Source organism: Vibrio sp. D420a, from assembly GCF_030248625.1.
GTDB lineage: Bacteria > Pseudomonadota > Gammaproteobacteria > Enterobacterales > Vibrionaceae > Vibrio > Vibrio fortis_A.
This window is the reverse complement of the sequence record NZ_JAHGAN010000022.1, coordinates 1-94,027: the sequence shown is the minus strand read 5'-3', so window position 1 is coordinate 94,027 and position 94,027 is coordinate 1. Positions and strand designations below refer to the sequence as shown.

Sequence of the window (94,027 nt, the reverse complement as noted above, 5' to 3'; positions counted from 1 at the left end):
TCTCGCATCTCGCATCTCGCTAGTAAACAAGAGGAAGCTTATCGCTTGAATGGAATTGCTGCGTCCAGGTAATAATGCTTGGTAACGGTTTTGGTGCGCTATAGAGGTAGCCTTGAATCAGGTCACATTTCATTGCCATCAATGCTTCAAGCGTCTCTCTGTTTTCTACTCCTTCGACAACGACATCAAATTTTAATCCATGCGCTAAATCAATCGAGGTTTCGACGATGGTTCTGTTCTTGGTGTTATCGATAATATCTTGAATAAAACTACGGTCGATCTTGATCTGATCAATAGGCAGTTCACTTAATCGAGCCAGTGAAGAGTAGCCTGTTCCGAAATCATCCAAACTAATACGATAACCGAGCTGTTTGATGCGCTCTAAACGCGATTGGCTGTTTGGGATATCTCGAATGGCCGCGGTTTCTGTAATCTCTATCACGATGCTTCTTGTGATATTTGGGTTGGCGGCGGATGCCTGAGCAAGCAATTTAAATACTTTACCGCCAATAATGTCTTTTGCGGACAAGTTTACGTGTATAGGCGCTGCTATGTTCTGAGCATGAAAGCGTTCGAGATCCTCAAATACTTGTTTGATGACCCAAAGCGTAATGTCAGTGATCTTGTTACTTTGCTCGGCAATAGGAATAAATTGAGCAGGGGAGATAAACTCACCGGTTTCGGTCTGCCATCGAATCAGCGCTTCAAACTCGACAACGCGTTCTGAGTGCGGACATACAATCGGTTGGTAGTAGAGCTTGAACTGACCGTCGTCTAACGCGTGCTGTATCTGGCTTGCGATAGAGAGGTTGTGTTTCGCGCCTTCTATCATTGCAGGTTGATAAGAGACTAGGCTTAAACCTTGGCTCTTTGCTTGATACATACTGATGTCAGCAAAGTTCAGCAGCTGGGTCGTATCTTTCGCATCGCTCGGGTAACGGCTAGATCCAAACACTACGCTGGTTGATACCTCAAACTGCTCGACGATAAATAGCTCTTTTAAAGCAAGTTCAATGTAGCTGACAAGCTGGTTAAGTTCGAATTGAGAGTTACGATTAGTAATGACAACAAACTCATCGCCTCCCAAGCGGGTGAGCAGTTCATCAGATTTAGTCAGCTTACATATTCGTTGCCCCAGTTGGAAAAGAAGCTGATCGCCACAGTGGTGGCCAAGTGCATCATTGACCTGTTTGAAGTTTACGACATCAAACATTAAAACAGTAAAAGGCTTGCCTTGCTCAATGCGACTAGACATTTCTTGTAGGCAGTAGCTTCTATTTGGTAAACCAGTAAGAAGGTCATGACGAGCGTTGTAGTGCTCCTCAATAGCCTTTTGATTAAGCTCAGTAATCGAAGCTAGGCCAAATCGTAAGACCGTAACTACAAAGATACTGCCGAAAAACAGGATAAGAGAAACGCCAACGACCAGCGAATCAATATCATCGAGTACCAAAAGAGCGTCTAGAAATAGGCTGTAGCCGATAACAAAACCGACAATCAGGCCAGACAACAGTTTCCAGCCTCTTTTTTCGGTGATCTGACAGATCTTATGCGCAAAGACTAATCCGACACCTAGAATTATGATGCCTAGGGAGACCAATGCAGCAGCAAAAATAGACAAGAGTAACGTTCCTTGTAGCGTTATTTTATTTATACGGTTTTTTGTTCTGTAATTTAATTGTAGACCATGTGTTACATCGAGTACATATATTGTACATCCATCTGGTGGATTAATGGTCGATTTAGATTGAAAATATCAATAAGAGACAAAAATTTTTTGAGCGCAAAGTCTATAATTTATAGATATATACATCTGGTTGAATTCAACTATTTTTTAATTTTCAGGCGTAAAAGAAATCAACTGATGACTAGGATCAACTAATTTGTGCTAATTTAGTTAAATACTCAAAACAAAAGTTGAAAGATTCAAAAATTATTGAATAATGGGCTTAACTAAAATTGAAGTAAAAGCTTCATCAAATTCGTACTGAAACAGGATCCATATCCAATGTCTAATTCGTTTGTTCTGGTTATTAACTCAGGTAGTTCTTCTCTTAAATTCGCTGTTATCGATTCAGTAACAGGTGATGCAGTTGTTAGTGGCTTAGGCGAGTGTTTTGGCCTTCCAGAAGCAGTAATTAGTTGGAAACACAATGGTGAGAAAGTTGAAGAAGCGATTAGTGCTCCTGACAACCACCATCAACATGCAATCACTCGTATCGTTGCACTGATGGAAACACTTGGTTTCTCTAGCGATCTTGTTGCTGTTGGTCACCGCATCGTTCACGGTGGCGAGAAATTTACTTCTACGGTTCGTATCAACGATGAAGTACTGGCTGAGATCGAAAGCCTGTCTGACCTAGCTCCACTGCACAACCCAGCAGGTGCAAAAGGTATTGAAGCTTCTATGCAAGCTTTCCCGCATCTTCCTCAGTTCGCTGTATTTGACACAGCGTTCCACCAAACAATGCCTCAAAAAGCATTTACAGGTGCAATTTCTGGTGAGCTTTACAAAGAGTACGGTATCCGTCGTTACGGCTTCCACGGCACAAGCCACTACTTCGTGAGCCGTGAAGCTGCAAAAATGCTGAACAAGCCAGTTGAAGAAGCGAGCTTCATCTCTGTTCACCTAGGCAACGGTGCGTCAGTATGTGCAATCGAAAACGGCAAATCAGTTGATACATCTATGGGCTTCACGCCACTAGCGGGCCTAATGATGGGTACACGTTCTGGTGACCTAGACCCAGGTGTTATCGAGTTCCTAATTAAGAAAGGTTGGACGACTGAAAAAGTATTCGAAACGCTGAACAAGAAATCTGGTTTCCTTGGTGTTTCTGGCCTAACTTCTGATGCACGTGGCATCCTAGAAGCGATGGAGAACGGTCACGAGGGTGCTAAGCTAGCATTTGAAGTCTTCACTTACCGTGTTGCAAAATACATCGGCTCTTACATGATCCCATTAAGCAGCCTAGATGCAGTTATCTTTACAGGTGGTATCGGTGAGAACTCTCTACCAATCCGTCGTGAAATCCTAGCAAACCTAAAACTTCTAGGTTTTGTTGAAGACGAGAAGGGTAACGAAGATGCACGCTTTGGCGCAGCAGGTGTTATCGCGAAGTCTGAGCTTCTGGACGCAGTCGCTATGGTTATCCCAACCAATGAAGAGTTGGTTATAGTAAAGCAGTCGGTTGCACTCCTAGATTGATTTATATTCAATGATTTAAGGCCAATCCTTTTAAAGGGTTGGCCTTTTTTTGTCATTAAAAACATATATTTACCATTACTTATAAAAGATAACTCACCCACAAAAATCATCTGAACTGGTTGGTGCTATACCGTCTAATCGATATATTAAGTGCCTATTGTATAGCATGAGATTTAGGAACAAGTATGGAAATAAGAAAAGCATATATTTACTCGAGGGTAAGTAAGGGAACACAAACGAAAGGGGATGGATTACGTAGGCAAGTTGAGTCTGCAACGAAGTTTGTAGAAATGGAAAATGCTAGTAACCGAAGTAGCGGGCGGCATACATACGTAGTCGAAGATAATTTGATTACCGACAGAGGGCTGTCAGCCTATAAAGGGCTAAATACAGAAGCAAATGCGGGGCTAGGGGCCTTTATTGAGGCTGCTAAGAATGGAGATATAGTTAGAGGCTCATTACTAGTCGTTGAGGCTATTGATAGAATTAGCCGTTTACCTGCGGATGAAGCGCGTAAGTTATTCGGTATGTTCAAAACGTATGGTATCGATGTTGCTATCGTCAAATTCGGTATCATCATCTACCACAATGAAAATACTAAACTCGAACATGATCTTCTCTTAACAGCAGCATTTCATCTCGCTCACTTGGAAAGTGATCAGAAATCCAAGCGCATTAGAGCTAGATTCGAGCATAAAAGAAAACTGGAGAAGAATGGAGGGGAGAAACGAACTTCTATTTGCCCTGCTTGGATGGAACTATCTCATGATAGAACAGAATTTGTTCTGATACCTGGGCACACAAAAGTTTTGAGGCGCATGATAGAAATGAAGCTCAGTGGAATAGGGTGTTTGAGGATCGCTAAGTCATTAAATGAAGAAGGTATTCTCAACTTTAATGGTAAACCTTGGCAAGTAAAATTAGTTGAAAAATATCTGAAAATGGAGCAGTTGATTGGTTCGTTTCAAAGAGTTGAGCATGTCAGAAATGAGAATGGAACCATCCAAAAACTGCCAATCGGACTTGTAGAAAAGAACTACTATCCAGCGGTTATCGATGGTGATACGTTTTTACGACTTAAAAAGTCTTTTAAACGAAATGGTGGACGACAAACAGGAGCATATAAGAATCTATTTAGTAATATGCTTTACTGTCCGACATGTGGTTCAGCTATGAGTTATTTCAAACCAAATCGCGGAAAGACAAAGATTCGTTGTAGAAAACAAATTGATGGTAGGGGCTGTAATCAAAGAGCACTGCACTACGATGTGTTGGAAGAACGCTTGATACAAGCACTTTCAGGCCTAGATTACGCAAAGATCAACAGTGATAGTTTTGTTGAGCTTGAGAAGGAAATCAACACATTAGAGGCGACAATCTCGGATCTAGAGGAACAAGCTGAGATAGTAAATAATCAGTTTTTGAAGGAAGATGATGTCCGAATTCAATCTACTTTTAGAGAAAAATTGAAGTCAATTTTCGATAAGATTGATGATAATCGTAAAAGGTATGAGCAGCTTGTTACTGTCAAACAAGATTATGATTTATCTGTTGTAAGCGAGCTAAAACTCGAAGAAATGAAAGATCGAGAAAAATACAATCAGTTTGTTCGTAACTTTGTTGACTACATCATCGCGTCAGACGATTGCGAAGACAGTCCAAAATTCGTAAGAGTAAAGTTTAAAGCAGACTCAATTGGTGAAGTGCATTTCGGTTTTAAAGGTGAGCTTTATGAAAATGAGGCGGTTCTTACCGATTTCTTTACGAGAGAAAACACCTCAAGTGGCGTTGGTGTGAAGCGTGCCCTTTCGCTTTCCAAAGTTGCTTCTAATCATCAAAAATTGGCTGAGATTAGTGATGTAAAGCCACCGATGACAAAAGATATACGACAGGTGATACGGTATTACTTTGAACTACAACAAGCCGTCAAATCAGATCTGCCAAAATGGGGGGATATAGCAAAAGCGGCACAATTACCATTGGAAGGCCGAGTAATATAATACTAATGGGTGCTTTGGGGGAATGAGCACCAATTATTAGAAGTAAATGTGAAAAATGTATATTTGGAGATTACGTGTATTAATTCAGATCTCATCCTCTCATCCTCTCATCCTTGATCGGCTTCATCTGCCATTACCTTAAAGATTGTTGATACTATTGAATACTTAGAGGTAGCCACATAGTAATTAATTTTTAAGTGCGTCGAATCTAGCGAAAGCGATTACAGCATCGTAATTTTATAGTGCATTGTTTTCAAAAGATTTAGCATTTGAACGCTGTCATTTTTGTTGTTCATTTGCTGTTTGAACTATCAATAATAGGCATTACTGATGGAATCCTCGTTACCCCCAGGTTGTAAAGCTTTGTTGATCCAACTAAGTACACTGGGAGTCGAAAGTAAAAGAACGAGGGCAGGAGTACCGCTTTTTCTGTGATGTACTTTAAGTGCTTGATACATAAATCTATATTCAATAACTGACTTCCATTATCGTGCTCTAAACTCACTGTGGTCTTATGTAGTTAGTACATCGAAGATTTAGGAAGTAAGTAATGAACCTGACGGCTAAAGAAATTGCCGCTTTCGAATATTTAGCGGAGTATGAGTCAAAAAAGCAAAAAAGATTAAAGAACAATAGTATAGCGAGCACTGAAAAAGCCAAAAAGCTTATAGGCATGAAGGATAAAGCATCGCTTGTAGAGGCCGAAAGGTTGATGCTCAAAGCTCTGAAGTTAACGTCAACAAACCCATTAGCAAAAGCATCAACTTGCCACGATTTGGGGGTATTGTATTTTTCATATCATACCCATTTACCTGGCGGAACTTACGTCAATCTGAAGAAAGCGATTCAGTATCTAAATCGTGCGATAGACTCACATCAAAGACAAAAATATCCTGATAAGCATGCCTCAAGCCTCTCACAGTTAGCTGCAGTCTATCGAAGAGCGTCCCATGAATACCTGTGGCCAGAAAAGGACGTTGACTGCCTTACAAAGGCAAAATCGTTGCACTTTAAGGCGGCAGAGATAGTGAAAAACAGTAACATTCCATGTGTCATAAAAGACGGCCAATTATCTATAATTTACTTCAACCTAGCTAGTGTCCTCATTGATCAAGGACGTAGCGAAATGGCGTGTGGATACCAAGCTAAGTCGGCACAACTTTATTTGACTTATCATGCTCACAATTTACCCCAGTTCATGGAGGTGATGCCGCCGTTGCAAGCTTTAGGGATTAGTTTTGCGAGGTTGATGTACTTTTCAAATTTCAATGAGTACCAAGAGATCTGCGATCTGATATTGGAAATTGCTCCTTCATTTGAGCTGGAGCCTTCAACTTTGATAGGAATTAACCCAGTAGCAGACATATCGAATCCTGAAATCCAAGTCACTTATATGGTTTCTAGAGCTATAGAGAAGCCCAATAGAGAAAGTATCAATTCACTAGTACGAAAACAGTTCGAGTTAATGGACAACCGCCGCTTTTGCCAAACTGACGCTGAAGCAGATTCCTTGGCATCTTTGGCACAAAGGGTATGCTCTGGCCTGGCGCGTATGCTAGTTAAGGAGGACGATCCACTAAGTGCCTTAAGGTTCCTAGAAAACTGCAGTGCTTTACGTTTCTGTGAGAGTGCAAACAAATATTGGCAAGTACCAACAGAAAAACTTGGTTTTACTTTATGGTATGAATTGCTTCAAATTGGTTCAACTCATTACAACCTAGCTGAACTAGCATTAATGCTTGAACATGTGAGTGAATCTGATATCAAACCAGCGATACAGGAGTGCTACGAAAGGGGAGTAAAGCCATCAACAATTGAGGAATTAACCCAATCTACAGTCTTTTACAACGCACATAAATTTCCTGAAGCTCTATTGAATGCCTTAAATGACAAGGATCCTATTAGGTACATCCATAAGCAAGCAGGCTATTGTTTGGAAGATTTTCGGAAAATAGAGCAGTTAATAGACCAACTTGATCCAAAATTTATTCATCATAGACAGAGTGATTATGGTATTGAGATAGCTCATTTTGAGAAAGCACTACGTTCAAATGATAGCTTGACTCTTGTAAGAGTAGATATCGAATCAGGGTATAATGATGCGCTGATACTGGTTGGTAAATTAGTCAATGGTGAGCCTGTCGTCACAGGGCATTCAGTTGAGGTGTCAGAAGGATTGGTAAACCAAATTTCTGAATTTGTTAGAGGAAACTCTGTTGCGGGCGAACATTGGTCATTAGATTTTGTCGATTGGAGAAAAATTCTACCTGATGACTGTAAACGTGTTGGTTTGTTAACCTCATTTTTTGCATCACAGATACCGTGGGCTGCTACTGGAATTGAGGGTGAAGAACTTTATACATTGGTTGATGAAATTAATTGGCTTCCAACCGTTTTATATCTTTGTAACCATGTAACGCACTTTAGTGAGCGCAGTGGTACTAGATGCATCAATGGCGGTGAAACACGTTTTCACAATGTAGCGAACAAACACGCTTCAGGTCTTATGACTGATGTTCAAAAAGATGATTTTGTTGAGGTGGTTCGTACCAGTGAAGTCATATCTTATTATGGCCATTGTGCACATGAACTTCCTAACAGGCCTTATCTGAAAACGAAACACTTCGACATGAATGACTTAGAACTGGTTAATCAGGTTGCTGGTATGGAGCGCGTTGAGTTTTGGGCTTGTCAAAGCGGTAGTAATATCCCTTTGAGTGTCTTTTCTATTCCTGTTAATGAAGCATTTGGTTTCGATATGCGGATGATAGAGTGGGGCGCTGTTAGCTCAATCGGTTCATTGTGGGCGTTGCCTGACATTGTTACAGCTCATATTAAATCTCATTATGACCAACTTCTAAATAGTGGATATTCACCTTCAAAAGCTCTACTCGCAGCCCAACGCTGGTGGGCTTCACAAGGAGCTAAGGCTGAACTAAACAAAATGCGAGAGCTTGGACTGTCGCCATATCTAAACACCCTGGGTTGTAATGAAACTTTGGCTGGACTGTTGGGGCCAATGAAGACAAAAGAATCGCGGAATGAGGATGAGTTAAAACGAGCCGAGAGGTTATTTCTTCACCCTTCTTCTTGGGCTGGTTTAAGGTTTTGTGGCATTGCAGAACAGATAAATCAAGCTGTCTATTTAGATAAAGTAGATCTCACGGTTGATGAAGTAAATCAGCTAAAGAGCAGCTTAGCCAAACAAAAATTAAAATCTGGATTTATAAATTATGTTTGACGTGTTTGATGATTTATTCCCAATAACTGACTGGAGCGTTGAAGGTCGCAAGCAGTATCTTGAACAGCATAGATCACGTATTGAGTTGGTCTTGTATGAGGCATTGGAGTTATTTGATGAGCGAAAGGTATCCTTGACGTTTGGTAGTCAGGCTAATGCAGTAGCTCGGATAATTGATATGTTTTTATCTGATGGTTTTGAAAACGAAAAACTACCTAACGGTATACCGCGTGATATCAAGTTGTTCAGTCAGATAGGTTACTGGTGCAAACTTAAGTCAGGAAAAACATTTTCTGGGCTTCAGCAATTGATAGATGAAGAGATTGATATAGCTGATAGCCAGGCTGAAGTAGTTACCTTTGAAATCGATTTGCATAAAATCTCATATTGCCTTGCAATCTATAGTGGGATGGTAGCCGCAAATATGGTCTATTTTTGGTTTCAGGCTAATAAGAAGTTGTTGGATGAACTAGGCCAAGTAGAGCCTCCCATTGAATTCGAATTTGAGGGATGTATTGACAAAAGCACTACGAGATACAAAGTGGACACCTCATTTAGGTATCTATGTGTGTACCTTGATATCGAGTCGAAAATCCAAGGTTTTCACTTGTACAAGAGCAAATACTTAACAAAAGGGGAAAATAAGCCGCAGTACACTGCGAAGAAAAGCGAGAGGGAGTCTCATCACACAACTAGTGAAATTAGATCGGTTGTGACAAAAATCATTGACTACTTTTGTAGGGTACACAGCGATGAACCAAGTTCTTTATGCATAGCACTGTTCAAATCTGTAGGAAATACGACTCTATTGGATCAGTATAAAATTAAGAGCAAAGATTATCCAAATATTGATGAGCTAAAAGATAAGCTCACCGCGCTCAAATCTCCAACGAAGAAGGAGGCAGAAAATGCCGCTAGATAAACTTTCATTGGATGAGATGGTTCAAGGTCGAAACAGCAATACTGATGACTGGAAGGAACTGGTTAAAGATCCAGAGCGTGAACGAGTCTGGAGTGAAGCTGTTAGGCGTAGAGAGCATCTTGATCAGTTTTGCTATTTTGCTGCCAAATGGCCACATTTTGTGCGCTATTATCAGCAAGCAAAGTGCTTCGTTAAACAGTCCATAAATTCTCCAATAGTTTCCCTGATGCGTGATGATGATCTATTGGGTGCTTTAGCTTTATCATTAAATGATACGGACAAGGTACAGGAACAACTTTTGCTCACCGTTGAGTGGGGAAATCAGCAGCTAATTGAGGTTCGAGGTGAGCAAACAGTGTCGTTCAACACTGAATCACAGGTGCAAATACACTATAGATACGAGGACTTAGAAGGCTGGATAACTTCTGATGATAAGTGGGAGTTTTCACCTGATGAAGGAGCTGTAATGCTCACATTTATACATGGTGATGTGATAAATGATGATCTAACAGCAAGTTTAAATAAATCAAAATCAGTGGGTTACATTGTTCTGTTGCCTTTGTTGAAATAAAAAGCGAAAAAAATCATTTTTCTATGCGTATAGACGTACCAACACAAAAAAAGGTACGTCTAAATGCAAAATATCGTATTCAAATATCAACCACGCAGTCCTGAGCAGACCAGCTCTAATTCTGACTGTATTTGTCTTGTTGACAAAAAAATCTGGCGCGATTTGCCAAACTCAACTCGTCAAAAAACACTGAGTGTAGTGAACTCAATTGCTAACGGTACGCCATTTACTGTGCTTGGCGGCAAAAACATTAAATCTAATCCATCCTTGATTCGATTCAGAATCGGGCGCAGCTTTCGCTTAATCCTATCTAAAGGGAACAAACGACTTACTTTCAAGCTTTGTCGACGACAAGGCTATGAGCAACAGTTTAAGCATTTTTAATAGTGTTATTAATTAGTTATGAGAGTACGAAGCTTGAAAAAGTGAGTTTTATAGCTTTGTGGTTGTCGCATAGTTAGGACTATGGATTTAGTTATGAGTAAGAATAAAAAATGCCTGCTAGTTACGTTTGATTACACCCAAAAAGGTAAAAGTGCTACTAGTTTTGCAGCAGGGGTGCTTCTATCCGAGTGCAGGCAGCACAAGGACTACGGTCAGAAGTTTACTGCTGAGCACCTGTCAATTGATATGAATAAAAATAAGGCACTTAACCTGTCAGCAGGGGAGATAGCAAACAGAATCAATGGGCAACATAAGCTGGAAGAGATTGATGGGTTAGCTTTAGGTTGTTATGTATGGAACACCGAGCTAATTGAGCCCTTGATAACGCAACTTAAGGATAAAGGCTTTAAGGGAAACATTATTCTTGGGGGATACCAGGTTCATGAGTCGAGCTGTGAAGCACTTTATCCTGGTGGCGATATCTACTTGCCCAGCTATGCTGAAGCCACTTTGCCAGAAGCGTTTATGCAGGACAAATTGATCCGCAAACTTATTTTAAACAACAAGTTTGAGTTTTCGTCACGTCATTCACCATATTTAAGTGGTTTGATTGAGCTTGATGAATACCAGGCAATGGCGCACTGGGAAACGCAACGTGGTTGTTATTATACGTGTTCATTTTGTGCTCACCGTGATGTGGCTGGCAATAAAGTACATGATTTCTCGATGGAGATCATAAAGAAGGAGCTAGACTTATTCAAAGAGAAAAAAGTTAAGCGAATTAATGTGTTAGACCCGATCTTTAGAAAAGGACGCAGATCATACGAGATATTGGAATACGCGATTGGTATTGGATTAGAAGCAGAACTCGTCTTTCAAGTGCGTTTTGAGGACATTAATGAGCGCTTGTTAGCGTTGTTTTCAAAGCTAAATACTCATCTCGAGTTTGGTTTACAGACTGCCATCAAGTCGGAATCTATAGTAATCAATCGACGCAACAATATTGAGAAAGTATCTTCGGCCATCTCCATGCTTCAGGATAAGAACATGTCTTTTGAGGTCAGTCTAATTTATGGGTTACCGACGCAAACGCTCGAAAGTTTTTTCGAGAGCGTTGATTTTCTTAAGCGTAGAGGAGTCTCAGATGTAAAGGCATTTCCGTTGATGTTGTTAGAAGGCACGCAATTGGCCGCTGATAAAGAGGTATTCGGTATCAAGGAAGGTTATATCGACGACTCGGGGATTCCACATGTTATCGAAAGCGACAGTTTCACAAAAGATGAGTGGAAGGCAATGAGAGATTTAGCCATGAAACTAACAAGCCTAGAGGAGTCAGCATGTTTATCGTAATCGAAGGTCTTGATGGAAGCGGCAAATCTACAGTGTCAAAGCACTTAGCAGAAAAGTTAAATGCGAAGTTATTAACGACACCAGGAGCGGGTTTTAAAGAAGTACGAAAACAACTGGATACGGTGTTCGAACATAATCCCAAAGCGAGGCAGTTGTTCTATATGGCTACCGTGCTCAACGTAGCAAGTGAAGCTCAACGTTTCATAGATTCAGGCCAGAACGTTGTGGTAGACCGCTATTGGTTGTCGACGCAAGTGTATCATCACTGGATGAGCAATGGACAATGCTACACACTTGATGAGGTCGAAAGTGAACTCCTCGCACCAGATCTCACAGTCTACCTTGATTTGCCTGTGGATGAACGCATTGCAAGAATTAACAACAGAAACTATTGTACGCGTGAAGACAAGCAGACACTGACAGAACAGGCAAATGATGGATTACGCAGTCTTTACATCGGTACGTGTGATGGGAAACCCGTAGGTAAGTGGCTCATGGTCGATGCTTCGCAGAGCGTGAATAGTATCGTTGACAACATATTGAGAAGTGTGTGTAAAAATCTGTAGCTTGGTGAAAATCGGGCGTATATTTTGCCCGATTTCCACTCGCGGGTTTCTGTCACAGAAGGCCATTTTTATAGGCTAGAGCCCTGGCGTCGAGTGAAATTGTTACCTTCTTGGGTTCCCCCTTAAAGCCTCCTTTTGGCCAGTTGTATCCCAATGACGACATCAATACGTTGAAGAGCCTTGTCGCAGCACATTGCGAACAATTTGGTTGGAATTTAACGCCTTTGAGTATGTGCTCAAAGGCTCCCCAGTTGTTGAAAATCTCTTGTGCAATAGATTTTACTTGAGGGCGTGTGAGTACTATCGTCCCATTTTTACTTTGCAACTCTGGGTTTTGAAAAATTTGGGACTTAATGAATTTAGCTGGTTCCAAAAGCTGTTTATTAACGTTTTTGCTGCTAAGGCACCAAATTTGTTTGAATAAAGCTTTGTTCAGAAACTCTGCGTCGAAAAGTATATCTTCTTCAGTTACTTCCTCAAGTTGGTAATCGCGCAAAATCTCGAACTTCTTGAGCATTGCTACTTCTTGAAAACCGATCTGATTGCTCATGGTTAACCTATCAGCTTCTGACTGTGTAATAACCTTGGCATTCAGAATTGCTTTGATTCTACCTTTGAGATCCATAGCAGAAAGAAGGTTGAATTTCGCAAATCCGTCTTCTAGTTCATTCTTAGTTGTTTGCAAAACCTGTACGTTGAATCCAAGTCGTTTGAGGTTCCACATCATACTAAGGGGCTGATTTACATTGAACAGTTTCTTCTTATTCTCAAACTCACTCCGAAGGGTCTCTCGGTCAGTGTTTGAGGTACATGAAGCATTAAGAGTGTAATCAAAATGGTCATTTAGGGTTAAATAAAACGTAATGTTTTTACTAGCACGGAAGCGTCTGGAGAAATTGATGAGCTCATCGATTCCTAACACCTGGTCACTAACAACGTTTACGTTGTTTGCATAATCAGCTTCACACGAATAACCAGATGCTAAACATGGTGATGCAATGATCATTTTATACTTGGTGCATTCTTCAGTTGGCGATGTTAGAAACTTCGATTGAGCGTCCATATTCTTATTATTACCAGTCAATACTAAGACTTTTTTCTTCAAGGCAACTTTTTCACAAGCTTGGCCACTCTTATCAATTAATCCCATGTCGATCATTGTCATGCGCATTGATCTCAGAGAGTCAAAAAGGACGACTTTCTCATCTTGAAGTTCGTTCGATGTGTCGAAAAATGCTGAAAATTTATTTGCAATAGTAACATTGATATTGGTGTAAGGGTTTTGTGTAGCACGTATGATTTGGACATTTTGACGATTCCTACGCAACCATCTTAAAGTAATATCTGTAACGTCAGCGTCTGCCACAACAACTTTAGGAGCCCTTTGAATAGCTAGGGTCAATACGTCAAATACTTCTTCTCGCATTGTGTCGCTGTGACTACAAACGTTAGTCATGACTTTCTCAAACTCATCAATGATTAGTACGTCGCAATTGAGTATGACGGAAGCTAAATGGTCTTTGTAGATGCTGTTTACTACAATACCCATCGCATCCGCGTTTTCAATTTCAAATAGTGAGGCATTATTATAATTTATAGCTCCTACGGACTCGCACAACTGCTTCACCAATGGTATTAGATAAGAGAGGTAGACAACCTTTTGGCTTTCATTGGCTGACTTTATAAGTGGCTGCAATGCAAGTTTTGTTTTGCCTGTGCCTGTATGACCTAATAAAACGTGTGTATCAAACTGATTGTCTCTTAAGTGGCCACTGACATTCTCGAAAGTCTCTACGTCTATTAAGTTTTCAAACTCAGTCACTTGTGTAGCTTGATTTAGCATTGACTCATAACTGGCTTTCGTCTTATCTAAAGCGTCAAGTAGCGGCTGATAATCGTTCGAGTCAGAGTCGATGTAGTTCGATAGACATGACTCCGAAGTCTCAAAAGTAAGCGGCATTTTTTGAATCAGATTTCTTGAAATTGAATCTGCAATTTCAATGTTTTTGAAAAGTTTGTAGCTCTCTAATAGTGATTGAATTGCGCTGAGCTTGCCAAAGTGGATCCCAGTTGCGTAATCGAATATTGGAAACCGATCTTTCTCCATATTTTCTATTAGCACTTTTGATGAAAGTTCAGGATGATTCTTCGAGTCAATGACTATTTCAATGTCTCGAATATTTGTTTGCTGGTAAGACCTAGCTAACTCCAAAATATTCTCGTTGCCATACATCGGTGCAACAATTCGTCGATCAGGGTTCTTGTATTGTATCCCATTGGATATGAGGATAGATGATTTTGCTTTTTGGAGGTTACTAATACCAATGTGTTCGTTAGGTGTTGATTTATATAAAATTTTCATAGTGTAATTCTCTTATAGTTATGATTTTCGGAGAAAGCTTGCCCGACGCCACCAAATGATTACGAAATGTACGGACGTTAGAACACGCAAGCTGGTTATTGGTTGTAATGAGGCAGATAGATAAACTGATTTGCAGTGTGCAAATTGTTGAATATGATCGAGGACATTACATTGAATTGAGGCGCTTTAGCTCTGTCGGAGCTAAGCCAAAACTTCGTTTTGAAGTGAACGACTAAGTTAAATAGGCGTTGTTTACTACACGGTGTAAAAGGAGACCCTGGTGAGACTGTGGAATTATCTAAAAGAAAACCGTGTGTTCTTTTATCTCTAACAGTGTTGCAACGAAAAAGTCTAAATACTTTATGATTTTTATGGGTTCTGTTGAGTTTTTGCATGATTACATATCGTTTAATTGGGGAAATCATAAACATCGCCTTGATCGTTGTCTAACTACTACAGTTAATAAAATCAATTAATTAGAAGTTTTTTTTAAGATTCTCGTTGAATCAGTCACTTATACGATGGAGTTTTTCAAGGTTGAATCTATCGCTTGTTAAGCGATGTATTTCTGAGCACCAGAAGAGTGAGTTGTGGATCGTAAAGTGCGGTTCGAGTTTTAGGAACTGATATGAGGAAGGTTGATTTTTATTCGAAATGAGCCACTTTTCCTATTTATATATATAAAAAGAAGAAGTGGCTTTTACCAAAGCTATGCTTTGAAAGGTCGATTGGTTCATGAGCTTCGCTCATGGTGTTTTCTCTAGAAGTTCTTATTTTGGTGAGAACTTCTAGAGGAAACTTTAGGCTGGCGTAGGGGAGCCTTAGCCAAAAATAGAGTTTTGGGAAGAGAAATATCGGTGATCGTTAGTTATCTGGGGTAGCAGGAGATACAGGTAATGCTACAAGATATGGCTATAGATGTTGTATAGAAGTAGGCACTCTCTCTTACTGAAAGAGGGCCTTGGTGCCGATTGTATGTATGGTACAACTGGGATTAATTATTAAATGAAGATAGAGCGCTTTGGATGACTTTTTTGTTTAAAGTCGAATCAAAGGTGTATTGTGCTGGTTTAGCTTTAACTTGTTGGCCAAGAGTGATGTTATATGTACCCACGTGAACGGTTTTTCTTAAGGGAATTGCGAAGTTATACTTAGCTTTAGATACTGACTTGTATGGATATAGCGAGAAATTGAACTCAATATTATCGACGTTAACGTTAAAAGCTCCCGACTTTTCTGAATCTGTTTTTGTGTTTGTGCTTAAGAATGAGTTCTTGTGTAGACGCTGAATGTTTGCGAATGCAGTAACATCATCGTTTTTCAAAGTAAGATTGCCACTATAGCTCTTGGTTTCACTTACGTTTATAGAGATATCTTTTAATGACTCTAATTGCTTTACAAGGGCTTTTTCAACGCCTTCAAAATCAAAGCTTTTGACCTTAGCATCTGGTGATTTAAACCCATACCCTAACCCCGACATCGGTTCATATTGGTTTTGAACTATATTAAAATAGTGGTTGTTTTCATCAGATTTCCAGCTGATTCTTGTATATACCGTATGCGTTGCGATGTTGTTGGTATCTTTAGGTAGAGCTCTTTTGTAAAAGCGCCAAAATGATGCCCCATTTTTTTGACCGCCAAAGTAAAAAAATGAATCTGTCCAAGCGGGATTTTCTTCTTTTAGTTTTTCTAGAACCGCTGTCTGAAATTGCTCTAAAGGAACCTCCTTTGAGATTGATGCTTGAAAGTTTAACGCGTTTTTTAGATTACTTGTGATTTTAACGTCAGGTTGCTTCTCAGAGGTGGATTGACAAGCTACTAAGGTTATCATCGCAAACGTGATTAATATTAATTTTTTCATTAACTAGCTCCATTTATATATAACTAAAACCATTACTTGATTAACAAATATGAATTATGTGCTGCATAATTTGCTGCATTAGTTTGGCTCCCTTGTTTAGATAAACTTAAAGAGCCTGGAATAACAATCATATAAATTAGCGGTGTGCTATTGCGTGGCATTGTTGCTCGTATACCTTTCCCTTCATACTTGTACGCGTCAACTCTTACCGATAGCACAAGGTTTCTACGATCAAAAAATCTCCCGAAAAAGGTTCCCATCTGACTCACAGAACCAAAGATGTTTGATAACGAGTAGGAACTGCTATTTACAAGTGAAAAATCCAAACTAAACCCATGCTTATTGCTCCTGACTGTATACATGATGTCGTTAGTCACGAATTGACCATCCACAAAAGGCATTTTTTCCTTGATGTCATCATCCTGAACGAATCCATTACAATTGTTTGCTTCAGGTAAAGTGTTTCTATAGCGATATTCAGCACAAGCGAACTCGCGTACGACCCCTTTAATGCCATCTACGAATATGCTGGAAGACAAATTGACAGCTTCATCTCGGGAGAAATAAGGCTCAGGAAAATTTAATTGGCTTAGTGACTTGAGTTCGTTACCAGTAGCAAGAGCTATAAACTTCCCTTTTTCTATGGCAGTCTGAACCTGATTGGCATGTTCATGAGAAGAGTTTATTAGAATGGTACTTAATGTTGGATAGCTACCAATGTTGTAAGCTAGCGACGCATGACTAAAGAAAGCATTAGAGAATATGAGGACGCTTAATAATGTTCGTTTGGTGCAAATCATATCTTCTCCAAATAGTTTACGTATTATTACAAGCGTTTCATATTAGTAGATGCTCAATGATTAAGACAAATTATATTGATGGTTTTTATAAATTAAATCTCATAAATTGTGTTTGGTCATGATTTTTGGCTTCGTTAATAATTATTGAGTTTTTTGTATATAATTTCGTCATACTGAGCAAACGTACAGTTTTCCGTCAGTGATAGAGTTTGGTGTTTCGATGACTCATAACGGATTTGCTCACTATAGGGGTATCTTCGAAGGCCTTTGAGGCTTTCAAAAAGTCTGTCTGGATAGGTTCCCTTATCCAACGCATACAAAGCCCGAAGTTTCAACGTTAAAAATGTTATTATTCGTGGAATAAAGTGATGCTGTTGAAATGTGAATAATCTAACAATCTCACAGTTTGAATTTGTCTTCGTAACACTTTCAGATATAGAAGTATCTAAGTTAGAGTCAATCGATGACTGACTCTTTTTGTGGATGCGCCTTAAGTGATTGAGCAGTGTTAGTACTTTTCAAATGAGAGGGTTAGATCCAAACCGATTTACTACTTCTACATGTCCATGAAACTGCCTTATACTCAAAGCGTCCACAGCAATGCCACTGGCAACTTGGAGTAAATCTAAGTTCTTACCCTGTCGACTATAATCATCGAATAATTTCTTCTTTAGATTTGTGTTGAACTCAAATCTTCCTCTAGGGTAGCCGTCGCAATCTTCGTCAAGAATAACCAGATATTGTGAATAACATCCAAACTGAGACGTGTAATACCCGAGCAACTCGTGAACGCTATTGGAGTCTTTTGGCACAATGATATATTTTTCGTTTCTGACATCAAAGTCAGCCATAGCTAGTGCACTCAGCAAATTATTTAACAGCATGTTGCAAACGATTCTCGGAGCTTTGATAAATACTTTTGCGTTAATAGGGCATGTGTCTGTGATGTATAAGTTGGATTCCGAATCACTAGTCAAATAAGCGACTTGTGTTGTTTCGCTAATGTTAAATTTGCTCATTCTTGTATTACTCCTGTTGGCTATCCAAGGTTTTTTCTAGACTTGAATATTTTTCAGACACGACAAAACCACCGCAGTTATGCAGTGTTGAGATGGATATCTAAGTCGGATTTTTGAATGGTTCATCATGTCTCCATTTGCCAATAAAATACAATTCACACGTGTTCAGATAAGCTGAACATGGGGTTATTAGTATTTTTATTAACAGTTGGATACACGAATCAAAAGAAATGTATACCTGAGTACCAAAGCATCAGCTTTGGAGTTGATAACAGTAGTAAATTGAAATGTATCGACAAGCAAGAATTTGATTATTCTACAATATTTGTGACTTTGATCACCATATGTACGGCAGATATACAGTGATAAGGTGCCCAAATTCTGTGTTCCTGTTCTGAAGAGTCAGTTTCCCTGTTCATGGAGCAAATAACAAAATGTCTGTTCAAGACCTTTGTTTGGAAGCTCATCGTCTTAGAATTTTAGCATAGCTCATGGGGCACTTCTTAGCAGTTCTTAACACGATTAAGAATTCTTAATACGATTAAGAATTGACATTCCTTAAGCTCATCACATGAGTCATTGATTAACCAGTAAAGAGTTAATTGTGATGCATGTCACTTATTTGATATTTGATTTATCAGCTCATCTTAGAAGAAGTACTTTACAGAAATTGGCCCGCAAATTTATAACCACTTGAATACAAGTGTTTTCTCGTCGTCAATTTTTATTATAAATAATAATCAGGATTTAAAATTATTATTTATAATAATTTTCTTTAAATTCAATGGTTTAAGTTTGTATGCCTTGAGGTTATGATCTCTTTCGAACGCAAAAACAATAATAAGAAGACAAGTATCACAAAAAGATAAAGGCTTTTTGCAATGACAAAAAAATCCCACACAGAGATTCCTAACTTAAAGGAAGAACTTGAGAAAGCACAATCAAGATCGCGAGCAAGAAATCTATCTCTGGAAAATGTTTATAAAAAGTTAAGCACACTGCAACGGAGTTTGGATGATGTACTTTACAAGAAAGATCAACGTGGTATCGAAGTTAGTATCACGGTTTATACCAAGGTAGTCAGTTCATACAATGGGGTACCAGAAGCCACATTCGTAGACTTAGTTCGAAACGCCAAAGGTTGGAAGCTGATAGGTGTTCGCCGTGACACGGGAATACCAGCAGATATCCAGATCCGTAATCTAGAGAAGTATAAAGAGCAAATTGCTTACAAAACTACTCGTGATATGCAAAGGATAGTTTGTCCAGACATATAGGGCTGACTAATAAGCTCTAGTCGGAGGGGGATCTGCTACAGCTTAAACACAAAAATTAAGGGGGGATCCAACACTATGATTAATAAATAAAAAGGAACAGCAATGATTCTCAATATAATAAAAAGAAACCGCAAATATTTTGCAGCAGAGACAGATGGCAAACGAAAATGTAAGCTGCTTATTGATTCAAACTCTGAAAACTTAGAGCTTGGTGAGCAATGTCTGGCAGTAGAAGATATCTCTGTACGAACTAAGTACGGTACGGACTTAATTTACAAACTAAGCGCTAGTGCGGAAGCTCAAGCAGAAGAGGGCGTAGTGTCGCTCAAGGCAGATTACAACTCTTTGCTAGTTAAAAAGTGTCGAAAGCTAGGTGGCTCGTGGGATAAAGAGCAAAAGGCATGGATATTTCCTGGCTTTGTCGCTGATAAGGTTGAAGAGCTGGATGAAGTCTACAATAGTGCACCCGTAACATTGGAGATTACCGCAATCGAAGAAATTCGCGAATATGGTAAAGGCATAGAGTTCCTAGGGCGCCCGCTTTGTAGAGCTTTTGGACGTGATTCAGGTGCTCTTATTGATAACGATATTGCGCTTATTTCTGGTCACGCGACTTCTGGAGGTTCGCAAAAGAATTGGGCGACCATCCTCGAAGAAAACTCTGTGCTTCGCTTTCGAATTCCTTCAAAGATCCCTGAAATACATCAAGACGATCGGTTTGATTTCAAGATAATCAAGTAGTCAAAAATTCACTGTAAGCTGGCTGTTCATAAGCTGTGCGGCTGGCTATTCACACCACTAAAAATTTAAAATAAAGGTAAATAAAATGAACAAGCAAAAAGTTACACTAATACGTGGTATCCCAGGTTCAGGGAAAACAACGATGGCTCTTGATATGGATGCGACTCTAGTTGAAGCTGATCAGTTTTTTGTCCATAAAGATGGAAAGTATCGTCACGATCGTCGTTTTATCAAGGATGCACACGCGTGGTGCCAATTGGAAATGAAGCGTTTGTTACTTGCTGGAGATGACGTTGTGATTGCAAATACGTTCATCGAAAAGTGGGAAATTATAGGCTATTTGAAGGCTATCCAATCCTTAGGGTTGGAACTAGACATTTTAGTGCTTGAAGCGAAGGGCGAGTATCCCAACGTACATGATGTTCCTGAAGAGGTTGTTTGCCGAATGAAAGAGCAGTTCGAAGAGTTTGCCCTTAAAACACCAAAGTGTTCTCAGCGCTCAAATGAGTCACTAGTACAGTAAGAAGCTATAGGACAAAAAGGGTCAAATCATGATAAATCTAATCAATACTAAAACTAATCAGAATCTAAAGATATTTGAAGCAAAAGCGTTAACCGATTTAGGCGCCATGGCAAAGGGAATGACTGAATCTGGATTTCAAGATTCGGTTGCTCAAGGAATGAAGTACTTTGTTTCAACTGTTGGTGGAACTTTGCAAGAAGGGCTTCTAATTGCCAGTGTCAGTAAGGTCTGTAATAAAGAACTCATTGAATATATGACTTCGAATGGCGATGGTTGGGAGCGTTATGAGGTAAATAATATCGTTCATTTTCCCAGCTAACTCTCTCTAGGGTTATATTGTCACTTCAGCACCGATAGGCCACTTTCTCTATTTATATATAATAAAAGTAAAAGTGGCTTTCGATACCCAAAGCTTCGCTTTGAACAAGTCGATAGATTCATGGGCTCAGCCCATGGTGGGGGACTCATTAATTTGATAAGCAATTGGCGACATTTTATTCATCACTTAGATACTATGTCTTTGTATATAATAAGGAAATCTTATATGAGTAGTCGAAAAAATTGCCGTTCTCATTGATTCAGAAAACACTTCACATGCTAAACTGACTTCCATCGTCTAAAGAACTATCAAGTTATGGACAAATCATCGTTAAGCGTGCATACGGCGACTTCTCGGCTGATCAACTCAAGAACTGGAAACAGGCCCTAAATGAGCTTGCTATTCAGGCAAAACAGCAATTTGCGTATACCACAGGCAAAAATTCGACCGATGCACTCATGATTATTCATGCGATGGATCTGCTCTATAGTTAACAGTTCGATGCTTTTGCGCTTGTCTCAAGTGATAGTGATTTTACGAGCTTAGCTACAAGGTTGAGATAGTCTGAAATGTACGTCATAGGGGTTGGTAAGGCAATGAAACCCGCATCGTTTAAAAATGCTTGTGATGACTTTGTTGCCATTGAAAACCTCAACGGAGATAAGTCACAGGATGAGTCCCCGCAAGCTCCTCAACAATCCACTCAAATCAATGTTGTAGAGAAAGAAATTTGGCAACTGATGCACCGAGCATGGCAAAACTATCGTGATAAATCAGGCTGGGCCAAACTAGGTGAAGTAGGGCAGTATCTCAAACGCTTGAAACCTGACTTTGATCCGCGTAATTATGGCCTGAAGAAGCTGTCTGACTTTTTCGACAAGTTCCCTAACCGTTACTCGACACGTCAATCGAAGCTATCTGGTTTGGAATTTAGACTGGTGACAAAAGGCAGTAAGCAGTAAGGATGTGCGGTTAGTCAGATGAAGTGTGTTATCGAATCTTTGTTGCGACACAATTTGACGCATAGCACGTTATAGTTAGCTTGTTTGTTATGATGTCAACAGTTGCTTAACTAATGGTTGCATATTGAAGTGCAAGTGGTTTATTAAACAGATCAATATGAATTAATGACGTTCAAAGTTTTGTTGTGTTGAGCATGACGCATTTCTAGTGGTTGGTGATCCTAAGTATGGCTAAGCGAACGAGTACAAGCGAATCTCTTGTTGTTGCATTTGAATTGTTAAAGCGGATACCTAGGTCACATCATGTTACAGCGCGTGAACTGCACCGCCAGTTAAACGAAGTTGGAATTGCTCGCGAGCTTAGGACTGTGCAGAGAAGCTTAGAAATGCTTTGCGAACATTTTGAAATCTTGAGAGATGATCGTACAAAACCCTATGGCTATCGCTGGAATAAAGGGGCCGACGAGATTTCTCTGCCTAAACTGTCGTCAGTCGATGCGTTGTTGCTTAGTTTAGCGCAAGAACATTTGAAGTATTTGTTACCTGCGAATCTCACATCTTCGTTGGAAGTCTTTTTTCAGGAAGCAAAATATCAACTAAATCCAACTACTGGAAGTTTGAAAGATCGCGAATGGCTTAAAAAAGTAGCGGTGGTTAGTGAGACATTGCCACTACTACCACCTCAGATTGATAACGTAGTTTTCAAGCAAGTGAGTGATGCTCTCTATCATAACCGTTATCTTACAATCGACTATGTCAATGCAAATCAAAGACAAAAAACATCATTGGTTATGCCTCTAGGATTGGCACAGCAAGGTCAACGTTTATATTTGGTTTGCCGTTTTGATGGTTACGACAATGAACGAACAGTGGCTATCCATCGAATTAAGAAAGCCACTACTTCAACATTTAAATTTGATAGGCCAAAAGAGTTTAAGCTCAATCAGTATTATCTGGATGGTCGCTTTGGTTTCGGTGAAGGTGATAAATGCTCGATTCGATTTTGTATCACTAAGCATGCAGGCTTCTATCTAAAAGAAACGCCTCTATCTAGTGATCAAACTATCGAAGAGCATTCTGACTTTTTTATTGTTGCCGCTACTGTTGTTAAGTCAAAGCAACTGGATAGGTGGATCTCAGGTTTCGGTGACCTGATATGGGATGTTGGGTTTACTGATTGTGAAATATGAGAATTTATCCATCAAATTAAAAATATGAATCATGTAACGTCTTGAATGGCCATTAGTTATTACGCGATTCAACATTAAACTATGTTTGTCCAATTCAACAGATACGCGGAAGTAACTAACTCGAACATGTTAATTGGTCGCTAGGGTGGCACTTCACGTGTAAGAAGTTATATGAGAGCAGTAGGTAACTTACAACGTCAACTAGATGTTCTCAATTAATCAGTGAAATCTAACAATAAAAAGGGAAAAATATGTTTATTCAACATTTAAACAGTGAACAACAGACCGCATTGTTTTCTTTTGCAAAAAAGATTATAGCCATCGACGGATATATCGACGAAAAAGAAGAGCTTATGTTAGGCACTATTCGCTCACAGTGTGAAGCCAATTTAAATTTCGATCGTGAGCTCGGTTTGGAAGAACTAGGAAACATGTTTGAGCATAGGCATCAGAAAGTGGCCTTTATGTTGGAACTGATTGGTGTTGCTTATGCAGATGAAACATATCATGAGAGTGAAAAGGCAATTATTGGACATGTCGCGGAAGTCCTAGGTATTTCTTCTAGCTTGCTTACTGACATGGAAAGTTGGGTCAAGCGCCAAATGATTCTCGTTAAAGAAGCTAACTTGTTCATGGAGATGTAACGATGCCTTTACCATTTATATTAGCAGGTGCCGCTATTGTTGCGGGAGGATACGGCGTTAAAAAAGGCATCGATGCAAAAGATGACTTTGATACTGCGAAAAGTATTAATAGACGTGCGCAAGTAATGTTTGATGAGGCAAAGTCCGACTTAGAAAATGAGCGTGAGTCAACACAGAAAGCGATGGAAGACTTAGGTCGAGTTAAATACAAAATCTATGATGAATCAATCATTCCATTTGTTGATGCTTTTTCGAAAATAAAGAATATTTCATTTGATGACAGTAGCTTGGATGACGCTACGAATTTACCAGTTGTGAGTGCTGAGGAACTCGCACGAATGAAAACCAGTGTATTAGATATAAAAGGTGTTCTCTCAGATGGGATAACCGCTCTTGGTAGTGGTGGTCTTGCTGGTTTAGCTGCTTACGGTGGAGTTGGTGTTCTAGGCACTGCATCAACAGGCACAGCGATAGGTACTCTGAGTGGTGCTGCTGCGACTAATGCCACTTTAGCATGGTTAGGTGGAGGCTCCCTTGCTGCGGGGGGCTATGGTATGGCAGGTGGCATGATGGTTTTAGGCGGTGTTGTCGCGGGGCCAGTACTTGCCGTTGGTGGGATGATGATGGCTTCAAAGGCTGAAGCCGCGAAAGAAGACGCATACGCAAACCTTGATAAGGCTGAATTAGCATCAGAGCAGATGAAAGAAGCTATGGTTGCAGCGAGTGGAATACGCCTGAGGTTTGAAGAAATAGCCAAAGTCTTATGTAGCTTGGATCTTAGATTCCAGCCATTGCTAAAGTCATTTAACGAGTTGGTCGAATCAAATACGAACTATAGTACGTATTCCGAAGAAGATCGTAAGGGAGTAATGATCGTAGCGTCAACCGCAAAAGTTTTAAAGAACTTGCTGGAAGCTCCGATCATAGATCAAGAGGGTACCCTGACACCTGAATCTCGAACGGTGCTGGAAGATACAAAGAAAATTATCGCGTAACAGAGCGAAATGGGAAGGCATTGATGCCTTCCTACTTGTTTGAACCAAGGCTTTCAATTATGAAAAAACAAGATGACTTTATATCCATTTTGGGTGGATACACAGCTGATGCTGCTACGAAGAGATTCACAGAAAGAACGTTCAATATTTTTGAAGATAGTGAACATTTAGTAGAGCTCGCAGAAAAATGGAAAAATGTCGCAGCTGATAAAGCTCAAGGTCATATGTTCGAACAGCTTGAAGTTATCAAATTTAACTTAGATGCTCTAAAAAAAGATAGTGACCTTTTTGCAAAGACGACTGCGAGTATGGGCTTTCCAACGGATCCTGTCGATATCATTATATCTAACGGTAAAGAAACCTTAAGGGAAGTTCAAGCTAAGTCTTGTAATAGTGCCGCACGAAGTGCATTTGCATTGTCAAATGAAAAATATCAAGAGATGCAGAGATTAGCACCTCAAGATCAAGTAAAAAAAATCAAAGAACTTCTTGAAAAGAGAATTGAAGCAGGGACACTCAAGGCCGAAGACTACGAACAAACCTATAGGAATCTTACTGAGTCACTTGAATATGGTGAAATTAGCTCCTCGGGGACAACTTATAATGAGGCGCTAAAAGCCACCGACTCCCAAGTAGCAGAAGACATAGCTAATCAGTCTAAACTGGAAGCCACATTTGTCGATATGCACGAGTCAGGGAAAAGAGCGGGCAATATTGGTGCAGCATTAAGCGGGACTACCAGCAGCGTTACAGAGTTTTATAAAGTATATAAAGGAGAACGTGAGTTAGGTGAAGCAACCGTAAACATTGCTATATCGACAGCAAAAGGATATGCGACAGGATATACAGTAACAGCGTTAAGTAAAGGCATAACGCATTCCGCAACGCACGTCTTAGGTGACGGTGTTTCAAAAGCACTAGCAAGAAGCAATGCCCCTGTTGCAATTGCTTCAGGTATCATTAGTTCTAGTAAATCCATGATTAGTTACCTTAAAGGAGACATAGAACTTGAACAGCTAAGTGATGAAATCACACATACAGCGATAACCAGTTCGGCATCATTTTATTATGGTGCTTTAGGCCAAGTTATGATTCCTATTCCTGTCGTCGGTTCCATTGTCGGAGCTGGTGTTGGGTATATGATTGGCAATTTGATTCACCAATCAGGTCTAGTGGCACTCGGGGATAGTCAATTAGTGAAGGCAGCAAAAGAAAGAAGACGCCAGATACAGGCTCTTTGCCTTGCCGCGGTTCCTCAAATTCGCCAGAACCGCATAGCCCTTCAGCAACAGCTTGACCAGCATTTTGAGGTGCGAAAGCAATTGTTTATCTCAGCATTTGACTCATTTGACTTGGCGATGAATGATTGGGAACCAGATCAGTGCTTAGAAGCATTGAATGCCATAAGTGATCAGTTTGGAACTGTTTTGCCTTATAGATCGTTTGAAGAATTTGACAGTATGATGTGTTCTGAGGATTCATTTAAATTCTGATGACCTACACTTTTCCTTGTTACCAATGTGGTAAATGCTGCTCTAATGTTCATCTCTCTGATGAAACGAAGTTTCTAGATAGGGGAGATGGACATTGTAAGCATCTAGACCTAGATACAAAGCTCTGTTCCATTTATGAAGATAGGCCAGATATTTGCCAGGTAGAACTACAGTATTTGTCTCGGTTTTCAGAACAGTATACTTGGGATCATTTTGTTGAGCTAAATCTGGAGGTATGCGCAGCACTTCCTGAGAAAAAGCAATCTCTATGACAACTATCGGATGAACCTAGAAGCCTGAATAGAGTAGTGGCTATGCGTCAAATAATAAATAGGTCAGTTTAACCACACTTGATAACTGGCAAGTCGTGCCATTTCGTTGTGTAGTGCGGCGTTAGCATCTCACGCCGCATGCCCCATTTCTGCCCTATTCCTTGTGCTCCTAGGAATAAGGTGTCAGAACCATAACGTTGGTTCAACGAATCATAAACAGACATGAGTTTTGGGTCGTTGGGCATGGGGTTAAATAGATCTGACTGCTCGTTCTTCCCATCAGTTAAATCCAACAATCCAACGCCAATTTTGTAAAAGCGAACATCTTCACAAAATAGTTCTTCTGCGAGTAAAGTGACAGCTTTGGTGATCTGTGTGACATCTGAAGTAGGGTAGGCAAACCTATGTATCGCTCTACGCGTTACAGCCTTCTCATCGTAGGGGGAGCTATTGGCGAAGCATAACATCACTTTACACAGACTGTTTTGCTGACGCGCCTTTGAAGAGGCTATATTCGCATGCTTTGCCAAAGCCTGGCGTAATGATTCTAAGTCGGTAATGCGCTGACCTGCGCTTCTCGTAGAATAGATTTGTTTTTTGTCTGCCCTTGATTGATCCCAAGCTTTACATGGTTGGCCATTGAGTTCACGGATAGTGCGTTCGATTTCGACGTTAAACTCTTTACGAGCTAATGCTGGTGGATAGTCAGCGAGTTCTAAAGCTGTATTGATGCCCATAAACTTCAAACGAGCTTGTATTTTTTTACCTATGCCCCAGATGTCACCTGCACCGAGCTTCGACAGTATGGTTCTGCGCTCTTGCTCGCTATCGAGAACACAAACTCCGTTATACCCTTGTATTTTCTTAGCGGCATGGTTAGCGATTTTTGCTAGTGTAAGAGTTGGGCCAAAGCCAACACAAACGGGTAATCGACATTCTCGCCACACAGCTCGTCTCAGCTTCATTCCATGCGTTTTCAGGCATGGAATGGCAGTGTCACAACGTTCGAATGATAGGAAAGATTCATCGATACTGTAGATGTGTTGCTCTGGAGCGAATCGACCAATTACTTGCATCATTTTGGACGAGAGATCGGCATACAATTCGTAATTTGATGATAAGGCAATGACTCCTTTCTGTTCACAAAGTGCTTTAACTTGAAAGAAAGGTTTGAACTTCTCTATACCCGCTTCCTTGGCTTGTCGATTTGCAGCTACTACGCATCCGTCGTTGTTGGAAAGAACAACGACGGGCTTACCTCGCCAGTCGGGACGGAAGACTTGCTCAGCACTACAATAAAATGAGTTCGCATCGACTAAGGCATACATTATTTTGTTCTCAGCAGGTGACTTGGTCTATGGCAACGTATGGATCGGATGACTACCCCCTCTAAAGAGAAAGAATCACATTCAGTGATAAGAATTGGGTGAAACTTGTCGTTTGCAGAGAGTAATAGCTTACGATGTATGTCGATCTGCTTACATATGAACTCTCCATTGAGATTCGCGACGATAACGTCGTGTTGTTTAACATCTACATGCCTATCAACGATTAGTAAATCTCGGTCAAATATTCCCAGCCCTTGCATAGAGTCACCACAGGCTTGGCCAATGAAAGTTGCGCTAGGGTGCTCTACGAGAAGTTCGTCGAGATCGAGCGATTGTTGAGTGTATTCGGCTGCTGGCGACTCGAATCCAGTGATACCAGCATGTGCGTTAATTGGGATAACCGTCATAAATAATACTGTACAAATAAACAGTATTATTTTGGTATGGAAAAGCTTTCTTGGCAAGTGCGTGTGGCCTGTTTGTCCAATATCTAGGCAATTTTAATTTGGCGTTTTGAAGATTTGTTTCTATGTTCTTGATAATTGAACATTTATGAGGACGAATGTAATGAAGGAACTAGATCAAAGGCGACTTAATGTGGTTAAGAATTTGCTTAATGAACTCGAGTTTTATACTGATGAGGTGGTCGAAGAGGGGAGTCTAAAACGGTTGTGTCTAGATATAAATGGTTGGCGGCTTTACCCAGTGTTTCAGTTTGATGAAAACATGGAATTACAAAGTCAACTAAAGAGGCATCTCGATGACTTAAGGTCAGGCCGAGATGACATTGATGTCCTGTACTGGTTATTTGCTGAGAAAACCGTGCTGATGTGCAAAGCGGTTGCGCCTTACCAGTTGGTCGAGAAAGCTTTGAGTTGCGGTGACTCAAAAGCCCATGATGAACTGGTGTCGGCAGAGGCCAGACAGAGTGAATATCTGACCGCTCGTCCTATCGATTTGCTAGGAAAAAACGAATTCGACGTATTTGTCGACGATTGGAAGCTGGGAGACTATCGAATGATCCCTAGGAAAGAGGTTAGGGGCATTTCGGGCGGGTGAAGCTGAAGCAGAAAACATCAAAGCGTGACTTTGAGTCTGTGTGTAGGGCGGGAAATTGTACGTTTTGTCCCAAACCTTAGGCACACAAGCCCCAGTTTTCACCTAAGCGACCGAAAGCTGTGATGCGAAGTATCCGAGTATTATCCGATACTTTGAAGCTACTCTCTGACCTCTTAGTTATTATTCAATACTATACATTGCAATATGTTGTTTATGTTGGTGGAAATCAAATGGCTAAAGTTGATCGACAGCTACTACTGTATCAGTTTCTGCAAAAACATCAGGGGCAGAATACGACATTCACTAGGGAAGACTTGCTAGAACAAGTGGGCTGGAAACAAAGTACGTTCAGTTCGTATTACGGCAAGGGACAGATAACTCAGTTCTTAGCCGAAATAGAACCCAACACCTATGAGGCGATAAATGTTCTGGATGTTAGCTTTATTGAATTCAAAAAGCGTCTATCTCAAAGTAAGCACTATCAAGAGTTGGGTCATAAGTGCAAATCTAACTTGGCTAAGGCTCTTCTCAAAAAATCTAAAGACAATATGATGCTGGCTCTCGAGCTATACAACAGGCCTTCACTTGAAAACAAGTTGGATGGTTTTGTCATGATGTATTCAACAGCATGGGAGCAACTGCTCAAGGCAATCATCATTGAACAAGATGGCGAGGAAGCTGTATTTGAGAAGGTGAACAAACAGGGGGTTAAGAAAACGATATCTTTAAGAAAATGTTTAGAAAAACTTTTCAAAGATAGTGATAGCGTGAGAAAGAATATTGCTCGGATTGCAGATTGGCGTGATGGTGCGGTTCACTTACTAATGCCAGAGCTTCAAGGCTTGGCCTCTCGCATTTTCCAATCTGGAGTGCTCAATTACTCATCAAAATTCCAGGAATTCGCAGAGGTGCCATTTATGCAAGCTCAGCATGCTGGAATGATATCCCTTGTTGGAGATTTTAAAATGCCACCCGAGCCTGTACTGCGTTCACTTTATGGTAAGGCAGCTGAAGATATGCTTGAGTTGGCAAAAACTGTGCAAGATGAGATTGAGGAAGAAGATGACATAGAATTCGCCATTCCAATCAATGTATCACTTGTGTACGCACGTGATGAGAAAGATAGTCAGATAATACTGGCTGCTGCTAATGGCAAAACTCAAGATCTAGAGAAATTGAAAAAGGCACTTGTAGTAGAGAAGCAAGTCGACCCAGAGAAGACCCATACCTATACTGAGAAGACTGCTATTGCTGCAATAAACAAAGCGCTATCTGATGACTACGATATTGCAAAACTAGAAAAGTGTTTAGAAGCTCGTGATAGAAACTCGGGTAAACCAATTATAAATAAGCATTGCTTTCAATCAGCAGTTGTAAAATTGAACTGGAAAGGAGGTTGCAACAAGTTTCATCATTATCAAAAGGTGTCAGATAGACACATATACTCTCAAGATGCAGTTGATGAGCTTATTAAGCAAATTACCAATAAAGACGACTTTATCAAGCAAGCTAAGGCTCAAGCTAAAAAGAAAAAGAAGAAGCAAGCAATTCCTGCTTGATCGCGAGAAGTAAGGCTCTTGTCGTTTAGTAGGAATAAAGCAATTAGTTGTCGTGACTCACAGGATAGGATTTAACCAAGCCTTGCAATAGTCTACATTGGATATTATTCACATACCCCAAACGTATTGAACCTACTGCACTGTGTGAAATAGGGGCTCGAAAGAGCCCCATGTATCGTCATGAATTAGACTTTTTGCCTACTTTTACGGCTCTTCCCCTTAACGCTTCAAAGATTGCTCTAACGCGAGATGTGGTGTTGGAAGTAGCGTTCTCTGAAAGCGGCGTCAATAAGCTTTCATCGCAGTTACTGAAACGGGCTAAGCAGTCTTGTTCGAACTTTGATTGCTTCTCAAGCTTATCTAGGCCTCCAATCATTCGGCCCATGTCATACTTGTTATCCATAAACTGGGCAATCTCGTCATTTTGATACTTCTCTACATTGAAGCTTTTGCAGCCGTACCCCATATTCGCCAGTATTGATTCTAGACGAGCCAGAGCTTGTTGAATGTCTTCGGCTTCATCCGCTTTTAGTTCTAATCCTCTTGACTCAATAGTGCGACTGCCATCAATACGCTCTATCTGGCCAATGGTTTCACACAAATGGTGGATAGGGGACGCAAATTGATGGACGTTATCGCCGTTTTCGAGAGTAACAGTTCCTCGTTCAATGTTTGCCACGCGTTCGAGGTTTTCTTTGACTGCTAGTTTGAGATACACCTGAATTTTCTCGAAGTAGCTGTCTTTTAGAGACATGATGTGCGGTTGAAAGTGCTCTGTGGCGTATCTACGCTCTATGTCGTACTTTGAGTTTGGTATTTTAGTAGCGGTATCAAGTGGGATCTGGAAGATAACCTCAGATGAGACGACAGAGTCTCTATCAATAACAGTGCCTCTTACGGATATAGACTTACCATTATCACGTGGTAGACGCAATTGATACCATACCTTAATGTTTGCAGTATTTGCGTTTTCTTCTCTCATATCGGAAATGATTTTATTTGCTTCAATTACACTGAGCATAAGTTGTCCTTTTTATTATATTTATTAGTAAGGTTGTTTAAATAGTAAATTCTTATTTTTATCTATGCAATAAAAAGTTATTTGACATATTTTTATTATTGAATATGAATTCGTAGATGTTTTTATTTTTGGGTTGTTAAGTTAATGATTACTCTGTATTAGTTTGTTTGGTAATTGATTTATTTATATTTGAAAAAGAATTTTAGTCAACTTATTATTCTGATTAGGAGCCATAGTAAGTTGACTAAAATTAGTCAGCTAGAGCTTACTTTTTAAGGTTAGATCTAGCCCTTGCTCCTTGCACATCTCTAAGTAGCGTTCGATATGTCCGCTTGCGTTTGCATCTTGTATAGCATTTAGAATTTGGGGGATGGTGTGGATGGTATGTAGTCCGTCATCGCGCCTTAACTGGAAGTCTTGTTGCTCTTTGTAGTCTCCCAGATGGCTTTCTGCATCAATAGAAGGGGAACCAAAGCCCAACATATGCAGCAATGATTCAATGAACTCAATCAATAGCTCTGCCAGATGTTGATTGACCAATGCAGAGTATTCATCACGAGTCATTTTGGGAGAATTGAACCAAGATTTGCTGTAGCGTTCCTTATGCCATTTTTGATTAATTTTCACCCTGAAAACAAAGCCATGAAGCTTGGGATCGTATTCTCTTGAACCCCCCTCGTTGTATAGTTGAAGGTAAGTTCGCAGGCGTGAGTACTTGAGAGCTTTATTGATCTTTGTGAAGTCTTTGGCTCTGAAGCGAAGCACCACATTGCAGTGGCGGTCATCATGACTCAGCAGATGGCCGTGCTCATTCTCTATGGTCTGGATTGGGTCTTTGACAATGGCATAAGCACGCTTAGATTCAAGAATATTTAACTGTTTAAGGCTTTGACTGTCACTTTCGGTCATTGTAAATCGATCGTTATTCAGCAGGTTTTTTAGGGAATATGCGTTGCCGTGTCCCATCTTTGAAGAAGGAAAGTACAAGGCTGGCCTGTTAGTCTTGTTTCGTGATTTATTGGGCTTACTCAAACGATAGGACATCCCGTTGGGTAGCTTGTCTGTTTGAGATTTGTAACTAAGCCTAACTTGAACACCAACAGCTTCTAGTTGCTCGACGAAAATTGGAAGAGTCGGCGTGATATCTAGTAGTCTGTTTTGCTCAAGTACAAAGTCTAATTTGCGTCGTATTTGGGCTTTATCGCCCCCTTTAGCTTTTTGGTTTGGTGTGATGCGAATGGGCTTTAGTTTATAGTTCTTTTCCCTTTCGTTAATCTTATCGCCTGGATTGGCGACGCTACCGAGTCCAAATTCCTTTTCAATTTCACGCATGACCATCGTGGCTTTAGGGTGGTTCTGCCATTCGTTAACGACTTTCTTTGTTTTGACATCGATGGCTCCGCAATTGATGTGGATATGGCTATGGTCAGTGTCATGATGAATAAACACAACATATTTTGTGTGTTGAAGTCCCATCCTACGCATATACTTTTTCACGAGCCTACGCCATTGCATAAGGTCAAGCTGTTCGCCTTTTTGAAGAGAGATCATTCGATGGCTAGTCGGTTTCTGCATACCAGTTTTGCTTTTATAGCTTGCTATCTCACGTCCAATTTCAGACCAGTCCATCTCATGGGTTTTAAGGTGTGGTGTTTTTAAGGTTGGGAGCTGTGAGGATATATTGTGAGCCATCAGAAACTGTGTTTTTTCACTGATGATGTCGTTCTCTTCGTGTGGTTTGAACTTGCCAGAAGCGTATTCGACTCGCACGCATTGCTGGAGATCTTTGGTTGTGCCTGCGCCATAGCTGGTAGTTGCAGCAGACTGGTCTTCAATGGATTGTTTTTTGCTTGGATTTTTAGTCTTAAAAATTTTGTGAATAGCCATAGTTACACCTTTTTATAATTGTAATGTGGTGAGTAGAATCGGTAGGTTCGACCCGACGGGGTCGGAAGGGAGCGACATAGTCGCCCCTTGGTTACATGTAAGTTGCTTCTTCGCGCAGTTCTTTGAAGTCAGCGAGTTTTTGAAGCTGCTCTTGGGTCAAATGCCTATTCGCAAGCATCAAAGCGAAATCTGAGTTGTATTCACCCAGCTCTTGTTGCTCTCGCTCAGCAAGTTTTTGTTGAATCAATGATAGGTATTCGATGATGAGGTTTACTGTTTCTTTATCTAAAACATTCTCTTGCAGGGCATGCATCAGTTGAACGCTTGAGAACTGGATATCTTCATTGATAGATTCAAGAACACATACATCAACGCTGGGCCTCTCAATCTGGCTGACTTGCAGATCTGGTGTAAGGTTCAGAGTGATATCACGCATGTAGGTGGATAGGTGTTTGTAGCCTAGCTTTGTACTACGGTACTCGAGGTCAGCTCTTTCTTGCGGGGTTATATTTATTTTGACTTGTTCACTGCATTTGGCTTCTGCTGGTTTTCGTGGTCTGCCGCGGCTAGGTTTATTGAGGTATTGTTCAATAAGCTCTAAGGCTTGAAGCTTTTCTTCAGAGTCACGTAGATGGCGATACACGCCTCGTTCTTCGAACACAAGCTGACGTTGTTCAATAAGTTCAGCTTTGCTCATTTTTTCTAGTCTTTCTCTGATACTTAGATCGAAAATACTCATACTTGTTACCTTTATTATTTTTATTAGTGGTAAAGAGGAGCGGAGCGACAAGCGCAGAACCGTAAGGTTCGAGCACCGCAGCGTTAGCGAGGAAGCTCCGCAGGACAAGCTGCTAATTAATTTCGAGGAACGAGAAATAATTAGTACTGGCTTGTTTCCGTGTTTTTTAATTTAGTGGAACCATTGTGATTATTCTCCTGCTCGCACTCATGGAGAGCAGTGTCAAGATTTACAGGTGAGAATAAACAGAGAGTTCCTGTTCTATATTTTAATTCGTTGTATGGTATTTGTTCAACTGACATGAAAGTTAATATTTGGTATAATTTTAACTTTTTACGGAATTAATTAATTTGTGTTGTATAAAGTAAATTATGTATCGTTGGATTATTAAAAAACAAATTGCTTATAATGGTAATATGTTGGAATAACTTAATTTTCGTATAATATAAAATTAGAGTTAGTCAACTTATTACCTTTTAAAAGGTATGGAGTAGTGGTTTCTTATCTTGGCTTGATTAAGTAAATAATTAACGAATCGAACCAAATTGATTGAGTAGGAGAGGAAATACCGTTATGCTTAAGGTTGACTATGTAAGTATGTTGACCGACTTCGTCGAACTTGTCGAGTTGAAGTAGCGGTTATGTGGGAGAGGTATGGCAGATAAAGTAAAACAACGCAAAGGTAGTAAAGTTTATACACCTGAGTTAGCTGAATCCTTTGCACAAGCTGTCAATGCGGCAGCAAAGCAGGTTAGCAAAGAGAAGCCTGCTGATTCCTTAGGTAGTGCAGCGAAAACTAAACGCTAATGGGCTTGCCAACCAAATGCTTGTATTAATATTTGGGTATTTGGACGTGGTAACTAAGCTTCGAGCTTATACATATTAGTTATTGTCAACTATTTACTATATCTTAATTTGACCAACTAGACTCGACGCTATCTGGATATACTTAGTTGGAGTAGTTCGAAAATATGACTTGAACTACACGCTCCATTGAGTGTGAATACTCTTGCTGCGAGCGACACTTCAGTAAAATACCTTTAGATGCGATGTTTAGCGTAAATGCTTATTCCATAGCTGAGTTCATCGACGTTGTTAAGCCGCTTAAGACAAGAAATTCTGAAAGCTTTAGCATCAGATCACTTTCCCAGTTGCCGTCAGCACCTTCAGCAAATTGAATACCCGCTTCTAATACCGAACCTCCATGTGGAGTTGTGCTCAATATAGGGACAAGCGCACCAGACCAAGCTTTAAAGAAAGCAGGTTGCAGGTGTTACAACAGATCCCCAAGTAAACTGGAAGTGGTTTGGTAGCATGGTTGGTGCTGGTAAATTCAAAAACAGAATCAATACCAACAATGAGTTTATTTCCGCAGCTCTCGAGCAGATCCCTTTAAATGGGCCTGTTGGCGAAGCCGACTACAAGAGTTTTGTAACTCAGTTCAAATTGGCTTTCCCTGATGGTGGGGCTGGGATTGCAATAGCTAGCAGATTGTTAGCAATGAAACGTCCTGATTACTTTGTTTGTTTGGATAGTCAAAATCGCGCTGAACTATGTAGGGACTTTGGAATTCCTGCAAATGTAAATTTTGACACATACTGGGTCAATATTATTGTTCGCATTCTAGACTCTGTTTGGTGGTCAGCTCCAAGACCTATCGACCCTATAGAGCGACAAGCTTGGGAAGGTCGTGCTGCGATGATTGATGCAACCTTTTACGAAGGCTCTACATAGAGTATCTAGAGCAATATGTTACATGAAAGTTCACACTTCGTTGTAACTGAGAATTGCCAAAATTCTCTATGAACTGAATTTTTACCCGTGGCATTTTTCAGCTCAAAAGTGCCCCAAAATCACTTAGATTAAATACTCTGCACAATTCAGAGGACGTGCGTTTGCCCTACAAATCCTAATATCAAGTTTTGGATAATTTACTCATCATCTTTACTTTCTTTTCTGTATATCTATACAGTTTATTTAGTTTTAATCTGGTTTGAGTATGAATAATGGCTTGTCTTGTTGAGTGCTTAGTCTCGTTTTGTCAATGGGATTTTTGATAAGTTATTGTTTGTTAATATGTTTGTGAGAATCATGCCTTAGATAACAGGCACTGTTAAAAAGTGATAACACGCTGGCGCGTTTCTATATGATGACAGAATACATAGCTCGATGTATTTGCTTTAATTTTTAGTGGTTTATGATAAATTTTTCGATAAACAGGCAGACAGAAAAACGAGACTGCCTGTTATTAAGAATGTTATATTATTTAGGATAGTTATGAGTCAAGAAAACGAAGAATTAAGAAGAAGACTGAAAATCCTGCAAGATAAACTTGAGTCAGGGATGCTTAAAATCAGTCCGCATGTCTATGCTCAACTAGAAAGCAGCTTTGCTGCTATGCGCTATGATGCCAATGGTAATATCGACCCAGACTCCGTTGATAGTTCTATAAGGTCAATGGCAAATGGAATTACTATGTTCCATGACCGAGAAGAAAATAAGAAAGCTATTCCATTAGCTGAAATCCAAAGAGCCTATTTTGGGTTTATCAACGCTAACTTTGCCCCTTTCTATGAAATGATGAAAGAAGCAGGTAAGAACCCCAATGATATAGCACGTTTTTTTTCACAAAAAACGGTCACGAGGAATGAGTTAGTTCAGTCTATCCCTCCCTTTCTTGAGCACATCAGAGAGCTTTGGGATTCGTGTGGTGATGTCGCATGGACACACCTTGAGGATATGGATTGCTTGAAGCTATCGCATGCTGGAGATCTATTTCCATCCTATTCCCATAACGTGGCTTCAAAGTGCGGCATCTACAGTGACACTATTGTACTTCCTGACCCTTTTATTCGTACATTGGACTTATACCAAATGTGGGATGACGAGCAAAAAGTGTATTACTTTCTAAAGCATGCTTTAAGTGTTCTAGCATATAAAGATCTCGCTCTAGCTGAGCTAACAACACCTATAGTTGTTGTTTTGCCAGAACCACAATACCTAGAAGAGCACGAGCGTAGCTTTGTCGAAAAATTATCAGAAAGAGATGGTTTAAAGTTAGCGGGTAATACATTTGGTCGTGAGTTTGAGTCCTTAGATGACGCAAAAGAATTTTTTGCAGCATTAGACAGTAAAAACAAAGTTTTTAATGAGGTTCGGGATGAGTCAAAAATCTTAGCTGACCTTGATATTGGGAATAATATCAAGGAGCAGCTTGATGAGCTTTGCAACAATCCACTCAGTATTATGAATAGTTTGACCCCAGGGCAAATGATTCTGACGAACTTCTTAGGACGTATGGGGCAAGCAAATGACGCTCTATTGAAAAGTAGGCGTGTTCGTGGGGTTCCTTTGATTGATGCCCCTACATCTTGGCGATATTTCAACTGGAAGCTACAGCTAGATGGAGAACAACTAGAACAATCCTCGCAAGAACAGTTGCATGTAACACATGCTCTCACATCTTTGGACGGAACCGAGCTTAGCTGGTTGGGTAACATTCCCCCTAAATCGCTTATTGAAATTCGGAAACAAGGAGCTTTAGAAGAAATACGAAGCATAATGTCTAAAAACATCAGTAACTTGATAGAATCTTCTCCAAATAAATTTGGTGAAACAAGCTATCAAGTATACAAAAACTTCCAAAACGCTTTTGAAGAACACAATACTAAGGTGAAAGAATTACGAACTAAAAAGTGGAAGTTTGGCGGCTTTGATATTGGTTCTATGGTTTGTACTGGTGCAATAGAATTAGCAGCAGTGGCAACTGGTTCGCCATTATTTGGCGCAGTAAGTTGGACTGCTGGTCAACTTCTAGATACTCCTAAACTTAGAGAAATACCTCAGAAATACAGAGAGTTGATGGAAGAAGATAAAGAGTTGTCTAACTCTCCAGTTGGTTTATTAGTTCAGTGTAAACAATAATATAACAAAGCATTTAAGAGTGATTCCCAACGCTTGGCATTTTTCATTCCATCGTTGGGTTTTGTGTTTATGGTGGTCAGGTTAAGTTTCGTGGTAGCGTTGCTCACACCTTAATGCGGCGTTAGCCGTTTTATGAGGAATCTGGAAGTTAATGATTAAGAAGTACAGTTGGATTGTCGCATTTATCCTATCGTTGCTGATGCTTGTATCACACAGCTTCAATTTATTTGAAATTCAGGTCGACTCGACATCAATATTATTGCTAGTTATTCTGCTTGTAAGTCCATATATAGCGTCACTTAGTAAGGTTAAATATGGTGAGTTCGAAGCAGAAATCAGCCGTGATGAAGTAGTAGCAATAAGAGATGAAACTTCTTCGTCTACAGATAAATCAGATCGTGAGTCTGGGTATCAGCGTTCCGATGAGTTTTACGAATCGATAGACCCGATTAAACCTTTAGCAGAAACTGACCACATATTAGCTCTTGCCAAATTAAGAATCGAAATTGAAAAAGTTGTTAAGCGTTATCATAGGCTTGCCATAAAACAGAAAGGTGCAGAAACACTCGGTGCACAGTTAAACGAACTGGTAGCAGACAATCGAATCGATGCGAAGCTGTCCAAATCAATTCGCGACATTGTTGCAGTTTGCAATAGAGCTATCCACGGTGAAACAATCACCAAAAGCAACGCTGATATAGTTATAAACTCTGGTGTAGTTATCCTAGACGACTTGTTTTGGGATTTGGAATTTAAAGTTGCTCACGGTGAAGTTATCAGCAAAGAGTACATCGAAAAATTTGATTATGAATCTCTGTATTACAACAAAAAGTATCGCTTAACTACGATAACACCAGGGGTAAAGAAGCCAGAAAAGACAGTACGTATACTAACTCAAGAGCAATTAGACGGCTTACTGGAAGGGTATAATGAGTACGCGGAGTTTTTAGTGGAATTGAAGCCCGAGGAAGAAAACGGCTAACAAAGCATTTAAGAGTGATTCGCAACGCTTGGCAGTTTCGCTTCGCTCAAGTATAGCCAAGCGCCGCTCACACCTTAACGCGGCGTTAACTTTATTCAGTCATGGGGTAATATGAATAAAACGATATATATTTTAGGAGCAGGCTTTTCGGTTGAAGCTGGTGCACCAACACAAGCTTCCATTATTAAAGAAGCTTTTAGAATTGAAAACACTAATACAGGAGTATTCAAAGAAAAGGAATTTACTATTTTTAAAGACTTCCTTTCTGAGCAACTCAATATGCCTGAAGAACTATTCCCAGAAGTTGAACTTGAGGATATCTTCACCCCATTAGATAGATGTCTATCGGATAGCTCACAGTATCGAGGAGTAGGGCTTGATCAAATAATGGAAATCCGACAAGCGGTTTTTTATGTAGTAGGTAAAACTATCCAAGTACTATTAGATGAGACCGAGTTATCCAAACAGTACATTGATGATTTTGCGAAGTACCTGACGCAAAAATCATCAGTTCGAGCTGATAGTAATTATCGTAGAGAGGATCCAGTTAGTGTCATTAGCACTAATTGGGATATTCTACTTGATAACTCAATTTACAAAGCCATTTCGGATAATGACGATTACGATGCAGTGGTTGACTACTGTTGTTATATCAGTTCAAAGGATGAAAGTGACGGCAGTGTTAAACCTGGTTTAGAGAAACTTGGTCAAGGTGGATTTAACGTCAAGTTGTTGAAAGTTCACGGATCTCTGAATTGGTTACAATGTCCTAGGTGTGCTCGCCTTTATGCACGATTCTCAAAAAAAGAGGCTGTACATAGCTTTACAACTAGCTCATCTTGCCGCCATTGTGATAGAAACTTCAGTGAAGAAGCGGGCAAGCATGTATTGGCTCCCAACTTAATAATGCCTACGTTCATTAAGGATTTATCGAATCCACAATACAGAATCATTTGGCAAAATGCAGGTATTGAGCTTTCAGAGGCAAGTAAAATAGTATTTATTGGCTACTCGCTACCAAGCGCAGACTTTGAGATGCGTCAGCTTCTGTCTAGGATGACAAGAAAAGACGCAGAAATTGAAGTTGTAGATTATTGTAGAAATACTGATTTGCAGCAACAACAAGAGGCCAGAAGTGAAGTTGAAAAACATTGGCATAAGTTTTTTGGCAATAGGAACATTCAATTTCATTTTAATGGTGCAAAAAGTTATTTACAGCGCCTAGAACCATAAAGTTAACAAAGCATTTAAGAGTGATTCCCAACGCATGGCATTTTTCATTCCATCGTTGGGTTACATGTTTACGGTGGTATGGTTAGGTTTAGTGGTAGCGTTGCTCACACCTTAATGCGGCGTTAGCCTTCAAGAGGTAATATTGAATTGGGTAAAATAACGAAAACCTTCAAACTTGAAGATTGTCCTAGTGATAAACAAAAGTTTGTGTGTAATGAATGTGCTAGAGAGACGTCTCACTCTATTGTTTCGTCTTTCCATGAAAGCGGCTTTGACGACGCAGGTAATGGGTGTGGAATGGATTGGGATGAACGGCATCAGATCATTCAATGTTGTGGTTGCGATACAGTATCTTTTCGTATTGAATCAACTCATTCTGAGGATGTTGATTATAGCTTTGAGCATGACACGTTAGTACGCAATATAACGGAAAATTACTTCCCAAACCGAACACATCAGCTTCGAGAAATTAATACCTATCTATTACCTCTAAACGTGCAAGTAATCTATCGAGAAACTACAAGTGCCATTAGCAGTGGTTTATTTGTCTTAGCTGGTATTGGTGTTCGAGCTTTGATTGAAACAGTCTGTAAAGAACAAAATGCTCAGGGCAAAAATCTGTTTGCTAAAATTGACTCTTTGTATCAAATGTCAGTAATCACCAAAGAGGGCTCGGATACATTGCATCGCTTACGTAGCTTAGGAAATGAGGCTGCGCACGAAGTAAAGCCTCAAAGTGAAGAACAACTATATATGGCGATGCAAATCATAGATCATATGCTCGAGGGCACGTATATCATTCCTCAAAGAATGAGCCAAGTCTTTGGTAAAGAAGGCTAACAAACTGTTTAAGAGTGATTCGCGACGCGTGGCATTTTTACTATGCGTTGGTTTTAGTGTTTAGGTGGTATGCGGCGGCATCGGTATTGCGTTGCTCACACCTTAATGCGGCGTTATGTGCTTTATTTGATTAGGTAGTTCAAATGAGTAGAAAGAAATTTATGGAGTCTGTGGGTGCAACCTGCAGAAACTGGAACTGGAGTTGGTCATTCGTTAATCACGATGAAAAATTCGTGGTTTTTGGTCATTGGGATGTACACAAAGATGGCTTAATCTTTGATGAAAGTTGGAAAGGTGCGGGGAGAAAGCAATCACTCGAGCACGTATCTCTCATTCAGGAGCATGGGTACAGTTTAAAAACGTTCCCAATGCAGTACGATGAAACAGATACTGGTACGGCCAAAATTAAAAGTTTCGACTGGATTCTTGAGGATAAGCATTTAGCGGGAGTAGGTGGTCTTTGGTATGCGTTAAGCCCCTCTGAACACGAGGTTGTCACAGCTATAGAAGAGGTTGTTAACCCCGAGACTTACACTGAGGGTGCAACGAAGAGAATCTCTGTAAATGCATATGAACGTAACGCTGATGCTAGAGCTAAGTGCATATCTCATTATGGGTGCAAATGTTATGTTTGCAACTTTGATTTTCAAAGTGTTTATGGTGATATCGGTAAAGGTTTTATACACGTGCACCACGAAGTTGCTCTTGCTGACATAAAGCAAGAGTATGATGTTGATCCTATCAATGACTTAAAGCCTTTATGTCCTAATTGTCATGGAATCATACACAGAACACATCCGCCGATATCTGTCGATGCTTTAATTTCCCTGTTAGGTGACAAGGTTTAAGACGCATATAACAAACTGTTTAAGAGTGATACGCAACGCGTGGCATTTTTACTATGCGTTGCGTTTAGTGTTTAAGGTGGTATGCGGGAGCTTTAGTATTGCGCTACTCACACCTTAACAGGGCGTTAGCCCACAAAATCGAGGTTCGGATAGAGTTAGTAAACCTATGAGTAAAAAAGAAGAATATAAAAGAACCTGCGAAGATGAAATTGACTGGGTCAATCTTGAACAGCTTCACGAAGCTACATTACAGATTAGTAATCAATGCTCCGAGTATAAAAAGCTGTGTGTCAGTGTTATCGGTGTAGTTGTTGCTGCCTTGCTTAAGCTCGGAGAGCCTGCAAGTTTGTCATTAATTTCAGGTGTTTGTGTCGTAATTAGCACGGGTTTCTGGTTCGGCGACTCGATTGCATATTATTACCAAAAATCAAATCGTGAAAAAATGGGCAAAATCACTGACGATATTAAGCGAAGAAACTCAATTGACGTCATCACGGTAGTTAAGCTTCAAGAACACTCGTGGGGACGTTCATTCTGGAATCCATCAATGAGCCTGTATCACTATATTACAGTCGTGTGCGTTATTGCTGTAATATATGATAACTTTTCAAAACTATGATGTGCTGCGACAATGAAGATCTTTGTTAGCTATACCGTTAGGGATTCGATAGTGACTGAAGCTCTTTTGCAAAGGGTCTTTGAAAGTGTTGCTGCATTCGGTTCTCCGTATATAGACCTTATTCACAATGATTCTGCAGACAAACAAGCACGTGTTGAAAGAGAGCTACGAGGTTCTCATGTGCTGTTATTGCTCGAAACTTCGTCTACTATAAAGTCTCCCTGGGTTCAATGGGAGCTTGATACAGCTCAATCTCTAGGGATTCCAATTAAATCTATTCAGTTTAATGATCCCGATTTTGCGATACGTCATATCCAAAGCGTGTTTGAGGGCTAACAAACTGTTTAAGAGTTATTCGCAACGCGTGGCATTTTTACTTTGCGTTGGTTTAAGTGATTAAGGCTGTATGCAGAAGCTCAGGTATTGCGATGCTCACCCCTTAACAAGGCGTTATGTGTAATCGAGGAAATATGAAAATTTCATTATTAGCGGATTGTCCTAATGAAGCATCGAACATTGCCAATTGGTATCTACAAGAGTGGGCCCATAATGACCCAGCAGCAACATTAGAAAGTGTGACTCAAAAAGTGGCATTAGGTGCCAATAGAAGTGAAATACCAATGGCTTTTGTTGTGCATTTTGGAAGTGAATTAGCGGGCGCTGGTGAAATCAAATATCGAGAATTACCAGAGTACCAGGGATTTCATTATTGGCTTGATGGAGTCTATGTTCCTGTTGAGCATAGAGGGAAAGGTATCTCAACAATGTTGATTGAGTTTGCAAAATCTAAAGCTCTTGAGTTGCAGGTGCCAGCTTTGTATCTACGCTGTGAGGAGCATAACGTTAAGCTATATGAGTCTCATGGTTTTAATGTTGTTTGTTTAGAGCAGAACAAGTTCATTATGGAGCTTCAAGTTAACACATAACAAGCGTTTAAGACATATTCCCAACGCTTGGCATTTTCAGTTCAAGTTGAGTTTTGTGTTTACGGTGCAATGGTTGAAGTTAGGTGGTGGCGTTGCTCACTACTTAACGCGGCGTTATGTTTATTAATTAACTTAGGTACTTAATTTTGGTGAAAAAATTCCTATTAAAGCTCATTTGTAGTGATCTGGTTTCTGAAAAAAGATTTGTACATCCTGCGATTAAATCTCAAGGCTGGAAAGTCGCAAAAATTTGGAATGAGAAGGAAGAGAAAACCTTTGGAATTGAAAGACTACTGAGGTTGTTACTAGTCTTGTCTGCATTTGTGTTCCCAGGTTTATATGTCAGACATGTCTCGGGTTATGGTGGACTATTGTGCAGAAAATTAGCTACTGAGTTTTATGTTGTTGTTAAGCTGTGTTTACCTCTCATTGTATTCTCACTAGAGCTACAGTCGAATCCACTTATTCTTGCTCTAACCGCTTACTTACTCATTGAAACGCTCTTGTACCTTTTAGGGCTGATTTTCTTATCTGATATTTACGTTAGTCCGATATCCAATAAAAGATCTTACCTAATGGTTATGATCAACTATGTAGAAATTTGCTTGGGTTTTGCCGTACTTTACGAGGGTTTTGCTTCAATTAAAGACCTAGCGGGGAGCATTGATGCAATTTACTTTAGCTTTATTACCGCAACAACTATTGGCTATGGTGACATGTTGCCAAATGACCCTAAATCTAAGATCTTGGTTATCGTTCAATCTATGTATACTTTGGTGCTGATTGGTCTAGTTCTAACTAACTTTACATCAAATATTAATTACAAGAATGATACGTATAAAGCTAAAAGTAACGGTAGAAAAAATAAACATAACAAAGCATTTAAGAGTGATTCCTAACGCTTGGCATTTTTCATTCCATCGTTGAGTTCAATGTTTACGGTGGTATGGCTGGGTTTCGTGGTTGCGTTACTCACACCGTAATGCGGCGTTATGTCTCTATGAGGAAAAAATGAGTTCCCCAAAAATTAAAGAAATTAATGTTGATACATGGGATGAGTTTAAATCTCATGTTGAAGGAAAGCACTATAGAAAATGGATTTATCGAGGTCAGTCAGATAGCTCATGGTCGCTAGAAAGCTCACTTTACCGTTCGATCAATGATGCAAAAGCTACTCGTAGATTAGGTGGCAAAGCTTCGAAATCGATGAACGAAAGAAGACATGAAGAAATCATGCTAGAGCGCTTCAAAAGCTGTGCTCACCTTTATTTGAGTCATTTACCGAAAAATCATGATGACCTTAGTTGGTTATCGTTAATGCAGCATCATGGAGCGCCGACACGGCTACTAGATTTTAGTTTTTCCCCTTATATTGCTTTGTACTTTGCATTGGAGAGTGGCAGCGAAGATGCTGCTATTTATTGCTTAAATCATCACTCATTAAAGGTCATCGATGATCAGCATTTTGGTGAAAGTAGGAAGGATATTTATAGTCAATTAATGCATGGGGAAGAAAATTCGTCTGAAATTTGCTTGTTTGCCTTTGAGCCAGAGTTTTCTAACCAGCGCTTGATCGCACAACAAGGCTTGTTCGTCGCGACTAATTATGTGACTTATTCTCACGAAGAAGCTCTACGAGAATACAACATGGGTGATCGTGATGCCTACAAGTTAATTATTGGTAGCCAATTGCGTTATGAAGGTCTAAGGATGCTTCATCAAATGAACATTACGTCAGGAACTATTTATCCTGGATTAGATGGGTTTTGCAAAAGTCTCCACAAGCTGCCAGTTTTCGATTCTAGGCATCAGCGTCGTGTTGGAGACGAGACATAACAAGCATTTAAGGCATCAATATACATATTCCAATCAATATCGAGCACGCTAGCCCTTAGGTTTTTAACCGTCCCTTTCCAGCGTTTATTGTGTTCTGCTCTACTAATACCTTGCCAACCAACGAAGAATTCGTAATTGCTAAGCAGTCGGTTGAGCTTCTGTAATCTACGAGATAAGCATTACCAATTAAAAAGCGAGCCTAGTGCTCGCTTTTTGTTTTGTACGTCGGATAGGCTAATGCGCAATACCTTCGCTGAAAACGACAATCATTAGATGCTTTATTTTTTAGTTGTTTATGATAGTTTGCCTGAGAGTTTCGCAGATATGGGAGTATGCCCTCTGCAATCAAGAACATTAGATATACAGGGGAAAATAGATGCCAATTTACATTAAGACAGAAGGCAAATCGGGAACGATAGTCACCTTGTCAAACGGTGTCTGGGATCTTCCTACTCAAGTACAAGAATTAGAATCTTGGCTTTTTGAAAACTCATCAAGTCTACCTTCTGATGATTACATCGCTGATATTGGCTTTAGCATCAGAGAAAATGCTTGTGGTGGCGGCGCTATTCTTTCACCTAAGGCTATGAGCATAATGGGAAAATTGGGTATGAAACTGTACTTGTCTGAGTACGATGGTTAATGCACAACTAATAGGTACAATTAAGTTCTAGCCCGCTTAAAACCAACTAGCACCTCATAACTTGCTTCTTCGCCAAGCACACTTTCAAACCCCGCAATGTGCTCTATTTCTCAAGAATCTAGCATGCATAATTATTCATCAATTCAATGTGTTGTTGTTTTGCATCACACTTATTAATAAAAGTGATGATACATACATTTATAAATGTGACTCAAATCTCCATCCACATTTTGATTACTTTCTAAGCTTAGTTGATTTTTATCCAATTAAACAGAAGGTTATATGATAAATAGAATAATAACACTAAGTGGCGTTGCATTACTTTGTTCAGCAAGTGCGCATGCTCAAATGCAAAATGGCAGTTTCGAAAACTGGGAAGGAAACGTTCCATCTGGATGGAGTGTAATTGATTCCGGGATTTCGGTTTCCCCCTCTACCGACCCTGTTAGTAATGGCAGTTTTTCGGCGCAAGTGACAGTGAATACTGGTACTCAAAGTAATACCGATTTTCTGCAAACGATCAGTGTTGAACAAGGGAAAACTTATGATTTCTCTGTCGATGTTTACCACACTGAAGGTAATGTGAAAGCTCGCCTTTTTGTTGATGGCTATTTAGGTTACTCGAACAATGGTATAACGAATCAGTGGCAAGCATTGACTCACTCGTACAGTGCTACGAGCACCAAAGACATTGTTGTGGGCGTGCGATTTTATGATGATGCAGGTTTTGACGGATCGGAAGTTGTGTATCTAGATAACTTTCAGCCTACGGTGACTCCATCTACACAAAGCTGCAATGATACCAGTGCCACGTTTACACTAGTGACGGACAACTATGGCTCTGAAACCAGTTGGTCTCTTAAAAACTCAGTTTCTCAAACTCTTTATTCTGGTTCAGACTATCAAAGTAACACCACCAATGAAGTGGAAATGTGTTTAGCAAACGGTAGCTACACTCTAGAAGTTAAAGACTCTTATGGCGATGGAATGTGCTGTAATGTCGGCAACGGTTCGTACAGTTTGTCGGTTAATGGAACCGTTGTAGCATCTGGCGGTGATTTCCAATCAAGTCAGAGTACAGAATTTACGGTTGGTAGCTCAACGACACCACCAACTGAGCCACCAGTATTAGGCGAATATTACAAAGACGCTGAAGGCAAAACGGGCTTTGCGTTAAAAACGGCCTTGTATCAAATTATTGATAATCATAGTAGTCAGGGTTACACCGCTATTTGGACATTGGTGTCTGAAGCTGACCTAGATGCCTACTATGAGACAGATGGGTCGATTCTCGATATGTACTCAGAGAAGCCTTCGGGTTCAGATTCAGTTCAATTCACTAAGGTGACTGATCAATGCGGTCAGTACAGCAAGGAAGGTGATTGTTACAACCGCGAACACTCTTTCCCTAAAAGCTGGTTTGGTGGAAAAGTTGAGCCTATGAACTCTGATGGCCATCACCTATTTGCCACTGACGGTTACGTTAATTCGAAACGCAGTAACTGGCCATTTGGTGAGGTGAGCAGTGCAACATACACATCAAGCAATGGTTCTAAACTGGGTAGTGCAGCGAGCTCTCTTGGTTATGTGGGTACTGTGTTTGAGCCAATTGATGAGTTCAAAGGTGATTTCGCAAGAGCATATTTCTACATGGCAACACGCTATGAAAATGAAATCGCGAGCTGGGAAGGTAACTCTACAAGCTCAGATGCTGTTCTAGATGGAACTAATACTACCGTGTTTGAACCTTGGCTACTGACTATGCTTAAGCGTTGGCATTCTGAAGATCCGGTAAGCCAAAAAGAAATCGACCGAAACCAAGCGGTACATGATTTCCAAGGAAATCGTAACCCGTTTATTGATCATCCAGAGTTTGTTAGTCAGATCTGGGGAAACTAAACGGAATGTAACCACTATGGCAATGGTTCCGTGATTATTGAATTGAGCCCAACCCTTTGTTTGGGCTCTTTTGTTTTAGGCGCTTTGAAGGGCTTTTTCCGCCGCTTTCAGGCCCATCTGGTAACCTGCTTCTAGTTTGTCTTTGTCGGTTGTTAACCTGCCAACTTCAAAGGTGTTGTCGGGGGCGATCACCTTAATGGTACAGTCGTGTGGTGGGTTGTTAATGAATGCCAAAGTTTGATTATATTGATCGGCACGAGTGATCATTGCTTCAGCGAGTTGAGGTGTTTTCTTCAATAGTTTTCGAACTAGCCAAGGCGATCTTGGAGGTCGCTTTTCATAACCTTGTTTTTGAGAGAGGATCACGGTGATCTTTTTGGCACCACGGTTGTAGGCTTCGATAACCGGAATCGAATCAACGACGCCGCCGTCAATCATTCTGCGACCATCAATGGTCAGGGGAGTGCGATAAGCCATAGGTACCGAGCAAGATGCTTTTAGCAACTCTTCAAGATTCTCTTCGTCTCCGCGGGTATAAACAGCCGTGCCGTTATCAACATCTGTAGTAACGACGTGAAAGGGTAGTGGCTGCTCACTAAATGCTTGCATGTCATAAGGGTAGTTTTGCGCGATATGATCCCAGAGCCAATCGAGCTCTAATAAGTGTCCACCTTTAGCAAACCTTTTGAAGTCGATGAACTCTGGTCGGCAAGAGTAATCAGATATGATTGTGTAGGTTCGACCGCGTTGATTTGAAAGCCAAGAGGCGATATTGGTCGAGCCTGCTGATACGCCGATGCAGAAATCAAAAGGGTTGTAATTGTGGTCTAAAAAGCCGTCCAATACACCAGCAGCAAAGATGCCTCTCATCGCCCCACCTTCTACGACGAGGGCATGTTTCATTTCTTGTGTCATGGTTCGTTTATTCCCTAACGTTTTATAATTATGTTCCTTCAATCCGCTCTTACTGGCGGAGTATTCGCTCTATTATTACTAAATTAGCGTTCTGATGTGTAGAGGCAATAGTCAAAAGCACCGAAATCAACGACTGTTTCGATGAGATAGAATTCAAACAAGGATCAGGCAAGCGAGCGCTTAACTCGCTTTCCATTGGGGAACATAAGGAGAACTACGGTAGGGTAGAGTGATGTTACTGCTTGCTATCAGGGTAATGGATAACGTTATGAAATACCGCGTTGTCTTTACCGATGTTTTTGTAACCATGTATCTGATTAGCATTAAAGCGCACAGCTTGACCCGCTAGCAATGAATGCCACTCTCCATCAAAAAAGACAGCCATCTCTCCTGAAATACATAAGATATGTTCGGTAACACCCAAGTTATGTGGATCAGACTTATGTTGGTACTCAGGTGCCAAAGTAAGTTCGAAGATCTCAAAGCCTAAAGCTGGCTCGAACGGGAACAATAAACTGACAAAAAAGCCGACATTGTACTCTTCACGTCTCAGTTCGTTGGCATCTCTAAATAGACTCGTGAGTTCATTGTTCGAGCTCGCTGTAATAAAGCTGGAAAATGAAACTTCGAAACCCGACGCTATTTGCCAAAGTTTTGCTACGGTTGGACTGGACTCTCCACGCTCAATTTGACCGAGCATGGCCTTGCTAACTCCTGTCGCTTGCGCTGTTTTATCTAGGCTCCAACCCTTCTCTTTGCGAAGGCGCCTTAGATTGTCACCCACCTTTATTTCTGATTGCATATTTTCTCAACAAATTTTTTCGACAAATAAGTTGTGCGTTATAGCGCACAAGTGCTAGATTGACTCTATGGACGTTATAACGCACATGGAGATCGATTAACATGACTAAGCTAAAACTTTCGCACGTTACAACTGGTTTTATTGCCGTATTTATCGGTTATGCGAGTGCTGCTGCGATTATCTATCAAGCTGCGATGAGTGCCGGCGCAACGGACGAGCAAGTCGCATCGTGGTTTTGGGCATTAGGTATTGGAATGGGGGCTACAACGATTTTGCTCTCGTTTTACTATAAGAAGCCGATCGTAACGGCGTGGTCGACACCTGGGGCTGCGTTGCTAATCACTTCCCTTGAAGGGTTGACCATGAACCAAGCCGTCGCAGTGTTTCTTTTTAGCTCACTGTTGATCACCTTGGTTGGGCTCGCCGGTTTATTCGAGAAGATCCTCAAGCACATACCAACATCGATAGCTTCCGCTATGCTTGCCGGTATTCTGCTGCAATTTGGCTTGGGTTTGTTTTCCTCTCTCATGACAGAGGTTGAGATTGTTTTGGTGATGCTCACCATGTTTATTTTGGCAAGGTCTTGGCTAGGAAACCTACTGATTCCAACGATTTTTGCGGTTGCTCTGGGAATGTGTATCGTCATGGGTAAGCTTGATTTGAGTGAGGTTTCCATTGGTTTGACGGTCCCTGTGGTTATGGTGCCAGATTTCGAATTCTTCTCATTGGTCAGCGTTGGAATCCCACTGTTTATTGTGACTATGGCATCGCAGAATTTACCGGGGTTTGCGGTCTTAAAAGCCAATGGGTATCAAGTGGATTCCTCAAAGGTGATTACCACTACAGGGGTGACAGGTCTTCTGCTAGCGCCTTTGGGAGGTTTTGCATTCAATCTTGCGGCAATTACGGGGGCGATTTGTATGGGGCCAAATGCGGACGAGAACCCCAAAACACGCTACATGGCAGGGATATCAATGGGTGTATTTTATCTTCTGGCTGCGGTCCTCGGTATGTCAATGGTGTCCTTGTTTAGTGCAGTCCCTACAGCGATAGTTATTGCGATAGCTGGCTTGGCTGTGATGCCGACCTTACTAAATTGTTTGTCAGTATCAATGGCGGATGAAAACTATCGAGAGCCCGCACTGTTTACCTTTTTGTTTACTGCCTCTGGTATCAACCTAATGGGGATCGGCAGTGCCTTTTGGGGATTGTGTATTGGTTTGCTTTGTTGCTGGCTACATGACTATAAAACTCGCTCGTGTCAGACGGACAGTACTTCATCAACACAAACATAAATGCTCGAATCTGGATAAGGGCATGAAAGCTTCCAAAGCGAGTTGATTTCATTGACTCGCTTTTTGTGTAAATCGCGTTATTTGTTGTGCAGAGACTTGAGGAGCGTTGATATTTTATTCTTGTTATAATATAACAGTTGCCACTCTCAAATGTTCTAACTCTAATGGAAGCCGCAGCATGTTGTCGAAACTGCATAAACAGTTGATCAGTTGGTCGATGCTCGTCATCGTCGCGCTGGGATCGACCGCTTCTATTATTGGTGAGTTTCGTTCCCATAGTCTTTTGTCTTATAGCCCTGTAGGACATCATCACCATGATGATAAGCAATACAGTGTGGCTCACCATCATGCCGTGGAGCATCATGCTATCGATGAGTCTAGTCAGATGGCAGAAGGACTTGGTTTTGTTTCACATCATGATGCGAGTAATCACCATCATGATAAAGGTCATTTGAAGCCAGAGTTGATGATCACAAGCTCTCAACTTTTGAGCATCGTTAGAGAACCTCGAATTTCTGGTGACCCCAATTACAGCCCCTTCATTTTAGATCGCCCTCCTATAATTTCGATATTCGCCTGATTTCGAGTTGCGTTGACGCGCAGCGAACACAGTTCAATTTATATCGGAGTTTGTATGAAGCAATCCTCTTCCCATGGGGTGAAGTGGCTCAACGATAGCGTTGGCACTCACATAAAAAATGGGGCGGTCTTTTTCATTCTACTTTTCTGCACGTTACTAAGCAGTGATGCCTTGGCACACGCCGTTGCAGAGGGTGATAAAGGCTATATTCAAGAAATTACTGGGACACATATTGTCTCTTTCATGTACTTAGGAGCGAAACACATGGTCACGGGATATGACCATATTTTGTTCCTGTTTGGTGTGATTTTCTTCCTCTATAAGATGAAACACATCGCGCTTTACGTCAGTCTGTTTGCCTTAGGGCATTCATCGACCATGCTATTGGGTGTCTACTTCAATATCGGCATCAACAGCTACATCATCGATGCCATTATCGGCTTCTCGGTGGTCTACAAAGCGATGGATAACCTAGGTGCATTTCAGCGTTGGTTTGGTGTTCAACCGAATACTAAGCTCGCGACCTTACTGTTTGGTTTTTGTCATGGCTTTGGCTTATCGTCCAAGATCATTGATTATGACATTTCACCAGACGGGTTAATTCCCAATCTATTAGCGTTCAACATAGGTGTCGAAATAGGACAGCTCATGGCCCTTGGCACCATTTTGATCGTGATGGGCTTTTGGCGAAGACATGCAAGTTTCTATCGTCAAGCCTATTCGGTAAACGTAGTAATGATGAGTCTCGGTTTTATGCTTATCGGGTATCAAGTAACGGGCTACTTTGTCGCTCAATAAATAGAAAAGGAATTATCCATGTACAATTCAGACATGCCAAACAGAGCCGAGTTACCAACAACCAAGCAGCTCGTTCGCTCTACTGCTATCGCTCTTGTTGTGGCGGTTGTGACCTTAGTTACGGTTATCTTACCTGCTGAGTATGCCATTGACCCCACAGGTGCTGGCAGGATGCTCGGATTGACCGAGATGGGAGAGATCAAGGCTCAACTTGCTCAAGAAGCGGAAGCGGACAGGGCGCGTGATCAAGCGGTAATCGTAGCGACCCCTGTTACAAAAGCTGAACCGAAAGCACGTACTGACTCTCAACAGCAAGCAAGCACAGCTTGGAAAGACAAAATGATGTTGGTACTAAAACCGGGTGAAGGTGCAGAAGTTAAGCTAGTGATGACAGAAGGACAAACAGCGACCTTCGCTTGGTCAGCCAAGGGTGGTCCGGTTAACTTTGATACTCATGGCGATGGAAATGGCAACGCGATCAGTTACGAGAAAGGTAGAGGTGTACCGAACGATGAAGGAGAATTGGTTGCAGCGTTCACTGGACATCACGGTTGGTTCTTTAGAAACCGAAATGATGACACCGTCATGGTGATCATTCGTACCAAAGGTGAATATTCGGCGATGAAGCGAATGCTTTAAGCGAGATAAAAGCTGTTAGTCAAGGCCTACTCAATCGGTAAAGGTGGAACTGATGACTAGGCCTTTTTCGTTTGTGGCACTAATCTACGCTTGGTAACATTGCTAGAGCTGTTAGCTCTCTTCTGTGAAATAACATTTTAAATATAAGTGGCTATATTAGCGTTAAGTACTAAACGTTATCGAAATAACTAATATGGTGTGCTGATTATAAGAGTTATGTAGAGGATGTGTCGGGTAACCGTATTTGAAAGTGAGCGCCAATAGAGGACTCTTGCTCTACTACTCTAATATCACCACCAAGTTTGTGGGTGATCAGGTTATATATAATGGAAAGGCCCAACCCTGTACCTCCATTTAATCGATTGGTTGTATAAAATGGAGTAAATACTTTATTGGCAACGCTATCTTCAATCCCTGTTCCATTATCTTGATAAGACAGGACTATATCTTTATCAGATTCTATGGCTTTTATGTAAATTAGGTTTTTGTCCTCTTTACTTAATTCAAATCCGTGAATGCAGCTATTATTAATTAAATTTGTAAGAATTTGTTCAAGAACCCCGGTATTTAAACGTATGTTTAAGTCTTCGGATATTTCGAGTATGAACTCTACATTATAAGGGGCATATATAGGTTCAATGCTATCAATTAACGCATTAGTTACGTTTAAAACGTTTATATTTTCCACGTCACCATGGTGTTCATGGACAGATGTCTGTTTGAATTGTTGGACTAACTGAGCTGCGCGCTCTAGATTTGAGCTTGTCATCTTGTGAGCAGGGCGTATGCCTTCTAGGAAGTCAACAAAGGTGCTTTCATCAAGTAATTGGTTGTTGTAAGCATTCTCAAGTTGGTTAATGTGATCCTCCATCACCGATAAAGCGGTAATAGCAACTCCAAGCGGTGTATTGACCTCATGAGCTACGCCATTAACGAGGTGACCGAGCGCTTCCATTTTCTCCATTTCTACTTGATATTTCTGCGATTGCTCTAAGTTTTTCAGTAGCTGCTTGATGTTCTCATTTTGGCTTTGAACACTCTGCTGAAGCTCTAAACCTTGTTGTGTGTGCGAGCTAAAATGGTGATTCATCTCCGCCGACTTTATTGTTCTCCCAATGGCGAACGCAATGCTGATGGCGAATTGAATGCTGGATTGGTCTAGCTTAACGCGATGCGGTGCCTGCCTGAGTAGTATGAACCCAATGATTTCTTGATTCAGCTTTACAGGCACTAGGTACGATTGGAAATAGACAAAGTCAGGAATCTTAAGCCACTCGCCCTTCATTGCGTTGGTATGGGTGTAGGCTAAGTGACTTTTGCTATGAATTTGATCCAAAAATATGCGGTAATCTTCCGGCTTAATTGATTGATTTTCAATGATTTTTGTATCTTCTTTGCGTTCTGCGTAAACGCAGCTGACGTCATTTTGGTCTGTTGCTAGCCACAGGCTCGCATCCGAAAGATGTAAGGCAGAATTGAGCAGGTTAAGGCTTTCTTTAGCCAGCAAATCGATATCCCCAAGGTCGATGCTTGGGTGGTCGAGAAGGGCATTTAGTTTCTTGGTAAGCATATTGGTGGTTCAGCTCTTTAGTCTGCATCAGGGTAGTGTTTGCGAATTTCCATGATTTCAGCAAAGTGCTGAATCGCAACATCGGCGATTTTAGGGTCGAAATGAATCCCTTTTTGGTCTTCGATGAGATCAATAATATCTTGGTTGCGCCATGCTTTTTTGTAAGACCGTGCAGAGCCAAGCGCATCAATAACATCTGCAATGGCCATGATACGGCCCTCAAGAGGGATATCTTCCCCCTCTAACTGATTAGGGTAGCCAGAGCCGTTCCATTTCTCATGGTGTGAAAGAGAGACCATTGCACCCATCTGAGGAATCCCATAATTGAGCTTGCTCAATAGGTTGTAACCAATAGTTGGGTGGGTTTTCATAATGTCCCACTCTTCGTCAGACAAGGCAGCAGGCTTATGTAGGATGCTCTCCGGAACGCCTATTTTTCCCAGGTCGTGCATTGGTGCAGCATGCTTGATGATTTGAACATGCTTCTTACCTAACCCGAGTTGTGTTGCAATGAATTCGCAGATCAGAGCCACTCTCAACACATGAGCGCCAGTCTCTTTAGAGCGAGTCTCTATTGCTTCGCTGAGCATTAGCATCAACTGTTGCTGAACTTCCTGAATCTCGTGGTTAGATAAAAGGTTCTTGAAGACCAAAACAAAGTTAGAAGTAAAATGAGGTAGTAGGTTGCTTACGCCTTTGGATATCGGATTTTTGAAATTAAAACCGATAGTAATGTGCTCGAACTCATTGATTTTTAAGCAATGAAGAAGTCGTTTGCTGTTTATGTCGATAATGGGTTTATCAGGTTTCGTGGTTGGCAAATTAACGATGAGGTCTTCAACGGCACTGATCGACTCGCCTTCGAATAGCTCGTTATCATCAGTGATTAAATACTGCCTTTTGACTGGCTGAGCATAGGGCATGTGACTTTCAATATTGATTGCTAGCTGTAATTGGTCATGTTTTAGGAAGCGCTTTAACTCAGAATGTGCCACGTGAAGGAAGCCTTTTATCTCCGAATGAGCCAAAATGGCCTCAGTGGAGGACAGCAACTGCTCCAACCTGTTCTGGTTGGAGGAGATGATTCGAATGTCTCGGTAGGCGCGAAGCGCTGTCAAAACCGAAGTTTTGAGGCGTGTCGCATTTAGCTCAGTTTTATTTTTATAATCATTAATTTCATAGGTGTTGATGACTGTTTCTTCAGGAGCTTGACCTGGCTGCCCCGTTCTTAGTACTAATCGTATCTGCTTGTTGTTCTTTATTTCACGAATCCAATGGATTAATTCAAGGCCAGCACTGTCTGTTTCCATCACCACATCGACTAAAGCAAGCGCGATATCTGAATGTTCTTCGAGTATCTCTTTCGCTTGTTTTGCCGATGATGCTGAGAGTATTTCCAGAGGATTATCTTGAAATTTCAAGCCTGTTAGCGCCATTTTCGATACAGAAATAACATCTGGCTCATCATCAATAAGTAGTACTTTCCATGGGCGATTAACTATTTTTGAATGCGGTTGTTGCATTATTTGAGGAGAGTTATCTTTCCGTTTTTGACTCACTGAAAAAAGAGAGTTGGGCATATTGTTATCCTTAACACAGAGACTGCAGCTTTTAACTTAGTTTTTCGGCTAACTTCAAGCAAGCTTTTCTAGAAAGTCAATTTTTGCGATTGAATTCAATTAAAACTTAGAACCTATTGCCACAAAATCAATTTTAGCTCCAGCTAAGTTTGACCAACAATAGTTTTACACCTAGTAATTAAGTGGTTGTTATATTGTTACTCCATTGTTAGGTTAAATAATTAAATTATGTATGTTTTATAAGAAATAACCTGGTTTGATTATGAGTAACTAAAAATTCAAACAATAGAGTATTAACTTAATTCGTAATTAGTAGTACTTCTTCGTCAGAGGTTGGGAAAGTGAGAGCATTTTTTGAAGTCCATTTAAGGCTAGTGGTTACAGTATGGATAATCTTAATGTCTGTATTAGGACTTCTGTATTTGATGAATTACATGAAATTCGACAGTGTTATGTCGAACGTTGTCTCATCGAAGCTTGATGTTATTTCTTCTTCATTAAAAACCTCAATGGAGCGCGTCGATCGCATGGGTATACCATTTGAATCGGCAGATAACCTTAAAGACCAATTTAATCACGCTCGAACTCGTGAGTCCGATGTAACGGCTATCTCCTTGGTGAACCAAAACGGTGAGCTTCTGATTCATTCTTCAAATACTCAAGGTACACATGTTCCCCCTGAGGTGCTGCGTAGAGCCCTAACCTCAAATGAAGTTCGCTGGTCCTACAACAACGATGCTCAGTTATACAGCGGGCTACAGACTTTCGATAGTTTTGGAAACCTTTCGGGCAGTATAGTCATCGAGTATGACAAATCTGCACTCTTTGGTGTATACGCTCTCGTTAAGTTGCATCTTTTAGAGGCAACTGTCGTGATATTCCTGATAACGGCTTTGATCGTTTTCTTAGTGGTAAGGCTGGGCTTTGGTGATGTTGCGGGTGTCATTGACCTTATCCAAAAATATTCCAAGGGCGATAAACAGCTTTTGGATAAAGCGCCACCGGGCACCATGAGCCAGACATTCGCCGATCAGATCAAACAGAGTGAGAAGATGAAAGCAGAGGTGTCTGCTGAATTAGAAAGATTAAAAGAGCTGTCAAAGAAGCAAGATAAGCAAGACACCGAGGTGATTAAATGAGTAGAGTTCAAACTATGGCGGGCCTAATCAACAAACGCCTAATCTGGATTACTATTGTTAGTGCATTTCTCGCCTCTTTCCTAAGTGCGGCTTACACCTTGGTTGAGTTCAACTTTTCAATCAAGCCTGAACTTCTTAAGAAAGCGAATGCTATTGCGCAGAACATTCAAGACGATGTTGAGCTCGCGATCGATGTCGGTATTCCTTTTGAACAAATAAAAGGGATGGACGCTTATCTAGACAATACGCTTACAACCTACCCAGAGTTAACCTTTGTTGCGATTACGCAGAATGAGGATGTGCTTTATCGCTCTGGTGCAGTCGAAACGCTTGACCCAACTTACGCCGTGGCGTTTGAAAAAGTTTCGAATCAATATTTGTCTGCTACTTTTTTGGAGCGATTGTTTGTTGTCTTCAAAGAGTTGCCGAACTTGTTACCTTCTCTGTTCAGTTCCGATAAAGCTCAAAGTGATGTCTTTCAGCTCGCAATTCAAGGTGCGGAAGAGGTGTCAGGTCGCGTATACGTGGGTTTGAGTTCAACCTTTGTTCAGTCTCAACTGACGGATATCTTTTTCGACATCGCGATTGTACTGATCGCAGTATTGCTGGTTTGCTTCGAAGTAGTGATGGTCGTGGTGATGTTTTATGTATCAGGGCCATTAGAAGAGTCTGAGTCAATCCTAAAGCGTCAGGTAAAAGGGGACTTTTCCGTTAATGAGAGAACCAGTTCCCACGGTGTGATTGGTCTGTTTTCTCAGCGTCTAAACGAAGACTCTAAAGATCTCCAGTCTCGATTTAAAGCTCTGTTTTCTCGATTTATTTCGTCTAAATCTGATGTCGACGGTCATGCTGAATCAAATACGGTCACTTCCAAGTTATCAAGTATCTCAGAGCGATTTAGTTTAGAGAGTAAACTCGGCTTTCACAAAGGTAACATTGTTGATGCCCGAATTCCGCTCTTTGTTTTCTCTTTTGCAGAAGAGCTTTCAAAATCCTTCATGCCGCTGTTCGTGAACGAGTTTTATAAGCCGACTAGCTGGATTTCAAAAGATGTGATGCTTGGTCTGCCGATTTCCGTCTTCATGTTCGTGATCGCTGCGTGTACTCCATTTGCTGCAAAGTGGGTTGACCGCTGGGGGCAGAAGCAACTTTTCTTGTTAGGTTTGATTCCCGCAATTGGTGGTTACTTTGGATGTGCCTTTGCGCAAGACAGCATGGACATCGTAATCGCTCGTGGTGTGACGGCCTTTGGTTACGCGATTATCACCATAAGCTGTCAAAGCTATATTGCAGCTGTTATTACACCTGAAAACCGAGCAAAAGGCATGTCGATTTTTGTTGGTGTCTTAATGACGGCAACGATGTGTGGCACCGCGTTAGGCGCAATCATTGCTGACCGTATCGGTTATCAGCCGGTGTTCTTACTCTCGGCATTATTGGCGGCATTTGCAGGCTTCTTAGCATGGCGCATGTTTATTGGTGATGTTTCTGGCGATAGCGCTAAAAGTAAGGCATCGGCGAAGGGCAGCGTTTTGCTGTTGGCTAAAAACTTGCGCTTCATGGCGGTGATCTTGTTCTGTGCTATCCCAGCCAAGATTGTGCTTACGGGCTTCCTATATTTCTTGGTTCCACTTTATCTCGTGTCTCTCGACGCCAGCCAATCGGAAATTGGTCGCGTCATGATGATCTACTCATTGGTGATCATTCCGCTGAGCCCTATAGCTTCTGGCATTGCAGATCGCACCCAGAAGACAAAACAGCTGGTAGTTTTGGGCACCTTGCTATCTGGGGCAATACTCATCTCGATGTACGGTGATGATTCAATATTTAAGATCTTACTGGCCGTAACACTCATGGGTATTGCGCATTCAATCTTGAAAGCGCCACTTATCGCTTGTGCACTTGAAGCATCAGAAGCAACACCTGAAGTTGGACGTACCGAAGTACTTGGCTTACTTCGTACCTCTGAGCGAATTGGTAGTGTTATTGGTCCAATTTTAGTGGCATCACTGTTGATCAGTTACAGCTTTGGTCAAGCGATGACCATAGTGGGTGGCGGTATTTTCCTCGCCGGTATTGCCATGTTTATGATTCTTAGAATGCCAGAGCGAAAAGCAGTAGGGTCGTCATTATGAATAAGATAATCGTATTGTTGATCACCCTTATTGTCTCTAGCTTGGCGCACGCTGAAAAGCCGAAATCTGTTTATATGACAGTTTGGCGTGGTTGTGAGGAGGCGTGCCAAGGATTCTTTGACTATATTAAAACCAATAACTTACCGGTCGAAGTGACTTTGCGAAACGCAGACCGGGATAAAACGAAGTTGGCAGAGTTTCTTGAAGAGGCTAAAACCCTCTCTCCAGACTTGGTTGTGACTTGGGGAACCAGCGTCAGTAAAGCAATTATTGGGACCCGAGAAGAGTTTGGGAATAAGACAAAGTTAGGTGACATACCGGCGCTCTTTATGATTGTGGCTGACCCTGTAGGTGCGGGCATTATTGACTCCCCACAAACGTCAGGTCGTACGCTAGTCACTGGGATTCGAAATCGAATTGATGAAGAAGTACAGATCCGTGTTATGCGCGAATACTTCCCAGTGAACAAGATTGGCGTGGTGTACTCCACAGCCGAGCTCAACTCCAACTTGAATACCGAAAAGCTGCAGAGCTTAGAACAGAAGATGGAATTTGAAACCTTGGTTGAGACTTACGAACTTGATGAAAATGGTAAACCATTACCTGGCCAGTTTGACGCTAAGATGCAGAAACTTGTCGAGCAAGGAGCGGATGTCGTGTACGTCGGTTCAAGCTCTTACAACCTAGCGAATCGTGATGAGTTCACAGCGTCTGCTGTCGCTCATGGCCTACCTGTCGCATCTGCTTACGATTCAATGGTGACAAAATCGAACGCATTGATCTCGGTATCGAATAAATACTATCGAGTAGGACAACTCGCGGCAAACCAAGCTGAGAAGGTGCTTTTTGAGGGCGTAGAGCCGGGATCTCTACCCATTGCTGAGTTAAGCAGCTACTCAATATCGATCAACATGGAAGTAGCAAGGAACATGTCTATCTTCCCTCCGATTCAATTGCTGCGGTTTGCCGAACTGGTAAACGCGGACATGAAGTAAGGGTCGAATATGCAAGGATCGCACTACACACTGAAAATTGAGGAGGTTCAATGAACGAATTGATTGAACCTCAGGGCAGCCTTCTGGTGGTCAAAAACTCAAAGAGTAAAGAGTTTGTCGCTTCTGAGCTATCAGTCTCTGAAGCCGTGAGCGACGAGTATGAGTTTGAAGTAACGGTATTAGCGACCAGCTCTAGCGCTGAAGATTGGATTGGTGAGCCGATCGATTGCAATTTTTACACTGAAACCGGTACAAGTCGCAAAGAAGTACGAACATTTAAAGGCTATGTGGTAAAGGCTCAGGTGCAATCGCAACGTGTCGATTCATCCTATTTTGGCGTTAAGCTGACCGTTCAGCCTTGGTTTTTCTTGCTCAAACACTCTCGTCAGTGTCGTGTTTTCCAAGAGGCGAGTGTACAGACGATCGTTACCAGCATCTTTGATGACTTGGGTTTCAAAGGCGACTACAGCGTCAAGAGTATGCCCTCGACCAAGCGTGAGTACTGCATCCAGTTCAACGAATCTGATTTTGATTTCGTTACTCGATTACTGGCGGAAGAAGGCGTGCACTATTACTTCGGTAAAGACAGCAAAGCAGACACCCTTTATTTGCAACAAGCCTCTAAACCGTTTGCTTCAGACGATAGCGTCACTGTTGATTATGCGGCACAACCGTCGGGCGATTATGAGGTGCTTGATACTTGGCAACGAGAGAAACGCTTCCACAGTGCTTCACTCGAAATTGCTGGTTACGACTATAACCAAACCAAACTGGTAACGAGTAAAGCGAAGAAATCGAAATATACGCTATCGAACAACTCAAAGCTTACCGAGTATCGTTACCCGTCAGCAAGCCCTGCTGGTAGTTACACCGACTTAGCCAGTGCTTTGGTTGAAAGTCAGCGCGGTCAATTGGACTCTTCATACGATAGAGCTTATGCCAAAACGCAATCGTCAGATGTTTGTGCAGGGCACTTTCTAAAGTTAGCGGGTCATTCAGATACTACTCAGAAAGGCAATTATCTCGTCTCTGGGCTGCGCTACGAGTTTGATGAAAAGAGTGGTGACTTAAAGGCTGAATTAACCTGTATTCCAGAAGACCAAGTCTTTTATCCAGCCGGAAAAGATAAACCTGTTTTGCATGGCCTGCAATCTGCTTTGGTATCAGGCAGTAAAGATGGTGAGCCAGCGAATGACGCTTTAGGACGCGTAAGAATTAAGTTCCATTGGGATCCTGAGAGCGGCGATAAAACCAGTTGCTGGGTGCGTGTTGCTCAGGCAATGGCGGGCAATGGATATGGCGCTCAATTTTTGCCTCGCGCGGGTCAAGAAGTACTGGTGAGCTTTATCAATGGCGACCCTGATCAACCAGTGATCGTTTCAAGTGTTTACAACAGCAAACATAAGCCACCTTATCCAACCGCAAACACCACTCAAAGTGGCGTGATGACGAAGTTGGCTGGCAAGGCGAATGAAATCAAACTCGACGATAAGAAAGACAATGAGCTGTTTGCTGTCAATGCCGCAAAAGATATGACACGTGACATTGTTAATGATTACACCGAAACCGTGGGCGGAGAGTACAAGTCGACAGTCACTAAAAACGTCACACAAACCATTGAACAGAAAAATATTCTATCTGCTAAAGAAGGTATCGAGCTTTCTACAGATAAGTCGTATGCCCTTAAGGCAAAAGAATCTATTACCGGAGACGGTAAGACGATCACACTAACTGCGGATGACACCCTGACTCTTAAAGTGGGCAGCAGCAAGATCGTGATCAGCAGCGATAAGATCGAGTTATCAAGCGGCACTGTGGCTATCAGTGGTAGCTCAAAAGTCTCGCTAGATGGCGGCAGCCTCAGCCAATCGGGTACCTCAGTTAGCATCTCATCAAAAGGCTCTTTAAGCGCTAAGGCCAGCACATCGATGTCACTTAGTGCGTCTACGAGCTTTGCTGCGAAAGGCAGTACTGGCGCCAAGATTCAAGGGCTTAACGCAGAGTTAAAAGGGGACGTTACCGCCAAGGTTTCTGGAGCAGCAACCGCTGAGATCAGTTCATCAGGTCAAACTGCCGTGAAAGGCACAATAGTGATGGTGAACTAATGAAAAAGATCCCGTACAAGAATTCAGCTCAGATACTTGCTCATTTTGAATTATCAGAAGAAGCAAGCGCATTGGTAAACGGAGAGACGTTACCAACAGAGGCGATCGCTAAGTTGCAAGAAGCTGGTTTGAACATTGACCTCACCAACTACCTCGCACACGCGTTGCCAATGCGAGAGGCGGTTTGGTGGTCGGTGCAAGCGACGTTATTAAGAAAAGCTGATTTAACAAACCAAGAGCTGAAGCTCATTAATGAGAGTGGCAAGTGGGTGAAAGAGCCCAACGAAGCGGCGCGAAGACACATTGAAAAGACCTTAGAGCCTCTGCCAAATGAAAGCTCAGCGAGATGGGTAGGGCAATCCGTATTTTGGAGTGGTCAAGGCAGCATTGCACCTGCAGATTTGCCTGTCGTGATGCCTGCCGATCTTCTTTACGCAAAAGCTGTGGCTGGTGCTGTAAACACAGCCGCCGCCTTACCTGAATGGTCTGGGTATAAGGCTTATTACAAGAAGGTGTTTAGCAGTGCCATCGACATTGCCAATGGCGGCTCTGGGATGATTAGTGAAGGAGGCCAATGATGCCGTCTGCTGCAAGATTAACTGACATGCACACCTGTCCGATGCAAACACCGGGTACTCCGCCAATTCCTCATGTGGGAGGGCCAATTGTAGGGCCGGGCGCAGTCACTGTACTGATATGTAAATTACCAGCGGCAAAAATGGGCGACTCGCTGGTATGTGTAGGACCACCGGACAGCATTGTAAAAGGCAGTGCGACTGTTCTAATCAATAGCACTCCGGCTGCACGAATGGGCGACACAACAAGTCACGGGGGCAGCATTGTTTTTGGTGCTCCGACGGTTCAAATAGGTGGGTAGTTGAAAGGACTAACTATGAAGATGGTGAGTGGAGGGAACGATGCCAACGCATACTCTTGAGGGAGTTATTTCTCAAACAACGTTTTGGGACAATGACCATAAGCGCGAACAGATAGAAGAACTTGTCGAGCAAGCGAAGCTGGCTAACCCCAAGCTGCATGCTTTTATGCTTAATCTTACTCGTAAAGTAAATAATGAGTCAGGTAAGGCGATTGCCTATAACCGTGGGCCTTTGAAAACGCGTGAGCGTATCGCAGCTAAGTGTGGCATTACCAATTGGGATGACCCTACGACAGATAAAACGCAGGGTGTCAAAAAGCCTTTGGCGGTAAAGGACATCGCTCGTGCAACGATTGTTTTTAGCACTATCGCCCAGATGTTCGCATTCCGAGACTACATCTACACAACACCTGAATATCAGGCGATTAAAGACAAACAATCAGACGCTGTAAAAGATCTCTGGGAAAAAGAGATCCTAGACCAATACAAAGACGTGAAGTTTTTCTTACAGGTAGAAATCGACTTTTCAACTAAGGTCAACAACGTACCTACGCCTAAGAAAACGATCCCTCATATTGTCGAACTTCAATTAAACGTGAGTCAGATGGCTTGGGGTAAAACCTATGGTCATGCTTTCTATAACCTGTCACGCCTTGCTTATATCGATGGCAAGCAGAAGTTTGTTTGGGACGACACGGATTGTGTCATCACTGTTCCTGCTGATATTTCAGGAAAAGTAGCGAACAAGCTAAGAACGGCTATTACTCATTGTCGAAGTATTGCATGCGGAGATCAGGACGTACTGTTGGCTGCAAGCATCCTATCCAAGATGGTCTCGGCAAAATTCAAACTTCCTTCGTCTAAGGAGTGTGAATCGTTACCGGCAGCTCAACACTACAGCTACAAGAATCGTAAGAAACCCCTTGTGATTCAATGTGGCCCTTATGATTACAAGAAAGCGGCTAATCAAGACTCTAGTAACGCGCAAGCTTGGGCCATCTCGTTTTTAGCGAGCTTTATCTGGGCGAACTTCACCAAGTCTCAGCATAAGCCTGGCGTGACGGGTACAGCAGCCAACTGGCATGCGAAGTAGTAAGGAATCAATGAATGTTTGAAGATTTGCTGACACCGATTTCTGATGAAGCACCTTGTGGTGAATATCTAAAAGATAATCGCTCGCTGTTTCGTGGCTACCGTAACGAATTCAATATGGCGCAGTCGTCATTTCGTCAGCTAATGGAAATTCCCGATGCTCTAGAAGATGCAGAGCTAGTGGAGGCGAATTTCGCGAACTGGCAAAAGTTGTCGGACACCTGCTATCAATGTCTGAAAGAGAATTCGAAAGACCTTGAAATCTTCTCGTGGTTCACCGTTGCTCAGTTGTTTGGGCCAGAGCCGTTCCAAAATTTGTCGAGCTCTCTGAAAACTATGGAGAGCGTGGTCGAAAAGTACTGGGACACGCTAAACCCTGTATTACCAGAGAAAAAACGCAAAGGTGACACTGAACAGCAACAAGCGGTTGAAGTGGCAGAGCACAGAATCAAACCTTTGCTACAGCTGATTGGTGATACCGCAGAGAGTGGTTTGTTGTACATGCCGCTTCAAATGTTAGCGCTAGTGGGTGATATCGATTACGGCAGGTTCTACAAGAATGAAAAAGACGGCACTTTAGCGACATTAAAAGCTGAAGCGGTGTCGGCTCTGGCGAGTGAAAGAGGCGAGGTTGAAGCTCGTATCTTGGCACTGGGTGAGTCTTTAGAGGCGCTAACTCAGCTTGAAATACAGATTTCAAGTAAGTGTGGTGATGTCGGTGCTCAGGCTTTGAGTTTCCGTTTTGTTAAAGAGTCTATTGAGCGATTAATTTCAGCACTTCGATACCTTGTTGGGGAACAGTTCGCTCATTGGCCACTTGACCCTGTAGTCGAAACGCCGGCTGAACCAGAGCCCGCGGAAGTAACACCAACAGGTGATCCCGCTGTTGCAGATGCTGTCGCGGAGTCGCCGACCACCCCCGCTGTGTCTTCAGTTTCTGCTGCAGCTCCTACTGCTCTCAGCTCACCTGCAATCGCGACTATGGCAACAGCCAGTGCAGCAGCGACTCGTGAACAAGCATTGGCAGATCTGCAGGTGATTGCCGACTACTTTTTAGAGAATGAACCACACAGTCCAATTTATTTACTACTTAAACGAGCGATACGTTGGGGAGGAATGTCATTACCAGAATTACTCGAAGAACTGGTCGGCGATAACAACGCCGTACATCAAAGAATCGAACATCTAGCTGGACTTGAGAGTGCTGAGCATAAAGCAGAACTCAAAGCGACAGCGGTACCACAACCTCAAGTGGTCATGCCGCCGGAGACAGTTCAGGAAGAAGTGAAAGCGCAGGAATCAACCTCTACCCCAAGCTCTGATTCAGGGCTCTCCAATATTGAGTGGTAGCGGTTACTAACAGTCAAAAATGACAAATCATAGAAAAGGGAATAATCATGGCTTCTATTTACATGCGAATTGATGGTTTAAACACGATTAAAGGTGCAGCAACAATTGGTGATATCGGTGGCAAGAAAGGCTTCTTCGCTATCGACAACATGAGCTGGGGCGCAAACCGTGGCGTAGCCGTTGATGTTGGTAACGCAAACAACGCAGACAAAGGTATGGTTTCACTGGATGCAATCCATGTCTCTCGTACTTCAGATGGTGCATCTCCTCATCTAACAACATTCTTATTTGCACCAGGTGCAGAAGGTAAAACGGTTGAAATTCTGCTGACTAAACCATCTCGTGATGGCGCAGGTGCAGATCCATACCTTGTATTAACTCTAGAGAAAACTCGTATTGCTAGCTACAACATTCACGGCTCTGATGGCCAGCTACCAGTAGAAGATTTCTCACTGACATACACCACGCTGACTAAGGTTTACTACCAAGAAGGTGACGGCGGTAAGATCGAGAAAGGCGATACTGTTAAGTTCGATTGTACCACAGGCAAACTTGAGTCTAAGGCGGCTTAATTTTGATTAACAGGGAGAAGTAACGTGGCTTTAAATTCACAACACAAACGTGTTAGCAAAAACCGGGTAAGTATCACTTACGATGTCGAAACCAATGGTGCAGTAGAGAACAAAGAACTGCCGTTTGTTGTCGGTGTTATTGGGGATTTTTCTGCGCATAAAGAAGATCGTGAAGATTTAGAAGAGAGAACGTTTTACCAGATCGATAAAGATAACTTCGACACTGTGCTTAAACGTGTAGGCCCAGAGCTAAAGTTGAAAGTAGACAACACGCTACAAGATGACGATAGCCAATTTGAAGCCGCTTTATCTTTCTCTTCAATGAAAGACTTCGAGCCAGATGCTCTCATCGAGCAAGTTGAACCATTGAAAAAACTTGCAGAAACACGTCAGCAACTAAAGACACTCCTTTCAAAAGCGGATCGTTCTCGTGATCTTGAGAAGCTATTGAAAGAGGTACTACAAAGTGCAGATCAGATTAACGCACTTTCTAGTGAGTTGGGCGTAGAAAGCAAAGGAGATGAGTAATGAGTTCTGAACTAGAAAGCCAAGCGGGTGAACAAGCTGAAGCGGTCTCGGCAAGTCTATTAGATAGAGCGATTGCAGCGACTAACCAAACCCCGGCTGATACAACCAAAGAACTGTTCTCAGTACTGGCAGAGCAGGCTCTAAGCGGCACTGTTACCTGGGATAAAAACGTTTCTAAAACGATAGAAAACGCGATTGCTCAGATCGATAAGCAGATGTCTAAGCAGCTTTCACAAGTGATGCAAAACGATGAGTTCCAGAGACTAGAAGGCTCTTGGCGCGGATTGAACAAACTAGTGAAAGAGAGTGAAACTGGTCAGTCGCTTAAGATTAAATTGGTCGATTTTACTAAAGATGAACTCATTGAGCAGTTTGAAGATGCGCCTGCAGTTGATCGTAGCCCGCTATTCGATGCGCTTTATCAGAAAGAGTTCGGCACGGCTGGTGGTGAACCTTATGGTGCATTGATCGGTGACTACAGCTTCAGTCATAAAGATGAAGATGTAGCGCTACTGAGATACATGGGTGAAACAGCGGCAGCAAGCCATGCTCCTTTTGTTGCAGCAGCTAACCCTGAAATGTTTGAGTTTGATTCGTTTGAAACCTTCGATGAAGGTAAGCCAGTTGCAGCTGGTTTTGACTCTCCAGCGTACGCTTCTTGGAACGCTTTCCGTGAAAGTGATGATGCTCGCTACGTGGTACTAACCATGCCTCAAACGCTTGCTCGTCTTCCATATGGCGAAAAAGGTCTGGCAACTAACTCATTCAATTATGAAGAGCTAGCAACAGACGCAGAGGGTAACCCTAAACCAAGCAATAACTCAGAGTTAGTTTGGTCTAACGCTGCGTTTGAGTTTGGCTTGAAAATGACCCAAGCTCACACGCAATTTGGTTGGTGTACGGCAGTTCGCGGCCTAGACAATGGCGGTAAGGTTGAGAACCTTCCTAACCTGACGTTTAAGTCTGATGCTGGTGATATTCAGCAGCAATGTCCGATCGAAGTTAACCTGACGGATGAGCGTGAAAAAGAGCTGAGCGACCTTGGGTTCTTGCCTTTGGTTCACTACAAAAACACCAACTACGGTGTGTTTATCGGTAGCCAAACGACTCAGAAGCCAAAAGTCTACACCGACCCTGATGCAACCAGCAATGCAGCGATCTCTGCTCGTATCCCTTACATCATGGCAAGTAGCCGTATCGCACATTACCTCAAAGTAATGGGTCGCGATATGTTGGGCTCGAACCTAGAAGCAACGGATATTCAGAAGCAACTGCAAACGTGGATTGATCAATACACGAACTCTGGTGCTGTTGGTAACTCTGAACGTTCTAAAACACCGCTATGTGAATCTCAGATTCAGGTTGTGGAACAGCCAGGTAGACCGGGTGCGTACTCTGCTGTCGCTCACCTAAGACCGTGGTTGCAAATGGAGGAATTAACCACTTCTGTCCGTATGGTTACGAAGATCCCAGGTTAATTTGGAACAACAGCAAGCACGAATGGATTGATGGATGTTTGATGAGAAGCTGCAAACGGAGTTTTGCGAATTGAATAGTGAGGACAGTGCGTATCTGCATGATGCGCTCTCTCTGCTATTCCATATTGATGCAGAGATGCTAAGTGACACCAGTCTGTTATTCGCCGGTGTCACTCGCCTCATTGCGGAGATAGATCGTCGCATTTCAGAGCAGCTGTCTCACATCATTCATCATCCTAGTTTTAGTCAGTTGGAGGCAACATGGAAGGGCGTAGAAACCCTTGTCATGCTTCCAGTTAATTACCAAAAAATACGAGTTAAATTGTTAGATACTTCATGGGGAGAGCTTTCTCATGAGCTTAATAACGCCGTCTCTTTAAAGAGAACCAGCTTATATAATTTGGTCGCTAACAGAGAGTTAAACACTTCTGGCGGTCAGCCTTTTGGCATGATAGTCGTCGACCATGCTATCTCGATGGATGTCGATGACGACTATGATGATCTCTACACATTAGAGCTATTAGCCTGTCTAGGCGAGCTCTGTTTGTGTCCTTTTGTACTGTCTCCAGAAGATAACTTTTTTGGAGAGAGTGGCCCTGACTGGCTATCTGATACCAATCGAATAGAAAAGATCTTAGATGGACCGGATTTTGTCTCTTGGCAGCGTTTAAGAAGTATTAGCCAAGCCAGATTCATCGCTCTTGCGATGCCACGTGTTCGCTTGCGTGAAGCGCACTCTTTTTCATCTTCTCGTCGCATTGTTTTTTCTGAATCAGCACAGATGCAAAAGGGCTTGTGGGGCAGTGCAGCTATGTTGTTTGCCTCGATTGCGATGCGAGAATTTAATCGCATCAATTGGTTTGGTTTTATGAAGTCGCGCTGGCAAGACAAGTTGATCGGCTCATTAGTGAATGTCCCGCAAAATGGCGTGGGCACGCCTGCAACATTCACTCCAACGCCAGAACTCAACATATATACCGAGATGGGTAACTTCTACGCAGACCAAGGATTTATTCCTTTGTGTCATAGCACCACCACCGATAAGTATTTCTTCAGAGGTAATCGTTCTATTTGGGATAAAGCCCGAGATGACGCCGACCTTGTAGCAGGCCAAGTGCAAACCACTCTGATGATCTGCCGAATCGCTCATTTCTTGAAGGTGCAAATCCGCGGCATGATCGGCAATTTTCAAAGTGCAGAAGAGTGTGAATTGTATCTGAACAACTGGCTGCAAAAGTACACCAGTAACTTGTTCAATGCCGATGAAGCAACGCTTGCAAAATTTCCACTTAGTAAAAGCCGCGTAGAAGTGAAGCAGGTGAAAGGGGAGAACGATCGTTACGTGTGTAATGTACTCGTTCAGCCCCAGTATCAGTTCGATAACGTGTGTGGTGAAGTTCTGCTTTCAACAGACCTTGGCACAGAAGAGTCATTGTTTGCTTCTGGAGGCCGCGCATGAGTTTCTGGAAAACCTTCGTGAAGAAAAGCAACACAAGCTCGGATCGAGATGACCTACTTGAATCTATTCACTATCAATTAACGACTTTGCTCAACTCGGAAGCGCCAATGCGTTTGATTCCGAGCGTCTATTCAGAAACGCAAAAGTCCATTTATTGCTTTGGCTTGGACAATTCACAAAGTCAAAGCAGTCAAATCGAGAAAGATCAGTTCTCACGAGCACTAGAACGCTTAATTCAGTCGTTTGAACCGCGATTATCGGAGGTGAGCGTGTTCGTTCAAGAGGGCGATCAAACCAAGAACGCGATCTGTTTTTCCATCATGGCTAAGGTCAATACTTCAGCAGGAGAGCACGTATTTCTGTTTGATTCGAATTTAAGTCTATCGAATCAACAGGCGACCATGGAGGGACAGGAAGTTGTCTGATCAAATGCTAAGTTATTTTGAGCGCGAGTTGGCAAGTATACGCTCAGCTCTCAGTGATTATGGGCGTGATTTCCCACAACACGCTGGCTCAATGCGTCTTAATCAACATGATCAAGAAGATCCGAACATTAGCCGCTTGATTGAAGCGGCAGCATTACTCAATGCAAAAACAGAGAAACGCCTTGATGAGCATTTTCCTGAAATTTTACAAGACTTGATTAACATTGTTTATCCGGGCTATCTGCAAATCATTCCAAGCTATACCCCATTTTATCTCGACGTTGAAGCTGAAGAAGCGACAACGAAGGTTGTTCTGAATAAAGGTTCAGAACTCTCGGTTGTGCATGATGAAGTTGAATCGATCTTCACGCTGGTGGATGAAATGGTCATTGAGCCTTTCCACATCGCGGATATCTCAGCAACAACGGCTCCTTTCAACTTTCCAACGCCGCCAACACTGCGACGTTCAGATTCGGCGATTCAAGTTGAGCTTTTAAGTAATGACCCTGAGCTATCTTTCTCACAAATGGACATCGGCTCGTTCGATTTTTATGTGAGAGGGTTTGAGAGCAGTTCACGTGGCTTGATTGACCTCTTGTTATTGAATACCGAAGCAATTTCCATTACCAGCGGTGAACAGCAGGTTATCGTTGAACCGAGTAAGTTACGCAGTCGCATTACTGACCCCGATTTCATCTGGCTACCTACTTATGATGGCCACCTGAGCGGATTTGATATCTTGCGAGACTACTTCGCATACCCAGACAAAGCTGCGTACATGCGTATTGAAGATCTCGGTAAAGAGCTTGGCCAGTTTGATACTGACAAAGTTCAGCTCACTTTCTTCATCAAGCAACTACCCGTAGAGTACCTTAGCCTGTTTTCACGAAACGTATTCTTGTTGAACACAGCACCTGCAGTGAACCTGTTCAGTAAACGTGGCGAGCCAATGCGCTACGATTTTTCAAAGCTATCGATTCCGGTGATCGCTGACGCCCAGCAACAAGACCATTTCACCGTAGTTTCAGTTGAGTCTGTGTGTGAAGTGATGTCGACGGGTGAAGTGCCGTTATCGCCGATTTACGCCAGTGGCTATTGGTCTGATACCGATGCGCCGCAATGGCAAAGTAGCCAGCATTGGGACCATAAAGGTCGACGCTGCATGAATTTATCGGTTAGCTATGCGCAGTTACCTGCCGAGCAAGAGGCCGTGGTTTTAGCCACTCAGCTACTGGTTTGCAATGGTAGAGCCCCGTGTTTGATTCCATCTGGAACGCAAGCGAATTCTCTTGCTGCGGTTGATTTGCCGGGCGAGTTTTCCATTTTAAAAACACCGACCGCACCTCAGTATCCATCTCTGGATAATCAGCTAACATGGCGTTTCTTGGCTATGTTGAATGCCAACTTTGCGAGCTTGGTACAAACTGATGACCCAACGGTCGCACTTCAGGATACGCTCCGCTTAACGTGTAATTCCGTGCAATGCCCACAAGCCTACGCAATTAAGAAGGTCTCCTATCGCCACCTCGTAGCTCCAATTACTATTGCAGGGCACAGTATTTTTGCTTCTGGAACCGAAATCGAAGTCGTCGTTGACGATGAAATTCTAGGTGCGGACTTTTCAGTCTTCTCTCAAGTTCTTAACTCAGTGTTTTCGCAATATTGCAGTTTTGACCGTTTTATTCAGGTCTCGGTAGAGCGCTTTGGTAGTGACAATCCGGGCGTGCAGTTCCCTAAAACTCATGGGAGCCAGCTATGTCTATAACTCAGATGACTCAACAAGATGCCGACAACGTCAAAACTCGGTTGCTAAGCCAACCTCATACGTTTGATTTTGTACAAGTGATACGTCTTCTGAGAGCTATGGGCAGCCAAGCGAATCTAGAGTTGTCGCCAGAGGTTATGCCATATGGTGATGCGAGTGAAGTGACGCGTATTCGTCGTAGCGACAATACACTAAAGATTAAGCTTGGCCTTGAGGCGCTGTCTGGGTCAAAAGGGGTAATTCCTGACTATATGTATGCTGAGCTCCTTAACAGCTTGCATCAAGATGACTATGCGCTGCAAAAATTCATTGATGTGTTTAATCAGCGTTATCTAGAGCTTAAGTTGCATGTCGAAACCAACCGCAACATGCTGCTAAAACAGGAGCGTGACGTGCAAGCGGGCAATGTAGTGGGGCGCTTATCTCAACAAGCGGCACTGGCGTGCATGTTTGCTCTTCCGAATGCAAATCGCGAAAAGTCAGACCCGAGTATGTTGCGTCATGGCATGGCATTGGGCAACAAAAGCAGAAACCTCAACGGGCTAAAACGTCTATTGAGTAACTATTTCTCCTTAACGGTGAACCCAGTTGTAGCGCCAGCGTCGTTCTATCGAATCAACACCAAATACCAAACCAAACTTGGTAGTCAGCAAGGTCAAAATCAGAAATTGAGCCAAGGCTTTTGGTTGGGTTCAACAGGAACTCAAACCTTCAAAGCATTGGAAATTAACATTACACCTAAAACGCGCAGTGAGTATTTAGGGTTATTGAATAACTCACACTTTGCGTCCTCGATGAAATCATTAGTACAAGCCTATTTGCGCGAGAGTCTCGATATTCGACTTTATATGTATGTGAAACGTGAGTACATCGATGAGCCGATGCTCTCAAGTAAAAAGAGTGGCCTGAGGCTTGGAGAGGCCAACTGCCTTGTGCCTCATAAGCGAAAATCGGAATTTCGTAAGATCTTAATTCAACAGGAGAGAGTTTGATGTCACAAATAAAACTAGGGAACCTCGTTTCAAAGCTAGATGTTCATCTTAAGTCAGCGTTAGAGGAAGCAGCAGGAGCTGCAATGGCACAAACAGTCACTGCCATTGAGATAGAACATTGGTTGGTTCAACTCATCGCGATGAAGGAACAAAACCTCATCGGCTGCTTGAGCAAGCAAAATATCGATCCTAGTGTCGTGCTCAGCGAACTTACACAGCGTATTAATCGACTCTCTACAGGCGCAACTGGACAGCCTACGATTAGCCTAGCAATCAGCGAGTTGATGGAAAGTGCTTGGATGCTTGCCTCTGTTAACTACGGTCATCAGGAAGTCACCAGTCTTCATTTACTTCTAGCCCTAACTCAGACTGATAACTTAGGGATGAAGAAGTTTTCTTTGGCTGCACTTCAAACTCTATCTACTGAGGCGTTGAACGCTCAAATCAGTTCCCTCAAGAATGTGAAAACACAAGCGGCTTCATCTGCCGCAGCAGCATCAGAAAATGCAGCGGGCGCTGTCGCTGGTGGTGCTCTTGAAAAATACACAGTAAACCTGACTCAACAAGCTAGAGACGGCGAACTTGACCCAGTATTAGGTCGTAACAGCGAAGTTCGTATGGCGATAGACATCTTGTGTCGTAAGCGTCAGAACAACCCTATTTTGGTGGGTGAGCCGGGCGTGGGTAAAACCGCGGTTGTAGAAGGCTTGGCTCATAGCATCGTTAAAGGTGAAGTACCGCCAGCGATTCAAGGTGTTGAAATTCATACGCTTGATCTTGGTTTGCTGCAGGCAGGTGCGAGCATCAAGGGTGAATTTGAGAACCGCCTGAAAGACGTGATCAACGAAGTGAAAAGCTCACCGACACCGATCATCGTATTCATTGATGAAGCACATACACTGATTGGCGCCGGTGGTGCAGCAGGTCAAAACGATGCCGCTAACTTGCTTAAACCAGCCTTAGCCCGTGGTGAATTCCGCTCTATTGCTGCAACGACATGGGCTGAGTACAAGAAGTACTTTGAGAAAGACCCAGCATTAACACGTCGTTTCCAAGTCATTAGCGTTGAAGAACCAAATGCAGAAGATGCAAAACAGATACTGCGTGGTGTTGGTGAAGCTCTACGTGCCCATCATGGCGTGTTTATTTTAGAGGATGCGATTGAAGCCGCGGTTAGCTTGTCGATTCGTTACCTGCCATCTCGTCAGCTTCCGGACAAAGCAATCAGCTTGTTAGACACAGCATGTGCCCGTATCGCACTGACTCAAGGCGCAAAACCAGAGTGTATTGAGAGCCTAGAGCAGAATATCAGTTACCTTGAGAGTGAGCGTTCCGCCCTAGAAGCAGAAGGTGCAGTGTTTATTGACAAAGCCGTTGATCATGAAGCGCTTAATCAAAAAATTGAGCAGCAGAAAAGCGAGCTGAATGCGCTAAATGAACAGTGGGAAAAAGAGCGCGAATTAGTAACGACTATTACTGCATTATGCGAAACGATTGAAACCAGCCGACTTGAAGACAATGTCGATATTGAGAGCCAAGCACGACTCAATAGCGCCATAGGCGAACTAAAGGAGATCCAAGGTGAGCATCCACTGGTGTTCCCTGTGGTGGATGACCAAGTGATTGCAACGGTTATTGAAAACTGGACGGGGATCCCAGCGGGTAACATGGTGCAAGAAGAGGTAGCTCAACTGCTGTCTCTTGATAAAGCCCTGCATAAGCGTGTAATCGGTCAAGATGTAGCGATCAGTGAGCTTGCTAAGAGCATTCAAATCTCACGTGCAGGTCTAACCGACAGCCGTAAGCCAGTTGGCGTGTTCTTGATGTGTGGTCCAAGTGGTGTGGGTAAAACTGAAACCGCAATGGCACTTGCTGACGAAGTGTTCGGTGGTGGTGATAACCTGACCATTATAAACATGACCGAGTTTAAAGAAGAGCACAAAATCTCCATGCTATTGGGCTCTCCAGCTGGTTATGTAGGGTTTGGGGAAGGTGGTGTATTAACCGAAGCAATTCGTCGTAACCCATACTCTGTGCTGCTTCTTGATGAGATGGAGAAAGCGCATCCGGGCGTCCATGATTTGTTCTATCAAATCTTTGATAAGGGCCATATTAAGGACAGTGAAGGCCGCACCGTCGACTTCAAGAACACAATTATCATCATGACCTCGAACGCAGCCGATCAAGCTATCGTGGACATCTGTGAAGAGCATGAAGATCGTTTGGCTAACGAAGACCTGCTAGAAGAAATTCGTCCTGCACTGCAGCAATACTTCAAGCCAGCGTTCTTAGGGCGAACCACTATCGTGCCTTACTACCCGCTAAATCGTGACGAGCTTAGCCAGATCACAGAGATCAGTCTAAATCGCATCGCCAAGCGCTTGGATGAAAAATACAAAGCGACCTTTGAGTGGGATGAGAAGTTCGTGGATTTTGTCGTGAGCCGAAATACAGACCCAACAACGGGTGGTCGTGCGGTTGAGCAGATTATCAACCGATCTCTGATGCCACAGTTAGCGATTGACTGTATTCACAGACTGAGTGAAGGGCAGAGCATAAATCAAGTCGCGGTGACAACGGATCCTGTGACTGGTGAATTAGTGGTTAACATCACTTAATGGAGAAGGATATCTCAAAGGTGAGCAGTATTATTAGAAACACCTTTTTGTTGCCTAAAACACTTAAGGCTGCGGCGCTCAATACGGCAATGATCATTGCTACTATGGGTGTCGCAACCAGTGCTCAAGCTATTGAACGCTTGACGCTGGCAACACAGATATGGACGCCCTATCAAACCGTGGATGAAAACGGTGGGATAGGTGGCGTTGCCGTTGACCGTGTAAAGTGCGCGTTGCGCCGTATGGGACAACCGTATGAAATTAGAGTAATGCGCTGGGATAAAGCTCAGTTGATGGTGGAAACTGGAGAAATGCACGGTTTCTTCTCTGGTTCAGCGAACAGCCGACGTGCGAAATATGCGACCGCATCGGAGCCTCTTGTGTCGGAATACTTGGCGTGGTTTATCGCGCCAAACATCTATGCCGACATAAATGATGAAACAACCAAGTTTAGTCTGCGATTTGGTGCTAAATTTAATACAAACAAATGGTTATCTTTAAAGCGTGATGGCTATAACGTGATCCGTAAACCACGTGATGCAGATTCACTGCTCCAAATGTTATGGAAAGGCGACTTGGACGTCGCTTATGAATATGAACTTGTTTTTGAAGATTCGTTGAAGAAAGCAGGTATACCGGTCGATTACTTTCAAAAAGTAAGGATCAAAAAACAAGATCTAATGGTTCACTTTTCTAATGACTTCTTGCGTGAGTCCCCAGGATTCTTGGACAGATTTAATCGTTCTTTACGTAAGTGTTATTGAAGTAAGGGTAAGGGAAAGCCATGAATATAAGTTTTCAGTTGATCGAGCTACCTGAAAACGAGCAGGTAGTCAGCCGACAGATATCATTGCCAAGTAGTGGTGGGACTATTGGCCGTTCTTACGAATGTACGGTTCAGCTACCAGACATGAGTCGCACGCTCTCTCGTGTTCATATTGAAGTGCTTCCTCACTCCGAGGGAGGCTTTCAAGTTATCGATCGCAGCGCGAACGGTGCGCAAGTAAATGGTGTTTTTCTTGGTGCTGGTCAATCGGCTAAGGTCAGCGACGGTGACAGTATCCGAATAGGTGGATACTTACTGTTGGTGAGTGACATGCAGGAGCTTTTCTCAAAAGAAGCCAAGCCTGAGACATCAGAGCCGATTCACACGCCACTTGATGAACCCGTTTTTGATTTTGCGGGAGTGATTGAAGAGCCAGCAGCAACCGTCTTTGGTGCTGAATCAACGGCTTTCAACGAAATTGAAGAGGCGATTGACACCGCGAGTTCGTTCAGTGCCGACAATGTCGCTGGCGAAGATGTGTATGCCTATGACCCGTTCGAAGAAGACGATCTTCTCAATATTACTCTTGATGAAAAATCGAGTAGCGATCCCATCATCATGGCCGACGAGCCGAGCCCTCGCAATTCTTCAAACAAGAGCTCTCAAGAGACTGGTGTGACTTTGAGTAATGGCTCCCAAATTCAAGCACTGGATTCAAGCATAGAGAGACTCAATCAGATCGTTGAGCATCAACAGTCAGCTTTAACAGCAGCTGTCGATCGTGAACGCTTGGTCTCTTGTATCGAAACGACTTTGGATAAGTTCCTTGCAGACTTTAATCCGCAGCACCTGGAGTCAGAGTTTAATGACTATCTATCTGGGTGGGGCAGTAAAGAGAAGAAATACTGGGGATTGTACAAAAAGCAGTTCGCACGCAAACAAGATCGTGGAGAGTTCAAGCGTAATTTTACCGCGATGCTTTTAGAAGAGTTAAGGGACAAGTAATGGAGACAAAGCAGTTTTTTGTTCGTTGCCTGTCAACTGTAGTGAGTTCATTTTTGATCATGGCTTGTAGTTCAAGCGATGAAAGTGTTTTTCAACCATCGATGTCGGTCAACGTCAAGATGGAAGCGACGAATGATATCAATGCATTCGAAGACGATATAGCAAGACCTTTGGTTGTAAGAGTTTACCAATTAAAAGAAACAGGCGCGTTTGAAAAAGCGGATTTCATTAGCTTGTACGAATCGGACAGCACGGTGTTAGCTGGAACCCTTGTCGACACTAAAGTGTTGGCGCCCGTATTGCCTGAAGAGAAGCGTTCTTTTGTACTAGAAGTGCAGCAAGAAGCCAAAGCTATCGCGGTGTTTGCTGAATTTGCTGACTATGAAGTAGCAGTGAGCAAAGGCTTAGTGGCGTTAGTAGAAGAACCCGATGAAAACCCAATAATTATTCGAATCTCACAAACAAAGATTGAGATTACTCAGCCTGTTGATAGTTCTTGGTGGTAAGGAGACCTATTTGAAACATCAAAGAAAAGTGGTTTGGAAAGAGGGGATGTTTGTCGCTCCTCAGCATTTTCAGCAAACCGAAAGATACATTACGCAATATATTCAGAAGTATGTTGCATTGACGTCAGGCAGTGGCAGTTATGGCGTATCAGCGCTAGAGATTGAATCTAACTACTTGAAGTTAGGAAAATTTGGCGTCGTAAGATGCAGTGGCGTGTTTCAAGACGGCACTCTATTCGATTGTACTCGAGAGCTATTGATCGAAGTACCCGAAAACACCATCGACAAGTGCATCTACCTTGCATTGCCACTCTCAGTTGAGGGTGAAAACGAATATGGGCCAAAAGAAGAACTTAGACGCTATATCGTTGCAGAGCATAACTTGTTTGACGCAAGTGATGCCGAGCAAAGTGGTATTAAAGCGACACTCGCGGAACCCAATATCCGTTTGGTTGTGGAAGGTGAAGACGTTAATGGTTTAGTGCTGATTCCGATCGCTAAGGTGCTTGAAAGAAGAGGCGATGGGGAAGTGGTTCTCGACCGAGGCTTCATTCCTAGCTGTCTTCAATACGGTGCGTCAACTCAATTGAAAGAGCGTCTAAAAGAGCTATTCATTTTAGTGCAAGCGCGAGCGAAAAACGTATTGGAACGCATCGGTGTGGGTGAACAGACTAAAAGTGATTTGAGCTTAATGCGCGAATTTATGTGGCTACAAACCTTAAACCGTTGGAGTCCACAAATCCAAATCTTACTATCTAAGCCAGATAGCAACGTTGAGCTTCTGTATGAAAAACTGACTAGTTTCTCGTCTGAGCTTGATAGCTTTACGCCCGCGATTGGTAACGCCAATCACCGTATTCTAGACAAAGACAACCTTCATCACGCCTTTGGCCCTCTATTTTCGACACTTCGTGAGCAGCTCTCTATGGTACAGAGCGATAAGGTGACTGAGTTTGATTGGGACGTGAATCTGTTTGATAAGCGTCGTCTACTGCGTTTGTCTATTCCAACTCTGCACCAAATGGATGGTCGCAGGCTGGTGCTGTCGGTGAAGTCTTCTATTGGTGCGTCTATGCTCAGCTCGACCTTCCCGAGCGCTTGCACATTGAGTGGTATCAGCTTGATTGCTGAGCTGGTACGTAACAGCCAATCTGGCGTGACGATTAATCCGTTAGCTGTGGCTCCGTCGGAATTGAAAGCTCAAGTGGATTTGGCCTATTTTGAGATTGAGACCTCTCATGAATACTGGCAGCTACTCAAGTCTAAACGAGAGCCGATTGCACTGCATATCGACAGCCGAGTGCCAGACCTAGAAATAAAACTGTATGCGCTAGGGTAACGTTATGGATGACCTACTCGATGAAGCGACGATAGCGATAGAGACCGACTCCCAATCTAGGGATGCTCAGTCCAATCTCGACTCTGTGCGTTTGGCCAGTCTTAACGCCATAAAAAATCATGCGCGATTTAATATGTTTCAGCGCAAAGGCTTGCTGTTTGACAACGATATTCTGAGTTCTAGTTCAGAGTTGTTATCGCTTTCTGTCTCTATCAAACGGCTTGAGTGCCCAGCAGACATCTACACCTTTAGAACCGGTATTAAAAGCCTGCTTACTGACCTGAAATACAAAGTGGCTAAGCTCGACTACCCACCGTCAGTGGCAGATAAAACCTGTTTCCTATTTGCAGTGATGTTGGATGAACAGATCCTTCACTCGGACTGGGGAGAGGAGTCTGGCTGGGAAAACCAAACCTTGGTCAGCGAACTGTTTGGTATTAAAAACGGCGGTGAACAGTTTTATCTGGTCGCAGAACGCGCATTGCTTCAGCCAGTGTTGCTTCGAGACCTGTTAGAACTCATCTATATCATGATCAAACTTGGCTTCCGTGGTCGATACCGAGTAGAAGGAAAAGAGTTGCTGGGTATTCTGCTACAAAGAATTGAGGAAGCAGTTTTTGCACAAGATACGCAATCCACAGAAGAGAATGCCCACGCTATTCCAAGGCCCCATGCCGCACAAATCAAAAAGGTAAGCCGTCCGCAGAGGCCAGTACGATTAACCAGAGGTTTCTTGTTATTCGCAATGCTTCTGTCATTGACCTGGGCCGGTATTTACTACTGGTACAACTTAACAACGCCACAAAAAGCACAAGCATTTATTCAGCTTCCACAGTTTACCGATAAGTATTACAGCCAAGCTAATATTCAAGAGCAAGAGTTTATCTACACCAGCACCCCAGAGGAGTTGGGCAGAGCACCTAGAATCACGGCTCCGGTTAGCACTATTAGTGATAGTAGCAATGTGAGCGAACCAGTAGCATCCGGCGCGTGGCAAGTACAATTGGCTACCTTATCGACCAAGGCGGCGTCTGAAAACTTCTTGTCTCGCTATGGGGCAGTATTCCCTAACATTGAAGTGAGGCTGTGGCGAGACAAATACCGAGTTTTAAGCCATGCAGACACAAGAGAACAAGCGGCTGAAATATTGGAAAGTGCCAAGCAGTCGGGAATAACCGATGCCTTTATCACCAAAGCGAAGTAGTAGGGTTAGTTAATGATAAGTAAGAAAAAAGCACTCACTTTTGCCATTTTGCTTTCACTACTTGTGATCAGCTTATTAGTTGGTGGTTTGTGGTTATTGGATTGGTATTGGTTAGAGCCGATTTGGGCGGTAGTCGTGCAGATTATCGTAGCTGTTCTAGCCGCAGTGGGTATTGGAGCTCTAATCTATTCTCGACTAAGACGCCCGCCAGTAGACGAAGATGCGAAGAAGCGTGAAGATTGGCGCGAAGAGGAGATCCAACGTACCTTTAATCATGTCTGGCGCAAGCATTCTCGCCTTAGTGCGAACCCTTATCTAATCCCATGGTATGTGCACTTAACGGAAGACATTGAGAACGACCAACTTTGGCTGCAGCAGATGGGGTTTGAGGCGATTGAGCCCGCAGATAACCTACCTGAAGATTTGGTCGCCGTTCGTTTTTGGGCATCAGATGATGCGATCATTGCTACCATTGACTTGCTCCATCCAAAAGAGGGAATGCAGAAGAGCATCAATACGCTGGTGGCGTTAATCCTTTCTAAACGTTCAAGACAAGCCTTCAATGGTGTGTTATGTGCTGTTGATTTGGGTAAGTTGATCAATAGTACCGAAATCGCTGTCAGTGAACTAAGCCAGAAATATCGCTCGGTTCTAGAAGATCTGAATAAAGCCGTGGGTTTAACACTGCCGACGTATTGCACGTTTACTCATATGTCACAGATTCAGGACCTGTGTGAGCTATTCTCGCCACTAGAAGAGAGCGAACGTGAGCTACCATTTGGTGCATTACGCGATGTTGAAGAGAGTAAAGAGTACGATAAAGCTTGGTTCGATGAGTCGTTTGAAGCGTTAAGCCACTCTCTCACAAACTCTTTAAGTTCATCACTAAAAGGTCAACTGAACGCGGATTATCGCGACTCTGCTCTGGTCGGTATATATCAGCTATCTGCCCTGCGTTATGATGTCGAAGACTTCCTTTCACTCACTTTCAGTCAACATCAATTCGATGAGATCGATCTATTCTTCCGAGGCTACTTCTTTGTCAACGTGGGTGGTGAAAGTGAAAACGTCGACATTATCAGCACAATGCACGCCTCTGAACTGGGTTTTGAAACTCTGTCTAGTATTCACACTCAGTCAAAAAGCTTGAGCCTATTTGGAAAAGGCCTGTTCAGAAGTTGTGTTTTAAAAGAAGCGCCTCTGGTTGGGTTTAACAAGAAACGTGAGATCACCTATCGAACAACACGCTGGGTTGTCTCTTGCGGTTTGGTAATCCTGTTTGTGGGTTTTGTCGCCACTATCAAAGCGGGTTTTGACTATCAGCAGGAGTTGGACAACAAGGCGCTCGCGATGTTGGACCGCTATAAAGAAAACCTAGAGAAGAATGCGATTCAACCTGATGATTTGGCATCGCCGGTATTCAGTCTCTATGAGCTTAGGGAAATAGTGCAGCTTTATGATGAAAAGCATCACCCTTGGTACGTTTCTAGTTGGCTGCCAAACTCTAGCATCTCTGGTTATGTTCATGATGCTTACTTTGGTGAGTTGAACTCAGAGTTACTTACTTTGATGCGCGACTACATCATGAAAGATATGTTCGTGTACAACTCGCTGGATGACAAAGTAAAGACTCTTGAATTGCTTAACCTTCAGCAGATCTTGTACAACCCAGCACGCCACTCTTCAACTTCATTGGTGAATTACTATATTGATGCCTTGAATGAAGAGGGTAGCGGTGATGCAAGCCTTATTAAGCGCTTTAAACTCCTTGCAGAAGATGCGCTTAGCACATCGGCTATTCCCCCTGCGTTTGATGAGCAGTTACTGGGTTTAGTGCGTAAATCCTTATCGACCGATGATGTGAGTGAGTTGCTTTATCAGCATATTTTGCAGCATCGTGATTTTGCACGCCGCGTCGATATTCGTAAGAGCCTCAACCCGGTCTATGAACAAGTATTTACGTTTAACGACGGCTTCAGTGGTTACTTGATTCCTTATGCATTCACACGTGACGGCTTCCAAGATTTAAGTAACGAAACAGGCTTCCAGCTCGCTTCTGAGGCTATTACAGCGTATGAGGGCGTGATGGGGCGCATCAACGGTGAAGCTGAGATGAATCGCATCAACCGTCAATTACGTGAACGTTATATCAAAGACTACATACAATATTGGAATGCGTTTGTTTCGAATGTACAGCTTACTGAAGTATCGAGCTGGGGCGGCAGCGAGCAACAGCTGGATCTAGTTACGGACGCTAACTTCTCACCAATAACGCAGTTCTACTCAGTGGTGAGCACCAACACTAACCTCATCAAGAGCACATTGGAGAGTAAAGAGCAGCAGAAGGAAGAACAGCAGAAAGAAGTTCAGCAAGCCACTGAAACCTCACCACTGCAATCTAACAATGGCTCTGCGATGGAGCGAGTGGCAGAATCGATCACCTATCCGTTCCGTCATATTCACGGTGTGATTCACGCTAACCAAACGGGTCAAAGCTCATTAGATATTGCGCTGACTAATCTGACTGCGCTGCGAGATTGGGTGAACAAGTCGAAAGAGATTCAATCGAAAGGGCACTATTTCCTAGAGCAGTTAGAGAATGCAGATTCAAGCAACCCGATTGCACGCTTGCACCTCTCTGCGGATGACTACAATGTTCCTCTGTTGCCTGAACTAATGGACTCGCAAGCGACTCTGGTTAACGGTTTGGCGCTGGATGCGGTTCGTGAAGTGATCAATGAAGATTGGTCTAAGGTGACTCACTTTTATCTGACTCGTTTAGCTAACCACTACCCGATTAAGAGTAATGCTCAGACTGACGTGCTGCTCTCTGATTTTGAAGCCTTCTTTAAACCCGAAGGGGAGTTCGATCAGTTCTCGAAGAAGTATGCGAGTCACTTGGATATGACCATCAGTCGAGAAATCTACCTGAATGGCTTCATTCCTCATCAATATTTGTCGCTCTCTTGGCAATACCCGTCGTTCAGCGACTCGGTTGAAAGAATCCAGAAGCAACTCTTTACTGGCAAAGATCTGGGGTTCAATTTCTCAATAAAAGCCGTGGAGATGTCACCATCGTTGACGCGATTTGCACTTGAAGCGAATCTGAAATTCTTCGAATATCAAAACGGACCTAAGCTGTGGCGATTGCAGAGTTGGCCGATTCCAGCAAACCAAATGCAAGATATCTCTGTGATGACTCGTGATACCGAAGGAGTTGTGCAGAGAGAGAAGTTCTCGGGGGTTTGGAGTTGGTTTAGAGTGGCAGAGAAAATGAAAGGCTCCACTCAGGTTGGTAGTAATGAAATATTGTGGCGCTACAGTTCGACTAATGGCGAAGTGAATCTTGAGGTGAAACGTGATGGTATAGGACAACCCTTTGAGCCTGATCTATTCACTAATTTAGGATTCCCAACGTGGCTATAACGATTGAACATCCAGAGTGGCTAGCGAAGTTTTGTAGTCAAACGCTTAACACAAACTGTCCCAATACTGATAAGACGATATCACTCGGCTCTTTGACAAGTATTGAAATGCCCGAGTCTAACAATATGACTGTTTCCGATGGGGCTAGTGAGTCACATCGGCATCAGTTCTGTTTTGATTCAGAGCTTGGCCGCGTCAGAGCAAAATACTCTGAAACCATGATTGAAACTATCATGTTGCAACGTGAGGCGTTATGGCTTTCGAGGCTCAACAGTCAGGGGCTATCAACGCAGCGCTGTCTCGATTTTTATCGAGACGGCTCTCGTGCGGCATTGCTGACTAACTACGTTGAAGGGCAGTCGCTTTCAGAGTTGATAAAGCATAATCAAACCAGTGATATTACCGTGGTTGCGAACGTCATTGACCAAGTATTGAGTGAGCTCGAAGAGCTGCATCGATGTGGTTATGTGCATGGGGATATCAAACCCTCCAATATTCTGCTTTCGGAACAAAATATTGTCTCATTCATTGATTTCTCGAACGCCCGCCGAGTCGGTGATAGCTGGCAAGAACGAGGGATAGAGCAGTATTCACCGAGTTACACTTACCCAAATAGTGCTTCCTCTCAGTTGCGCCACGGAGAAGCACATCCTGTTTGCGATAGTTACGCAAGTGTGATTACCGTTGCGCTGTTAATTGGTGTTCCTTCAGACGAGCTACCAATTGGTTTAGGTAGCTCTCAAGTCATTGATTTTTTTCTTGGCTTGCCACAACACGAAACTTGGCCGTGGTTACCTAAATTAACTCAAGAAAGTGTCCAACGTCATATCGACAGCGTGATTAAAGATTTAATCTAGAGGTCACTAGGAGTACTTTTTAGGAGTTTAGAGTGATTAAAAATGTGGTGTTTGATGTCGGAAATGTGTTGGTTCGATGGGCTCCGTTGGAAATTGCTCGCCTGACTTTTGGGGAGGTTGAAGACTTAGAGTAGCGTGCTCGAGCCGTGTTTCAATCTGAGACTTGGTTAGAGCTAAACAAAGGGCATCTTTCTGAGCAGCAGGCCAAACAACGCTACCAAGATACGATTGGCTTGTCTGAATTAGAATGTGACAAACTGTTCTACTACGTTAAGCAGACACAGCTCCTAATATACGGCTCTGTTGATCTGCTTAAGCGCATTAAGCAAGCGGGCTATCATGTTTATGCGCTGACAGATAATGTGCATGAAATCGTGGCATATCTGAAAAAGACCTATGATTTTTGGCCGCTCTTTGAAGGTGCGACTGTCTCTGCTGAGCTTGGCTTACTCAAACCTCAACCTGAAATTTATCAATCTCTGCTCACAACCAATAAATTGAATGCGGAAGAAACTGTTTTCCTCGATGACATGCCTTACAACGTAGAGGGCGCTCAAAAACAGGGGATGGCGGCTATTCAATTCAAAGACGCACATCAATGTGAGCAGGAATTGAAAGCAATGGGTTTGGACTTCTAGGTCGCTGTTTAACTCATCATCCAAAAAATAAAAAAGGCTGATGTTCATTTGGACATCAGCCTTTCATTTATTCGAATTGGGTCTTAATGATTAAACTGATTCACTAGGCGCTTTAGGCTCTGTAGGTGAGTAGCTAAGGACTCTGCACGTCTTACGGATGTAGAAGAAAGCTCTCGCGTTTCGATGATCGCTTGCTTGACTCGAACAACATGGTCATTGATACCGTGAGTAACTTGCACCTGCTCCTCGATTGCTTGAGAGGTTTGAGCGCTTTGCTCATTGATCGACATAAGGTCTTGAACAATGGCTTCGAAAGAGGCTCGGCTTTGCTGAGACTTCTCGACACAAACCTCAGAAGAGTGAATACCTTCTTCGATGAAGCGACCCGTTTGATTTACCGTGTTTTGTAGAATCTCAATACGTGAGCGAATCTCTTCGACGGAAGAACTTGTCTTGCCAGACAGAGCTCGAACTTCATCAGCAACCACGGCGAATCCGCGCCCTTGTTCGCCAGCGCGAGCCGCTTCAATTGCAGCATTGAGTGCTAGAAGGTTCGTCTGCTCGGCAATGCCTTGAATCATAGACAGAATCGCTTCGATGCCATCGACATCGTTGTAAAGCTGCTCTAGTGCAGATTTAGAGCCTGTTAAGTGTTCGCTAAGCTCATGTACTGTTTGAGCGGCTTCTTCAACGGTAGAAGCGCCTTGTTGTGCTTGATCCTGCGCGTTAATTGCGAAATCAGCACTCTGCTTGGCTTGATGAGCAACTTCATCGATCGATGCCAACATTTCTTCTGCTGAAACTGCCATCGCATCTGTCGCGAGATCTTGTTCACCTAATTCGTTATCAATACTCTGGCGATTCGCAAGCTCTTGTTTTGCCGAATCAATCAGATCGGTAGAGGTTTCAGAAGCGCGTGATGTGACTGCGCGAAGTTCTGCACTTTTCATCTGCATGGCGAGCTCAATAGGCGAGAGATCATCACAATAACCCGTATATGGCTTTTCCATGATCGGGTTGTCGTAATGCTCTTTAGCGAGCTTATGTATCGTAGATAGGCGTTGCTTGAACATTGCAGCACAGCCCGCTTGAGCCAAAACCGTAACCAATAATGCGATAGCGGCCATCGTAGTCGGGATCAAGCCTGCAATAAGCGCTAACCCTAGTAGAGCTTGCAAACCTAATAGAGCATATGAGCTGAGAAGCCAGCGCATTCTTCGAATTTTAACTTTTCCAGCGTGCATTTGAGCGTAAAGCGTTTTAGCTCGCTCAATTTGGCCGTCAGTGGGTTGTGTTCTTACTGATTGGTATTCGTGTACCGATCCATCCGAGTTGCGAATTGGAGTAACAAACGCAGATACCCAATAGTGACCCTTGTCTTTACATTTGTTCTTCACCAAACCCATCCAACTATTCCCCGATTGGATGTACTGCCAAAGCTGAGCAAAAGCTTCTTTAGGCATGTCTTGGTGGCGAATAAGGTTGTGAGGTTGCCCTAACAACTCTTGTTCGCTGTAGCCAGCAACGTGGTAAAAGTCTTCATTACAATAAGTAATATTACTTTCTGGCGAGGTGGTCGAAATAAGACTATCCGTATCTGAAAAGCGAACTCTTTCATCATGATTGTTCATTACGTACTGCCTTGTATTTGTTATAAGAATTTATTGTTTTATAAGGCGCGTATTATCTTATAAGTGTCAAAATGATGCCTTATCAATAAATTGACGGCAGTCATTATTTAACCAATTGAAATTTAATATGAATTGATATGGATCAATACGAATAATCTCTAAATAAGTTAGCTGTGATTTTTATCGCTTTAATGTCATTTATTCGTCATAAAAATGGAATCAATGTTCCAGTTTTTGAGTTGTATTTCTTTATTAATTTTGGGCGAATTTTTACCCATGCACCATATTGGTGATCGCTTCGCACTAAAGTTGGGAGTGTAATTGTTTGATCTGTATATAAATTAATCATACAAGTTAATTAAAGCCCTGTTTTGTATATGGTCTATAAATTGCTTTGTTGTATATAGATGTAAAACAAAACAAGGAATGTAGATGAACCTTACGGATCAGGAACGTCATTGGCTTAAATGGTTTGGCTCAACGGGTAAGATTGCGATGAGAAAGGCCTGTTTTTTAAATCGAACGCGCACTAGGGAGTTGGAGCAGACGTTCGAAAGTATTGCGGAGACACGGGTACAGTTACTAAATAATTGGGTAAAGAACCAATGGGACTTTCTCGAAGATGCCGCGCTGTATGTTGCTAGTCGAACGGAAGAGCAAACAACGGAAACGTTGCAAAGGCTTCTTAATCGTAGTCCAGATATCTCAGAACTCGCGGTCGTGGACGAGCGAGGCATCGCCCAAGCATCGAGCTACAGCAATCATGTTGGTTACACGCTTACTGACCCCAAGGCGCTCAACGAAGGCTTAAAGAAGCGCTATCTTCATGGGCCTTATGTCGACGAACGAACGTTGTCGGTCGGTGCTTCAAGTTCGTCGTTTCATGACCAAGTAACACTGATGTTTTATGTGCCGTTCTCACGTGAAGACGGCAAGCCACTGTGTCTGTGCGGACGAGTACCAAACGATGTGATTGGAGATATTATCCAGCGTGAAGCGGGGCATATCTATAGTGAGTCTGGGGACAACTATATCTTTATGGTGGAGTCGAATCATGATCCACGTATTGAAGCCGGTGTCGCGCTATCTCGCTCTCGATTTGAAGACAACACCTTCTCGCATGGTGAGAACCTTAAACAAGGCGTCAATACCGATTGGGGCGTGGTGAAAGTTCAGCATCATACTGAGTTTGAAATCCGCTTTACCGATCCTGCTACCAAGCAGCTGCACCCAGGTGTCAGAGAGACGATAAAGAAAGGCAACAATGTCTTTGTAGAATATCCGGGTTATTCCGATTACCGACACATTCCTGTCATTGGTAAAGGTGTGACGTTTCAACTCGATGGCTCACCAGATAAGTTCGGCATGATGTGTGAGTCGGATTTGGAAGAGGTATACCGTGATAGAAGCCTCAGCTACACCTTATCGAAACACTTTATTGGCAGTATGCTTTTTACCCTTTTCCTACCTCTGTTGCTGACTCACATTTTTGATTTATCTCCTTTTATACAGGCAAGCCTAATGGTTGTTTGCATGCTGTTGAGCCTTGGCCTGTTTCGAACGTTTAGTGCCAAGCCGCTGGTCAATAAAATGAGCAAGATGACCATGGTAATGCAGACACTGGCTGAAGGGGACGGCAACCTCAGTCGTCGACTCGACCCTAGTACCTTCAGTAGCGATGAACTGGGCAGTTTAGGGCGTTGGACCAACAGCTTTATAGATAATCTCGATGGGATCATCAGCGAACTGATCCATGCGAGCAGTGAGGTGCGCCAAGTATCCGAATCGATGTTTAGGCGCAGTGTGGTGATGAATCAAGCCAGTGATGATGCCTCACATTCACTCCACAATATGCTGGAGTTGAGCCAGCACCAACAGAGTGAAATCACTAATGCGACGGTTTCCGCGACTCAAATGGATACGGTGATGAAACATGCTGTGGAAAGCGCTGAAGAGGAGTACAAGCAGGCGGCGCAAGGGATGGAGTCTGTGCGCCATATTGTCGAAAGCTCAGCGACCAGTGTTAACGAAGTGAATAACGAGATGAGTAAGGTCTCTGACATTATCAACATCATTACGGATATCACGGCACAAACCAATTTATTGGCTCTCAATGCGGCGATTGAATCTGCGCGAGCGGGTGAGCATGGCCGAGGCTTCTCGGTGGTAGCGTCAGAGGTTAGAACCTTAGCTGATCGTACTTCTCAGGCGGCCAACCACATTGGCGATCTGATGAAAGAGTTACATACTAAATCACGTAGTGCTGTGGCGTCTATGGAGCAGGGAGTGGAAAACGTCAGTCGAGGTAACTTGATGGTCGATTCTAGTGCTCGAAGTGAGCAGATGCGGGTCGCTGTTGCCGAGCTGTTTGCGACGATGTCGAAACTCGATGAGAACAGTCAAGAAAACGGCCATACAGCAGACAAAGCGCAACGTTCTATTTCCGATCTTCAAACCTCGACTCAACAATTGGCGCGTCGTGTGACTCTGATGGGGAATGCATTAGGTCGCCTGGAACAACTCATCGGTCGATTTGAGGTGAGTAAGAAAGCGGCTTAACGCTCCTCAGTTGAACGAATTATTCAGATAATTCTCGCCCACAAGTTACATCACCATAGATGATAGCTTGTGGGTGTTTTTGTTGTTATCTCTCTATTTATATCTCTCTCTACCTACCTCTCTATCACTCCATACCAATCATTCTGCTGAGCGAGGCGTTTTAGTTTGCTCAGCTCGTTCTCATTCTCCTCAACAAGCCAATCGATGAGATCATCAATGACCGCGCTCTTGGTATTTTGATGCAGGTAATACGTCCACGCACTATGCTGAATTTTCGCGTTAGGCGGACAGTATAAAAATCCTCGCTCTAATTCAGGGATGATCAATAACAAGTCAGTGACGGTAACACCTTGTCCAGAAAGGCAGGCGTTCAGTGCTAAATCAAGGGAGAGGAAGCTGGTATTTCGAACAGGCGTTGTCGGTGGATACGCTACATCGGATAACCATGTCTTCCAGTCAGTGTGGTCGAGAGTAGGATGCAACCTTGGCAAGGTTAGGATCGAGTCTAAATCAAGATCGTCAGTTACTAAGCTGTGCGAGCAGACTGGTGCCATAAACTCTTCGCGCAGTACATAGATATCGGGTTTGTTGTCGTAATGGTTCTTCAGCTGCGTATGAAAGACCAACAAGTCGTAATCGGTGTAGTTAAGTGCTTCATCTTCCTCGATAACAGGAATAATCACGATCTCGTAATCAGGGTATCGCTCATTGAGCTGCCTAACTTTAGAGATCAGTACACGTGTGGCATAACTCAGCGCAGCTTTGATGACGATTCGTTTCTGCTTAGGCTCTTTCCAGCTTGCAAGTACAGATTCAATATTGCTATAACCTTCACGCAGGGCAAGGTACAACTCGTTGCCTTGTGGCGTCAGCTCAATAGCGCGATGCTTGCGACGTACTAGCGAAACTTCTAGCTCATCTTCTAACTGTTTCACCTGTCGGCTTACCGCGCTCTGAGTAACATTGAGCTCGTCTGCAGCCAGCGTAAAGCTCATGAGTCTAGCGACAGATTCAAAGGCGCGCAGTCCATTGTGAGAATAGGGCAGATTTGGATATGGGGTCATAAAACACTCGCATGAGTTTTTGGAATGTAAGAGTGGCAGATATATCAATTGAAGGCTAGTGCTAAAAGCCATAAGGTTTGTGGAAATCTTAAGAGGCTCTCATGAAAAAAATACTCGCACTTGCATTCCCGCTCATCATTTCACAATTGATATCAATGGCATTGGTTTTGACCGATGTATGGATGATGTCTCGAATTAGCGTATCTGCGCTGGCTGCGGGTGGTTTGGGTGCCTCTATCTACTTCTTTATTTTTCTTATTGCCAGCAGCACCGTCGGTTGCGTCGCAAACTTAATTGCTATCGCCTATGGGCAGAGAGTCGCGCGCCCAGACTTTGGCAACCAACAGATCCGTCTGGCAGTAAAAGGCGCAGTCATGCTTTCGTTTGTGATGAGCGCTGTTTTGATGTCAGGCTTCTGGTTTGCGCCTCAAGTACTTGAAATGGCGAAACAACCGCCAGAGGTGATTACTCTTGCGATGGAGTACGTTCATGCACTTAAGTGGGTGATGTTGCCATCATTGTTATTATTGGTTTTGCGAGGATTAACCAGCGCCTTTGGTAACGTACGCTCTATTTTGATCATGTCGATAGCCACTGTTATTTTGAACGTGCCAGTAAGCTATTTCATGACTTTCGAGCTGGGTATGGGCTTAACGGGGCTTGGTTTAGGTACCGCGATTGCAGCACTGGTCGTGATGATTGGCTATACGTTCTGGGTATTTCAACGTGACGAGTTCAAACCATTCGCCCCTTGGCTGCACTTGGATGAGTATTCGCTCAAGTTGATGGCTCCGCTGCTATTGATGGGCTTGCCTATCGCGGTCGCGGCGATCCTGGAGCATGGTCTTATCTATGGCGGCACGCTAATGGCGGGAACCATCAGTATTGCGTCATTAGCACTGCACCAAATTCTGCTTCAATGTTTGAGCTTTACTTGGAACTTCAACTTTGGTTTCTCACAAGCAGCGGCGATATTGGTCGGTCGTGACTTTGGTGCGGGTAATATTGAAGGCATTAAGAAGACCTCAGTTCAAAGCTTTATTCTGGTCTCGCTGCTGAGCTTGGTGTTGTGCGGTGTCTTTATTGCGTGGCCTGAAGCCATTGCGGCAATGTTCCAACTTGATGACGGTACAGACACCATGTCGACGCTGTTAACTTCGGTTATCTGGGTAGTGGCTCTCTGCTTTATTGTCGATGCATGGCAGCTGCTAGCGATCAACCTGCTAAGAGGTATGAAGATTGTCTCTATGCCAACGGTAATGACAGCGATTGGCTATTGGGTGTTTGGTTTACCAGCGGCATGGTATCTAATGCCGGACTATCAGCTTGCGGGTATCTGGGGCGGCATTGGTATCGGCCTTGGCGTGACAGGTATCTTGTTGCTTGTTCAACTCATGGTTGAAATCAGAAAGCAGCGCTCATTAGATTGCTCGGCACAATTGGCGCATTAATTCCGTTTGTACAACTTAGACCAACGTCGTACAGAAACCCTAGCATAAGCTGATTACACTGTATTGAAGACTTAAGGAAAGAGGTTGTACAAATGGAAGTAGGGTTGTTTTGGGCCGAGAAAGGGATGTTGGTACTTGGGGCCCTTTTTGTACTGACGAGCGTAATGCAATATGGAAAGCGCAGTTCTGATTGGAAAGGTGTGATTACCATGTTCTATAAACGCATTCCTATGAGTGTCTCGGAATATAAGTGGTATCGCTTGGGTATTGCGCTTTTGGTGTTCGCCGTCATTTTGCGTTTTGCTTTACTGATTTTATGGCCAACGTACCAGCTTTAATCGATCGCTTCGTTACACATAATTCTAGAGCGGAATGACGTGATTTATTAATTGTTGCCATTCCAACATCTTGTTTAGAAAACACCACTCGATTTATTCAGAAACCCTTTTATATTAAGGGTTTCTGACTGCATATCTTGATCTCTCAAACATAGCAAAAACTTCTAATTATCTTGCCTGTAATCACCATATTAATGGATTCACCCCGTACCTGATACCATAAGGATCTGTTACACTCGCTATTATTCGCTTCAATCATTGGTGGTACATTAATGTCGTTTCCAGTTCTTATATGTGATGATTCTGCCTTAGCCCGAAAACAGATGGCTCGATCTTTACCGCCGTCGTTAAATGCTGACATAACCTTCGCGGTGCATGGATTGAATGCGCTCGAAGAATTAGCGAGTAATCAGTTTAAATTAATGTTCCTTGACTTGACCATGCCAGAGTTGGATGGCTATGGGACATTAGAAGAGATGCAGCGTTTGGGTAATACGACTCCTGTCGTCGTTGTGTCTGGCGATATTCAGCCTAAAGCTAAGCAAAAGGTTATGGATCTTGGGGCGAAAGCCTTCCTGCAAAAACCAATCGATCAAGAGGCACTTAAAGCCGTTCTTCGTGAGTTGGTTGATCCACCTAAGCAGCCACAATTAGTCACACCAGCACCGCTAGAGCTGCCTATTCTGCGCAGACGCGATATCTATATGGAAGTGGCGAACGTTTCGATTGGCCGCGCGGCAGATGCATTGGCCCGTCACTTCGATGTATTTGTTCATCTGCCTCTACCTAACGTAAATATCTTTGAGGTAAGTGAGCTTCACATGGCACTGCGCGATCTGGCCGACAACGACCAGGTATCGGGTGTTTGCCAAGGCTTTAGTGGTGAAGGTATTGCCGGCGAAGCATTGGTTCTTCTGAGTGACTCGAGTGTGAATGATCTCAAGAAGTTGATGAAGGTGCCAACAGACAGTGAAGAGCTTGAAGAGTTAGAGCTGCTTATGGATGTATCTAACATTCTTGTAGGCTCTTTCTTAAATGGTCTAGGCGAACAGTCTGAAGTGCGTTTCTTCCAAAGTTCTCCGGTACTGTTAGGGCAACATATTCCAATCGAATCTGTGATTGCCAATACCAGTGGTTCGTTCAAAAAGACCATGACCTTTGAGGTGAGCTACAACATTGAAGGCACCTCAATTCGCTGTGACCTACTGTTTATGTTTGTGGATGAATCTTTACCACTACTAGACAACAAGCTGTCTTACCTAATGGAGGAGTTCTAATATGCTTCAGTTACCTGCAGAGTTTGAGCAATTCCATTGGATGGTCGATATGGTTCAAAACGTCGACATGGGACTTGTTGTGATCGACCGAGATTTCAACGTTCAGGTGTGGAATGGCTTCATGACGCACCATAGTGGTAAACAGTCTCATGATGCGATTGACAAATCGATCTTCGAGCTGTTTCCTGAGATCCCAGAAGAGTGGTTCCGCCTCAAA

General features: G+C 42.6%; 84 protein-coding genes and 1 pseudogene. 68 read left to right on the top strand and 17 right to left on the bottom strand.

From position 1 onward, the window contains the following. Positions 1 to 19: 19 nt before the first annotated feature. Positions 20 to 1,621 carry a bifunctional diguanylate cyclase/phosphodiesterase gene (locus KI743_RS14965; RefSeq protein WP_285467045.1) on the bottom strand — a complete coding sequence of 534 codons (1,602 nt, stop codon included), beginning with the start codon at positions 1,619 to 1,621 and terminating at the stop codon, positions 20 to 22. Positions 1,622 to 2,008: 387 nt separating this feature from the next. Between KI743_RS14965 and KI743_RS14960 the strand changes: the two genes are divergently transcribed. From KI743_RS14960 to KI743_RS14925, 8 genes are all read left to right on the top strand, one after another. Further along, positions 2,009 to 3,205 carry an acetate/propionate family kinase gene (locus KI743_RS14960; protein ID WP_285467044.1) on the top strand — a complete coding sequence of 399 codons (1,197 nt, stop codon included), beginning with the start codon at positions 2,009 to 2,011 and terminating at the stop codon, positions 3,203 to 3,205. A gap of 185 nt (positions 3,206 to 3,390) precedes the next feature. Next, positions 3,391 to 5,205 carry a recombinase family protein gene (locus KI743_RS14955; RefSeq protein ID WP_285467042.1) on the top strand — a complete coding sequence of 605 codons (1,815 nt, stop codon included), beginning with the start codon at positions 3,391 to 3,393 and terminating at the stop codon, positions 5,203 to 5,205. A gap of 550 nt (positions 5,206 to 5,755) precedes the next feature. Further along, positions 5,756 to 8,446: a CHAT domain-containing protein gene (locus tag KI743_RS14950; protein WP_285467041.1), complete on the top strand. Its 2,691-nt coding sequence runs from the start codon at positions 5,756 to 5,758 to the stop codon at positions 8,444 to 8,446. Beyond that, complete coding sequence (locus KI743_RS14945) at positions 8,439 to 9,368, top strand: hypothetical protein (protein ID WP_285467039.1); 930 nt, start codon at positions 8,439 to 8,441, stop codon at positions 9,366 to 9,368. Before KI743_RS14950 ends, KI743_RS14945 begins: the two co-directional genes overlap by 8 nt. Then, entirely contained in the window at positions 9,355 to 9,939 is a 585-nt protein-coding gene (locus KI743_RS14940; protein WP_285467038.1) for a hypothetical protein, read from the top strand. Before KI743_RS14945 ends, KI743_RS14940 begins: the two co-directional genes overlap by 14 nt. 63 nt (positions 9,940 to 10,002) lie before the next feature. Beyond that, on the top strand, positions 10,003 to 10,323 hold the full coding sequence (locus tag KI743_RS14935) for a hypothetical protein (RefSeq protein WP_285467036.1): 321 nt from the start codon (positions 10,003 to 10,005) through the stop codon (positions 10,321 to 10,323). Positions 10,324 to 10,416: 93 nt separating this feature from the next. Beyond that, positions 10,417 to 11,673 carry a radical SAM protein gene (locus KI743_RS14930; RefSeq protein ID WP_285467035.1) on the top strand — a complete coding sequence of 419 codons (1,257 nt, stop codon included), beginning with the start codon at positions 10,417 to 10,419 and terminating at the stop codon, positions 11,671 to 11,673. Then, positions 11,661 to 12,239: an AAA family ATPase gene (locus KI743_RS14925; RefSeq protein WP_285467034.1), complete on the top strand. Its 579-nt coding sequence runs from the start codon at positions 11,661 to 11,663 to the stop codon at positions 12,237 to 12,239. The genes KI743_RS14930 and KI743_RS14925 overlap by 13 nt, the downstream gene beginning before the upstream one ends. A 52-nt stretch (positions 12,240 to 12,291) precedes the next feature. On the opposite strand, the gene KI743_RS14920 is transcribed toward KI743_RS14925, so the two are convergent. From KI743_RS14920 to KI743_RS14905, 4 genes are all read right to left on the bottom strand, one after another. Then, complete coding sequence (locus KI743_RS14920; RefSeq protein ID WP_285467033.1) at positions 12,292 to 14,601, bottom strand: hypothetical protein; 2,310 nt, start codon at positions 14,599 to 14,601, stop codon at positions 12,292 to 12,294. A 994-nt stretch (positions 14,602 to 15,595) separates the two neighbouring features. Continuing rightward, entirely contained in the window at positions 15,596 to 16,462 is an 867-nt protein-coding gene (locus KI743_RS14915; RefSeq protein WP_285467031.1) for a hypothetical protein, read from the bottom strand. Positions 16,463 to 16,494: 32 nt separating this feature from the next. Then, positions 16,495 to 17,262 (bottom strand): hypothetical protein, encoded by a 768-nt coding sequence (locus KI743_RS14910; RefSeq protein ID WP_285467030.1) that lies wholly within the window; start codon positions 17,260 to 17,262, stop codon positions 16,495 to 16,497. 518 nt (positions 17,263 to 17,780) lie between these two features. Next, positions 17,781 to 18,281, bottom strand: coding sequence for a hypothetical protein (locus tag KI743_RS14905; RefSeq protein ID WP_285467029.1), 501 nt, complete (start codon positions 18,279 to 18,281; stop codon positions 17,781 to 17,783). Between the two features lie 881 nt (positions 18,282 to 19,162). Here KI743_RS14905 and KI743_RS14900 point away from each other — a divergent pair. The 11 genes from KI743_RS14900 to KI743_RS24645 all read left to right on the top strand — a co-directional run bounded on the left by KI743_RS14900 (position 19,163) and on the right by KI743_RS24645 (position 26,697). Next, the gene (locus KI743_RS14900; RefSeq protein WP_285467028.1) at positions 19,163 to 19,558 is read left to right on the top strand and encodes a hypothetical protein; all 396 of its coding nucleotides are present in this window, start codon (positions 19,163 to 19,165) and stop codon (positions 19,556 to 19,558) included. Between the two features lie 102 nt (positions 19,559 to 19,660). Beyond that, positions 19,661 to 20,299: a hypothetical protein gene (locus KI743_RS14895; RefSeq protein ID WP_285467027.1), complete on the top strand. Its 639-nt coding sequence runs from the start codon at positions 19,661 to 19,663 to the stop codon at positions 20,297 to 20,299. Between the two features lie 85 nt (positions 20,300 to 20,384). Continuing rightward, complete coding sequence (locus KI743_RS14890) at positions 20,385 to 20,822, top strand: AAA family ATPase (protein WP_285467026.1); 438 nt, start codon at positions 20,385 to 20,387, stop codon at positions 20,820 to 20,822. A 28-nt stretch (positions 20,823 to 20,850) separates the two neighbouring features. Further along, entirely contained in the window at positions 20,851 to 21,141 is a 291-nt protein-coding gene (locus KI743_RS14885) for a hypothetical protein (protein ID WP_285467025.1), read from the top strand. Positions 21,142 to 21,464: 323 nt separating this feature from the next. Next, entirely contained in the window at positions 21,465 to 21,635 is a 171-nt protein-coding gene (locus KI743_RS14880) for an NYN domain-containing protein (RefSeq protein WP_373417837.1), read from the top strand. A gap of 102 nt (positions 21,636 to 21,737) precedes the next feature. Then, positions 21,738 to 22,103, top strand: coding sequence for an OST-HTH/LOTUS domain-containing protein (locus tag KI743_RS14875; RefSeq protein ID WP_285467024.1), 366 nt, complete (start codon positions 21,738 to 21,740; stop codon positions 22,101 to 22,103). A gap of 227 nt (positions 22,104 to 22,330) precedes the next feature. After that, positions 22,331 to 23,293, top strand: coding sequence for a YafY family protein (locus KI743_RS14870; protein ID WP_285467023.1), 963 nt, complete (start codon positions 22,331 to 22,333; stop codon positions 23,291 to 23,293). 251 nt (positions 23,294 to 23,544) lie between these two features. Beyond that, positions 23,545 to 23,937 (top strand): TerB family tellurite resistance protein, encoded by a 393-nt coding sequence (locus tag KI743_RS14865; RefSeq protein WP_109173729.1) that lies wholly within the window; start codon positions 23,545 to 23,547, stop codon positions 23,935 to 23,937. A gap of 2 nt (positions 23,938 to 23,939) precedes the next feature. Next, positions 23,940 to 24,932: a hypothetical protein gene (locus KI743_RS14860; RefSeq protein WP_285467022.1), complete on the top strand. Its 993-nt coding sequence runs from the start codon at positions 23,940 to 23,942 to the stop codon at positions 24,930 to 24,932. Between the two features lie 59 nt (positions 24,933 to 24,991). After that, complete coding sequence (locus tag KI743_RS14855) at positions 24,992 to 26,425, top strand: hypothetical protein (RefSeq protein WP_285467021.1); 1,434 nt, start codon at positions 24,992 to 24,994, stop codon at positions 26,423 to 26,425. Continuing rightward, positions 26,425 to 26,697 carry a YkgJ family cysteine cluster protein gene (locus KI743_RS24645; RefSeq protein ID WP_109173732.1) on the top strand — a complete coding sequence of 91 codons (273 nt, stop codon included), beginning with the start codon at positions 26,425 to 26,427 and terminating at the stop codon, positions 26,695 to 26,697. Before KI743_RS14855 ends, KI743_RS24645 begins: the two co-directional genes overlap by 1 nt. A 68-nt stretch (positions 26,698 to 26,765) precedes the next feature. On the opposite strand, the gene KI743_RS14850 is transcribed toward KI743_RS24645, so the two are convergent. Both KI743_RS14850 and KI743_RS14845 read right to left on the bottom strand, forming a co-directional pair. Then, on the bottom strand, positions 26,766 to 28,025 hold the full coding sequence (locus KI743_RS14850) for a Y-family DNA polymerase (protein WP_285467019.1): 1,260 nt from the start codon (positions 28,023 to 28,025) through the stop codon (positions 26,766 to 26,768). Then, positions 28,025 to 28,432, bottom strand: a complete 408-nt coding sequence (locus tag KI743_RS14845) for a LexA family transcriptional regulator (protein ID WP_285467018.1) — start codon at positions 28,430 to 28,432, stop codon at positions 28,025 to 28,027. The genes KI743_RS14850 and KI743_RS14845 overlap by 1 nt, the downstream gene beginning before the upstream one ends. Before the next feature lie 160 nt (positions 28,433 to 28,592). Between KI743_RS14845 and KI743_RS14840 the strand changes: the two genes are divergently transcribed. Further along, positions 28,593 to 29,084, top strand: coding sequence for a hypothetical protein (locus KI743_RS14840; RefSeq protein ID WP_285467017.1), 492 nt, complete (start codon positions 28,593 to 28,595; stop codon positions 29,082 to 29,084). Between the two features lie 230 nt (positions 29,085 to 29,314). Beyond that, entirely contained in the window at positions 29,315 to 30,643 is a 1,329-nt protein-coding gene (locus tag KI743_RS14835) for a DUF3644 domain-containing protein (protein WP_285467015.1), read from the top strand. Between the two features lie 178 nt (positions 30,644 to 30,821). On the opposite strand, the gene KI743_RS14830 is transcribed toward KI743_RS14835, so the two are convergent. From KI743_RS14830 to KI743_RS14820, 3 genes are all read right to left on the bottom strand, one after another. Beyond that, positions 30,822 to 31,664: a hypothetical protein gene (locus KI743_RS14830; RefSeq protein ID WP_285467014.1), complete on the bottom strand. Its 843-nt coding sequence runs from the start codon at positions 31,662 to 31,664 to the stop codon at positions 30,822 to 30,824. A gap of 258 nt (positions 31,665 to 31,922) precedes the next feature. After that, the gene (locus KI743_RS14825) at positions 31,923 to 33,551 is read right to left on the bottom strand and encodes a relaxase/mobilization nuclease domain-containing protein (protein WP_285467012.1); all 1,629 of its coding nucleotides are present in this window, start codon (positions 33,549 to 33,551) and stop codon (positions 31,923 to 31,925) included. Between the two features lie 91 nt (positions 33,552 to 33,642). Beyond that, positions 33,643 to 34,290 (bottom strand): hypothetical protein, encoded by a 648-nt coding sequence (locus tag KI743_RS14820; protein WP_029788662.1) that lies wholly within the window; start codon positions 34,288 to 34,290, stop codon positions 33,643 to 33,645. A 654-nt stretch (positions 34,291 to 34,944) separates the two neighbouring features. Here KI743_RS14820 and KI743_RS14815 point away from each other — a divergent pair. After that, a complete protein-coding gene (locus KI743_RS14815) occupies positions 34,945 to 35,097 on the top strand; it encodes a hypothetical protein (RefSeq protein ID WP_285467011.1) in 153 nt (50 codons plus the stop codon). A gap of 259 nt (positions 35,098 to 35,356) precedes the next feature. Here the strand turns inward: KI743_RS14815 and KI743_RS14810 are convergent, their stop codons facing one another. Further along, positions 35,357 to 35,512, bottom strand: coding sequence for a hypothetical protein (locus KI743_RS14810; protein WP_285467010.1), 156 nt, complete (start codon positions 35,510 to 35,512; stop codon positions 35,357 to 35,359). Between the two features lie 92 nt (positions 35,513 to 35,604). Between KI743_RS14810 and KI743_RS14805 the strand changes: the two genes are divergently transcribed. From KI743_RS14805 to KI743_RS14735, 13 genes are all read left to right on the top strand, one after another. Beyond that, positions 35,605 to 36,024 (top strand): hypothetical protein, encoded by a 420-nt coding sequence (locus KI743_RS14805; protein WP_285467009.1) that lies wholly within the window; start codon positions 35,605 to 35,607, stop codon positions 36,022 to 36,024. A 543-nt stretch (positions 36,025 to 36,567) separates the two neighbouring features. Beyond that, positions 36,568 to 38,214 carry a hypothetical protein gene (locus KI743_RS14800; protein ID WP_285467008.1) on the top strand — a complete coding sequence of 549 codons (1,647 nt, stop codon included), beginning with the start codon at positions 36,568 to 36,570 and terminating at the stop codon, positions 38,212 to 38,214. A gap of 151 nt (positions 38,215 to 38,365) precedes the next feature. Then, complete coding sequence (locus KI743_RS14795) at positions 38,366 to 39,196, top strand: DUF4145 domain-containing protein (RefSeq protein ID WP_038892857.1); 831 nt, start codon at positions 38,366 to 38,368, stop codon at positions 39,194 to 39,196. A gap of 111 nt (positions 39,197 to 39,307) precedes the next feature. Beyond that, entirely contained in the window at positions 39,308 to 40,429 is a 1,122-nt protein-coding gene (locus KI743_RS14790) for a hypothetical protein (protein WP_285467005.1), read from the top strand. A 147-nt stretch (positions 40,430 to 40,576) separates the two neighbouring features. Then, positions 40,577 to 41,269 carry a DUF4145 domain-containing protein gene (locus KI743_RS14785; protein ID WP_031823008.1) on the top strand — a complete coding sequence of 231 codons (693 nt, stop codon included), beginning with the start codon at positions 40,577 to 40,579 and terminating at the stop codon, positions 41,267 to 41,269. A 143-nt stretch (positions 41,270 to 41,412) separates the two neighbouring features. After that, on the top strand, positions 41,413 to 42,117 hold the full coding sequence (locus KI743_RS14775) for an HNH endonuclease (protein WP_046874576.1): 705 nt from the start codon (positions 41,413 to 41,415) through the stop codon (positions 42,115 to 42,117). A gap of 166 nt (positions 42,118 to 42,283) precedes the next feature. Continuing rightward, positions 42,284 to 42,736 carry a hypothetical protein gene (locus KI743_RS14765; RefSeq protein ID WP_017817942.1) on the top strand — a complete coding sequence of 151 codons (453 nt, stop codon included), beginning with the start codon at positions 42,284 to 42,286 and terminating at the stop codon, positions 42,734 to 42,736. 51 nt (positions 42,737 to 42,787) lie between these two features. Then, the gene (locus KI743_RS14760) at positions 42,788 to 43,072 is read left to right on the top strand and encodes a TIR domain-containing protein (RefSeq protein ID WP_373417836.1); all 285 of its coding nucleotides are present in this window, start codon (positions 42,788 to 42,790) and stop codon (positions 43,070 to 43,072) included. A gap of 134 nt (positions 43,073 to 43,206) precedes the next feature. Beyond that, positions 43,207 to 43,662, top strand: a complete 456-nt coding sequence (locus KI743_RS14755) for a GNAT family N-acetyltransferase (RefSeq protein WP_152470383.1) — start codon at positions 43,207 to 43,209, stop codon at positions 43,660 to 43,662. A gap of 149 nt (positions 43,663 to 43,811) precedes the next feature. Further along, positions 43,812 to 44,561: a potassium channel family protein gene (locus KI743_RS14750; protein WP_238791633.1), complete on the top strand. Its 750-nt coding sequence runs from the start codon at positions 43,812 to 43,814 to the stop codon at positions 44,559 to 44,561. Positions 44,562 to 44,673: 112 nt separating this feature from the next. Then, positions 44,674 to 45,498 (top strand): FRG domain-containing protein, encoded by an 825-nt coding sequence (locus KI743_RS14745; RefSeq protein WP_285467000.1) that lies wholly within the window; start codon positions 44,674 to 44,676, stop codon positions 45,496 to 45,498. 376 nt (positions 45,499 to 45,874) lie between these two features. Then, positions 45,875 to 46,141, top strand: coding sequence for a hypothetical protein (locus KI743_RS14740; RefSeq protein ID WP_285466999.1), 267 nt, complete (start codon positions 45,875 to 45,877; stop codon positions 46,139 to 46,141). 282 nt (positions 46,142 to 46,423) lie between these two features. Continuing rightward, a complete protein-coding gene (locus KI743_RS14735; protein WP_285466998.1) occupies positions 46,424 to 48,040 on the top strand; it encodes an endonuclease in 1,617 nt (538 codons plus the stop codon). Positions 48,041 to 48,115: 75 nt separating this feature from the next. Here the strand turns inward: KI743_RS14735 and KI743_RS14730 are convergent, their stop codons facing one another. Both KI743_RS14730 and KI743_RS14725 read right to left on the bottom strand, forming a co-directional pair. Next, complete coding sequence (locus KI743_RS14730; protein ID WP_285466996.1) at positions 48,116 to 48,955, bottom strand: patatin family protein; 840 nt, start codon at positions 48,953 to 48,955, stop codon at positions 48,116 to 48,118. A gap of 235 nt (positions 48,956 to 49,190) precedes the next feature. Continuing rightward, positions 49,191 to 49,757, bottom strand: a complete 567-nt coding sequence (locus KI743_RS14725; protein ID WP_285466995.1) for a helix-turn-helix domain-containing protein — start codon at positions 49,755 to 49,757, stop codon at positions 49,191 to 49,193. A gap of 101 nt (positions 49,758 to 49,858) precedes the next feature. Between KI743_RS14725 and KI743_RS14720 the strand changes: the two genes are divergently transcribed. From KI743_RS14720 to KI743_RS14705, 4 genes are all read left to right on the top strand, one after another. After that, positions 49,859 to 51,052, top strand: a complete 1,194-nt coding sequence (locus KI743_RS14720) for a benzoate/H(+) symporter BenE family transporter (RefSeq protein WP_285466994.1) — start codon at positions 49,859 to 49,861, stop codon at positions 51,050 to 51,052. A gap of 178 nt (positions 51,053 to 51,230) precedes the next feature. Continuing rightward, positions 51,231 to 51,632, top strand: a complete 402-nt coding sequence (locus tag KI743_RS14715) for a hypothetical protein (protein WP_285466993.1) — start codon at positions 51,231 to 51,233, stop codon at positions 51,630 to 51,632. 54 nt (positions 51,633 to 51,686) lie between these two features. Beyond that, positions 51,687 to 52,430 carry a HupE/UreJ family protein gene (locus KI743_RS14710; protein ID WP_152469778.1) on the top strand — a complete coding sequence of 248 codons (744 nt, stop codon included), beginning with the start codon at positions 51,687 to 51,689 and terminating at the stop codon, positions 52,428 to 52,430. Positions 52,431 to 52,448: 18 nt separating this feature from the next. Then, entirely contained in the window at positions 52,449 to 53,069 is a 621-nt protein-coding gene (locus KI743_RS14705) for a transmembrane anchor protein (protein ID WP_285466992.1), read from the top strand. Positions 53,070 to 53,283: 214 nt separating this feature from the next. Here KI743_RS14705 and KI743_RS14700 read toward each other — a convergent pair whose 3' ends face one another. Together KI743_RS14700 and KI743_RS14695 are read right to left on the bottom strand one after the other, a co-directional pair. Continuing rightward, entirely contained in the window at positions 53,284 to 54,639 is a 1,356-nt protein-coding gene (locus KI743_RS14700; RefSeq protein WP_285466990.1) for a sensor histidine kinase, read from the bottom strand. A 17-nt stretch (positions 54,640 to 54,656) separates the two neighbouring features. Continuing rightward, on the bottom strand, positions 54,657 to 56,219 hold the full coding sequence (locus KI743_RS14695; protein ID WP_285466988.1) for an HD domain-containing phosphohydrolase: 1,563 nt from the start codon (positions 56,217 to 56,219) through the stop codon (positions 54,657 to 54,659). A 398-nt stretch (positions 56,220 to 56,617) separates the two neighbouring features. On the opposite strand from KI743_RS14695, the gene KI743_RS14690 reads away from it, so the two are divergent. The 24 genes and pseudogenes from KI743_RS14690 (at position 56,618) to KI743_RS14575 (ending at position 85,490) form a co-directional block, all read left to right on the top strand. Next, the gene (locus KI743_RS14690) at positions 56,618 to 57,358 is read left to right on the top strand and encodes a hypothetical protein (protein WP_285466987.1); all 741 of its coding nucleotides are present in this window, start codon (positions 56,618 to 56,620) and stop codon (positions 57,356 to 57,358) included. Beyond that, on the top strand, positions 57,355 to 59,493 hold the full coding sequence (locus tag KI743_RS14685) for an MFS transporter (RefSeq protein ID WP_285466986.1): 2,139 nt from the start codon (positions 57,355 to 57,357) through the stop codon (positions 59,491 to 59,493). Before KI743_RS14690 ends, KI743_RS14685 begins: the two co-directional genes overlap by 4 nt. After that, positions 59,490 to 60,488: an ABC transporter substrate-binding protein gene (locus KI743_RS14680; protein ID WP_285466985.1), complete on the top strand. Its 999-nt coding sequence runs from the start codon at positions 59,490 to 59,492 to the stop codon at positions 60,486 to 60,488. The genes KI743_RS14685 and KI743_RS14680 overlap by 4 nt, the downstream gene beginning before the upstream one ends. Before the next feature lie 50 nt (positions 60,489 to 60,538). Further along, on the top strand, positions 60,539 to 62,593 hold the full coding sequence (locus tag KI743_RS14675) for a type VI secretion system Vgr family protein (protein WP_285466984.1): 2,055 nt from the start codon (positions 60,539 to 60,541) through the stop codon (positions 62,591 to 62,593). After that, positions 62,593 to 63,171, top strand: a complete 579-nt coding sequence (locus KI743_RS14670; protein ID WP_032552867.1) for a hypothetical protein — start codon at positions 62,593 to 62,595, stop codon at positions 63,169 to 63,171. The genes KI743_RS14675 and KI743_RS14670 overlap by 1 nt, the downstream gene beginning before the upstream one ends. After that, positions 63,171 to 63,470, top strand: coding sequence for a PAAR domain-containing protein (locus tag KI743_RS14665; RefSeq protein ID WP_032552866.1), 300 nt, complete (start codon positions 63,171 to 63,173; stop codon positions 63,468 to 63,470). The genes KI743_RS14670 and KI743_RS14665 overlap by 1 nt, the downstream gene beginning before the upstream one ends. Before the next feature lie 40 nt (positions 63,471 to 63,510). Then, positions 63,511 to 64,563 carry a hypothetical protein gene (locus tag KI743_RS14660; RefSeq protein ID WP_032552865.1) on the top strand — a complete coding sequence of 351 codons (1,053 nt, stop codon included), beginning with the start codon at positions 63,511 to 63,513 and terminating at the stop codon, positions 64,561 to 64,563. A 14-nt stretch (positions 64,564 to 64,577) separates the two neighbouring features. Next, positions 64,578 to 65,912, top strand: coding sequence for an ImpA family type VI secretion system protein (locus KI743_RS14655; RefSeq protein WP_285466981.1), 1,335 nt, complete (start codon positions 64,578 to 64,580; stop codon positions 65,910 to 65,912). A 47-nt stretch (positions 65,913 to 65,959) separates the two neighbouring features. After that, positions 65,960 to 66,484: a type VI secretion system tube protein Hcp gene (locus tag KI743_RS14650; RefSeq protein ID WP_032552863.1), complete on the top strand. Its 525-nt coding sequence runs from the start codon at positions 65,960 to 65,962 to the stop codon at positions 66,482 to 66,484. A 24-nt stretch (positions 66,485 to 66,508) separates the two neighbouring features. Beyond that, positions 66,509 to 67,012, top strand: a complete 504-nt coding sequence (tssB, locus tag KI743_RS14645) for a type VI secretion system contractile sheath small subunit (protein ID WP_032552862.1) — start codon at positions 66,509 to 66,511, stop codon at positions 67,010 to 67,012. Further along, entirely contained in the window at positions 67,012 to 68,490 is a 1,479-nt protein-coding gene (gene tssC / locus KI743_RS14640) for a type VI secretion system contractile sheath large subunit (protein ID WP_032552861.1), read from the top strand. The genes tssB and tssC overlap by 1 nt, the downstream gene beginning before the upstream one ends. A 34-nt stretch (positions 68,491 to 68,524) precedes the next feature. Further along, a complete protein-coding gene (locus KI743_RS14635; RefSeq protein WP_285466980.1) occupies positions 68,525 to 69,949 on the top strand; it encodes a type VI secretion system contractile sheath domain-containing protein in 1,425 nt (474 codons plus the stop codon). Continuing rightward, entirely contained in the window at positions 69,946 to 70,374 is a 429-nt protein-coding gene (gene tssE, locus KI743_RS14630) for a type VI secretion system baseplate subunit TssE (protein WP_150870123.1), read from the top strand. Before KI743_RS14635 ends, tssE begins: the two co-directional genes overlap by 4 nt. Then, on the top strand, positions 70,367 to 72,139 hold the full coding sequence (gene tssF, locus KI743_RS14625) for a type VI secretion system baseplate subunit TssF (RefSeq protein ID WP_285466979.1): 1,773 nt from the start codon (positions 70,367 to 70,369) through the stop codon (positions 72,137 to 72,139). Before tssE ends, tssF begins: the two co-directional genes overlap by 8 nt. Next, entirely contained in the window at positions 72,130 to 73,131 is a 1,002-nt protein-coding gene (locus tag KI743_RS14620; protein WP_285466978.1) for a type VI secretion system baseplate subunit TssG, read from the top strand. The genes tssF and KI743_RS14620 overlap by 10 nt, the downstream gene beginning before the upstream one ends. After that, the gene (gene tssH, locus KI743_RS14615; RefSeq protein ID WP_285466977.1) at positions 73,131 to 75,749 is read left to right on the top strand and encodes a type VI secretion system ATPase TssH; all 2,619 of its coding nucleotides are present in this window, start codon (positions 73,131 to 73,133) and stop codon (positions 75,747 to 75,749) included. Before KI743_RS14620 ends, tssH begins: the two co-directional genes overlap by 1 nt. Before the next feature lie 20 nt (positions 75,750 to 75,769). Continuing rightward, positions 75,770 to 76,513, top strand: coding sequence for a transporter substrate-binding domain-containing protein (locus KI743_RS14610; RefSeq protein WP_285466976.1), 744 nt, complete (start codon positions 75,770 to 75,772; stop codon positions 76,511 to 76,513). Between the two features lie 20 nt (positions 76,514 to 76,533). Beyond that, positions 76,534 to 77,520 (top strand): FHA domain-containing protein, encoded by a 987-nt coding sequence (locus KI743_RS14605; protein ID WP_285466974.1) that lies wholly within the window; start codon positions 76,534 to 76,536, stop codon positions 77,518 to 77,520. Further along, positions 77,520 to 78,026, top strand: a complete 507-nt coding sequence (gene tssJ, locus KI743_RS14600) for a type VI secretion system lipoprotein TssJ (RefSeq protein WP_152469764.1) — start codon at positions 77,520 to 77,522, stop codon at positions 78,024 to 78,026. Before KI743_RS14605 ends, tssJ begins: the two co-directional genes overlap by 1 nt. Positions 78,027 to 78,036: 10 nt before the next feature. Next, positions 78,037 to 79,365: a type VI secretion system baseplate subunit TssK gene (tssK, locus tag KI743_RS14595; protein WP_285466972.1), complete on the top strand. Its 1,329-nt coding sequence runs from the start codon at positions 78,037 to 78,039 to the stop codon at positions 79,363 to 79,365. Between the two features lie 4 nt (positions 79,366 to 79,369). Beyond that, positions 79,370 to 80,569 carry a type IVB secretion system protein IcmH/DotU gene (icmH, locus tag KI743_RS14590; protein WP_285466971.1) on the top strand — a complete coding sequence of 400 codons (1,200 nt, stop codon included), beginning with the start codon at positions 79,370 to 79,372 and terminating at the stop codon, positions 80,567 to 80,569. 12 nt (positions 80,570 to 80,581) lie between these two features. Then, positions 80,582 to 83,995, top strand: a complete 3,414-nt coding sequence (locus KI743_RS14585) for a type VI secretion protein IcmF/TssM N-terminal domain-containing protein (RefSeq protein WP_285466969.1) — start codon at positions 80,582 to 80,584, stop codon at positions 83,993 to 83,995. Then, the gene (locus KI743_RS14580; protein WP_285466967.1) at positions 83,986 to 84,852 is read left to right on the top strand and encodes a lipopolysaccharide kinase InaA family protein; all 867 of its coding nucleotides are present in this window, start codon (positions 83,986 to 83,988) and stop codon (positions 84,850 to 84,852) included. The genes KI743_RS14585 and KI743_RS14580 overlap by 10 nt, the downstream gene beginning before the upstream one ends. A 32-nt stretch (positions 84,853 to 84,884) precedes the next feature. Next, positions 84,885 to 85,490, top strand: a pseudogene (locus tag KI743_RS14575) (HAD family hydrolase). Positions 85,491 to 85,573: 83 nt separating this feature from the next. Here the strand turns inward: KI743_RS14575 and KI743_RS14570 are convergent. Beyond that, positions 85,574 to 87,121 carry a PAS domain-containing methyl-accepting chemotaxis protein gene (locus KI743_RS14570; RefSeq protein WP_285466965.1) on the bottom strand — a complete coding sequence of 516 codons (1,548 nt, stop codon included), beginning with the start codon at positions 87,119 to 87,121 and terminating at the stop codon, positions 85,574 to 85,576. 432 nt (positions 87,122 to 87,553) lie between these two features. Between KI743_RS14570 and KI743_RS14565 the strand changes: the two genes are divergently transcribed. After that, positions 87,554 to 89,680 (top strand): methyl-accepting chemotaxis protein, encoded by a 2,127-nt coding sequence (locus KI743_RS14565; RefSeq protein ID WP_285466963.1) that lies wholly within the window; start codon positions 87,554 to 87,556, stop codon positions 89,678 to 89,680. A gap of 113 nt (positions 89,681 to 89,793) precedes the next feature. Here the strand turns inward: KI743_RS14565 and KI743_RS14560 are convergent, their stop codons facing one another. Beyond that, positions 89,794 to 90,744, bottom strand: coding sequence for a LysR family transcriptional regulator (locus KI743_RS14560; RefSeq protein ID WP_285466962.1), 951 nt, complete (start codon positions 90,742 to 90,744; stop codon positions 89,794 to 89,796). Positions 90,745 to 90,845: 101 nt separating this feature from the next. On the opposite strand from KI743_RS14560, the gene KI743_RS14555 reads away from it, so the two are divergent. The 4 genes from KI743_RS14555 to KI743_RS14540 all read left to right on the top strand — a co-directional run. Beyond that, complete coding sequence (locus tag KI743_RS14555) at positions 90,846 to 92,195, top strand: MATE family efflux transporter (protein ID WP_285466961.1); 1,350 nt, start codon at positions 90,846 to 90,848, stop codon at positions 92,193 to 92,195. Positions 92,196 to 92,287: 92 nt separating this feature from the next. Beyond that, on the top strand, positions 92,288 to 92,533 hold the full coding sequence (locus KI743_RS14550) for a hypothetical protein (protein WP_032552842.1): 246 nt from the start codon (positions 92,288 to 92,290) through the stop codon (positions 92,531 to 92,533). A 272-nt stretch (positions 92,534 to 92,805) separates the two neighbouring features. Continuing rightward, entirely contained in the window at positions 92,806 to 93,810 is a 1,005-nt protein-coding gene (locus KI743_RS14545; RefSeq protein ID WP_032552841.1) for a response regulator, read from the top strand. Between the two features lies 1 nt (position 93,811). Further along, positions 93,812 to 94,027, top strand: a 216-nt coding sequence (locus KI743_RS14540) for a PAS domain-containing protein (protein ID WP_285466960.1), incomplete at its 3' end; no start/stop codon positions are given.

What these genes read in the sequence shown, in the direction of transcription:
- KI743_RS14960 (WP_285467044.1), top strand. Translation starts at nt 2,009, where the DNA reads ATGTCTAATTCGTTTGTTCTGGTTATTAACTCAGGTAGTTCTTCTCTT.
- KI743_RS14955 (WP_285467042.1), top strand. Translation starts at nt 3,391, where the DNA reads ATGGAAATAAGAAAAGCATATATTTACTCGAGGGTAAGTAAGGGAACA.
- KI743_RS14950 (WP_285467041.1), top strand. Translation starts at nt 5,756, where the DNA reads ATGAACCTGACGGCTAAAGAAATTGCCGCTTTCGAATATTTAGCGGAG.
- KI743_RS14945 (WP_285467039.1), top strand. Translation starts at nt 8,439, where the DNA reads ATGTTTGACGTGTTTGATGATTTATTCCCAATAACTGACTGGAGCGTT.
- KI743_RS14940 (WP_285467038.1), top strand. Translation starts at nt 9,355, where the DNA reads ATGCCGCTAGATAAACTTTCATTGGATGAGATGGTTCAAGGTCGAAAC.
- KI743_RS14935 (WP_285467036.1), top strand. Translation starts at nt 10,003, where the DNA reads ATGCAAAATATCGTATTCAAATATCAACCACGCAGTCCTGAGCAGACC.
- KI743_RS14930 (WP_285467035.1), top strand. Translation starts at nt 10,417, where the DNA reads ATGAGTAAGAATAAAAAATGCCTGCTAGTTACGTTTGATTACACCCAA.
- KI743_RS14925 (WP_285467034.1), top strand. Translation starts at nt 11,661, where the DNA reads ATGTTTATCGTAATCGAAGGTCTTGATGGAAGCGGCAAATCTACAGTG.
- KI743_RS14920 (WP_285467033.1), bottom strand. Translation starts at nt 14,601, where the DNA reads ATGAAAATTTTATATAAATCAACACCTAACGAACACATTGGTATTAGT.
- KI743_RS14915 (WP_285467031.1), bottom strand. Translation starts at nt 16,462, where the DNA reads ATGAAAAAATTAATATTAATCACGTTTGCGATGATAACCTTAGTAGCT.
- KI743_RS14910 (WP_285467030.1), bottom strand. Translation starts at nt 17,262, where the DNA reads ATGATTTGCACCAAACGAACATTATTAAGCGTCCTCATATTCTCTAAT.
- KI743_RS14905 (WP_285467029.1), bottom strand. Translation starts at nt 18,281, where the DNA reads ATGAGCAAATTTAACATTAGCGAAACAACACAAGTCGCTTATTTGACT.
- KI743_RS14900 (WP_285467028.1), top strand. Translation starts at nt 19,163, where the DNA reads ATGACAAAAAAATCCCACACAGAGATTCCTAACTTAAAGGAAGAACTT.
- KI743_RS14895 (WP_285467027.1), top strand. Translation starts at nt 19,661, where the DNA reads ATGATTCTCAATATAATAAAAAGAAACCGCAAATATTTTGCAGCAGAG.
- KI743_RS14890 (WP_285467026.1), top strand. Translation starts at nt 20,385, where the DNA reads ATGAACAAGCAAAAAGTTACACTAATACGTGGTATCCCAGGTTCAGGG.
- KI743_RS14885 (WP_285467025.1), top strand. Translation starts at nt 20,851, where the DNA reads ATGATAAATCTAATCAATACTAAAACTAATCAGAATCTAAAGATATTT.
- KI743_RS14875 (WP_285467024.1), top strand. Translation starts at nt 21,738, where the DNA reads ATGAAACCCGCATCGTTTAAAAATGCTTGTGATGACTTTGTTGCCATT.
- KI743_RS14870 (WP_285467023.1), top strand. Translation starts at nt 22,331, where the DNA reads ATGGCTAAGCGAACGAGTACAAGCGAATCTCTTGTTGTTGCATTTGAA.
- KI743_RS14865 (WP_109173729.1), top strand. Translation starts at nt 23,545, where the DNA reads ATGTTTATTCAACATTTAAACAGTGAACAACAGACCGCATTGTTTTCT.
- KI743_RS14860 (WP_285467022.1), top strand. Translation starts at nt 23,940, where the DNA reads ATGCCTTTACCATTTATATTAGCAGGTGCCGCTATTGTTGCGGGAGGA.
- KI743_RS14855 (WP_285467021.1), top strand. Translation starts at nt 24,992, where the DNA reads ATGAAAAAACAAGATGACTTTATATCCATTTTGGGTGGATACACAGCT.
- KI743_RS24645 (WP_109173732.1), top strand. Translation starts at nt 26,425, where the DNA reads ATGACCTACACTTTTCCTTGTTACCAATGTGGTAAATGCTGCTCTAAT.
- KI743_RS14850 (WP_285467019.1), bottom strand. Translation starts at nt 28,025, where the DNA reads ATGTATGCCTTAGTCGATGCGAACTCATTTTATTGTAGTGCTGAGCAA.
- KI743_RS14845 (WP_285467018.1), bottom strand. Translation starts at nt 28,432, where the DNA reads ATGACGGTTATCCCAATTAACGCACATGCTGGTATCACTGGATTCGAG.
- KI743_RS14840 (WP_285467017.1), top strand. Translation starts at nt 28,593, where the DNA reads ATGAAGGAACTAGATCAAAGGCGACTTAATGTGGTTAAGAATTTGCTT.
- KI743_RS14835 (WP_285467015.1), top strand. Translation starts at nt 29,315, where the DNA reads ATGGCTAAAGTTGATCGACAGCTACTACTGTATCAGTTTCTGCAAAAA.
- KI743_RS14830 (WP_285467014.1), bottom strand. Translation starts at nt 31,664, where the DNA reads ATGCTCAGTGTAATTGAAGCAAATAAAATCATTTCCGATATGAGAGAA.
- KI743_RS14825 (WP_285467012.1), bottom strand. Translation starts at nt 33,551, where the DNA reads ATGGCTATTCACAAAATTTTTAAGACTAAAAATCCAAGCAAAAAACAA.
- KI743_RS14820 (WP_029788662.1), bottom strand. Translation starts at nt 34,290, where the DNA reads ATGAGTATTTTCGATCTAAGTATCAGAGAAAGACTAGAAAAAATGAGC.
- KI743_RS14815 (WP_285467011.1), top strand. Translation starts at nt 34,945, where the DNA reads ATGGCAGATAAAGTAAAACAACGCAAAGGTAGTAAAGTTTATACACCT.
- KI743_RS14805 (WP_285467009.1), top strand. Translation starts at nt 35,605, where the DNA reads ATGGTTGGTGCTGGTAAATTCAAAAACAGAATCAATACCAACAATGAG.
- KI743_RS14800 (WP_285467008.1), top strand. Translation starts at nt 36,568, where the DNA reads ATGAGTCAAGAAAACGAAGAATTAAGAAGAAGACTGAAAATCCTGCAA.
- KI743_RS14795 (WP_038892857.1), top strand. Translation starts at nt 38,366, where the DNA reads ATGATTAAGAAGTACAGTTGGATTGTCGCATTTATCCTATCGTTGCTG.
- KI743_RS14790 (WP_285467005.1), top strand. Translation starts at nt 39,308, where the DNA reads ATGAATAAAACGATATATATTTTAGGAGCAGGCTTTTCGGTTGAAGCT.
- KI743_RS14775 (WP_046874576.1), top strand. Translation starts at nt 41,413, where the DNA reads ATGAGTAGAAAGAAATTTATGGAGTCTGTGGGTGCAACCTGCAGAAAC.
- KI743_RS14765 (WP_017817942.1), top strand. Translation starts at nt 42,284, where the DNA reads ATGAGTAAAAAAGAAGAATATAAAAGAACCTGCGAAGATGAAATTGAC.
- KI743_RS14755 (WP_152470383.1), top strand. Translation starts at nt 43,207, where the DNA reads ATGAAAATTTCATTATTAGCGGATTGTCCTAATGAAGCATCGAACATT.
- KI743_RS14745 (WP_285467000.1), top strand. Translation starts at nt 44,674, where the DNA reads ATGAGTTCCCCAAAAATTAAAGAAATTAATGTTGATACATGGGATGAG.
- KI743_RS14740 (WP_285466999.1), top strand. Translation starts at nt 45,875, where the DNA reads ATGCCAATTTACATTAAGACAGAAGGCAAATCGGGAACGATAGTCACC.
- KI743_RS14735 (WP_285466998.1), top strand. Translation starts at nt 46,424, where the DNA reads ATGATAAATAGAATAATAACACTAAGTGGCGTTGCATTACTTTGTTCA.
- KI743_RS14730 (WP_285466996.1), bottom strand. Translation starts at nt 48,955, where the DNA reads ATGACACAAGAAATGAAACATGCCCTCGTCGTAGAAGGTGGGGCGATG.
- KI743_RS14725 (WP_285466995.1), bottom strand. Translation starts at nt 49,757, where the DNA reads ATGCAATCAGAAATAAAGGTGGGTGACAATCTAAGGCGCCTTCGCAAA.
- KI743_RS14720 (WP_285466994.1), top strand. Translation starts at nt 49,859, where the DNA reads ATGACTAAGCTAAAACTTTCGCACGTTACAACTGGTTTTATTGCCGTA.
- KI743_RS14715 (WP_285466993.1), top strand. Translation starts at nt 51,231, where the DNA reads ATGTTGTCGAAACTGCATAAACAGTTGATCAGTTGGTCGATGCTCGTC.
- KI743_RS14710 (WP_152469778.1), top strand. Translation starts at nt 51,687, where the DNA reads ATGAAGCAATCCTCTTCCCATGGGGTGAAGTGGCTCAACGATAGCGTT.
- KI743_RS14705 (WP_285466992.1), top strand. Translation starts at nt 52,449, where the DNA reads ATGTACAATTCAGACATGCCAAACAGAGCCGAGTTACCAACAACCAAG.
- KI743_RS14700 (WP_285466990.1), bottom strand. Translation starts at nt 54,639, where the DNA reads ATGCTTACCAAGAAACTAAATGCCCTTCTCGACCACCCAAGCATCGAC.
- KI743_RS14695 (WP_285466988.1), bottom strand. Translation starts at nt 56,219, where the DNA reads ATGCCCAACTCTCTTTTTTCAGTGAGTCAAAAACGGAAAGATAACTCT.
- KI743_RS14690 (WP_285466987.1), top strand. Translation starts at nt 56,618, where the DNA reads ATGTCTGTATTAGGACTTCTGTATTTGATGAATTACATGAAATTCGAC.
- KI743_RS14685 (WP_285466986.1), top strand. Translation starts at nt 57,355, where the DNA reads ATGAGTAGAGTTCAAACTATGGCGGGCCTAATCAACAAACGCCTAATC.
- KI743_RS14680 (WP_285466985.1), top strand. Translation starts at nt 59,490, where the DNA reads ATGAATAAGATAATCGTATTGTTGATCACCCTTATTGTCTCTAGCTTG.
- KI743_RS14675 (WP_285466984.1), top strand. Translation starts at nt 60,539, where the DNA reads ATGAACGAATTGATTGAACCTCAGGGCAGCCTTCTGGTGGTCAAAAAC.
- KI743_RS14670 (WP_032552867.1), top strand. Translation starts at nt 62,593, where the DNA reads ATGAAAAAGATCCCGTACAAGAATTCAGCTCAGATACTTGCTCATTTT.
- KI743_RS14665 (WP_032552866.1), top strand. Translation starts at nt 63,171, where the DNA reads ATGCCGTCTGCTGCAAGATTAACTGACATGCACACCTGTCCGATGCAA.
- KI743_RS14660 (WP_032552865.1), top strand. Translation starts at nt 63,511, where the DNA reads ATGCCAACGCATACTCTTGAGGGAGTTATTTCTCAAACAACGTTTTGG.
- KI743_RS14655 (WP_285466981.1), top strand. Translation starts at nt 64,578, where the DNA reads ATGTTTGAAGATTTGCTGACACCGATTTCTGATGAAGCACCTTGTGGT.
- KI743_RS14650 (WP_032552863.1), top strand. Translation starts at nt 65,960, where the DNA reads ATGGCTTCTATTTACATGCGAATTGATGGTTTAAACACGATTAAAGGT.
- tssC (WP_032552861.1), top strand. Translation starts at nt 67,012, where the DNA reads ATGAGTTCTGAACTAGAAAGCCAAGCGGGTGAACAAGCTGAAGCGGTC.
- KI743_RS14635 (WP_285466980.1), top strand. Translation starts at nt 68,525, where the DNA reads ATGTTTGATGAGAAGCTGCAAACGGAGTTTTGCGAATTGAATAGTGAG.
- tssE (WP_150870123.1), top strand. Translation starts at nt 69,946, where the DNA reads ATGAGTTTCTGGAAAACCTTCGTGAAGAAAAGCAACACAAGCTCGGAT.
- KI743_RS14620 (WP_285466978.1), top strand. Translation starts at nt 72,130, where the DNA reads ATGTCTATAACTCAGATGACTCAACAAGATGCCGACAACGTCAAAACT.
- tssH (WP_285466977.1), top strand. Translation starts at nt 73,131, where the DNA reads ATGTCACAAATAAAACTAGGGAACCTCGTTTCAAAGCTAGATGTTCAT.
- KI743_RS14605 (WP_285466974.1), top strand. Translation starts at nt 76,534, where the DNA reads ATGAATATAAGTTTTCAGTTGATCGAGCTACCTGAAAACGAGCAGGTA.
- tssJ (WP_152469764.1), top strand. Translation starts at nt 77,520, where the DNA reads ATGGAGACAAAGCAGTTTTTTGTTCGTTGCCTGTCAACTGTAGTGAGT.
- icmH (WP_285466971.1), top strand. Translation starts at nt 79,370, where the DNA reads ATGGATGACCTACTCGATGAAGCGACGATAGCGATAGAGACCGACTCC.
- KI743_RS14585 (WP_285466969.1), top strand. Translation starts at nt 80,582, where the DNA reads ATGATAAGTAAGAAAAAAGCACTCACTTTTGCCATTTTGCTTTCACTA.
- KI743_RS14570 (WP_285466965.1), bottom strand. Translation starts at nt 87,121, where the DNA reads ATGAACAATCATGATGAAAGAGTTCGCTTTTCAGATACGGATAGTCTT.
- KI743_RS14565 (WP_285466963.1), top strand. Translation starts at nt 87,554, where the DNA reads ATGAACCTTACGGATCAGGAACGTCATTGGCTTAAATGGTTTGGCTCA.
- KI743_RS14560 (WP_285466962.1), bottom strand. Translation starts at nt 90,744, where the DNA reads ATGACCCCATATCCAAATCTGCCCTATTCTCACAATGGACTGCGCGCC.
- KI743_RS14555 (WP_285466961.1), top strand. Translation starts at nt 90,846, where the DNA reads ATGAAAAAAATACTCGCACTTGCATTCCCGCTCATCATTTCACAATTG.
- KI743_RS14550 (WP_032552842.1), top strand. Translation starts at nt 92,288, where the DNA reads ATGGAAGTAGGGTTGTTTTGGGCCGAGAAAGGGATGTTGGTACTTGGG.
- KI743_RS14545 (WP_032552841.1), top strand. Translation starts at nt 92,806, where the DNA reads ATGTCGTTTCCAGTTCTTATATGTGATGATTCTGCCTTAGCCCGAAAA.